91 protein-coding genes, 1 tRNA gene and 1 pseudogene (2 of these 93 cut by a window edge) are annotated in these 115,343 nt (G+C 51.3%); 75 read left to right on the plus strand and 18 right to left on the minus strand.

Annotated elements, in window-relative coordinates:
• Both EYB31_RS20090 and EYB31_RS20095 read left to right on the plus strand, forming a co-directional pair.
• Positions 1-615, plus strand: partial view of a potassium channel family protein gene (locus EYB31_RS20090; RefSeq protein ID WP_131015303.1) — the 3' portion only. The gene continues 45 nt to the left of window position 1, outside the view; the window shows 615 of its 660 coding nt (coding positions 46-660); its start codon lies off the left edge, out of view; the stop codon is at positions 613-615.
• Positions 616-648: 33 nt separating this feature from the next.
• Positions 649-1,437, plus strand: coding sequence for a TrmH family RNA methyltransferase (locus EYB31_RS20095; protein ID WP_131015201.1), 789 nt, complete (start codon positions 649-651; stop codon positions 1,435-1,437).
• Between the two features lie 163 nt (positions 1,438-1,600).
• Here EYB31_RS20095 and EYB31_RS20100 read toward each other — a convergent pair whose 3' ends face one another.
• The 4 genes from EYB31_RS20100 to EYB31_RS20115 all read right to left on the minus strand — a co-directional run bounded on the left by EYB31_RS20100 (position 1,601) and on the right by EYB31_RS20115 (position 4,842).
• Positions 1,601-2,443, minus strand: coding sequence for an EcsC family protein (locus EYB31_RS20100; RefSeq protein ID WP_131015202.1), 843 nt, complete (start codon positions 2,441-2,443; stop codon positions 1,601-1,603).
• 17 nt (positions 2,444-2,460) lie between these two features.
• Positions 2,461-2,727, minus strand: a complete 267-nt coding sequence (locus EYB31_RS20105; RefSeq protein WP_131015203.1) for a hypothetical protein — start codon at positions 2,725-2,727, stop codon at positions 2,461-2,463.
• A 6-nt stretch (positions 2,728-2,733) separates the two neighbouring features.
• Positions 2,734-3,516: an enoyl-CoA hydratase/isomerase family protein gene (locus EYB31_RS20110; protein WP_131015204.1), complete on the minus strand. Its 783-nt coding sequence runs from the start codon at positions 3,514-3,516 to the stop codon at positions 2,734-2,736.
• Between the two features lie 459 nt (positions 3,517-3,975).
• Positions 3,976-4,842 carry a LysR family transcriptional regulator gene (locus EYB31_RS20115; protein WP_131015205.1) on the minus strand — a complete coding sequence of 289 codons (867 nt, stop codon included), beginning with the start codon at positions 4,840-4,842 and terminating at the stop codon, positions 3,976-3,978.
• A gap of 685 nt (positions 4,843-5,527) precedes the next feature.
• Between EYB31_RS20115 and EYB31_RS20120 the strand changes: the two genes are divergently transcribed.
• From EYB31_RS20120 to EYB31_RS40285, 6 genes are all read left to right on the plus strand, one after another.
• Complete coding sequence (locus EYB31_RS20120; RefSeq protein ID WP_131015206.1) at positions 5,528-7,111, plus strand: ABC transporter substrate-binding protein; 1,584 nt, start codon at positions 5,528-5,530, stop codon at positions 7,109-7,111.
• 85 nt (positions 7,112-7,196) lie between these two features.
• Positions 7,197-8,153, plus strand: coding sequence for an ABC transporter permease (locus tag EYB31_RS20125; protein ID WP_131015207.1), 957 nt, complete (start codon positions 7,197-7,199; stop codon positions 8,151-8,153).
• 12 nt (positions 8,154-8,165) lie between these two features.
• Positions 8,166-9,062, plus strand: coding sequence for an ABC transporter permease (locus EYB31_RS20130; RefSeq protein WP_131015208.1), 897 nt, complete (start codon positions 8,166-8,168; stop codon positions 9,060-9,062).
• Positions 9,063-9,089: 27 nt separating this feature from the next.
• Entirely contained in the window at positions 9,090-10,496 is a 1,407-nt protein-coding gene (locus EYB31_RS20135; protein WP_131015209.1) for an MmgE/PrpD family protein, read from the plus strand.
• A 95-nt stretch (positions 10,497-10,591) separates the two neighbouring features.
• On the plus strand, positions 10,592-11,596 hold the full coding sequence (locus EYB31_RS40280) for an ABC transporter ATP-binding protein (protein WP_165452504.1): 1,005 nt from the start codon (positions 10,592-10,594) through the stop codon (positions 11,594-11,596).
• Positions 11,580-12,593 carry an ABC transporter ATP-binding protein gene (locus EYB31_RS40285; protein ID WP_276322063.1) on the plus strand — a complete coding sequence of 338 codons (1,014 nt, stop codon included), beginning with the start codon at positions 11,580-11,582 and terminating at the stop codon, positions 12,591-12,593. The genes EYB31_RS40280 and EYB31_RS40285 overlap by 17 nt, the downstream gene beginning before the upstream one ends.
• A 179-nt stretch (positions 12,594-12,772) precedes the next feature.
• Here EYB31_RS40285 and EYB31_RS20145 read toward each other — a convergent pair whose 3' ends face one another.
• Positions 12,773-13,645, minus strand: a complete 873-nt coding sequence (locus EYB31_RS20145) for a LysR family transcriptional regulator (protein ID WP_131015210.1) — start codon at positions 13,643-13,645, stop codon at positions 12,773-12,775.
• Positions 13,646-13,860: 215 nt separating this feature from the next.
• Here EYB31_RS20145 and EYB31_RS20150 point away from each other — a divergent pair, with 215 nt between their 5' ends.
• The 11 genes from EYB31_RS20150 (at position 13,861) to EYB31_RS20205 (ending at position 28,561) form a co-directional block, all read left to right on the plus strand.
• Entirely contained in the window at positions 13,861-15,069 is a 1,209-nt protein-coding gene (locus EYB31_RS20150; RefSeq protein ID WP_131015211.1) for a CaiB/BaiF CoA transferase family protein, read from the plus strand.
• Between the two features lie 42 nt (positions 15,070-15,111).
• Positions 15,112-16,326 (plus strand): CaiB/BaiF CoA transferase family protein, encoded by a 1,215-nt coding sequence (locus EYB31_RS20155; RefSeq protein WP_131015212.1) that lies wholly within the window; start codon positions 15,112-15,114, stop codon positions 16,324-16,326.
• A gap of 105 nt (positions 16,327-16,431) precedes the next feature.
• Complete coding sequence (locus tag EYB31_RS20160) at positions 16,432-17,637, plus strand: thiolase family protein (protein WP_131015213.1); 1,206 nt, start codon at positions 16,432-16,434, stop codon at positions 17,635-17,637.
• 19 nt (positions 17,638-17,656) lie between these two features.
• Positions 17,657-18,508 carry a 3-hydroxyacyl-CoA dehydrogenase family protein gene (locus EYB31_RS20165; RefSeq protein ID WP_131015214.1) on the plus strand — a complete coding sequence of 284 codons (852 nt, stop codon included), beginning with the start codon at positions 17,657-17,659 and terminating at the stop codon, positions 18,506-18,508.
• Between the two features lie 141 nt (positions 18,509-18,649).
• Complete coding sequence (locus tag EYB31_RS20170) at positions 18,650-19,435, plus strand: enoyl-CoA hydratase/isomerase family protein (protein ID WP_131015215.1); 786 nt, start codon at positions 18,650-18,652, stop codon at positions 19,433-19,435.
• A 91-nt stretch (positions 19,436-19,526) separates the two neighbouring features.
• Positions 19,527-20,765: an FAS1-like dehydratase domain-containing protein gene (locus EYB31_RS20175; RefSeq protein WP_131015216.1), complete on the plus strand. Its 1,239-nt coding sequence runs from the start codon at positions 19,527-19,529 to the stop codon at positions 20,763-20,765.
• 14 nt (positions 20,766-20,779) lie between these two features.
• Positions 20,780-21,697: an NAD(P)/FAD-dependent oxidoreductase gene (locus EYB31_RS20180; RefSeq protein WP_131015217.1), complete on the plus strand. Its 918-nt coding sequence runs from the start codon at positions 20,780-20,782 to the stop codon at positions 21,695-21,697.
• Positions 21,698-21,908: 211 nt separating this feature from the next.
• Positions 21,909-23,618 (plus strand): UGSC family (seleno)protein, encoded by a 1,710-nt coding sequence (locus EYB31_RS20190; RefSeq protein WP_420819458.1) that lies wholly within the window; start codon positions 21,909-21,911, stop codon positions 23,616-23,618.
• 171 nt (positions 23,619-23,789) lie between these two features.
• Positions 23,790-25,205 carry an SLC13 family permease gene (locus EYB31_RS20195; RefSeq protein WP_131015220.1) on the plus strand — a complete coding sequence of 472 codons (1,416 nt, stop codon included), beginning with the start codon at positions 23,790-23,792 and terminating at the stop codon, positions 25,203-25,205.
• Positions 25,206-25,271: 66 nt separating this feature from the next.
• On the plus strand, positions 25,272-26,609 hold the full coding sequence (locus EYB31_RS20200) for an MmgE/PrpD family protein (protein WP_165452507.1): 1,338 nt from the start codon (positions 25,272-25,274) through the stop codon (positions 26,607-26,609).
• 161 nt (positions 26,610-26,770) lie between these two features.
• Positions 26,771-28,561 (plus strand): alpha/beta hydrolase-fold protein, encoded by a 1,791-nt coding sequence (locus tag EYB31_RS20205; protein WP_131015222.1) that lies wholly within the window; start codon positions 26,771-26,773, stop codon positions 28,559-28,561.
• 86 nt (positions 28,562-28,647) lie between these two features.
• Here the strand turns inward: EYB31_RS20205 and EYB31_RS20210 are convergent, their stop codons facing one another.
• Positions 28,648-29,565, minus strand: coding sequence for a LysR family transcriptional regulator (locus EYB31_RS20210; RefSeq protein ID WP_131015223.1), 918 nt, complete (start codon positions 29,563-29,565; stop codon positions 28,648-28,650).
• 82 nt (positions 29,566-29,647) lie between these two features.
• Here EYB31_RS20210 and EYB31_RS20215 point away from each other — a divergent pair, with 82 nt between their 5' ends.
• The 3 genes from EYB31_RS20215 (at position 29,648) to EYB31_RS20225 (ending at position 35,336) form a co-directional block, all read left to right on the plus strand.
• Complete coding sequence (locus EYB31_RS20215; RefSeq protein ID WP_131015224.1) at positions 29,648-31,234, plus strand: FAD-dependent oxidoreductase; 1,587 nt, start codon at positions 29,648-29,650, stop codon at positions 31,232-31,234.
• A 62-nt stretch (positions 31,235-31,296) separates the two neighbouring features.
• Positions 31,297-32,721, plus strand: coding sequence for an MmgE/PrpD family protein (locus EYB31_RS20220; RefSeq protein ID WP_131015225.1), 1,425 nt, complete (start codon positions 31,297-31,299; stop codon positions 32,719-32,721).
• Positions 32,722-33,023: 302 nt separating this feature from the next.
• Positions 33,024-35,336, plus strand: coding sequence for an FAD-dependent oxidoreductase (locus tag EYB31_RS20225; protein WP_131015226.1), 2,313 nt, complete (start codon positions 33,024-33,026; stop codon positions 35,334-35,336).
• 12 nt (positions 35,337-35,348) lie between these two features.
• Here the strand turns inward: EYB31_RS20225 and EYB31_RS20230 are convergent, their stop codons facing one another.
• Positions 35,349-35,537, minus strand: coding sequence for a LysR family transcriptional regulator (locus EYB31_RS20230; protein ID WP_131015227.1), 189 nt, complete (start codon positions 35,535-35,537; stop codon positions 35,349-35,351).
• Positions 35,538-35,881: 344 nt separating this feature from the next.
• On the opposite strand from EYB31_RS20230, the gene EYB31_RS20235 reads away from it, so the two are divergent.
• From EYB31_RS20235 to EYB31_RS20260, 6 genes are all read left to right on the plus strand, one after another.
• On the plus strand, positions 35,882-36,862 hold the full coding sequence (locus EYB31_RS20235; RefSeq protein WP_240762633.1) for a catechol 2,3-dioxygenase: 981 nt from the start codon (positions 35,882-35,884) through the stop codon (positions 36,860-36,862).
• A 231-nt stretch (positions 36,863-37,093) separates the two neighbouring features.
• Entirely contained in the window at positions 37,094-37,825 is a 732-nt protein-coding gene (locus tag EYB31_RS20240; protein ID WP_170318254.1) for a PIG-L deacetylase family protein, read from the plus strand.
• On the plus strand, positions 37,825-38,529 hold the full coding sequence (locus EYB31_RS20245; RefSeq protein ID WP_131015228.1) for a 4-carboxy-4-hydroxy-2-oxoadipate aldolase/oxaloacetate decarboxylase: 705 nt from the start codon (positions 37,825-37,827) through the stop codon (positions 38,527-38,529). The genes EYB31_RS20240 and EYB31_RS20245 overlap by 1 nt, the downstream gene beginning before the upstream one ends.
• Positions 38,530-38,537: 8 nt before the next feature.
• Positions 38,538-38,918, plus strand: coding sequence for a RidA family protein (locus EYB31_RS20250; protein WP_131015229.1), 381 nt, complete (start codon positions 38,538-38,540; stop codon positions 38,916-38,918).
• Positions 38,919-39,126: 208 nt separating this feature from the next.
• Positions 39,127-40,659 (plus strand): ABC transporter substrate-binding protein, encoded by a 1,533-nt coding sequence (locus EYB31_RS20255; RefSeq protein WP_131015230.1) that lies wholly within the window; start codon positions 39,127-39,129, stop codon positions 40,657-40,659.
• A gap of 42 nt (positions 40,660-40,701) precedes the next feature.
• On the plus strand, positions 40,702-41,955 hold the full coding sequence (locus EYB31_RS20260; protein ID WP_131015231.1) for an alpha/beta hydrolase family protein: 1,254 nt from the start codon (positions 40,702-40,704) through the stop codon (positions 41,953-41,955).
• A 144-nt stretch (positions 41,956-42,099) separates the two neighbouring features.
• Here EYB31_RS20260 and yedF read toward each other — a convergent pair whose 3' ends face one another.
• From yedF to EYB31_RS40665, 4 genes are all read right to left on the minus strand, one after another.
• On the minus strand, positions 42,100-42,369 hold the full coding sequence (gene yedF, locus EYB31_RS20265; protein ID WP_338119961.1) for a sulfurtransferase-like selenium metabolism protein YedF: 270 nt from the start codon (positions 42,367-42,369) through the stop codon (positions 42,100-42,102).
• 3 nt (positions 42,370-42,372) lie between these two features.
• Complete coding sequence (yedE, locus tag EYB31_RS20270; protein WP_240762635.1) at positions 42,373-43,629, minus strand: selenium metabolism membrane protein YedE/FdhT; 1,257 nt, start codon at positions 43,627-43,629, stop codon at positions 42,373-42,375.
• 82 nt (positions 43,630-43,711) lie between these two features.
• Positions 43,712-45,292: a hypothetical protein gene (locus tag EYB31_RS20275; RefSeq protein ID WP_206105473.1), complete on the minus strand. Its 1,581-nt coding sequence runs from the start codon at positions 45,290-45,292 to the stop codon at positions 43,712-43,714.
• Between the two features lie 4 nt (positions 45,293-45,296).
• The gene (locus tag EYB31_RS40665) at positions 45,297-45,845 is read right to left on the minus strand and encodes a hypothetical protein (protein ID WP_206105474.1); all 549 of its coding nucleotides are present in this window, start codon (positions 45,843-45,845) and stop codon (positions 45,297-45,299) included.
• 158 nt (positions 45,846-46,003) lie between these two features.
• On the opposite strand from EYB31_RS40665, the gene EYB31_RS20280 reads away from it, so the two are divergent.
• The 9 genes from EYB31_RS20280 to selA all read left to right on the plus strand — a co-directional run bounded on the left by EYB31_RS20280 (position 46,004) and on the right by selA (position 55,529).
• Entirely contained in the window at positions 46,004-46,921 is a 918-nt protein-coding gene (locus tag EYB31_RS20280) for a selenium metabolism-associated LysR family transcriptional regulator (RefSeq protein ID WP_131015232.1), read from the plus strand.
• Positions 46,922-47,128: 207 nt separating this feature from the next.
• On the plus strand, positions 47,129-47,359 hold the full coding sequence (locus EYB31_RS20285) for a sulfurtransferase TusA family protein (RefSeq protein ID WP_131015233.1): 231 nt from the start codon (positions 47,129-47,131) through the stop codon (positions 47,357-47,359).
• Positions 47,319-47,741, plus strand: a complete 423-nt coding sequence (locus tag EYB31_RS20290) for a DsrE family protein (protein WP_240762637.1) — start codon at positions 47,319-47,321, stop codon at positions 47,739-47,741. Before EYB31_RS20285 ends, EYB31_RS20290 begins: the two co-directional genes overlap by 41 nt.
• A 99-nt stretch (positions 47,742-47,840) precedes the next feature.
• A complete protein-coding gene (locus EYB31_RS20295) occupies positions 47,841-48,476 on the plus strand; it encodes a sulfurtransferase TusA family protein (RefSeq protein ID WP_240762639.1) in 636 nt (211 codons plus the stop codon).
• 206 nt (positions 48,477-48,682) lie between these two features.
• Positions 48,683-49,849 carry a cobalamin-independent methionine synthase II family protein gene (locus EYB31_RS20300; protein ID WP_131015235.1) on the plus strand — a complete coding sequence of 389 codons (1,167 nt, stop codon included), beginning with the start codon at positions 48,683-48,685 and terminating at the stop codon, positions 49,847-49,849.
• A gap of 105 nt (positions 49,850-49,954) precedes the next feature.
• Positions 49,955-50,830 carry a selenium metabolism-associated LysR family transcriptional regulator gene (locus tag EYB31_RS20305; RefSeq protein WP_165452509.1) on the plus strand — a complete coding sequence of 292 codons (876 nt, stop codon included), beginning with the start codon at positions 49,955-49,957 and terminating at the stop codon, positions 50,828-50,830.
• 27 nt (positions 50,831-50,857) lie between these two features.
• Positions 50,858-52,018: a lactonase family protein gene (locus EYB31_RS20310; RefSeq protein WP_165452510.1), complete on the plus strand. Its 1,161-nt coding sequence runs from the start codon at positions 50,858-50,860 to the stop codon at positions 52,016-52,018.
• 91 nt (positions 52,019-52,109) lie between these two features.
• Entirely contained in the window at positions 52,110-54,017 is a 1,908-nt protein-coding gene (gene selB, locus EYB31_RS20315; RefSeq protein ID WP_131015238.1) for a selenocysteine-specific translation elongation factor, read from the plus strand.
• Between the two features lie 63 nt (positions 54,018-54,080).
• On the plus strand, positions 54,081-55,529 hold the full coding sequence (gene selA / locus EYB31_RS20320) for an L-seryl-tRNA(Sec) selenium transferase (RefSeq protein WP_240762641.1): 1,449 nt from the start codon (positions 54,081-54,083) through the stop codon (positions 55,527-55,529).
• Positions 55,530-55,540: 11 nt separating this feature from the next.
• Here the strand turns inward: selA and EYB31_RS40290 are convergent.
• Positions 55,541-55,637, minus strand: a tRNA-Sec gene (locus tag EYB31_RS40290).
• Between the two features lie 219 nt (positions 55,638-55,856).
• Here EYB31_RS40290 and EYB31_RS20325 point away from each other — a divergent pair.
• A complete protein-coding gene (locus EYB31_RS20325) occupies positions 55,857-57,089 on the plus strand; it encodes an MFS transporter (RefSeq protein WP_131015239.1) in 1,233 nt (410 codons plus the stop codon).
• Between the two features lie 7 nt (positions 57,090-57,096).
• On the opposite strand, the gene EYB31_RS20330 is transcribed toward EYB31_RS20325, so the two are convergent.
• Complete coding sequence (locus EYB31_RS20330) at positions 57,097-57,987, minus strand: LysR family transcriptional regulator (protein WP_131015240.1); 891 nt, start codon at positions 57,985-57,987, stop codon at positions 57,097-57,099.
• Between the two features lie 309 nt (positions 57,988-58,296).
• Here EYB31_RS20330 and EYB31_RS20335 point away from each other — a divergent pair, with 309 nt between their 5' ends.
• The 5 genes from EYB31_RS20335 (at position 58,297) to gudD (ending at position 63,741) form a co-directional block, all read left to right on the plus strand.
• Positions 58,297-58,782: a nitroreductase family protein gene (locus EYB31_RS20335; protein WP_131015241.1), complete on the plus strand. Its 486-nt coding sequence runs from the start codon at positions 58,297-58,299 to the stop codon at positions 58,780-58,782.
• Between the two features lie 232 nt (positions 58,783-59,014).
• Positions 59,015-59,713 carry a FadR/GntR family transcriptional regulator gene (locus EYB31_RS20340; protein WP_131015242.1) on the plus strand — a complete coding sequence of 233 codons (699 nt, stop codon included), beginning with the start codon at positions 59,015-59,017 and terminating at the stop codon, positions 59,711-59,713.
• A gap of 195 nt (positions 59,714-59,908) precedes the next feature.
• A complete protein-coding gene (gene kdgD, locus EYB31_RS20345) occupies positions 59,909-60,829 on the plus strand; it encodes a 5-dehydro-4-deoxyglucarate dehydratase (RefSeq protein WP_131015243.1) in 921 nt (306 codons plus the stop codon).
• Positions 60,830-60,868: 39 nt separating this feature from the next.
• A complete protein-coding gene (gucD, locus tag EYB31_RS20350) occupies positions 60,869-62,326 on the plus strand; it encodes an alpha-ketoglutaric semialdehyde dehydrogenase GucD (protein ID WP_240762643.1) in 1,458 nt (485 codons plus the stop codon).
• A gap of 41 nt (positions 62,327-62,367) precedes the next feature.
• Entirely contained in the window at positions 62,368-63,741 is a 1,374-nt protein-coding gene (gene gudD / locus EYB31_RS20355; protein ID WP_131015245.1) for a glucarate dehydratase, read from the plus strand.
• 339 nt (positions 63,742-64,080) lie between these two features.
• Here gudD and EYB31_RS20360 read toward each other — a convergent pair whose 3' ends face one another.
• Positions 64,081-65,118, minus strand: a complete 1,038-nt coding sequence (locus EYB31_RS20360; RefSeq protein WP_131015246.1) for a YbjN domain-containing protein — start codon at positions 65,116-65,118, stop codon at positions 64,081-64,083.
• Between the two features lie 49 nt (positions 65,119-65,167).
• Complete coding sequence (locus tag EYB31_RS20365; protein ID WP_131015247.1) at positions 65,168-68,146, minus strand: hypothetical protein; 2,979 nt, start codon at positions 68,144-68,146, stop codon at positions 65,168-65,170.
• A 230-nt stretch (positions 68,147-68,376) separates the two neighbouring features.
• On the opposite strand from EYB31_RS20365, the gene EYB31_RS20370 reads away from it, so the two are divergent.
• The 10 genes from EYB31_RS20370 (at position 68,377) to EYB31_RS20415 (ending at position 84,114) form a co-directional block, all read left to right on the plus strand.
• Entirely contained in the window at positions 68,377-69,792 is a 1,416-nt protein-coding gene (locus tag EYB31_RS20370; protein ID WP_131015248.1) for a hypothetical protein, read from the plus strand.
• A gap of 114 nt (positions 69,793-69,906) precedes the next feature.
• On the plus strand, positions 69,907-72,141 hold the full coding sequence (locus EYB31_RS20375) for an ATP-binding protein (RefSeq protein WP_131015249.1): 2,235 nt from the start codon (positions 69,907-69,909) through the stop codon (positions 72,139-72,141).
• Positions 72,142-72,330: 189 nt separating this feature from the next.
• Complete coding sequence (locus EYB31_RS20380; RefSeq protein WP_131015250.1) at positions 72,331-73,377, plus strand: LacI family DNA-binding transcriptional regulator; 1,047 nt, start codon at positions 72,331-72,333, stop codon at positions 73,375-73,377.
• A 75-nt stretch (positions 73,378-73,452) separates the two neighbouring features.
• Entirely contained in the window at positions 73,453-74,736 is a 1,284-nt protein-coding gene (gene hisD / locus EYB31_RS20385; RefSeq protein ID WP_131015251.1) for a histidinol dehydrogenase, read from the plus strand.
• 111 nt (positions 74,737-74,847) lie between these two features.
• Positions 74,848-76,581 carry a sensor histidine kinase gene (locus EYB31_RS20390; RefSeq protein WP_131015252.1) on the plus strand — a complete coding sequence of 578 codons (1,734 nt, stop codon included), beginning with the start codon at positions 74,848-74,850 and terminating at the stop codon, positions 76,579-76,581.
• The gene (locus EYB31_RS20395; RefSeq protein WP_131015253.1) at positions 76,574-78,208 is read left to right on the plus strand and encodes a response regulator transcription factor; all 1,635 of its coding nucleotides are present in this window, start codon (positions 76,574-76,576) and stop codon (positions 78,206-78,208) included. Before EYB31_RS20390 ends, EYB31_RS20395 begins: the two co-directional genes overlap by 8 nt.
• 108 nt (positions 78,209-78,316) lie before the next feature.
• Positions 78,317-79,276: an ABC transporter permease gene (locus EYB31_RS20400; RefSeq protein WP_131015254.1), complete on the plus strand. Its 960-nt coding sequence runs from the start codon at positions 78,317-78,319 to the stop codon at positions 79,274-79,276.
• Positions 79,277-79,292: 16 nt separating this feature from the next.
• Entirely contained in the window at positions 79,293-80,174 is an 882-nt protein-coding gene (locus tag EYB31_RS20405) for a carbohydrate ABC transporter permease (RefSeq protein WP_131015255.1), read from the plus strand.
• A gap of 44 nt (positions 80,175-80,218) precedes the next feature.
• The gene (locus EYB31_RS20410; RefSeq protein WP_131015256.1) at positions 80,219-81,910 is read left to right on the plus strand and encodes an extracellular solute-binding protein; all 1,692 of its coding nucleotides are present in this window, start codon (positions 80,219-80,221) and stop codon (positions 81,908-81,910) included.
• 68 nt (positions 81,911-81,978) lie between these two features.
• Positions 81,979-84,114: an alpha-amylase family protein gene (locus EYB31_RS20415; RefSeq protein WP_131015257.1), complete on the plus strand. Its 2,136-nt coding sequence runs from the start codon at positions 81,979-81,981 to the stop codon at positions 84,112-84,114.
• Positions 84,115-84,240: 126 nt separating this feature from the next.
• Here the strand turns inward: EYB31_RS20415 and EYB31_RS20420 are convergent, their stop codons facing one another.
• Positions 84,241-85,848 carry a response regulator transcription factor gene (locus EYB31_RS20420; RefSeq protein ID WP_165452512.1) on the minus strand — a complete coding sequence of 536 codons (1,608 nt, stop codon included), beginning with the start codon at positions 85,846-85,848 and terminating at the stop codon, positions 84,241-84,243.
• 257 nt (positions 85,849-86,105) lie between these two features.
• Here EYB31_RS20420 and EYB31_RS20425 point away from each other — a divergent pair, with 257 nt between their 5' ends.
• From EYB31_RS20425 to EYB31_RS20495, 15 genes and pseudogenes are all read left to right on the plus strand, one after another.
• Positions 86,106-87,050, plus strand: coding sequence for an ABC transporter permease (locus tag EYB31_RS20425; protein ID WP_131015259.1), 945 nt, complete (start codon positions 86,106-86,108; stop codon positions 87,048-87,050).
• Positions 87,051-87,061: 11 nt separating this feature from the next.
• Positions 87,062-87,937 carry a carbohydrate ABC transporter permease gene (locus tag EYB31_RS20430; RefSeq protein WP_240762645.1) on the plus strand — a complete coding sequence of 292 codons (876 nt, stop codon included), beginning with the start codon at positions 87,062-87,064 and terminating at the stop codon, positions 87,935-87,937.
• Positions 87,938-88,197: 260 nt separating this feature from the next.
• Positions 88,198-89,736, plus strand: coding sequence for an extracellular solute-binding protein (locus EYB31_RS20435; protein WP_131015261.1), 1,539 nt, complete (start codon positions 88,198-88,200; stop codon positions 89,734-89,736).
• Between the two features lie 84 nt (positions 89,737-89,820).
• Positions 89,821-91,593, plus strand: coding sequence for a sensor histidine kinase (locus EYB31_RS20440; RefSeq protein WP_131015262.1), 1,773 nt, complete (start codon positions 89,821-89,823; stop codon positions 91,591-91,593).
• A 92-nt stretch (positions 91,594-91,685) separates the two neighbouring features.
• Complete coding sequence (locus EYB31_RS20445; protein WP_131015263.1) at positions 91,686-93,110, plus strand: FAD-dependent oxidoreductase; 1,425 nt, start codon at positions 91,686-91,688, stop codon at positions 93,108-93,110.
• Between the two features lie 27 nt (positions 93,111-93,137).
• Positions 93,138-93,971: a class I fructose-bisphosphate aldolase gene (locus EYB31_RS20450; RefSeq protein WP_131015264.1), complete on the plus strand. Its 834-nt coding sequence runs from the start codon at positions 93,138-93,140 to the stop codon at positions 93,969-93,971.
• On the plus strand, positions 93,968-95,131 hold the full coding sequence (locus EYB31_RS20455) for a Gfo/Idh/MocA family protein (RefSeq protein WP_240762647.1): 1,164 nt from the start codon (positions 93,968-93,970) through the stop codon (positions 95,129-95,131). Before EYB31_RS20450 ends, EYB31_RS20455 begins: the two co-directional genes overlap by 4 nt.
• A gap of 90 nt (positions 95,132-95,221) precedes the next feature.
• Complete coding sequence (locus EYB31_RS20460) at positions 95,222-96,409, plus strand: carbohydrate kinase family protein (protein WP_131015265.1); 1,188 nt, start codon at positions 95,222-95,224, stop codon at positions 96,407-96,409.
• Between the two features lie 25 nt (positions 96,410-96,434).
• Positions 96,435-97,277 (plus strand): sugar phosphate isomerase/epimerase family protein, encoded by an 843-nt coding sequence (locus EYB31_RS20465; RefSeq protein ID WP_131015266.1) that lies wholly within the window; start codon positions 96,435-96,437, stop codon positions 97,275-97,277.
• Positions 97,278-97,294: 17 nt separating this feature from the next.
• The gene (locus EYB31_RS20470) at positions 97,295-98,449 is read left to right on the plus strand and encodes an iron-containing alcohol dehydrogenase (RefSeq protein WP_131015267.1); all 1,155 of its coding nucleotides are present in this window, start codon (positions 97,295-97,297) and stop codon (positions 98,447-98,449) included.
• A gap of 17 nt (positions 98,450-98,466) precedes the next feature.
• Positions 98,467-99,919: pseudogene (locus EYB31_RS20475) on the plus strand (CoA-acylating methylmalonate-semialdehyde dehydrogenase).
• Positions 99,920-99,934: 15 nt separating this feature from the next.
• On the plus strand, positions 99,935-101,008 hold the full coding sequence (locus EYB31_RS20480; protein WP_131015268.1) for an NAD(P)-dependent alcohol dehydrogenase: 1,074 nt from the start codon (positions 99,935-99,937) through the stop codon (positions 101,006-101,008).
• A 39-nt stretch (positions 101,009-101,047) separates the two neighbouring features.
• Positions 101,048-102,127, plus strand: a complete 1,080-nt coding sequence (locus EYB31_RS20485; RefSeq protein WP_131015269.1) for a zinc-binding dehydrogenase — start codon at positions 101,048-101,050, stop codon at positions 102,125-102,127.
• Positions 102,124-102,855 (plus strand): SDR family oxidoreductase, encoded by a 732-nt coding sequence (locus EYB31_RS20490; protein ID WP_131015270.1) that lies wholly within the window; start codon positions 102,124-102,126, stop codon positions 102,853-102,855. The genes EYB31_RS20485 and EYB31_RS20490 overlap by 4 nt, the downstream gene beginning before the upstream one ends.
• Before the next feature lie 15 nt (positions 102,856-102,870).
• A complete protein-coding gene (locus EYB31_RS20495) occupies positions 102,871-103,056 on the plus strand; it encodes a hypothetical protein (protein ID WP_131015271.1) in 186 nt (61 codons plus the stop codon).
• A 69-nt stretch (positions 103,057-103,125) separates the two neighbouring features.
• Here the strand turns inward: EYB31_RS20495 and EYB31_RS20500 are convergent, their stop codons facing one another.
• Positions 103,126-103,911: a DeoR/GlpR family DNA-binding transcription regulator gene (locus EYB31_RS20500; RefSeq protein WP_240762649.1), complete on the minus strand. Its 786-nt coding sequence runs from the start codon at positions 103,909-103,911 to the stop codon at positions 103,126-103,128.
• A 259-nt stretch (positions 103,912-104,170) separates the two neighbouring features.
• Between EYB31_RS20500 and EYB31_RS20505 the strand changes: the two genes are divergently transcribed.
• On the plus strand, positions 104,171-105,517 hold the full coding sequence (locus EYB31_RS20505) for a sn-glycerol-1-phosphate dehydrogenase (RefSeq protein ID WP_131015273.1): 1,347 nt from the start codon (positions 104,171-104,173) through the stop codon (positions 105,515-105,517).
• 97 nt (positions 105,518-105,614) lie between these two features.
• Here EYB31_RS20505 and EYB31_RS20510 read toward each other — a convergent pair whose 3' ends face one another.
• Positions 105,615-107,267, minus strand: a complete 1,653-nt coding sequence (locus EYB31_RS20510; RefSeq protein ID WP_131015274.1) for a stalk domain-containing protein — start codon at positions 107,265-107,267, stop codon at positions 105,615-105,617.
• A gap of 243 nt (positions 107,268-107,510) precedes the next feature.
• Between EYB31_RS20510 and EYB31_RS20515 the strand changes: the two genes are divergently transcribed.
• The 6 genes from EYB31_RS20515 to EYB31_RS40295 form a co-directional block, all read left to right on the plus strand.
• Entirely contained in the window at positions 107,511-108,407 is an 897-nt protein-coding gene (locus tag EYB31_RS20515) for an ABC transporter permease (RefSeq protein ID WP_131015311.1), read from the plus strand.
• Positions 108,401-109,261 (plus strand): carbohydrate ABC transporter permease, encoded by an 861-nt coding sequence (locus EYB31_RS20520; protein ID WP_131015275.1) that lies wholly within the window; start codon positions 108,401-108,403, stop codon positions 109,259-109,261. Before EYB31_RS20515 ends, EYB31_RS20520 begins: the two co-directional genes overlap by 7 nt.
• 48 nt (positions 109,262-109,309) lie before the next feature.
• Positions 109,310-110,848 carry an extracellular solute-binding protein gene (locus tag EYB31_RS20525; protein WP_165452513.1) on the plus strand — a complete coding sequence of 513 codons (1,539 nt, stop codon included), beginning with the start codon at positions 109,310-109,312 and terminating at the stop codon, positions 110,846-110,848.
• A 37-nt stretch (positions 110,849-110,885) separates the two neighbouring features.
• Positions 110,886-112,277 (plus strand): FAD-dependent oxidoreductase, encoded by a 1,392-nt coding sequence (locus tag EYB31_RS20530; RefSeq protein WP_131015277.1) that lies wholly within the window; start codon positions 110,886-110,888, stop codon positions 112,275-112,277.
• Positions 112,278-112,479: 202 nt separating this feature from the next.
• Entirely contained in the window at positions 112,480-114,228 is a 1,749-nt protein-coding gene (locus tag EYB31_RS20535; RefSeq protein WP_131015278.1) for a sensor histidine kinase, read from the plus strand.
• A 5-nt stretch (positions 114,229-114,233) separates the two neighbouring features.
• A protein-coding gene (locus EYB31_RS40295) for a response regulator (protein WP_165452514.1) crosses the window boundary here: on the plus strand, positions 114,234-115,343 show its 5' portion. 390 nt of this gene lie beyond the right edge of the window; the window shows 1,110 of its 1,500 coding nt (coding positions 1-1,110); the start codon lies at positions 114,234-114,236; its stop codon lies off the right edge, out of view.

Here is a 115,343-nt window from a genome sequence, read left to right on the forward strand (position 1 = left end):
AGCGTGGCAGAAACGCTCAGCGGGCTCGGCAATGAAGTTTTGGCCATCGATCAAGACGAAGAGAAAACGCAGGATATTGTCAACAAGGTCACTCATGTGGTACAAGCCGACTCCACGGACGAAGATGCGATGAGGGCGCTTGGGCTGCGGAATTTTGACGTTGTTGTTGTGGCGATCGGGCAAGATATTCAGGCGAGCATACTGACCACGATTATTTTGAAAGAAATGGGCGTTCCTACCGTTATTGTAAAAGCCCAGACCGAACTTCACGGCAAGGTGCTCCGTAAAATCGGGGCGGATAAGGTAATTTTCCCGGAGCGGGACATGGGACAGCGGGTGGCGCATCATCTTGTTTCGCCGAACATCCTGGATTACATAGAACTGTCGGAAGATCACAGCATCATGGAATTAAGGGCCAGCAGGCAGATGATCGGACGCAATTTGCGGCAGCTGGATATCAGAGCCAAACATGGATGTAATGTGATCGGGATCAAAACCGGGGAGAGCATGAACATAGCGCCAAGCCCTGAGGACGTCATTAAAGAAAACGATATTCTCGTTCTTGTAGGGCGGAATAAAGATTTGCAAAAATTTGAGCTTGATTATTCGGATTAATATCGCAATTACAAGCTAGTCGGGAGTATTATAATGGACAAACTGATCGTTTCCGTGCAAAATACGCGGGTCAAGGAATGGGCGCAACTCCTCGATAAAAAAGGACGGGACAAGCAAAATAAATTTATTGTCGAAGGTGTTCATCTTGTGCAGGAGGCGTTAACTTCGGGGGCAGTCGTGGAATCTGTCGTTTATTGCGCGGACAGGGCGATTTCCCGGGAAATCGAAAACCTTTTGTCATATGACATCGAGAAAATCGGCGTTAGCGAAGAGGTTCTGGCGCGCTGTACGGATGCCAAAACGCCGCAAAATATTTTTGCCGTCGTACGCAAGCTGCATTGGAACACGGGCCACCTGAAAGGGATCGGCAACGATCTTGTCGTTGTGTTGGATGGCGTACGGGACCCGGGCAATGTAGGCACGATTATTCGCAGCGCGGATGCGGTGGGGGCCAGCGCCATCGTGTTGGGCAAGGGCACAGCCGATTTATATAATCCGAAAACCGTGCGTTCAACGATGGGTTCGATGTTTAAGCTGCCCATTGTCGAGGGCGACCTGCAAGAATTGCTGCCGCAGGCAGCCAGCGGTGGTAAGCGTATCGCTGCGGCAAGCTTGCGCGAAAGCAAAAGCTTGTATGAATATGACTTCCGCCAGCCTACTTGGCTGATCGTTGGCAACGAAGGGCAGGGCATCAATCCGCAGATTGAAGAGCTTGCTGCAGAGCGGATTTCCATTCCGATGCCTGGGGGAGCGGAGTCGCTGAATGTGGCGATGGCCACCACGGTATTATTGTTTGAGGCAATGAGGCAGAGGCGGGGCTAGCGGCCCGATGCTAATAAAGCTGTTTATCACCGTTTGGAACGTAGATTTGTCACAACTAAGATGTCCCGATGTGGCTCAAAGCCTTATAACATCGGAGAATGCGGCTGCCGACACCAATCGCCAGCCGCATTACTCTAATAGGCAGACAGGCCGGGCGGATCAATTATTTTTGCGCCTTATCCAAGTTAGACAGACGTTCATTAATTCTCCGTTTACGATACAGCATTTTTCCTGTCTCAGCTACATCCTGTAAAGTTCCCCTATTAACTATGGCACCGAACACCAAACCTGCAATCGGCACCATCTGAAATAATTTTTTCCAACCGAAATTGTCTCGATAAGTTGCCACTACTTCCCGCCACCCTTGCAGTTCGGTAATCATCTGACGATTTCGGTCTTCTTCCGTAAAGTGACCGAGTTCTTCCAATATTGTACGTTTGCCAACAAAATCGGACGAAGCGAATTGCAGAGCTTTCACAACAAACAAGCGCTCCCGTTTCTCCTGGGGATCATAACCATAACACAGGGCGATTTCCTGCAGCACTTTGAGAGAAATGCCGAGTAATGCAGGGATATCGATGACAAGAGTGAAAATTCCACCGAAGCCTGTGGCCGCTCCTTGCAATGTGGCGATCCTGGTACGGCTGCTCATAAGCGCATCGGCTGCTTGATCCATCACCGACAAAGGCAAATTGGCTACATGTTGCAGATCAAAGGGTTCATTGAGTTCACCGGGTGTCGGTTGTACTTTGAGAGCCTCGCACTCCAACTGTTCCAGTACCGAATGCTTGGAAATCAAATATTGCCCGCCGATTTGGACAAAGCTTCCCAGCTCATCAAGGGCTAGCCCTATTTTTTCTTGTACCACTTTTGGTGTAATTTTATCTAGAAGTAAAAAAGGAAGCCGTCCAAGTTTCTCCCACCACCAGAGATCTTTTTGCTCCCGCTCCCATTGAGCTATTTTCCGCAGCTCCAATTCAAGTTTTTCCTTGGTCTCATTTGACATGTATGATCGTCCTTAATTCATTCTCGTACATCAAATTTTTTAGATTGTTTGCGCATCCATAGTCCAGAGAACCAAAGCTGTCCCTTATCATATACGAAAATAAGAAAACAATGTTTCACAACGGCACCAACAGATGATGAAATACAATTATTTCTGGATAGACTGGGAACAGCTTTAAGCGATAGTAAATGAAAGAACCCTCCGGATATGGAGAGTTCTTTTTGAGTAATCAATGTACAAGGAAAAATCCCCGCAAAAAAAGCGACGATCGCAACTTTTAACACCTCAATTTAATTTCCTTTGAAAACAGGCTGCCTTTTTTCTTTAAAAGCGGCTACCCCTTCTTTATGGTCTTCGGTCTCCTTGATGATGGCATAATGGGAAGACATCAGATCCAGTGCCGGTTCCAGCTCCATCGTTCTGGCGTAACGTACGGCTCTTTTGGTCATTCTTATCGCGATTTGCGGTCCTTCGGCAATTTGTGCCGCTAACTTCATCGTTTGTTCCATAAATTGTTCTTGCGGATACACGTGATTCACTAAGCCCAATTGCAAAGCTTCTTCCGAAGTAATAAATTTACCTGTCCACAGCAATTCAAGAGCTTTGGCTTCACCGATGATTTGCGGCAAGAAAAACGCCCCGCCGTCTCCAGGAACAAGTCCCACCTTAACGTAACCTTCACTTACCTTGGAATCGCTTACCATTGTGCGCATGTCGCACATCAACGCCATATCCAGACCCGCGCCTACTGCAGGCCCATTAATCGCAGCTATGACTGGTTTGTCGATTGCTTTTAAAGTAAGAGGTACGCGATGAATATGTTCCCAAAGCTTATTTTTGTTATCAAGCGGGGTTTGAATCGGTCTCATTCCATCGACATCGCCGCCTGAGCAAAAAGCGCTCCCAGCGCCGGTGACAACAATAACATGCACTTGATCGTTATGTTGAGCATCTTGGAGCGCTTGGACCCACGCTGTGATCATTTCACGGTTAAATGCATTTTTTTTCTCAGGGCGATTCAACGTAATGATCTGAACATGGTTTTCTATACTTGTTAAAATAGGTGAGGCCATCTGAGAATCTCTCCTTGTAATATGAGTTTAGTTCATGTCCGCATATTAACATTTACTTTACTACTTTGGAGTTGGATAGGGGAATTAGTATTATGCTGACTAATCGTTAACCAAAAGTTCACTTAGGGAATGGGTTAAACGTAAAAAGGCCGCTCCCTTATGGTCAATCCCCCATTTAGCGGACATTGAAAAGGCCCGATGCTCCAACCTACTTGTCAGCAGACAGGCAATCCGGATTTATTCTTTCTGCTTATTATCTGGCGGGATGGCAGCTGTCCATCGAATAAACGAGTTCGGAGAGATTGGAGAAGCTCGGACGAGTTAATGAAAATTGCCGATAACAAATGACGTTGTTGATACGTGGAACGTGACTGGACTGATCACCCACAACGATCAGTCCAGTTATGTTTTATGCGCTTACAACACTTTATGTTCTCAGACTTATAAAAGCTTTAATCGTCACTCTCTTCCTTGCGGATACAGGTCATGGACGACTTTAAGAAATTCCTTGACGATCTGCGAAGGCGATTCGCGATGGAGGATGACTGCCATGGGCACGATATCGGTTTCGAGCGGGATGGTGATCAGAGGCTGCAAAGAATTGACGAAATAAGCTTTGGAGATGAAGACGCCATTGTTATAGCAGATATTGATAATGTTCGTCAGGTCGTTGCCTGTGAAGGTCTCCAGCGTCAGGTCATGACAGCATTCGTTCAGCTGCGACGCAAGCTCGATGTTATTCTTCAGAATGCCGACGTGGTTGCCGGACAGCTCCTCCGGCCGGATCGTCTTGTTCCCGGCCAGCGGGTGGCTGGCCGCAACGAGGCATTTGTACGGCATAGGGAAGAGCTTCGTGTATTTAATTCCGGAGTTCTCAAGCTCAGGGTGGTAGATGGATTCGCCCACGTCTGCGCGGTTGTACAGGATATCCTCTACAAAGTGGTTGCTCGTCTGCAAGATCACCTGCTGCTTAATATAAGGGAATCTGCGCGAGAACTCGTTAAACGTGTTTTCGAGCAGCAGACGAGGCTGAAACGGGTTTAAGATGCGGATGGTCTGATTTTTAAAAGCGAGCTCTCTGCATCGCTGGGTGACCGAGTCCATCTCGCCGAGTATTTTCCTGGCTCCACGACAAAATTCTTCGCCGGCCGGGGTTAGCGTGATACCATGACGCGTGCGCTTGAGCAGGGAGAAGCCGACCTCATTCTCGAGGGAGTCAATCTGCTTCTTAAGCGCTTGCTTGGATATAAACAGGGCTTCCTCCGCCTTGCTGAAGCTGCCGCATTCCACTGCTTTGAGCAGTGTTCTAAGTTGCCGATCGTTCATAGATCACCATTCCAATTGTCAACTTTTAGTTAACAACAAATTAGCATAAAGCTAATTCCACTGTCAAGTTCGAGGCGGTAAGATTACACAACGGATAGAAATGAAGCCTTTTTTGGTTGTAAACCTTTAGTTAACATTGTGTAAGCATAAAGCTAATTCCGCTGTTAAACCCGAGGGTATAAAGTAATGAATGAATAGAAACTTCTTGACTACTCCATTTTTGTTTTTCGCATAACGTCATTACTCCCTGACAATTCCTGGAACATTACACATTGCGATACCGATTATTTGCTCGCATGGTTACAATCTGCATATTTTTTGTCGAAATTTGCAAAAAAATCCGTTTTTCTCATTCGAACCAAAATGATAGCGCTGTCATATGACTGGCAAGAGCTCCCTAATATAGCAGCATACAAATGGAGAGGTCGAAGGAGATTGAAAGATCGGGATATTACGGTAAAGGAGGGGATATATTCATACGTGTTAAAAATGACAGTGCTGTCAACGGTGTGATATGAGTTGCTGAGAACCACGGCTTGCAAATTAGGGGGGCAAAGGCAATTTCGGCAACATCAGAGGGGAGAGGAAGCGAGGCAATATCCCGTTGCTTGGAATTCCGCAATTTCTGGTTAAACCGTTATTCCGTATCGTTGGAACTAGATTAGGTATAGGAGGAAAACAGGGAATGAAAACTTTTCGATTTAAGGCTTTAGCTATGATGGTCATTGCAAGTATGGCAGTAGTTGGGTGCAGTGAAACGACCAAACCTGCACCGGCGTCCACGGGGACACCTACAGGTTCTTCGACCTCGGCGCCGACGTCGGCTGCTTCTAAGGGTCCGCAAAAATTAGCCATTTTGGTTCCCAATTTGCCGCCCGTTTTCGGCAACTTTAAAGAGCCTAGCTTTCAGCCAGGCGTGACTCAGCATGTTTTTCCAGCTGTCGAGACGCTGGTGGGCATGACCAAGGAAGGACCTGCGCCGACGAAGCTGGCCACTAGCTGGGAGATTGCCCCGGACGGCAAGTCGATTACATTCAAACTCCGGCAAGGTGTCAAGTTCCATGATGGCAGCGATTTCAATGCGGATGCCGTCAAGTGGAATATTGAAACGATTAAGGATAAGAAAGATGAATTGAAGATTATCACTTCGATTGATGTGGTTGACCCCTATACGGTAAAGTTTAACCTTTCGGAATACAGTAACACCTTGCTGTACCACCTTGCTTGGTATGATGGCTGCATCATTTCGGTTAAATCCTACAAGGGGCAGACTCCGGAGTATATCGCCAGTCACTTGATTGGTACAGGTCCTTATCAGGTCGAAAGCTACACCAAGGACACGAAGGTCGTGTTCAAGAAATTCGCCGATTATTGGGATAAGGGCAAGCCGGCGCTGGACACGCTTGAACTCGACTTGGTTAAAGACGACAATACCGCGAAGAACGCGCTTTTAAGCGGTCAGGCTCAAGTATGGGATTATGTTCCGCCTAAGGAAGTAGAAAACTTCAAGAAACAGGGCTATGGCGTCAATGTCACCCCGGGGCTGATCAGAATAGGCTACCCGGATAGCGCCAATGCCGATTCTCCTTTCGCTAAAAAAGAAGTGCGCTACGCAATAGAGTATGCTGTCGACAAGAAAGCAATAGCTGACGCTTTTGGCGGCGGCACATTTACGGTTCCGCAGGCGCCTGCCGCTCCGAACACTCACATTGGAGCTTCCGCCGTTACGGAAGGCCGCAGCTACAATCCGGCCAAAGCCAAAGAGCTGCTGGCACAAGCCGGCTACCCTCAAGGTTTCAAAACGAGTATTTTTAGCCAGGCCGCTACGAACCCGGAATTGCTGACTGCACTTCAAGGTTATTACAAAGCTGTGGGCATCGATGCTCAGATTCAAATTGTAGACGCTGCCAAAATGAGCTCGCTTCGAGTTGAGGGCTGGAAGAACGGCATTCTCATTCAAGGTCTGTCCACCTCCAACGCGAACTACATCCAGGCGCTGCAAACGGACGGTCCTAGCCCTTCGAAAGCGAAAAGTGCGCTTGTTACCCCAGAGTACTCAGCTCTGCTGAAGAAAGCTGCCCAAGCAACGACTCCGGCTGCTCAGAAAGAACTGAGCGAGCAGATGGTGAAGTTGACGTTTGATGAAGCTGTAATCAGCCCGATCACCGTTGAATCGCGCGTCGCTGTGTACGCCCCATCCGTTCAAAATCTTGATTTGTCCGCCTTCTCGATCTGGTTCTGGAATCCGGGCAACATTACGTTGAAGTAGTTTTAGTAAGCCGTTCTGGAGTCCCATCCGTTAGGGGCTCCGGAACATTATTGTTAAAGTTAAACAGCTGATACAGGAGGCAGACATGACAACTTTCATCATTCGCAGGTTGCTGGAATCACTGGTTACTCTGTTATTGGTCAGTATGATTATATTTCTGGCCATTCGACTATTGCCCGGTGACCCTATTCAGACAGTTATTGCCCAGAGCGATCTCTCGGGAATGAGCGCGGAAAAAATCGCCGAGCTTCGCCATCAATACGGTCTGGACAAGCCGATATACCTGCAGTACGTTGACTGGCTCGGAGGCGTCTTACACGGTGACTTGGGAACTTCTATCTTTACGAATACCCCAGTCGCAGATGAGATTTTTCGTCGTTTACCTATTACCTTTACAGTAGGCATTTGGGCGATCCTGCTGGGCACCGTAGTCGGAATTCCGCTTGGAGTGATCAGCGCCAACAGGCGCGGTAAGAAGATCGATCATCTGATTGTCTTTCTGACTAACATCGGTATTACCGTCCCCGTCTTCTGGCTTGGTTTAATTCTGATGCTCGTGTTCGGTCTTTATCTAAGATGGGTGCCGGTTATGGGATATACCTCTCCCTTCGAGGATTTGGTTATGCACTTACGTCAGCTTGCCATGCCGGTCATTTGTTTGGCCATCTATCCAATGGCAGCCGCAGCTCGCCAGACCCGCTCCAGTATGCTGGAAGTGCTGCATCAGGATTATGTGCGCACCGCCAGGGCCAAGGGTCTGAAGGAGAATGTCGTCATCTACAAGCACGCCTTGAAAAATGGCCTCATTCCCGTTATTACCACGATCGGGCTCAGCATTCCTGTAACCGTAGGCGGATCGACAGTTATTGAAACCGTATTTAATATCCCAGGAATGGGCCGTCTGGCCGTAAATGCTGTACAGAGCCAGGACTATGCCTATGTGCAGGGAATCATCTTGATCATCGCGTTAATGGTGCTATTGACCAATCTGTTGGTAGACCTTGCTTATGGTTGGGCCGACCCGCGAATTCGCTATCGTTAAGGAGGAGAAAGAATGGCAAGTGTTGGAATCACCTCGGGGCAAACAAGCGAAGCCCCGCCTCGCGTTAGCGAATGGCAACGATTCAGAAAAATTTTCTTCGACCGTGGAGTGGTGCTTGCTGGGACATTGATCGTGGCCGTCTTTATACTGATCGCCGTTATCGGTCCATTGGTTTCACCATACGATCCATACGCGATCAACCTGCGTGAAGCTTTGCAGGGCAGCAGCAGCACGCATTGGCTCGGCACAGATGCAGCAGGACGGGATACGCTTAGCCGTCTCATTTACGGCGCAAGGACTTCGCTTGAAGTAGGTTTGATGTCGGTCATACTCTCCAGTCTGGTCGGAATCACCTTGGGAATTATAGCTGCCTATTACGGAGGTTGGATTTACACCATTATCATGCGTTTCGTGGACGCTTTGATGTCCTTCCCGATGATGCTGCTGGCCATGTTTATCGCCGCCATGCTTGGCGGGGGAGAGAAAAACGTCATTATCGCCTTAAGTGTCAGTCTTATGCCGCAGTACGCCCGTCTCATGTGCGGACAGGTTCTTTCGGTGAAGGAATACGATTATATTGCGGCTGTCAAATCTCTCGGAGCCAGCGACTTCCGTATTCTTGTACGCCATATCTTCAGTAATGCGTTCCCGCCACTGGTCGTCCAGATGACCTTGAGACTGGGACATTCCATTCTGTCCGAGTCCTCCTTGAGCTTCCTGGGCATTGGCATTCAGCCTCCTACCGCAGCTTGGGGCAGCATGGTTTCGGATGGACGCAACTATTTGACCGATCTGCCGATTATGAGCTTAGCACCAGGTTTGGCGATCATGCTGGTGGTCTTTGCCTTCAATATGGTAGGTGACGGTCTTCGCGATGCCTTGGATCCAAGGCTTAGAGGCAGATTGTAAAAGATGTAAGAGTAGGGGGATTGTGAAGTGGCTACTACTATCACGAAATTGGCGGATTTCGCCCATAACATTACGTTTGCCGACTTGCCGGACCCTGTTGTCCGCGAGACGAAGCGCCTTCTTTTGGACTCTTTCGGCTGTGCTCTGGCCGGAGTAACCAGTGATAAAGGCAAATGGGGGATCGAGTTTTCACGGCAATTTTTTGCCGGTACTCCACAGGCCACGGTACTCGGCATTGGCGATCGGATGTCTGCCATCGGTGCCGCATTCGTTAACGGCGAGCTGATTAACGGACTGGATTTCGACGCAGCGGGAAAGCATCTGCCGCCGTTTGTCATCCCGCCAAGTCTGGCCGTTGCCGAAATGAATCGGGCAAGCGGTCAGGAACTCATCGTTGCCTGTGCCCTGGCTCATGAAGTCGGCATGCGCATCGGCCTTGCATTAGGCTCCTATAGAGATATTAAAGACGGCAAAACTTCATTGCCTCCGGTTACCGGCCACAGCAGCGCAGTGTTTGGCGGCGCTGTAGGTGTTGCCAAACTGGATGGGTTTTCTAGCAGTCAGACAGCGCAAGCGTTAGGTATGGCCGGACTCATCTCCCCGGTGCAAACCCAGACCCCGATGCACAAAAACTTGCCTACGAACTCCGGCAAGTACCTGATGGCGGGTTGGGCGTCCCAGGCCGCTCTGACCGCGCCATATCTGATCAAAGCGGGGCATCGTGGCGATATCTCCATCCTCGACGGGGAATACGGCTACTGGCGTTTTACCGGCTCTACCCGGTGGGATGCCGAAGCGGTGATCTCCGGGTTAGGCGAGGAATGGCGTTTCGTAAACAAGGTTCCCATCAAGCAGTATCCTTGCTGCCGGATGATGCATGGAGGGCTTGACTGCCTGGCAGCGATTATTGGGGACAATCAGCTTCGGCCGGAAGAGATTGACGGCATTCATGCCTATCTCGAGGCAACCTGCGTCGAGCCTATGTTTAACAACACGGACATCACAAACCAAATTGACGCTCAGTTCAGCGTCGCGTATAACATGTCCGTTCTCGCCTGCGGCATCAAGCCGGGTGTACGTTGGCAGGAATATGACACGATGAACGACCCGGGAATACGTCGTTTCATGGATAAAGTGACCTTCGAGCCGCATCCGGCCTATGTTGAAGCCTTAAAGAAAGACGCCAATACGCGGATATCCAGAGTAGAGGTATCGGCCAGAGGAAGAACATTTGCCGAGGAAAGGGACTTCATCAAGGGAACTATCACTTCGGACCCTGCTACGTACATCAATGATGATGAACTGATGGCGAAGTTCAAAGATAACGCTTCCCGGATTTTGCCTATTCACAAGGTGAACGAAGCTTGCAGCCGGCTGATGGATTTGGAAAATGCCGGCGACGTGACCACGGTCATTGAGTTGCTTCACCTCTAAAAGATATGTTCCGTCGGACAGCACACACTTGGCATCAAGCAGGTGCCAATGTGATCAAATACTGACTTGTAAAGAATGTTACACAGGAGGGAATTATGGGTCATCTGTTACAAGTGAAAGATCTGCAAACACAATTTACCACCGAAGCCGGCAAAGTTAAGGCAGTGGACGGAGTTACGTTTCATATTGACGAACGTGAAATTGTGGGATTTGTAGGGGAAAGCGGCTGCGGCAAGTCGATGACACAGTTGTCTATCATGCAGTTGATTCCGAATCCTCCGGGCCGGATCGTCGGCGGGGAGGTATTGTTCGAAGGCGACGACTTGCTCAAATACGATAGCGGCAGCTCTGAGATGAGAAACATTCGCGGTTCCAAGATATCCATGGTATTTCAGGAGCCAATGACCTCCCTCAACCCGGTGCTGACGATCAATGAACAGCTTTGCGAGACCATGCAGCTGCATATGGGGCTTAGCAGGGTCGACGCAAGGAAAAGAGCCATTCAACTGCTGAAAGAGGTCGGAATCCCCGCAGCGGAAAGCCGGATCGACGATTATCCCCACCAGTTCAGCGGTGGTATGCGGCAGAGGGTTATGATCGCCATTGCGCTTGCTTGTAACCCGAAGCTGATTATCGCGGATGAACCGACTACCGCCCTGGATGTAACGACGCAGGCCGTCTTGCTGGAATTAATGAAAGACCTGGTCGAACGGCACAACACGTCATTGGCGCTGGTTACCCATAACCTTGGAGTGGTGGCCCGATATGCTCACAGAATCTATGTCATGTATGCAGGCAGAATCGTTGAAGCCGGACCTTCCAGGCAAATATTTGCCAATCCACGGCACCCGTACACCATGGGACTGCTGGGATCTGTACCACGTCTGGATGATCCCCGGGATAAGGAGCTGGTTCCGATTCAGGGCCTGCCGCCTAACCTGGCCAAAATGCCTTCAACGTGTGCGTTCTTGCCCCGGTGTCCGTATAGTACCAGCCGATGTGAGAATTCGCCTCGGCCGTCTCTCACAGAAGTGGGAGAGCGTCATTTGGCAGCCTGCTACTTGAACCAGGAGGAACATGCTCTTGAAAACAACAAATAATGAAAATTCAACCAATAATGAATATCTTCTGGAAGTAAACAATCTCAAGGTTTATTTTCCGGTTACCCGGGGACTTTTGAGAAAGAAGGTCGCTGACGTCAAAGCTGTAGACGACGTCAGCTTCAAGGTGAGAGCCGGCGAGACCTTGGGATTGGTAGGAGAGAGCGGCTGCGGCAAATCGACTTTAGGACGCGGCATTTTGCGGCTGATTGAACCTACCGCGGGGGAAGTTATGTTCGACGGTCAGAACATTCTTGATTTATCGCCAGGAGAAATGAGAAACCTGCGCAGCAAAATGTCCCTGATGTTTCAAGACCCTTACGGCTCGCTGGATCCTCGTCAAACTGCCGGCAGCATTGTCGGCGAACCGCTTACGATCCATAATCTCACGAAAAACCAAAGCGAATACCAAGACAGAATTGAGCATCTATTCCGCCGCTGCGGTTTGGATCCGTCCATGATGAACAGAGTCCCTCACGAATTTAGCGGCGGTCAAAGACAGCGTATCGGTATTGCCCGGTCGCTGGCCAGCGACCCTTCGTTAATTGTTTGTGACGAGCCGATCTCAGCCCTCGACGTTTCGATTCAGGCTCAAATTATTAATTTGCTGAAAGAACTGCAGCGCGGCACGAACGGTTTGACGTATGTCTTCATCGCACACGATCTTTCCGTTGTCAGACATATTAGCGACAGAGTCGCTGTCATGTACCTGGGGAATATTGTTGAGGTTACCGACTCCGATTCGCTGTACGAAAATCCGCTCCATCCGTACACGCGGGCTTTATTGTCGGCGGTGCCGATCCCCGATCCTGTACTCGAGGAGACTCGGGAGCGGATTCTTCTCAAGGGAGAGGTGCCTAGTCCACTCCATCCGCCATCCGGCTGCCCATTCCATCAACGCTGCTTCGAGGCTATTCCGGAATGCAGCCAGATGAAACCTCAGCTTCGCGACGTCGGAAACGGACATCAGGTAGCTTGCATTAGAGTGGGCACATAAATCGGGAATAAGATGGCGGGAATCTGAACTTCATAGACATGACCGGCACAACCCGTTTCGAAGACGTACCGATCGCGTGAGCGGTAAGTACCTCGGGAACCAGAATTTAACAAACGAAAGGGCTGGCGCAAGTGACGTGTAAAACGTCACAGGTGGCAGCCCTTTTTTGAAAAGCGTGTTTATGTTTCATCGTCCTCTTGCGGGTATAGGTCATGAACGACTTTAAGAAACTCCCTGACGATCTGCGATGGCGACTCGCGGTGGAGGATAACCCCAACGGGCACGATATCGGTTTCCAGCGGAATAGCGATCAAGGGCTGCATCGTATTGACAAAATACGCCTTGGAGATGAAAACTCCGTTGTTATAGCAAATATTGATGATGTTGGGCAGATCGTTGCTTGTGAGCAGCTCCAGATTAAGGTCGGGGCAGATTTCATGCAGCTGCGACGCCAGCTCGGAGTTTTTTTTCAGCAGGCCGACACGGTTGCCGGACAGCTCTTCCAGGCGGATCGTTTTGTTTCCGGCCAGCGGGTGGCTGGGCGCGACAAGGCATTTGTAAGGCATAGGGAAAAGCTTGGTGTATTTAACACCGGAGCCCTCGAGCTCCGGATGATAGATGCATTCGGACACGTCCGCGCGATTGTAGAGAATATCTTCGATATAATGGCCGCTCCTGCGCGGCACCACCTGCTGCTTAATAGATGGAAATCTGCGCGAAAATTCGTTGAACACGTTTTCCAGCAGCAGACGCGGATGTTGGGGAGTTGCGATGCGGATGGTCTGATTATGAAAGGCAATCTCCTTGCCCCGCTGGATAACCGAATCTATTTCGCCCAAAATTCTCCTGGCACCGCGGCAAAACTCTTCGCCGGCCGGAGTCAGCGCGATGCCATGGCGTGTGCGTACGAGCAGGGAGAAGCCGACTTCCTCTTCAAGGGTGTCGATCTGCTTTTTTAGCGCCTGTTTGGAAAGATTAAGGGCCTCCTCCGCCTTGCTGAAACTGCCGCATTCTACCGCTTTGAGCAACGATTTCAGTTGTCGATCGTTCATGGACACCACCTCCGGTAGTGAACTTTTGGTTAACAATAAGTTAGCATAAAGCTAATTCCGGGTCAAGCACGGCAGTAGTAAGATAAAGTTGGCTTTTGGACTTCACAGTGCTACGCAATGCAGGAAAGAACGTTCCGGCGCGGCAAGTAAGCCCCCGTGATTCGGGGCTAGTTTAAAATAACATACCAAGATGAAGAAAATAGGAGTGAGCGTAGATGGCAGAAGGACCGCTGAGCGGAGTGAAACTGGTCGAATACTGCAGTTCTGTAGCAGGGTCTTATTGCGCAAAACTGTTTGCCGACCTCGGCGCTGAAGTGATCAAGGTCGAAAAACCGGAAGGTGACGAAGCGAGAAAGAAGGGGCCTTTCTTAGACGATAAGCCTGATCCTGAGCTTTCGGGCCTCTTTCTTTACCATAATACCAACAAGCTTGGCGTTACCCTCAATCTGAACTCGCCGACGGGACGCGTTATGTTCAAAAAGCTGGTAACGGACGCGGATATTCTAATTGAAGACAGAGCGCCGGGAGAGATGGCCAAGCTGGGACTGGGCTATGAAGTTCTTAAGCAATTGAACCCTTCTTTAATTATGGCATCCATTACCCCGTTTGGCCAGGACGGACCTTATCGTGACTATAAAGCTTATGACGTCAATGTCTACCACGCTAGCGGCGCCGGCTATGTGCTGCCGGCCAACTCGCCGAATGCAGACAGGGAACCTGTCAAGGGGGGCGGCATGGTCGCGGAATGCGATGCCGGCGTCTGCGCATCTGTAAGTATTTTGGGAGCGCTTTACTGGCGCAATGCCGGGGGAACCGGACAGTACATCGACATATCCAAGCAAGAAGCGGAGATGGCACTCGAGAGAATGAACATCGTCCGCTACTATGAGCTTGGAAAAAGCCCTACTCGCGTGAAAATCAATCGTCTCCGCGATACGCTTTTGCTCTGCCGCGACGGCGGTTATGTGAAAGTCGTCGTGCATCCGGATAAGCAGTGGAACGGATTGGTTGAAGCGATGGGCAATCCGGAATGGGCCAAGGATGAGAAGTTCAGCAACCATAAGAAGAGAGAAGCCAACTTCGAGGCGCTTACTGCATGCCTCAGCGAAGAAGCGGCTAAATATGACAGTGAGGAGCTCTTCAGCAAAATTCAAGAAAAAGGCACGGCCTGCGCACCCATTTGTTCGGCGGAGCAGGTGTTCAATTCACCGCAAACGAAAGCTCGCGATTTTTATGTAGAGATCGACCATCCGGCAAGCGGCGCATTAATGTACCCCGGGCTGCCTTTCAAGCTCTCCAAGACCGCTCCGCGTCACAACCATGGCGCTCCGCTGTTGGGTCAGCACAATGAGGAAGTGTACGGCAATCGCCTTGGATACTCCAAGGAAGACCTGGCTAAATTCAGAGAGGCCGGCGTCATCTAAACCTGTTTTCAACTGGCTTTCGAGCGAAGGAGGAATTTGCAGATGAACCATGTTGCTTTGAAAGGAATAAGAGTCGCTGATTTCAGTTGGGTATGGGCTGGACCGTATGCCACGTTACTGCTCTCTTTTCTTGGAGCAGATGTAATCAAGATTGAAAGCAGACAGCGCGTAGACCAAACACGGCAGGGAACGATTACGACGGGTGAAGATTTCGAGGGTTTTAACGCCTCGCCGATCTTCAACAATGCGAACCTGAACAAAAAGAGCGTCTCGCTTGATCTTAAAAACCCGGAAGCTGTCGAACTGGCAAAGAAGATCGTCGCGGAGAGCGACATCGTTATCGAGAACATGCGTCCCGGGGTTATGGATAAATTAGGGCTCGGATACAAGGATCTTGTGAAAATCAAACCCAATATCATCATGATCTCGTCATCGGGATTCGGCTCGTCGGGACCATACGGCGAATATGCCGGTTATGCTCCGATATTTGCCGCCATTGGCGGATTGGCTTATTTGACTGGATATGAGGGCGGCGAACCGAATACGATGAGCGGCGTCATGGACCTTAGAGTCGGTACGATGTCGGCATTCGCCATTCTCGCAGCTCTGTTGCACCGTCAGAAGACAGGGGAAGGCCAGTATATCGATCTTTCTTCTTCCGAATGCATCAGCTCTCTCATCGGTCCTGAGCTGATGGAATATACGATGAATAAGCGTTCGCCGAACCGCCGCGGCAATCAGGATTCCATCATGGCGCCCCATAATTGCTATCGCTGCAAGGGCGACGACAAGTGGATCAGCATTGCCGTGGCGACGGATGAAGAGTGGAAGGCGCTGTGCGGTGCGATGGGCAACCCTGAATGGGCCCAAGACGAAGCATTTGCCGATGTGTACAGCCGTTGGAAAAATCGCCATCAGCTGGACGAATATATCGCAGCGTGGACGATCAACTGCACGGATTATGAAGTGATGACACGGCTGCAAAGTGCCGGAGTCGCGGCTACGCCGTCGTTTAACGCCGAGCAAATCCTGTCCGATCCGCATGTCAAGGCGCGCGGCAAAATTATCGAGGTCGAGCATCCGGTGATGGGCAAGAAGAAAGTGATCACTCCGCCGTGGAAGCTCTCGGAGACGCCTGCCACGATTAGCAAAGCTTCTCCGCTGCTAGGCGAACACAATGAAGAGGTATTTAGTTCCCTGCTCGGCATGTCCAAGGAAGAGATACAGAAGCTGGTCGACGAAAAAGTTATTTATTAAGGAAGATGCTTACGAAGCCAGTTTTTGCTGGCGCAAAAAAACTCAAAGCGAATGCTTACGAAGCCAGTTTTTTGCTGGCGCAAAAAACTCTTAGGAGGAATCGGCATGAAAGAAGTAGTCGTTGTATCCGCGGCCAGGACGCCTATCGGTTCGATTGGCGGGGTTCTTAAAAGCATGCAGCCGGAGGATATTCTCTCCGTAGCGCTGGAAGCCGCAATTGAGCGGGCCGGCGTTAGCAAAGATATTATCGACGAGGTCATCGTCGGGCAGACCAAGCAGACCGCGGATGCGCCGAACATCGCCCGGGTGTCCGCTCTCGCGATTCACATTCCGGATTCCACTCCCGCCTACACGGTGCACCGCCAGTGCGCCTCCAGTATGCAGGCGATTCTCAACGCGGTACAGCAAATTCAGTGCGGTTACTCCGACGTGGTGCTCGTCGGAGGCGTAGAGAGCATGAGTACGGCGCCGTTTTACGTGCGCGAAGCGCGTTTTGGCGTCGGACACGGCAACGGGATTTTCGTGGACCCTAATGTGGAGAGCCAGCCGCAAAGCCAGCCGGCCTCCTTATACGGGACGTTTAATATGATTCAGACCGCCGATAACGTGGCGGCAAAATACGGAGTTACCCGGGAGGACTGCGACGCATTTGCCTTGGCAAGCCAGCATAAGGCAGTTGCGGCCATTGACTCCGGCCGTTTCCAGGACGAGCTGGTGGCAGTGGATGTGCCTCTGCGGAAGGGCGCTTTCTTTCAGTTCGATACTGACGAATATCCTAAGCGGGACACCAGCCTGGAGAAGATGGCGAAACTTCGTCCTATCTTTGAAGGCGGTGTCACCACCGCGGGCAACGCCTCGGGCCGCAACGACGGCGCGGTAGGGATGGTGCTTATGAGCGCGGAAAAAGCTGCAGAGCTCGGCGTCAAGCCGATGGCGGCCGTTCTTGGCGGGGCAGCGGCCGGTGTGGACCCTCGTTATATGGGGATGGGACCTGTAGACGCTACACGGAAGCTGATGAGCCGCCTTACGCCGCAGACGGGCTTGAAGCTGGAAGACTTCGGCTTAGTGGAGATCAACGAGGCCTTTGCGGCGCAGTCCGTAGCTTGTGTTCGCGAGCTGGGACTGGATCCGGAGATCGTAAACGTGAACGGCGGGGCGATTGCATTAGGGCATCCGCTCGGCAGCTCCGGAGCGCGGATTTGTACAACGCTGCTCCATGAAATGCGCCGCCGCGGTACGAAACACGGCCTCGCTACGATCTGCGTAGCAGGCGGGCTCGGCATGTCATTGGCGTTTGAGCTCAGAGAATAGATGAAAGGAAGTCACAGCAATGATAAAGCTTGGCGTAGTAGGCAGCGGCAATATGGGCAACGGTATCGGTCAGACCGGCGCCCAGAACGGCTATGACGTAATTCTGTTCGATGTTGCGGAAGCTCAGCTGGAAAAAGCTCGGCAGTCCATTGAAGCATCTCTCCGGAAACGTGTGGACAGCGGCAAGCTGCCGCAGGAGGAGATGGACCGGACGCTTGCCGCGATCCGATATACCTCCGACCTCTCGGAGCTTGCTGATCGCAACGTGATCATAGAGGCTGTGGTCGAGAAGGTGGAGATCAAGCGGAGCGTGTTCACGCAGCTTGAACAAATCGTAAGCGAGGACTGCCTCTTAGGTACGAACACGTCCAGCCTCTCCCTAGCGGAAATCGCTGCCGGCATGAAGGATCCTTCCCGGCTTGTCGGCATCCATTTCTTTAATCCTGTGCCGGCTATGAAGCTGGTGGAGATCGTGCGTACCGAGATGGTGCGGCCGGAGCTTGTGGAGCGGGCCCATGCGTTTGCTGAATCGCTCGGCAAAGTAACAATTCAGGCGCCGGACTCCCCGGGTTTCGTCGTTAACTACTTGCAGTATCCGTTCAGGCTGAACGCGATGCGGATGGTGGAGAAGGGCATCGCCACGCCGGAGGACATCGATACGGCGGCAAAGCTGGGTCTCGGCCACCCCTTGGGGCCTCTCGAGCTTCAGGACATGGTGGGGCTGGACGTCACCTACTACGCGACGTCCTCCATCTATGAGAAGACCGGAGATCCGGCCATGGAGCCGCCGGAAATTTTGCGCCGTATGGTGGAAGAAGGCAAGCTTGGCCGTAAAACCGGCCAAGGCTTTTACAGCTATCCGAAGAAGTAAGCCGGACAGCGCCATTTTTCATTGTGAACTTTTGATTAACAAAGTGTTAGCGTAAAGCTGATTCCGCTGTGAGGCTCTGGAGTAGTAAGCTAAATGCATAAACATAAGCTCGTTATTAACACTGAAGTAGGTGCGAGATAGATGGACTACCAGTTTCTTTTATACGAGAAAAGCGAGGAGATCGCGACGATCACCGTCAACCGCCCCGAGCTGCGAAATGCGCTTACTCAGGCATTGATGGCCGAACTCGGACATGCAATAGATCAGGCAGAGTCGGATGCGGAAGTGAAGGTGCTGATTTTGACGGGGGCGGGAGAACGTGCGTTTGTCGCCGGCGCTGACATTAACGAGGTGGCCGCCCGCGACACGCTGTCGGAGCTGGGACCGAACAGCCGTCTGCGCCGTGCGGTATTATCGCGTCTGGAGCACTTGTCCAAACCAAGCATCGCTGCTGTAAACGGTTTCGCCTTGGGAGGCGGATGCGAGCTCGCTCTCGCCTGTACGCTCAGAATTGCAGCTGACACGGCGCGGTTCGGCCAGCCTGAGATTAACCTTGGGATTATTCCGGGGCTGGGAGGTACGCAGCGGCTGACCCGTCTGGTCGGCAAAGGCAAGGCGATGGAGCTTGTACTTACGGGAGATTTGATCGATGCGCAGGAAGCTCACCGGATCGGTTTGGTCAACCGGATCGTGCCGGCAGATCAGCTGATGGATGAAGCCAGAACGTTGGCGAAGAAGTTGGCTTCCAAGCCGCCGCTTGCGCTGAGAGCGGCCAAGGATGCGGTCGACTACGGCTCCGATATGAGCCTTGCAGCGGCGCTGGAGTTCGAGAATCGGTTGTTCGCGATTGTCTCGGGAAGTAGCGACAAGGCTGAGGGAGTAGCGGCTTTTCTAGAGAAACGTCAGCCTGAATGGCAGGGGCGTTAAGTTAACGCGGGATGGCAAGCGGTAAAGAAAACGTTGCCGTCCGATCGGGATATATTACTGCAGGAACGTCAGCTGAAGGGAGATAAAAGTAATGTCAGTAGATTCTACAAAATTGGACTGGGAAACATTAAGCGACGAAGAATGGAACAAGAGGCTGGACGAGCGTATTGCCGAATTTAACGATGGCCGCGGCGAAATTCTGCTCCCTCCCCCTGCTCACGCGATTATGGAGGAAGAGTATACACGGGGCATCAACAACAAGCTGGTGACCGAGGACCTCATCCGGCATTATGCCGATGCGATCGGCGACCCTAACCCTTTCTGGCGCGATCCTAGTTATGCGGCCGGCACCCGTTGGGGCGGCATTATCGCACCTCCTACTTATGAGTCATGCATCGCATTTGGTTCCGCGTTCGGCGGCCGTCTGAGATTGCCTGGCATCGCCCGCCTGGCCGGCGGCAATAAGCATATTTACAACAGACCGATTCGCCCGGGCGACACATTCTCGATTTATGATAAATACGAAGGATTCGTAGAGAAAGAAGTTACAGGCAAAAACTATCGTATGTTCATAGAGAGCGTCCCTCGTTACTTTGTCAACCAAAGAGATGAAGTGGCTGCGATTGCGATCCACCGCAACATCTACATGGCGACGCCTCCTAGCGTAAGAGGAAACAAAGCCAAAGAAAATAAGATGTACCAGGACAAAGTACGCCATCATTACAGCAAAGATGAGCTTGATATGATCCATCAAAGCTATGATGACCAGCTCGCCGGTGTTAACCGCCGCGGTGCCAAGACCCGCTACTGGGAAGATGTTGTAGAGGGTGAAGAAATCCCGACAGTGATCAAGGGGCCTGTTGACGTAGCTGACGCTTGCGCTCGTACTACGGTAAGCTGCTACTCCTACGCTTATGCGATCAAGTGGGCTGTTATGAGAAACCACCTGAATACGCACCCGATCGATCCGGAAACGGGCGAATATTTCCTACGCCGTGACTGGCATTATACGGATCAGGCGGCTCGCGTACTGGGATATCCATTCGCCAATTCGGCCGGCATTCAGAACGAAATGATGCTTGTTCATGCCGCAACGGATTGGATGGGAGATGATGGTTTTGTAAAATCCGTAGATTCTCAGGCTAGACGTATGGTATTCTTCGGAGACATGACCTTTGTCAAAGGTAAAGTCACCAGAAAGTTCGTCGAGAACGGTGAACACCTGATCGAACTGGCTGTATGGGGTGAGAATCAGGAAGGCCTTGTCCACACCAAGTCGGATTACATTATTAAACTCGTCTCCAAGGCTGAATACGATAGACCGCTTTGATAAGGAGGATAACCATGTACACAGATTATGACGTGATTATTATCGGGTCCGGATCGGCCGGGCTCGCGGCTGGCATATACACAAGCCGTGCAGGATTCAGTACCCTTATCATGGAGAAAAAGACCATGGGCGGAGAGCTGATGAACATCCAGTTGATCGAGAACTATCCGGGATTTGCTAACGGCGTAATGGGTCCGGATCTCGCTTCTGCGATGCTGGAGCAAGCATCCAATGCGGGTGCAGAAGTCGAGATTGGCGAAGTTACAGCCATTAAAAGCAAATCAGGAATCAAAACGGTTCGAACTGACGACCAGACGCTTACCTGCAAGGGTGTCATCCTGGCTACCGGCTCGCATACCAAGAAACTGAAAGTGCCGGGCGAAGAAAAATTGGCGAACAGAGGTGTGTTCTACTGCGCCACCTGCGACGGGGCACAGTCCGCCGGTAAACCGGTTGTCGTAGCGGGAGCGGGAGACAGTGCATTAACCGATGCCTTATATCTCGCGAAGCTCGGCTGTAAAGTAACGATTCTCGGGCGTTCACTGCCGAGAGCCTCCAAGGTGCTGCTTGATCGGGCCGAGGCCAACCCGAACATCGAAATCAAGTGCGGCATCAAAATCGAGAGCATCGTTGGCGACGATTGGGTCACTGGCGTTGATTATGAGGATACAGCTACAGGAACGAAGAGCCGTCTGGAAGTGGCCGGCATTTATATTCGCATCGGCATGGTGCCGAATACGCAGTTTCTGGAGGATAGCCTGGAGCTTGGTCCCGGCGGCTTGATTCCTGTCAACGAGAATATGGAGACTGCGATTCCGGGGATTTACGCAGCCGGAGACGTGCGCGTAAACTCGCCGGCACAGATCGCGACTTCGGTCGGCGACGGCGTAACCGCTGCGATGGCGATTGGACAGTATATCAATTCTCTCTAAATTATGATAACCCCGACCGCGAACCGGACATCGCGGCCGGAGGCATATTTTTTTTCAGTCCGCTGCACGCTATAGAAGCTGTGTCCCCGGTTGCAATCGATTTCATCCTGCATAAAGGGGTGCACAGTTCCCTATATAAGCAAGCCTTGAGATTACGTGTTAGATTTTAAGTATTAGCAAAGTGTTAGCCAATATGATAAGGAGGATTCCAATGGAAAATTCCAATGTGTATGATGTTGTGTGGCCTAGCGCCAAGAGCACAGTGTCCGGCGGGAAGCTGGCAAAACGCCTGGATACGCTGGAGGGCAAAGTCGTCGCCGAATTATGGGACTGGGTTTTCAAAGGCGACATTATGTGCGAAGCGTTCGAAGAGGAACTGCCGAAGCGATACCCAGGAGTCAAGTTTATCAGTTGGAGAGAATTCGGCGAAATCCACGGACCGCATGAAAAAGAGGTATTGGCGGAGCTTCCGCAAAAATTAAAGGAATTTGGTGTTGACGCCGTCATTTGCGGCGTCGGATGTTGAGGGAGCTGTATATCCGCCGTGACGCGGGTAAGCATAATCGTTGAAAAACTGGGAATTCCCACAGTCACTTTGTGCTGTGACGGATTCCATACGGCAGGTCGTTTTAACGCGAAAGCAGAAGGTTATCCTAATCTGCCTTATGCCGTTCATCCGGGACATGTCAATACGACGCCGAATGAAGAAGTATATAAAAATGCCGCCGAGCTCATGGTTGACCAGGTCATCAAAGGTTTAACGGTACAGCCGGCTGACGCCAAACCAGTCAGAATACCGGGAAAAAGAGACACCATTTTCTCGGGTAGTTTTGAAGAAGTCAATGAGTTTTTCTTAGAGCGTGAATGGAGCGACGGTCTGCCGATCGTACCGCCTACGGTAGAGAAGGTGGAACAGTTCCTCAAATTCACCGATCGTTCTCCTGATGAGATCATAGGCATTCTGAAGCCTGAAAACCGCGAGGCAACGATATGGAATATTGCCGTCACCGGCGTGATGTGCGGCTGCCGGCCGGAGTATATGCCTGTGCTCATCGGTATTGTCGAGGCGTTGTGTGACCCCGCATTTACACAGGATAGTCTTGGTCATACGCCTGGCACAGAGGTGCTGATGGTCTTGAACGGCACGATCATCAAGCAGTTGGGCTTCAACTACACGCAAGGGGTGCTGCGCCCTGGATTCCAGGCCAACACGAGCGTGGGCCGTTTCTTCCGCATGTACCTGCGGAATATAGCGGGCTTCCTGCCTCACAAGACGGATAAGGGCTGCTATGGAGATAATTTCAGGATGGTCCTGGCAGAAAACGAGGATGCCGTTGCCAAGCTGGGCTGGGAACCTTACAGCGTAGATCGGGGCTTCAAGGCGGGGGATAACGTTATCACGATAACCACCTGTACGGAAAGAACCCAGGCCATAGAGGTCGGATGGCCAACCGCAGAAGAGATTCTCCAGCACATCGAGAAACGTATGGCCGACAATCATATGTTTATTCAGTTCTTCTTTAGAGGAGATCGTACAAAGCCGATGATTGTCTTGACGCCTCTCATTGTGGAATCATTGGTGAGAGAAGGCTATACGAAGGAAATGGTGAAGCAGCATTTCTATGAAAATGCCAAGTTCAGACTGAGCAACTTGAGAGGAAGATTGGCCGAACGCTTCCATAAGGGTATCGATGATGGCAATTACCCGGAGCAACTGGGCACTTCCCATGATATCAGCGATGACCGCTTAGTTCAGATGCTTGCTTGTCCTGAGGATATCCAGATTGTTGTGAGTGGCGACCCGGGTCGAGACCACGTTCTCGTTTGTGCCCAAAACGGATTTATAGGTCCGCCGACAAGCAAAAAGATCGAACTGCCGGCAAACTGGGAACAACTGCTGAAAGCTGCAAAAAATAAATAACGTAACGCAAAGAAGTATGGGAATGCCGGAATGAGGAAAAGCTGCAGGCCGTTGTCGCCGGCAGCTTGTCTTCCTTACGCCGCCGTGGACATGTTCAGCTGTCATGTTCGCGGTTAGCGGCATACCTATCACCGTTGTATAAACTATGTGTAAACGCTTTCAATCGGTGTTATGAATACCTTACATCATTGTTACTATCAGGAGGAAACAACAGTGAGCAACGCTTTAGTATTATGGAGTTGTCTGTTTGCAATCGTGGTCAGCATTACCGTTACCTTCAAATGGAAAATCAACCTTGGTTTTCTGACCATGGGTTTCGCATTTATAATCGGCTGTATGATGCAGGGAGAAACATTTGATAAAATTTACGGCTATTGGCCGGATACGATCGTATCTTTCTTGATCGGCGCCAGCTTGTTGTTCGGGTTCGCGGCGGAGAACGGTACGATGAAAGTGTTAGGCGACAAGCTGCTGTGGAAATTTCGGAAAAATATGAATTATATCCCTTTTCTGATCTTTTTTATGGCTATGATTTTAGGGTTTCTGGGTGCCGGTCCGGCAACGATCGTTATTCTAACCCCGCTCGCTTACCTTATTGGCACAAAAGCACGAGTTGATCCGATGTTGATCGTCCTGTCGATCGCTATGGGCTACATTACCGCAGGGTATAATCCTTGGACAGGTTCGGGCGCCATTTTTCTTGGCTTGGTAGAAAAGAACGCTGGGGCGGCGGGAGCAGCTACTGCGTTTCCGACATATATGAAAATTTGGATGACGTTTATATTTAAGCAGCTTCTCTTCATCACGATTTTCTTTGTGTTCTATCAAATCTTTAAGAAGAAATGGAACAAGAAAAACCAAGGGAGCCTTGCTGTAGAGGAAAGCCCAGCGGCAGCCGAATTTATGATTGAGAAACCGGCAGACCTTAATCCAGTACAAAAGAAAACGCTTACTCTGATTCTCATTTCCTGCATAGTTATGGTGGTTCCAAGCCTTCTGAATGTTTGGCTTCATCCTAGCGGCGAATTTTTCAAGCATCTGCTCCAGCTGATTAAGCCGCAGTCCGTCCTGCTGATCGCAGCGGTTTTCGCTAGCATTATGAAGCTGGCCGACCAAAAAAAGGTCATCGATAGGCTGCCGATTAGCGCCATTCTGATGATCGTCGGCGTGACTTTCCTGATCGGGATTGCCACAAAAGCAGGCTTGATCGATATTTTGGTAGCCTTCTTCAAGGGCGCGCATATTCCAAAGTTCCTGGTTGCCCCGGCCCTCAGCGTTCTTGCTGGCGTTCTATGTATCTTCGGCAGTGCCACTTTTGTGGTCGCACCGCTATTGTTCACGATGGTACCGGCGCTGAGCACCGCGCTGGGGATCGATCCAGTCAGCCTCTACGCGGCAATTGTCATCGGTGCGGACGGCGTCGGCTCCATTTCACCTTTCGGCGATGCAGGCTCCAAGTTTATTGCCTTTACGCCTGAGGCATTGAAGGAACGCATGATTACGCGTCAGTTCGGCATGATGTTCGTGGTAGGTATTATGTGCGGACTGGGTGCACTGCTTGGCTTGTGGAATATTTTCGCGCATTAAAACTCGTGAATTGAAATCATCCATGGCACGAAAAAAAGGGGAAAATCAATGATAACGACAGAGAAAGTGGCAAAACTTATCATAAATTTCAACTATGATTCGATTTCTGAGAGGGGTATTGAACAAGCCAAGGCCGCAATTATCGACACCCTCGGTGCAGCGCTGCTGGGCGCAAAGGAACCGGCAGCGAAGGCGATGATGAAAGTGGCCGGCTGCCGGGGCGGAGAACCTGAAGCGCGTATTTGGGGAATGGCTGAACGTACCTCGCTGACTAACGTCGCATTGATCAATTCTTTCTGCACGCACTCTATGGACTATGATAACGGCGGTTCTCTTGGACATCCCGCCGCCGTTATGATCCCCCCCGCTCTGGCGCTGGGGGAATTATACAAACTATCCGGTAAACGGATTATCGAGGCCTACGCAGTTGGCTATGAGCTCGGCGCCAAGCTGCGGAACAGCTTGGGCGATCTCCAGTTCGGCGCCGGCTTCCATGCAACCTCCCTACTGGGAGCGATCTGCTCGGCCGCCGTATCGGCCAAACTGATGGGCCTGGACGTACAAAAAACAACGATGGCGTTGTCTATCGCGACTTCAATGAGCTCCGGTCTTATACAGCATTGGGGTACGGACGCAAAGCCTATTCAAGTCGGGCGAGCGGCTGAAAGCGGCTTGCTGGCGGCTCATCTGGCGCGAGAAGGCTGCACTGGCGATCCTCATATTTTCGAAGAGAGCAAGGGCTTCTATTACGTTTACGGACAAGAAGAAGCATCGATCAAGCAGTTGACCGAGAACTTCGGCAAGCCTTTGGCACTCGCTGCGGAGAGAGGACATTTCAAGCAGTGGGCTTGCTGCGGCGGCAACTACGAGGTGTTGAGCGCTTTGTACGATTTGCTGGCCGAGCAGGAAATTCCGGTGCAGCAGATCACGGAGATTGCCGTCGCCACATCCATGATGCCTCCCGGACCTGCGTTTCGCGTTAACCCGAGAACAGCTACGGAAGGCCGGTTCAGCATGAATTACAACATCGCCAGCTGCCTGATCGACGGTATCGTCGATTTGGATACCTTTACCGATACGAAGTTCAACCGCTCCGAAGTACACGAGCTGATGGGCAAGATCCGGGTGAGCTGGCATCCTGAATGCGCGGGCAAGCCGAGAAGGCTGCAGGGCGAATCGCGTTTTGTGACCATCGATATCCGGCTTCAGGATGGCCGGGTTATTTCCAAGCGGCTGGATGCCTCGGACCGGAAGCAGCTATCCGCCCGGGAAACTTACGTCAAATTCGCGGAAAACGCGCGTTGCGTCGGACTGGCTGAGGACAAGATCGCGAAGGTCATCGCGACGGTCGAATTATTCGAGCATTGCGAAGACGTGACAGATCTGATCAGTCTCATCTGCTGACACCCATTTTTGTAACCGATTTCAATTGCGAATTGTGTGGAATAGTTTGTTTACAATCGTGCTCAGCATTGCATCACCTGCAAATGAAAGAGCAGCTGTGGATTTAGGACAAAGCCGGTGATGTGACCGCTTGAACAATTAAAAGTAGGGGGTATTGATCTATGAAAAAACTACTGTTAATTAGAAATCTGTCATCATCTCTTTTAAGCGTGGCCATGGTTCTTACGGTGGCTGTACCGGTATCAGCCGCAGCACCGGTACAAGCTCAGCCCACAGACGATACAATTACTGTTGACGGAAGCAAAGCATCCGCAGCGGCGTATAAGATTAACGGCGACAACTACTTCAAGCTTAGCGATCTGGCAGCGGCTGTAACCGGCACTGACTATCAATTTGCGATCAGTTCCGACGATGCGGCCCGCAGGGTGGATCTCACTACCGGCAAGGCTTACACTCCAGCGAATAATCAGCCTACTGGCACTACCGCTGCACCGAACTCCGTAAATGAAAGCGGCTGGAGTCTTTACGTTGACGGCAAAAAGGCTGACATAAGCGCCTACAGCCTTGGCGGAAATAACTATTTCAGACTGCGCGATGTGAGCAAGCTTGTCGGTTTTGGCGTTGGATATAACAGCTATTCCAAAACAGCCAGTATCGTTACTCATGCCGGCTTAAAGCCAGGCGCCGTTGTTGCAGCAGACGATAATTCTCCTACCGGATACACCGTTACTTTCGTGTACGATAACGACAAAGCGTCAACCGTGAAGCTCTCCGGCGCCTTTAGTTTCGTGCCCGTCATCAAAGGCCGGGGTCCTGTCGACTTCCCCACCTTCACTCCATACGAGTGGACCCCGAACATGGACCACTTCGGTGATTACACCTTTGACATGGAGAAGGATCAGCTCAGCGGCAAGTGGATCATCAGTATGCCTCTGCCATCCGGCGCTTACAGCTATAGCTACGTGGTGGACGGCAAGAAGCTCTACGATCCAATGAACAACGAGGAGGTTTACACCTCCACAGTGAGCGATCAGGAGCCGAGCAAGATAAACTACACCAAGACGAACAAAAGCACGGTTTATGTACCTTTCGATTCCAAGAAGCAGATCTATAACTGGAGTTACCTGAAGCCGGTCGCCGATCCTGCATTCAAGGGGACCAAGATGTTCCAGCTGTACGACACGCCGGACGTTTTCGACAGTGTCGTTGAAAACGAGATGGCGACATTTAATCATCCTCAGAACAATCTGGCGATCTACCTGCCTGCAGGCTACGACCCGAAACGCGCGGAGCCGTATAAGGTGCTGTACCTGGCCCACGGCGGCCGCGGCAACGAGGTGGGGTTGTTCTCCAGCCCAAGCCACATTGATATCGCCGAGAATGCCATGAAGGACGGCGATGTGGAGAAATTCATCATTGTCAGCTGGAACAGCTACGCGTCGCCGAGCGACAAGGTTTGGCCGTCCTGGTATGACTGGAAGGTTCTGGCCAACATCGATCAGAACATCATTCCGTTCATGGAGAAAAACTATAACGTTGTGAAAAATTCCAGCGGCCGTGCCATCGCCGGCTCGTCTGCAGGCGCCGCCGTGTCTCATTTTGCGTTGCTGCATTATCCGAATCTGTTTGATTATTACGGTATCTGGGGCTGCGGCGAATCCACGGCGGTTCCTGCCGACTACTCGCCGTATGCGAATACGAGCATTGCGGATAAAACCGTCATGATCGGCGCCGGCTCTTACGATGTAAAACCGTCAGGCACGGCCGATCCCGTCATTAAGACCATCCGCTACGAACACACGTACAAGGCTTATACCGGACTGCGCGACGTTGCCGGCGTAAAGAACATTACCTGGTATGACGGACACAGCAACCATGACGACAACACCTGGTCCTACATGGAGAACGTCTTTATCCGCGATTATTTGTGGGGTAAAAATAATACCAAGTAAAACTGAGGTAGAAAGCAATCTCATGAGGGCAGGGGGATTTTCCTCCGGCCCTATTTTTTGCCTTTAGGCCGTTAGCACCCACGTGGTCAAGGCCCGGAGCCTCCCATCGGGTAAAGGTCATGGACGACCTTGAGAAACTGCTTGGTCACCTGTGAAGGCGATTCGCGGTAAATGATCCCGCCCATAGGCACAAGATCGGTCTCAAGTGGGATGGCGACCAGGGGCTGCATTGAATTGAGGAAATATGCTTTGGAAATGAAAATGCCGTTATTATAGCAGATGTTGATGATGTCCTGCAGCTCGTTTCTCGTGAGTATTTCCAGCGAAAGGTTGTGGCAGCGTTCGTTCAGCTGCAGCGAAAGCTCGGTATCTTTCTGCAGCAGGCCGACACGATGGCCGGACAGATCTTCCGGACGGATCGTTTTGCTCCCGGCCAGCGGATGGCTGGGCGCGAGGAGACATTTATAGGACATAGGGAAGAGCTTCGTGTATTGAATACCGGGGCTTTTGAGCATGGGATGGTAGGTGCATTCGGCCACGTCGATGTGACCGGCAAGAATATCCTCAACAAAATGACTGCTCTTCTGCAGTATCACCTGCTGCTTGATATGAGGAAACCTGCGCGAGAATTCGTTGAATGCGTTCTCAAGCAGCAGGCGCGGATGATGGGGATTCCCGATCCGGATGGTCATCTCATGAGTGGCGAGCGCCCAGCTTCGCTGGATGACCGAATCCATATCGCCGAGTACCTTCTTGGTCCCACGGCAAAATTCCTCGCCGGCCGGGGTCAGCGAAATGCCCTGGCGGGTACGCACGAGCAGGGGAAATCCGATCTCTTGCTCAAGGCGGTCAATCTGCTTTTTAAGCGCGGCCTTTGTAATATAAAGCTTTTCTTCCGCCTTGCTTAAGCTGCCGCATTCCACAATTTTAAGCAATGATTTAAGCTGCTGATGGTTCATATGTACCGCCTCTGTGTTTACCTTTATTAAACACAAACGTAGCATAAAGCATACAAAACATCAAGCAAAGCTGTTGTAATATTAAACCAGAAAGCAACGTTTTTGAAAGAGGAGGAGAAGTATAGTTATGACAAAAAAAAAAATCGATTGGACGGATGAAGCGGATGTCGTCGTTGTAGGATACGGCGGTGCCGGTGCCGTAACGGCTATATCTGCTGCCGATGCCGGCGCCAAGGTGTTGATCCTGGAGAAACAGCTGCAGGATACCGACACTAGCACGAACCACACTCCCAGCACTCGCATGAGCGGCGGCGGGATCCTTAATCCCGAGGACACCGAAAAGGCAATTGAATATTTCACCAACCTCCGCCGTATCGCCAACGAATCTGTTGACGAGGAGGAGTCCGCGATGATCCGCCGGCTGTGCGAGCAGATGGCCACCAACTTCTCTTGGTTGGAATCCATCGGCGCTGTGATGGGAGGGGTGGAAAGCATGAGCCCTACCTTTAAAAATATGGACATGATCCATGCGCATCATAAAGAAACTAACGCAGTTGGCATTTACGACGCCGATTTTCCCGAGATCCCGGGCTCTGAAGCTATCTGCGTCTTCTGGGTTAAAGCGACCGACGGTTTCCGTGGCGGTGCGGCTTTATTTAAAACCTTGACCAATGCAGTGGAGAAAAGGAACATTCCGGTCATGTACGGTTCCGGGATCGAGCATCTGGTGTTGGAAGACGGCGAGGTTCGCGGCGTGCGCGGCATTCGGGACGGAAAGCCCTTCGCAGTAAAAGCCAAACGCGGCGTCGTTCTAACCTGTGGCGGCTTTGAGTTCAACGAGAAAATGAAGAGCGACTACTTGCGTCCTCTGCCTGTCGAATTCACGGGCAATCCCGCCAACACCGGCGAGGGAGTTTCCATGGCACAGGAAGCGGGGGCGGACCTTTGGCATATGAACTGCATCTCTTTCCGTGTCGCCATGAAGTTCCCTGAACATCCTATTGCTTTTGGTACTCAGCATCATACGAAAGCGAGTATTTTCATCGATCAGCGTGGCAGCCGCTTCACGAACGAGCGTTTCAAGCTCCACGCTTTCGGCTATGAGCTGTCGAACTTCGATTGTTATGCAACCTGCTATCCAAGGATTCCTGCTTTCTGGGTATTCGATGAGAAGCGCCGCCAAATGGGTCCCATCGCCAATAAGCATGGCGCATGTAATCCTCCAAAAGGCAAAATGGGTCCCATCCACTACATCTGGAGCGAGGACAACATGGAGGAGATTAACAAGGGCTGGATCATCAAAGGCGACACGCTCGAGGAACTGGGCCAGAAGCTGGCCGCCGATCCGGATACCCACAACCTGTTTGACGTGGACAATTTCCTCAAGACCGTCGATCGCTACAACGGCTTCTGCGCCGAAGGCGAAGACCGTGATTTCCTTCGTCCGCAGAACGGACTTCAGCCGATTGATGATGGGCCGTACTACGCTGCTAAGCTGTGGCCGGGCGGACCCAATACGCAAGGCGGCCCAAGGAGAAATATCGAATGCCAGGTTATGCGTCCCGATAAGACTCCTGTCAAGCGGTTGTACTCTTGCGGCGAGCTGGGCTCCTTCTTTGGGATGCTTTACAACGGCGGCGGCAACCTCGCCGAAAGCATCGCCATGGGAAGAGTGGCGGGAGAGAATGTTGCAGGAGAGAAGCCCTGGGAGTAACAGCTTCGCCGAATATCATTTTGGTTAATAATATATATTTTATTATAACGGGAGGATAAACAATGACTTTACAACGTGACCTAGCATGGCAAAACCTCGAATTGCTTTATCAATCAAGTGTTGCGCATCAATATGCACGTTATGCGCTTGGCCTTAACTATGAGATGCTGCCCCAGGATGTCGTGCATCAGGCGAAAAGATGCTTATTGGATGCTCTTGGCTGTGCCATAGGAGCGTATGATGCTCCTGGAAGAAAGATGGTGGAGGATTATGTAGCGGAATTGGGAGGGAACGAAGAAGCCACTCTGTTTGGTACTGGGAAGCGCAGTACGGTATTAAACGCAACACTTCTCAACAGCTTCCTCGTCCGTTACCTGGATTATAACGACTGTGGCGGCGGTGCCCACAATAGCGATTCCATCTCGGGTATCCTTGCGACGGCTGAACATGTAAAGGCAAGCGGCCGGGACTTGCTTACCTCCATTGTGATCTCCTATGAGCTTGGTGCCAGAGTTCAGGAATCCACCGGCAAAGGCTGGGGCGAGTCCCTGGGTGCAAAAGGCTGGACCCCAGATTTCAGGGGAGGACTGAATATGCCGCCTGCTTTGGGGAAAATGATGAAACTAAGCGAATCCCAAATCGCCAATGCGATCGGTATTTGCGCATCCCACAGCCTGCCGCTAGGCATTCTGGATACGGATAATGAAGAAAATACGATGTCCAAAAACTTCCGTTTTGGCTTTGTCGCTCATGATGCCGTCATCGCCTGCCGGCTCGCCGCAAAAGGCTTTACGGGTCCGCTTCGGGTCGTCGAAGGAGAAAATGGTATCGGTCAGGTTGTATTGCAGGGCAATATGGATATAAACCGCATGACCAACTTTAGCGGCTGGCGAATTCTCCAGACCAAGTTCAAGTATCTGCCTGCAAACATAAGCTCCATCGCACATATATTGGCAACCCTGTCGATAGTGAATGAGCACGATCTTACGCCGGAACAAATTGCATCGGTACGAATTCGGGCTGGTCTTAAGGAATCTAAGCACACGACTTACTTTGCCAAAAAATATCCTAGAAACGCTGAAAGCGCCGATCATAGCGCCTTCTACGCCAATGCCATTGCGATCAAGGAGCGGGCCTACGGGCCGCAGTCATTCGATCCGGAGAAGTATACCGATCCCGTCGTACTCGACTTGATTGAGAAGATAACTGTAGAAGCGGATCCGAGCATTCCGGAGAGAGACCGCGCCGGTATCTCGGAAATTATGATGACGGATGGCCGCAGATTTGAGAAGCGCATTGACGTGCCGCATGGGTTCGGTAATGATCCTCTTTCTGATGCGGAGCTGGAAGAGAAGTTCGGAAAAATGGCTGCGCCATATATGAGCGATGAGCAGATTCGCAGCATATTTAAAACGATCTGGACCATGGAACATGTGGATCATGTCGAAAGCTTGACCGCGTTGATGGCTTTCTCCGGCAAATTGTAGTTTGTTAACACTCATCGCACAGCAAAGAACCGTCCGGAGATTTTTTACCGGACGGTTCTTCGTCACTTCTTTATACTTGATCGACTATGACTTTAGGATATAACTGCGGATTGTCGGGCCATCGGTAATAGGCGCTCCAAGAAGGGTGTAGCCGGATTGCTGCGCTTCTTCTTCCGGAACAGCCTGAAATGACAATGTTTCCTTTTTGGAAACAATCGGCTTCCGTTATTTGAATTGATCGGAGTTAATCTTGTTGTGTAATGTATGAATGAGGAGATTGGAATATAGGAGGTATAACGAATATGAACAAAGAACTATTTTCATCTTGGCTGCCTGAACGATGGGACGACGAGACGGACATTGTCATCGTTGGTTATGGTGGGGCCGGCGCCATTGCGGCAATTGCAACAAAACATGCCGGCAGTAACTGCATCGTGCTGGAGAAGTCCTCCGTACCCGACGGAGGCAATACCGGTGTTTCAGGCGGTCACGTGCATACGGCCGTAGGCGTTGATGTGGAAGAGTGGCTGGAGATTTGCCGTCACGGCTCTCATGGCGCCACGCCTGTGGAGACGCTGCGCCCCGCGCTGCAATATGCGCAGGACACGCCGTACTGGCTGGAGGAGTTTGGCATGAACTTTATCTGGTCGGAGCATTATGGCGACGGTCACCGCCGCCCTTCCTATTATAAAAACGGATTTGTAAACGGTCGCGAGAAGATCACCGGCCCGTACTTATGGGACGAGCTGCACGAGACCGCCGTAGGGAAATACGGCGTTGACGTTCGCTTGAGCCATGGAGTGAAACGGCTGGTTCAGAACCCGCTGACCAAGGAGATACTGGGCGTTATGGCGGAGACGCCTGACGGCGTGAAGTATTTCAAAGCTAGAAAAGCTGTACTGCTCTGTTGCGGCGGTTATGAGAACAGCAAAGAGCTGCAGAACAATCACAATTACCCCGGCGTCCGCTTTTTTCCGTGGGGCACTCCCCACAATACAGGCGACGGTATCGTTATGGCGGAGGCTATCGGGGCGCGTATCTGGCACATGGCCAGCATCGAAAGCAGCTCTCTGGGTTTCATGATCCCTTCGCAGATGGCGAACTGCTCCATCAGCACCGACGCAACCGACGGCATCAGACCGTACAACTATGTCATTGTGGACTTTAATGGCAACCGCTTCTTCAAAGAGGATAAAACCGGGGCTCACGCCCATGACGCTCATCCGGGTCTGGACGTGGACACCCGCACCTTTGATTACCAGCATCTGCCGATGTTCCTTGTCTTCGACAAGAACCTGTTTGGGGCCGGTCCGCTTTGGAAAGGCACGGGCCGTGCCGGTATCGTCAACACTTACGCCGGTGTCTGGAATGAACGTTATCCCGACAACCCGCTGTTCGATTGGGGCAATGACAACGAGCGCGGGCTGAGAGAGGGCTGGATTTTCAAGGGAGACACCATTGAGGAGTTGGCAGCCAACATCAAGGGCAAGCGGCCATGCGATACCCCTTCGGAAGATATTCGGGGTGTCGACCCGGCAGCGCTGCGTAAAACTATCGAGCGCTGGAACGAGCTTTGCGCAGCCGGTGAGGACACGGACTTCCGTCGCGACCCGTCCCATATGAGTCCTATCGGGGAAGGACCTTATTATGCCGTTGAGCTGTGCTTCAGCTGTATCAACACCCAGGGCGGACCGGCACGCAATGCGGAGTGCCAGACGCTTACTCCGTTCAACGAAGTAGTCCCGCGGCTGTACAACTGCGGCGAGTGCGGTTCCTTCAACGGCTTCCTGTACACCTACGGCAACATTCTTGAGGCCCTGACCACGGGCCGTGTGGCTGCGCACCATGCGCTGAACCTGGAAAACTGGGACAATTCGGGCGCTTCCGGGACAGCGGTTCGTGGCGAAAGAGTGGACTACCTAGCTTCAAAGGGTGATTTTTTCAATAACAAAACAGCTGCTCTTGATGAAAAAGCGATCTCGGAGGGCAAAACCTGCCACTTTACAGGCGTCTATTACGAGAGCCTCGAGGAGGCCGTGGACAAGGCGAACAACCACGGCGGCGGCACGATTACGCTGATCGCGGATACGGTCGTATCCCGGAACGGCAAGGTGCCGGAAATGTGCTTCAACTCCAATTTTGCCATCAAAAGCAAGACAGGAGGTCCTGCGTTCCGCATTTACCGGGGCGAACAGGATAGAACGGAAATGCTTCAGATTACCGACGGCCTCCTGCGGCTTTTCGATGTCGTTCTGGACGGCGGCTGCGAGGGCGGCGCATCGCGTGCGGCGATCCGCGTGTCCGACCTGGGCAAGGTGGAGATGAGGAACGTGACGATCCACTCCAACAGAACCGACAATGCGGCGAATGCAGCCAATCAGGGCGCTACAGCTATCTGCTGCGTGGGAACGAAGGCGCATCTGAGAATGGACGACAAGTGCGTCATCCGCGACTGTGTCGGCACAGGTACGGCCATTAGCGCCATTGTCGCTTCCGGCGGTTATGTAACAAACAGCGGGGTTCGTTTTGAAGGTAACACATCCGAAAACGGCGGAAATCCGAACTATATAGACCTGACCGGCACAACCCGATTCGAGGGCGCACCGATCTCCTGAGCGGTAAACGCCTCAAGAACAAGATTTTAATAAGCAATAGGGCTGGCGCAAGTGACGTTCAAAGCGTTGCAGGTGACGGCCCTTTTTGGGCAGATGTTGATGATGTTCGGCAGGTCGCGGCTGGGTGCGGGCTTCCTCCGCCTTGCTGAAGCTGCCGCATTCCACTGCTTTAAGCAGTGATTTCAGCTGGCGATCGTTCAAGGTACATCACCTCGTTTGTGAACTTTTGATTAACGATAAGTTAGCATAAAGTTAATTCCGAAGTTAAGACAGGGAGTAGTAAGATGAAATTGACTGAAGGACCGCTGAGCGGAGTACAGGCCTGCGGTGCCGGCTATATTCTGCCCGCCAACTCCCCGAGTACGGACAGATAGCCTGTCAAGGGAGGCGGCAATGTCGCGGAATGTGATGTTGGTGTTTGGGTATCGGTGAGTATCTTGGGAGCGCTTTATTATTCGCAATGTTGGGGGAACCGGATCATATATCGGCATATCCAGGCAAGAGGCGGAGATGGCGCAGGCCAACCTATGGCTCTAATTTAATACATGAAAGGAGAGTGTGGTATGGGAAGTGAGCAAGAGTTTATCCGTGACATCGCTCATCTCGGGCATGTAGAATTGTTAACACCGAAATTCGAACAAAGCTTATCTTTTTTTAAAGATGTTCTAGGAATGCAAGAGGTAGCTCAGCAAGGCAATTCAGCTTATCTCCGTTGTTGGGGAGATTACGAGCAGTATTCGTTGATTCTTACAGAATCGCCACAAGCTGGAGTAGGTCATACTGCTTTGCGAGCGGCCAGTCCGCAAGCTTTGGAAAGAAGAGTTCATAAAATTGAAGCGGCCGGTTTAGGCATCGGGTGGATCCCGGGAGATCAAGGTCATGGAAAAGCCTATCGCTACCATGGTCCGGACGGTCATCTGATGGAGCTGTATTATGAAACCGAGTGGTATCAGCCACCTGAGCATTTACAGCCTGCCTTGAAAAATCAACCCCAAAGATTTACGGGTCATGGTGTAGCGGTTAAGCACCTGGATCACATTAACTACTTGTCTTCCGCTTCGGAAACAGATGGAGATTTCGCCGAGAATGTGCTGGGGCTGCAATTAACGGAGCAGATTAAGTTAAACAATGGACGCCGGCCGGGTGTATGGTATCGGGCCAACGATAAGTCCTACGAGATTGTTTATACTTTGGATGCTACCGGTTCACGCGGGCGTTTGCATCACATTGCCTTTTCCGTAGATACGAATGAAGGAATCTGGAGAGCGGCGGACTTGTTTGTGGAGCATGGGGTATTCATTGAATTTGCTCCAAGCAAACATGCCATCAACCAAACGTATTTTGTATACGTTTATGAACCCGGCGGTAATCGCATCGAAATATGTTCAGGCGGTTATCACGTGCTGGCGCCTGATTGGAAGCCGATCACATGGACGGAGGCCGAGCGGGCAAGAGGCCAAGCTTGGGGCAACAAAACCGTTGCCAGTTTCCATAGTTATGGAACTCCGGTTGTAGAGCAGAATTAACTATACTATATAAATTGGACAAACGAACATCCCGGAAGAACTGAGTGCAGTGGAGAAAGGGAATTGTTTTGCCGGCGAGTTTTGGCTTTGAATTCCTGCCATCCGCAGGCCTATTCAATAAAAGGAATTCAAAACAAGATGTCTGAAGCGGCAAAATAATCCCTTTCCGAACGGAACGGGCTTCCAAATCATTGGTTCAACTTATATAGACACCTTGAGGAGGAAAAATAAATGATCGATCATAATACCAATCTATTGGTGGTAAGCGCACACGCAGCGGATTTTGTCTGGAGAGCCGGCGGTACGATTGCCAAATACGTTAAGCATGGCGCCAACGTGTCCTTGGTGATATTAAGCTATGGGGCGAGAGGGGAATCCAATGATCTTTGGAACATTGAAGGACAAACGCTGGAGAATGTAAAAGCCCATCGTCATGGTGAAGTGGAAGCGGCTGCGAAATGCCTGGGAGTAGAAAACTTTGAGATCTGGGATTACCAAGATTATCATATGGAAATCAATTCCGAAAGAATGGACCGCTTGGTTCAAAAAATCAGAGAAGTCAGACCCCATCATATTGTATCGCATGGCCCAAGAGATGCTTTTAATCCGGATCATGAAGCCGTCTCCAAATTCGTATTTGACGCGAGCGTTCTGTCCACCTCTAACGGTGTCAGAATGGAAGGCACAAAAACGGCGAAACAAGCCAGCTTATTCGGTTTTGAACCACATCAATCGGAAATTAGCGATTTCAAACCGGAAGTGATTATTGACATTACGGAAACGTATGAGCAGAAGCAAGCGGCGATGAATTGCTTTAAGGCGCAGAAGCATCTAATCGATTATTACGGCGCAAAAGCTGCGCTTCGCGGCAACCATGCCCGCAGATGTTCCGGGAACAATACTTATCAGTATGCTGAAGCCTTCAGCCGATCCTTCCCTTACGTAGGAGGCGAATTCGTCTAATGGAAAAGTATGTGCTCAGAAACATCGCCAGACCGGAGCAGCATATCATTGAGCAATTTAAAGAGCTGGATGTTTCAACGGTATACGAAGCTCAGGGGAAAATCGGGCTTATGCACTACAGTCTGAAGCCAATTCAGCAACAAACGCGAATTTGCGGTCCGGCCGTAACGGCGGTATGCCCTGCCGGCGATAACTTAATGATTCATGCTGCGATTGAAGTTTGCAAGCCTGGCGATGTATTGGTCATCACTACCGTCGGCGAAGGTGTAGCGGGAATGATCGGGGAGCTCATCGTTACAGCATTAATGAAACGCGGCGTTCAAGGGGTCATCATGGACTCGGGTATTCGCGATGCGGCCCAAATCCGCGAGCTGGGATTTCCTGTATGGACCAGAGCAATCTTCTCCCAAGGGACTACGAAGTCCAGAGGCGGCTGGGTCAATGCGCCGACCGTTTGCGGAGGAGCCGGCGTGAATCCGGGTGATCTGATCATGGCGGATGATGATGGCGTCGTGGTAGTGAAAAAAGAAGATATTTCGTTTGCATTGGAATCTTCGAAACAACGCCTGCAAAAAGAAGAAGGAACCAAAGAAAAGATTGCCAGAGGAGAATTAAGCTTAGACTTTTACAATCTAAGACCCACACTAGATAAAGAGCAGGTTGTTTATTACGAAAACTCATTCTCTCATTTAGAAAAGGAGTGAACTGCACAATGGCAAAACGTGAGGTATTGCATGTCAAAGGCTCTAACCATCAGAACCCGATTCCAACTGCCGTGAAGATTGGGAATATGGTATATACTTCGGCCATCATAGGGTCGGACCCCGAAACAGGTGAATTGCCGGAAAACGTTCAAGACGAGGTATCCAATCTTTTTCATTATATGAGAGAAATTATGGCGCTTGCCGGAGGAACTACCGACGATATCGCTCATTTAAGTGTTTCCGTCACCGATCGCGACTATAAAAAGGTGGTCAACGTAGAATGGCTGAAGATGTTCCCGGATGAGAATAACCGGCCGGCAAGACATACCACCGTTCAAGATTTAAGAGAAGGGCTTAGAGTACAGATCGAAATGACGGCTGTTTTATAGGACTGCGCATTTGCTGGTTCATGGTAGTAGAGCTCATTCACCATAATGAGCTCTATTTTTTTGCAGCAAGCAGCTTCAAAATCTGAAAGAATAGTCATCAAAGTGTTATTCAGGTAACTTTAAGTCATTTAAGCGTTTACAAAGCCTTTGTATAATTAGATTTGATCCAAAGATCTGTGAAAAAAAGCAATCGAAAGGGGAGCATCACTTGAAAAAATTATGGAAAATGGCAGTCGGAACGCTTGTATTGAGTCTTGCGCTCGCAGGTTGCAGCAGTAAACCTGCAAGCAATTCGAATTCGGGGAACGCGGCTGCCTCCGAGGAGCCCTATAACCTGACCCTAGTCTATCGGGCAACACCGCAGAAAGACACGAAGATGGTACAGGACGCGATCAACAAATACGTGCAGCCCAAAATCAATGCAAAGGTTACGATTCAGCAGATCGAAATGGGACAATGGACCGATAAAACCAATCTAATGATTGCGTCCAATGAACGGATGGACGTCTTTTACACGGCGTATTTCTCGGGTTATGCCACGAATGCGGCGAAAGGGGCGTTTTTGCCGTTGAACGACGACAATCTGACCGTTAACGGCAAAAAGGTTGGAAACCTGCTGCAACAGTACGGCCAAGGAATTACCAAGGCTCTTGATCCCCTCTTTCTTGAAGGATCAAAGGTGAATGGAAAGAATTACGGCGTCCCTGTGAATGGGCAATTAGGGATTCAAGGCGGATATGTCTTCCGGAAGGATCTGGCCCAGCAAATGGGCATTCTGGATCAAGTGAAAAATATCAAGTCGAATGCGGATTTGGAAGCTGTGCTGAAAGTTGTCAAACAAAAGATGCCGCAAATCACTCCGCTGCATGTGGCCGGCGGTATTGGCATCTTGCGGTCGTATTCCGACTGGGACCTCCTAGGGGACCGCAGTATTCCCGGCGTTATTTTAAGAACGGGGAAGGACACGAAAGTTTATAATATGTTCGAATCGCCGGAATACCTGCAGCAGCTGAAGATTGCCCGTCAATTGATGACGGAAGGGCTTGAAAACAAAGATGCGGCTACTACGACAGTTGACGTGAACACGGCAATGAAAAGCGGCAATGTGTTTATGATTCCGGCTATGCTGAAACCGGGCAAAGCGGACGAACTGGCGCTTGCTTTCAACATGGAAGGAAAGCTGGATCAGGTTGCCGTAGCGCAAAAAACCGTTTCAACCCAAGAAACGACAGGCGGCTTGCAAGCCATTTCCAGCTCGTCGAAAGATCCCGTCAAGGCGATGCAGTTCATCAATCTGCTGTACACCGATAAAGCGCTGATCAATATGCTGAATTACGGAATTGAAGGCGTTCATTATACGAAAGTATCCGACAATATCATTAAGACGACGGATCAGACGCCTAATTACAATCCCGGTGTGCCGTATGAATTAGGCGATCAATTCCTGAACTACGTGTGGACAAGCGAAGATCCGAACAAGTGGGAGACGCTCAAACAGTTCAACCAAGGCGTTACCCAATCACCGGCTCTCGGCTTTAACTTCGACGCTACTCCGGTAAGCACGGAAGTGGCGGCGATTGCGAATGTCGGGAAACAATATCAGGCTGCGCTTGAATCCGGCTCGGTTGATTATGAAAAAGTTTTGCCGGAGTTCCAGGATAAACTGAAGGCAGCCGGCGTCGACAAAGTGATTGCCGAAAAACAAAAGCAGCTGGATGCTTTCCTTGCCGCCCGGAAATAGAAATCAGATGTTCACCTAAAACGAATGCTGGGAGTGTACAATTTGCAAAAAACAGATTATTGGTCAACCAAGACAAATCCCGATACCGGAGAAAAGTTTGAATCAGAGCTAAGCTATCTAAGAGTTGCTCATAATGGATATGCGGATATTGACGCTTTCATCGACAGCGAGTATGGCGAGGCTTATGCCAAATTATTAGAACTGAGATTTAAGTATGAAGAAGCGCCAATGGGAGAAGCGGTGTTGGCCTATTATCGCTCGCTTGGTTTGAAAAAAGAAATGTTTGAAGACGAGGATTATTACACCCGCTGGGCTTTAATAACACCTCTCGAAATGGATGAAGAAGGTAAGGCCGGAAAGAAGTATCCGCTTGTTTTTGTCAATCATGGCGGATTTAATTCTATTGAGCAAGAAGAATTCGGTTGTGGCATGCCGCACGTGGCAGCCAAAGAAAAAATTATGGTGGCGTATTTACAAAATACGAACTGGGAAAACACGGAAAGGGTCTTGAATATTATCGCTGGGAAATATCCGCTGGATACCGAAAGGGTTTATATGACCGGATATTCTCAAGGCGGCTATCAAGTCACATCATCTTATTTCAGGATTCCTGAAAGGTTTGCAGCGGTGGCACCTTGTGGTAACGATATTTATCGTGATTACGATAATTTTAACGTACCGTTCACAAAAGAAGAAACGGAACATCTCAAGGAAACCTTTGTTCCTTTTATGCAGATTGTCGGTACATGCGAAGCCTCCAGCTTTGCTCCGGTAAACGATTGGCAGCCTAGAAAAAATTGGGGGAAAGAACGGGATGCTGAGCCGTACACAGATCCGCGCAGAGACGATATGCGCGACCCTACCAGAGTGATCGGCGGCAAACGGCGTTTTAGCGATATGCCGGAGCCTCCGGAAGGCGTGGATAAACACGAGTGGATGATCGATCGTCTTAATAAACGAATGTACACATTGGGGTGCGAGCCGCGAGATGCTAAAACATGCATTTCATATTTAAATACTCCTGAAGATGAGCTTCATCATGTTCTTGGCTTTTATGGAGACGCAGAAAGCATTCATTTATATCACGGCTATAAGCATTATACGCTTGATATTTGGAATAAAGCCGGGGTTCATGCATTCCGATATGTGGCTGTAGAAAATGCTCCTCATTGCTGGCCCGTAATGACAGGACAGCTGGTATGGGACTTCTTCAAGCAATTCAGAAGAGATCGAGAAACCGGAAACATCGTCATGATACCTGAACGTCCTGAGGTTGAAAGCACCACAAGCGGATAACGGGTAAGTCACCCCAGGGCGCAGCTATGACCCGGCCTAAGCCAGACAGTTGCTGGCAGAAGCCGGCTAATCTCAAGGTTATAAGAAACTATGCAACAAAGAGCTTGCCGTTTCCGGCAAGCTCTTTGAAATTGCTATACGCGATTATGACTTTAGAATATAAAAGCGGATTGTCGGGCCGTCGGTAATAGGTTCTCCCAATAACGTATAACCGGATCGGCGCACCTCCTCCGGCACGGCCTGGAATGACATGGGGCAATCTGCAATAACCTCAAGAATTTCGCCTTCACGCATCTGTTCCATCGCATCAAGGCTATAAACTACGGGATACGGGCACGGTTCGCCTTCCAGATTAAGCGTCATTGTCGGCTGGATGTTGTTCATGTTACCGTTTTTTTCTGAAGCTGGTTTCATGTTCTACACGAGCTCCTTTCTTGCTACGCCCGCCTTCATTAACACGGTTTGGCTCTTTTGGGCGGCTTTGTAGCGGACACGTTTCTCCCAAGCGGATGCAAACATGTAAAAGGCAATCATAAGTCCGACGGTCGAGAGGATCGCTCCTGCCCAGCCCCATTCGGTAACCAGATTATATTTTGGGGAACCTTCCACCAGCTTGGCGTATAAGGACCAGTGATCCCATCCCCAGGCAAGCAGCCCTGCACCTGCAATATTTCCGATACCAACGACGACATATTGAAGCTGGCCTTCCATGGCGCGGTACATCCAGCCGGTTTCGCAGCCGCCGGCAATCACGATGCCTACCCCAAACAGCAAACCGCCGATTAATGCGCCTGGGCTGGCCCACATCATTTTTTGCGGAACTCCCAAGGAAATGATAACGGAGGTACACAACGTGGCGGCTATAATTCCCATTGAAAGAGCTTTGGCCATAGTGGCGCGGCCGGTAACCCATAAATCGCGAAACGTGGATGTGAAGCAGATCTGGCCTCTTTGAATAAGCAGACCAAACGCGACTCCGAATAAACCGGCCAAGGCAAGTTTGGCATTGCCTGCGGCGAATTCAAGAATAATAAAAACAACCGCAATAACCAGCACGGCGAGCCCAACCCAAGGTTGAACTTTGGGTGTGGTGGAAACCATGGAACGTGCACCGGGAGCCGCTTTCTCCAATTTTGGCTTGCCCAAGAGCAGCGGGTGAAGCACCAGCTTAACGCCAATCCAGGTTCCAATGGCCATCCCCAGCATAAATAGCCATGCATGAAACGAAAACTGCGGTATGCCCGTGAAAAAAGAGGCAAGATTGCAGCCCATCGCAAGCCGCGCGCCAAATCCGGCGATAATGCCGCCCGCGAACCCTTGCACGAGCCTGCGTTTTTGCTTGGGAAGACGCAGCTTGAATTGACCGGCTAACAGGGCGCTGAGCAGCGCACCGAGAAACATGCCGATAACCACCCAACCATCAATACGGTCAACGGGGCTGCCCTCCAGATGCATAATTTGCTCGATGTAGGTAAGCTTGTGGGGATCGATCCCGAGCCATTCCATGCCGTGCCCGGCCAACCGGGTAAATTCCCCGGTTACGGCCCAGAAGGTGCCGGTTACTCCAAAATAAAGCGCGCTCAGCACACCCGCGATGACGGTGACCAACATAGGGTTCCAAAACCGTCCGAACAGCTTCTGGCGAAGCTCGGGTATCAATTGAAACAAGTTCAAGCTCGTTCTCCTCCTTCGATAGGGACATCATTTGATGCCAGACAGCCTAAATCCTGCCGCTCGTTTTAAATCGCCAACCGGACTAACCGCAGTTGATTTGCCTTGCTTTTTGCCTGCGGCGTATCTCGGTAATGATTCCGACAAGGCCAAGCGTAATGATGGCTGTAATGAATACAGGGGAATATGGAAACGACTGCGCAGTCACCGGGCCGGACAAAGCGGATTGATTCTGAGCCAGTGCATTATAGGTCCGTACCAGTGCTTGTCTGCCCACATTTTTGAGAAGATCCGAGCCGGTGACCCGCCCTTGGCCAAGCACAAGATCGACATTTTCGACGTCCGGTCCCCCCAGATTAACGGAACGGTTACCCTGATTGTCCTCAACATGCCAGGCCAAAACTTGCCCATTCTGAATCTTGTCTACGGCTATCTTGAAATAGCCTTCAGGCCCGGTCACACTGCCGCCAGCCGGAATGGTCATGGCTTCTTTATTTGTCCACATGATGCCAAAATTATGTCCGGTCGGACATCCTACAGGCCAGACGGAGAATCTTGCATCCTGCGCGTAGTCCTGTCCGTATGTGAAGGTAAAGGCATCTCCATAAATTTTGAGTTGGGCTTCCCCATTGCGGAAAGAATTATTCGGCACTAAAAATCCTGCCACATCCTCGTACTGGAAAAGTAAATCTTTGCGGGCATTCGTGTCCTCATTAAGCAATTTTTTTTGAACGGGACCCAATGTTTTGCTGAAAACTTCTTTGCCGCCCTCAAGGATTTGGACATTGGCTGTGCCCGCTTGCTCGTCAACGCTGGATAAACGTACAACGCGGATGCCTACTTTCCATTCTTGGCCTGTCTTGGCGTAGTCATTAAAGACTTTGGTATTCGCCATCAGCAGAGAATCCATGCGTACTCCGGAGATCCAATCGAAGACCAGATTCTGGTTCGTTTGTTCGCGCAGAACACCCTGATTATACAGCATATTAAAGCGTTTTTCCGGCCACCAGTTGGTCTCCGTATCAGAAAACACAGGTTCGCCGAAAGCCCAGTCCCAGTCTGTACCGGCAATCGTTTTCACATCCATTGTATGGTTGTTTAATGTTTCATGGCTCACTGTGGCGCCATAATAATAGACCTGTCCGCCGATGACAACGCTTCCGCCAGCCGGTATCGTGACGTTTTTCTTGACGTCGATCACCATATTGTAATCAATATAGGTCGGCTGTTTGCCTAAGTAATGGATCGGCTCACCCTGAAGGGCGACTTGTCCGCCGGTAGGATCTTGCAAGTAAACTAATCCTCCCGGAGGAATGACGACTTGGCCGTTTTCCACTTTACTTTGGCGGATGAGTATACTGTCGCTGTTCATGTTGGTCCTGCCATTATCGTCCTTGGCGGCCACCCTCTCTTTGAAGCCGGGAAGTCCGGGAACATATGCCGGATTGACAGGCTGATCCTTAACAAGGGATAGCGGCGGTGGAGCAACCTCCTTGGTGGAAACAGGGTGGGCAAGCGGCCATCCCGGTTGAGCCGGAATAATGAAGGAAGCCGCTTCAGCATCGGACAACGGGGCATTGTCCGCTGCCCAAGCCGGAGCAAGAAATACGGTTGAAGTCATCATAAATTGAAGCAAAACGGCAGCGGAAAGTGTTCTCATTTTCATTGTTTTAATCCTCCAATGGCATAGTTGATGTGTTGCGAATAACTACCGGGCAACTTGCAGCTTTCCTGGAAACGTACATATACCCATATGTGGTCAGAATGAGTGAATTAACGGCAATGAGCCATTTGGGGATTTCCGCCATGGCAAGGCCAAAATTCGCAAACAGTCCGATGCCTACTGCGGCAAGGACAGGAGCAAGGCAGCTGAAACAAATCGCCAAACCGACGATTAAGCCTCCTCCTACCACGCCGCCTGTTGCCGCTTTAGCTCCGATCTGGCGAATCTTAGACAAGGCATAACCGGCAAACGTAATAGCCAGGGCGACGGAAAAGCTGGACAGGTACTCCTCTTTGCGGGTAAAACTTGTCCACCAAGCTTCGTTTTCGGAATACTTTAATTGGCCGGATGCCGTGAAATCTTCCGGCGTGAAGTCGCAAGCCGCTCCTGACTCCACATCTTGAGGCATGATAAACGTAACGCGGTCAAGTGCGGTATAGCCGCCAAAGGCCGCAATAAATAAAATAAGAAGAAACATAATCGATTTACTTCTCATCTTGTATCATCTTCCTCCAATACTTGTGTGATGAACTTTTCCAAGTATAGCAAGGCCAAAGGAAGATTTTAAATACATATTATCGTTAGTATAGATTGATTGATATCGATTTTATCGATATCATATGAATGGAATCGTTGAAGGGAGGTTTTTATGAGATGTTATTACATCAGCTTGAGGTATTTACCCATGTTGCTGAACGGTGCAACTTTTCCAAAGCAGCGGAGGCTCTTTTTTTAAGCCAGTCAACTGTCAGCTCTCATATCAAAAATTTAGAGGCCCACTTTGGACAAAAACTTTTTGACCGGTTGGGCAAAGAGGTCGTTTTGACACCCTTTGGCAAGAAGTTATACCCTTGGGCCCGGGAAATGCTCATGTTAAAAGATAAGGTTTTGTGGGAAATAAAAGATTGGACCGGAAAAGTGGATGGAATCTTAAGTATTATTGCAAGCGCGGTGCCGGCTCAATATGCGATTCCTTTTTTGTTATCCCAGTTCCTCAAGAAATATAACGGGGTAAAATTTTCCTTGGAACAAGGCGGTTCGGAGACCGTTGCCGAAAAACTGCTGAAGGGTGAAGCCGAGATCGGATTGTTAGGCGAACAATACCATCAGGATCAGCTTACATTTATTCCTTTTGTTGAGGAGAAATTAGTATTAATAACACCCCTTGATCTAGAGCTCCACAATGGGATTTCGATATCGGAAATAGTTAAATATCCTTTTTTATTCCGCAAATCGAATTCCGGAACCCAAGCTCATGTAGAGAAGATGCTGAGTATGGCAGGTATTAAGCTTTCCCAATTGCAGGTAGCAGGTTACTTTGGCAATATGGAAGCCCTTAAAGCAAGTGTAAGGGAGGGAATTGGCATTTCAATCATTTCTTCCATCGCTGTACTCGATTGGGTAAACAACAAATATATCCATGCTTATGAACTAGCGGAACTTCCGGAAAAAAGAATGTTTTATTTTGCTCATCATAAACAGAGGACGTTGTCCCCTCTTGCCGAAGCCTTCATCCATTTCAGTTTGCAGTTAGCCGGTGAATTTTCGGATCGTTATCGGATAAATATATAGCAGCCGTTACGGCTGACGCCCCCCTTTTGTGTTAACTTACGGTTGACGGCCTGGTAGGAAAAAGTTAATTCCGCCGTCGCCGGATTCGGTGTACTTTGAATACAGGGACGAGCAAACCTGCTGCACATTCAATGATTTTTTATCATGCAATCGATTACAAATTATCATTCAGTGCAGGAATGAACTCATTTGGCGAGAGGTATCTACATGATTCAGGTTGATCTGCAATATGATGCGGGACCTGCTGGATGCGGCGAACTCATCATGAATCTCTTTTTGACGATGAGAAAAATGGATCCGGGACAAGTTATCGAGGTCATCTCGTATGATGCTGGGGCCAGGGAAGATATCCCCGCGTGGTGTCGTCTTCAAGGTCACAAGCTGCTGGAACGGCGGGATGAAGGAAGCATCAATCATTACTATATTCAAAAAAAATAAGAAAACTTCGGAGGAATTTGAAATGGGTAAATTGGCTGTAAGTATCACAAATGCAAAAAATGATCCGGATAAAGCGACAGTTGGTTTCGTTGTAGCCAACGCATCTGTTGCATCGGGGCAAGAAACCGTCGTATTTCTCAATGTTGAAGGGGCTTATTTGGGAGCTGAAGGGTATGCTGATGACATACATGAGGAAGGTTTTACTCCCTTGAAGCAATTGATGGAGCAGTTCGTCGAGGCCGGCGGAACGATCTGGGTATGCAGTCCTTGCTTCAAAAAACGCGGCCTGAATGAAGAACAATTGGTCGGTGGAGCAACGATTGTCGGCGGTGCAAAGCTGGTCGAATTTTTATCCCAAGGTGCGGCTTGTATTACATATTAGGAGGATTCGGCAACAATGGAATTTCCCGAACCCCAAGCTATTTGTGAAGGAGGGGACCTGGACTGCGGTTCAGGTCTTCTCCTTATTATCAAAAAAAGCATGAACCCATTGCAACCGGGACAGGTGCTGGAAGTGCGCAGCCGGGAGCGTAGCGTAGCCGATGATCTTCCTGCATGGTGCCGCATGGTCCAACATGAGTTTCTAGGCGTACAGCCCGGCCCGATCGATGCTAGTTATTTTATTCGCAAGGGCGGTGCGGACCATAATCTCCAGCAGGATGTAGAGGCGGCCCGCGGATACCAATGGTCTGTGCGGGTACGTAGCGAGGCATCGGCAAATGCGAAGGTATACAGCAGAAATCACACTTTTTTAGCCGGACAACCTGCAGATTTTAGCGCGAGTGTCGACGCCCCCAGCTCTGTCGATTATTTGTTAGGGGCCTTGGGTTCATGTCTGACGGTTGGATTTAAATTGAATGCTTCCCGGAAGGGAGTCATTGTCGATGCAGCGGAATTAAGCCTGAGAGGCAAGCTGCATAATGTGCTTTTCCATATGCAATTGGAAGATACGGGGAGTGCCGGATTTTCCGAAATCAGCGGGACGTTTTATGTAAGCTCTCCGGCAGAAGAAGATCAACTGCAGGAAATTTGGCGGCTTACGTTAGAACGCTCGCCGATTTACCAGACTTTACGCGGACAGGTGGAAATCGCCATCCAGTTGTCCATTTTTATTTAAAAAGGTTGTTCAAAAAGTCATCTTTTGATCACGAAGCTAGACAGGAAGCGTATTCGACATCGAATGTTGCATTCACCTTCGAAGTCCGGTGATCATTTAGGTTTGCCTAAACTCCGCTCCTCCTTCTTCAGGTTCTTGCAACCTTCTCGGTGCTGAAAAGCTGATTTTTTGAACTATGTATTTAATCAGAGAAAGGATGAAATCCTATGGAGCTGCCTTTGTTTCCAACTACCGTTGTTGGAAGCTGGCCACGGACCCGCGAAGTTTTGCTTGGTCTGAGGGATAGAAGAGCCGATAGAATCAGCGATGCCGATTTTCAGAAGATCGCCGATCAAGCGGTTCTCGACTGCTTACAAGCGCAAGATGAGGCCGGCATTGATATCGTTTCCGACGGGGAACAACGTCGGGACAACTTCATCTCCTTCGTAGCCGATAAGCTGGAGAATGTAAAGATGCTGACCGTGGCTGAGCTGCTTGATTATGTAGAAGATAAAGCCAGCTTCGAGGAAATTTTGGGGAAATTGGACGTCCCGGCTTATTCCTTATCCAATCCGGCTGCTTTCGGCAAAATCGCAAGACGAAAACCAATCGCTCTGGATGAATACCAGTTTCTTCGCCGTCATACGGATCGGGCGATTAAAGTCGCCTTGCCCGGCCCTTATTTGCTAACACGTTCGATGTGGGTAGAAGGTTTATCGGGAGCTGCTTATCCGACCAAGGAATCGTTAGCGGAAGATGTGGTACGGATTTTGCGGGAGGAATTGGAAGATTTGATTCGAGAAGGCGTTGCTTTTGTCCAATTCGATGAACCGGTATTAACGGAGCTGGTGTTTACGCAAAAAAACGCGAATCGCACTTTCATGTGCGGAGCGTTGACCGCAAAAGCGGATGCCGAAGAGGAACTTCAATTTGCAACCGGCTTAATGAATCAGGTAATGGAAGACATGCGCGGGAGAGGAACACGGACAGGCGTCCATATTTGCCGTGGGAATTGGAGCACGCAAGAAGACGTGCTGCTCAAAGGCCCGTATTCGCCGCTGATGCCTTATTTGTCGCAAATGAATGTGGATCAATTGATTCTCGAATACGCCACGCCTCGTGCGGGAGAACTCGCCGCGATTCAAGCGCTGGAAGGAAAAGAGCTGGGACTTGGTGCGGTTAACCCGCGAACGGAAGATATTGAGGCTGTTCAAGATCTGGTAAATAAAGCAATGGAAGCGGCAAAATATTTGTCGCCCGAGCAAATTTTCCTGAATCCCGATTGCGGCTTCGGAACCTTCGCCCAACGTCCGATGAACACCATCGACAGATCCAAGGCCAAACTTGGCGTATTGGCGCAAGCAGCGCAATTATTAAGGCAGCATTACAGCTAGATAAGTTGAACCAAAGAACATCCAGGAAGAACTGAGTGCAGTGGAGAAAGGGAGTCTGAAGCGGCAAAATAATCCCTTTCGGAACGGGCGTTTAAGGTGATTTTCGTGAACTTTAAAAATTTATACACCTTCGTTAATGTCGTTGAGCATAGAGGATTTACGGAAGTATCGCAAGTGATGGGTCTCACGCAATCCGGTGTCAGCAGACAAATCAAAGCGTTGGAGGAAGAAGTCGGCCTCCAGCTGCTTTCGCGTACGTCATCATCCGTCAAGACAACGGCTAGCGGAGAGCTGTTTTACCACAGAGCGAAACAACTGTTGGCTGATTGGGATCTCCTTCTGGCGGACTGTCAAACGTTCAAAAATGAATGGAGCGGACAGTTGAAAATTGGAGCCAGCACGATCCCCGTTAATTATATGCTGCCGAAAATGGTGAAACATGTTCGGGAAAAGTATCCCAAAATTGAATTCAGCATTCATTCCGAAGATTCCGAAAACGTGCTCGCGATGCTGCTGAAACGTCATATCGATATGGCATTCGTAGGATACAAAATCGAGCATGAAGAGCTGCACGAACAATGTGTAGCAACGGACAAGCTTGTTCTGATCGGCTGCGACGATCTTAAGCCTTTGAAGTCGCTGCATGAGATTCGGAAAGCTCCCGTCATTATACGGGAAAAAGGCTCGGGAACACGTAAAGCTGTTGAGGAGATGTTAAAAACATCGGGGATTTTATTCGAAACGTTAACGGTTGCAGCCGAAGTCAACAGCATGGAAGCCATTTTTGCTTTGGTGGAGGCGGGAGTAGGTTATGCGTTCGTATCGCATTGGTCTGTTCAGGAAACATATCGTCCGAACATTAACGTTTTGCTCGAATTGCCGACCGACCGCTGTTTTTATCTGTATGTCCATAAGTCAAGACAAGCTCATCCGCTGATCAAAATGTTTAGCGAAGAGGCGGTTTGCCGGTACCAGGTATGATAAGTTTGTAACAAGGAGATGATGACGATGGGCAAGTCTTATGTTTACATCGGCAACCGAAGCTCAGAAAAACAGCCGGCAAACGACGGCATGGCCATATGCGAGTATGATACGGAATCCGGCAAGCTTAAGCACTTGAACCATGTTTCCAAGCAGCTCAGCATCGGCGCTGTGTATATCGATACGAAACGCAAGATCCTTTATTGCACGGACGAGCGGGTGGATTATCCCGGCCTGCGTGCAGGCGGCGGCGGACAGGTGGTCGCCTTCTCCATACATCCCGAGAACGGGGCTCTGACCGAAATAAACCGTCAGCCTTCTTATGGGGCGAAGCCGTCTTTTGTGGTGACGGATGCGGATTCGAAGTTCCTTCTTATCACCAATCACGGCTTCAGGAACACCGTAACGTTGACCGAGCAGGATGCTTTCGGTAAGATCACCCTCAAGGTTCTGCATGATGAGTCCTCCATTGTCCTTTATCCGCTTCAGGAGGACGGCTCGATCGGAGAACCTTGCGACGTGTTCCGCCTTACCGGCGAAGGGCCCGAGTCCTTCCAGCTGAGCGCCCACGCACATTCCATTCAACGCTCTCCGTTGGGGGAATGGTATGCGGTTTGTGACAAGGGCGGCGATCAGATGTTCATGTTCAGGCTCGATGACGACAAGAAAAAGATCGTTCCTTGCAAAGGGAGCCCCTTTCCTTGTTCACCCGGTTCTGCGCCCCGGTACAGCGCATTTCATCCGACGCTGCCGTATTTGTTCGTGAACAAAGAAAATAAAACGATACTTACCGCTTTCCGTTACGACGAAGAAGGAAAGCTTGAACATGTATGTACGATTGACGCGCTTCCGCCGTATATAACGCCGCCGCAAGGGTTCACACAATCCGACATTTGCGTAGGAAAATCGGGTCAATATGTGTATACGCTGCTGAGGCAGGTTAACGTGATTTCGGTTTTCGAAATCGACGAGAACACCGGCAAACTTACGATGATACAAGCTTTTGAGCAGGTGTGCGATGGCCCTAGAGGCTGTGCCGCATCCCCTGACGGACGTTTTCTTATCGTTGCGGCGCATGCCGGACATGCGGTCGTAACTTATCCCATAGGAGAAGACGGTACACTGTCTCCGGCTGTATCTTCGATCGTTCAGCCGGCACCTGGGACCGTAAACTTCTTTGAAATTTGACTTGCGAGCCAAAGCGCGATATGTCGATCCCGGAAATGAATATGATATAATATTCAAAATTCCAGACGACTTTTTTGTAAAGGGTGATCCTATGAATCCTCGCTTTTATACGATCGGGATGGCCGGTCATATAGACCACGGAAAAACCACCTTGACCAAAGCGCTGACCAATATAAATACCGATCGCTTGAAAGAAGAAATAGAACGCCAAATTTCGATTGAATTGGGGTACGCTCCGTTCCCTTTGGGAGAATACGAGACCTCTATCGTTGATGTGCCCGGACACGAGAAGTTTATTCGCCAAATGATCGCCGGTGTCGCCGGTATCGACCTTGTGATCTTGGTTATCGCTGCCGACGAGGGGATGATGCCGCAAACAAAGGAGCATTTGGAAATCTTGTCATTTCTCGGGATCGAGCACGGGGTTATTGCTGTGACCAAGTGCGACCGGGTGGAACCGGACTTCATCGAATTAATTATGGAAGACATTCAAAGCGGGGTCAAAGATACCGTGTTTGAACAGGCTGATATCGTTTGCGTAGACAGCGTGACGGGAACCGGCTTGGAGCAGCTGAAATTGGCCATTATGCAAAACTTGAGCGGAATCAAGCAACGTGACGCCAAGGGGGAGTTCCGCTTGCCCATCGATCAGGTGTTTACGCTGCGGGGACAAGGAAGCATCGTTCGCGGCACGATTTATGAAGGCACGGTGCATAAAGGCGATACCTTAACGCTGCTGCCGCACAACATCCCGGTTAAGGTAAGGCAAATGCAGATGCACAACAAGGAAAAGGAATCGGCTATCGCGGGACAACGGGTGGCGATTAACTTGGGAGGCATGCCGAAGGAAACGATCAAACGCGGTCATGTACTCGTGGCGTCCGACCATTTTACCTTAACCCGGACGATAGACGTTTCATTGCAATCCGTCAAGGATTTGCAGCATCCCGTCAAGCAGCGTACATCGGTGAAATTCCATTCCGGAACCGTCGAAGTGATGGGCAAAATCGTCTTATTCGACCGAAAGGAAGTGAACGGGGACGAGCAGGTGCTCTGCCAGATCCGCTTAAATGAGCCGGTTGCCGTTAAACGCGGAGACCGCTTCGTCCTTCGCCGCCCTTCTCCTGTCGAGACGATCGGGGGAGGCTGGATCATCGATCCGTTTGGCGAAAAGTACCGCTTCGGAGAAGAAACCGTCCGCAAGCTGGAGAGGAAACGGGAGGGCAGTCCGGAGGATCGGCTGCTCGACATCCTGAGCAAAAACCGGATGTTGTCTAAAGCCTCGCTGCTGCAAACCGCATCGTTTGACGCTGTCACATTGGAGATGATGTTGTCCTCTTTGCTTGCGGACGGCCGAGTCATTGCTTTAGAAGGCGATGCTTACACAACTTCCGGCGTATACGACCAAGTCCGTTCGGAGCTGCAAACGCAGCTGGAGCAATATCATTTTTCTTATCCGATGCGTTTTGGCATGAATAAGGCGGAATGTGTACAGGGACAGCAGGGGACGCCCGCATTGCTTGTTGAAACGGTCATCAATCGGGAAGTGGAGTCAGGCGCATGCAAGAGAGACAAGCAATTTATTTCGCTTGCTTCGTTTGAGCCGCATTTTCCTCCGGAGTGGAGCCAGCCGCTTGAGACGGCTTTGGCCCGCTTGGAAGCGGACGAGCTGGGCGTGCAGTCCCTTGATGATTATATTGCCGAGGTGAAGGCGCCCAAACAGGTTACGCCTGAAATCAAGCGGTTCCTCTTACAGACCAAAGTGATCATACCGCTCGATGAGAAACATTGCATTCACCACCGTACTTTTAATAACCAATTATATCGCTTGTATCAGGGGACCAACGGGCAGCCTTTCAGCTTTCAGGACGCCAAGGCCGTACTGAATGCCACACGTAAAGGTCTAGTCCCTTTTTTAGAGCTGCTGGATCAGCTGCGTTATACGCAAAGATCTGAAGAGCAGCGAAAATGGTTGAAACCGGTGGAACAACAAAGCTAACCGGATGAAAGCGCCCCTTTATGAAAAGACCACAACTAACTTAAAAAAGGAGGCCTCAGCATAGTGGAAAAGATCGATAACGGGCGGCACAACATGCTTCGCTCACTGCCCGCAGTACATAAATTGGTAGGTTGCCCGCAGATACAATCCTTTGTAAGCGATGCTAATATTCCGCATGAGGTAACCGTCGGGCTTGCTCAAGAGCTGATCGCGGAATGGCGGGAGCGGATCGTTCAAGGTACTTTGAACCTCACGGACGAAAAGATGACTCTGGAACTGCTGACTGAACAGTTTTGGCAGAAGGCTGCTGCAATGTTCTCGCCTCGGCTTCGCCGGGTCATCAACGGGACAGGCGTTGTGCTGCATACGAATCTCGGCCGCGCGGTGCTTGGCGAAAGCATGGCGAAACAGATTGTTGAGGCGGCATGTTATTATTCCAATCTGGAGTATAATATATCCGAAGGAGAGAGAGGATCGCGGCACAGCCATGTGGACGAGCTGATCTGCCGGCTCACCGGGGCCGAAGCGGCGATGGTGGTCAATAATAACGCGGCCGCCGTCTTTTTGGTATTGCGCGAGATGGCTAAAGGCAGGCGGGTCATCGTATCCAGGGGGCATCTGGTGGAAATCGGCGGTTCCTTCCGGGTCTCCGAGATCATGGCGGAAAGCGGGGCCAATCTGGTTGAGGTGGGCACGACCAACAAAACTCATCTCTATGATTACGAAAGGGCTATTGACAGCGAGACCGCTTTATTGATGAAGGTCCATTCCAGCAACTTCCGGATCACCGGTTTTACCAGCTCAGTGTCATTGGAGGAACTTGCGGCTCTGGGGGAGAAATACCAGATTCCCGTCTACGAGGATCTAGGCAGCGGAGCTTTGTTCGACCTGAGGGCATTTGGAGTTGGAGAAGAGCCGGTCGTGCGGGAAGTGATCGAATCCGGCGCGGACCTTGTCTCGTTTAGCGGCGACAAGCTGCTCGGAGGTCCGCAAGCCGGGATTATTGCGGGTAAGAAGAAGTGGATCGACAGATTAAAAAAGAACCAGTTAGCCCGGGTGCTGCGGGTCGATAAAATGACGCTGGCCGGCTTAGAAGCGACGCTGCGCCTTTATTTGCTGCCCGAACAGGCGGCCCAAGAAATTCCTACCCTAAGGGATATTCTGGTTCCATTGCATGAAATCAAAGAGAAGGCCAGACGGTTCGTAACGCTGTTATCGGATACGGCCGGTATACAAGCGGAGATTGTCGACGATGAATCGGCGGTCGGCGGCGGAACGCTGCCGGGAGTTGCGCTTCCGACGAAAGCGGCTGATCTGACAGTTCAGGGTTTAAGCGCTCATCAGCTGGAAGAAAAGCTGCGCTTAAGCGAGCCAGCTGTCATTGTGCGCGTTCAGCATCACCGTGTGCGTATTGATTTTCGTACGGTACATCATGAAGAGATTGAGATTGTAGCTGAAGCGTTAAGGAAGATTACGGCAGCACAGCCGTCAGACGTAGAGGAGAATACATGAAATGGATTAAATGGCGAGACTGTATGGGAATCGAACCCACCAGAGACGGCACGCGCCTCCCAAAAGGTTTTGAAGACCTAGGGGGACACCAGTACCCCAGCCAGCCCCATGAACATGGAAGATTAGCACATAAACGGAGATTAGAAAAGGAAGAGCAGGTTTAATTATATGCTGTTCTTTTTCTTTTTTCAAGAGCTCATCCCCGCTTGATTGTTTCCATTTGGGAAACAATCGGCATTTGCATTTGAATTGATATCCATCGGCCGCAGTTGTCATAATGAAAGGGGGAACATCTAATTTTGAAAGGCTAGAGAGGTGATTGACCTCATGGAAGATCAGAATACTTCGAAATCGGTGGGTAAACTTTTTACTTTGGATTTTATCATGATATTAATGCTGACCATTATCAACAGCACAACCACGCAAGCTCTTAATTCCAACCTTCCGGTTTTTATCCGAAGTCTCGGAGCCCAGAACTTGGCGGCAGGTTTGGTTGTAACGGTATATATGGTGATGGCCATCGGGGTTCGCCCGATCTGGGGATATTTAAGCGATGTCAAATCACGCAGGAGTATCGTGCTGATCGGCACTATCGTTGTGGCGTTAGCGGTTACGGGCTACAGCTTGGTGTTTACAGTGCCGCTTATCCTGATGCTGCGCGCGCTTCACGGAATAGGGTTCTCGGCAAATACCAATACGACAGCGACAATGGCGGCGGATGTCATTCCTAAGCATCGGCTTTCCGAAGGGATCGGTTATTACGGTCTTGCCAATGTAGTCGCTACGGCGATAGGTCCGCCGGCTGGCATTTATTTGGTTACTTATTTCGGATTTCATACGTTGTTTGAGGTGCTGGGTATTGTATCTTTCTTATGTATTGGGGCTGCTTATCTCATAAGGTACGAAAAAAAACTTCCGCCCAAACCCGTGGACCGGCCCAAAGCCAAATTTGCTTTGTATGAAAAGACGGCGCTTCCTATTTCGACGATTCTTTTATTTATTACCTTGGGCACGGGCGCATTAAACAGTTTTATTCAGTTGATCGCCATAGACCGCGGTATCGAGCATTACAGCGTGTACTTCTGGATTTATGCGGCTTCCCTCTTGGTGACAAGACTGTTCGTCGGCAGAATTTGCGATAAATACGGGCCCGCCAAGGTGCTTTACCCGGCCCTGGCCAGCCTTGCCTGCGCATTTGTCGCTTTTGCATTTGCCCACAGCTTGCCGATGTTCCTGCTGGCAGGCGTGTTTTACGGACTGGGGTTTGGCAGCGCTCAGCCTATGCTTAATGCCTTGATGATCAAACGTTGTCCACCGGAAAAACTAGGATTAGGCAACTCGACCTTTTATATTGCTATGGATGCCGGCCAAGCCATCGGGGCTTCCATTGCCGGAGCCGTTTCGCAATTTTTCGGGTTTACCGCACTTTATCTTTTCTGCGAGCTGTATGTGGTAACGGCAATCTATCTGCTCACACGGTATTTGAAACGGCAGTCCGATGCACCCCTTGGAGCTGCGGAACAGAATTCTGCTCCTTTCGAAAGGGGTTTGGCTGAATGACGAAAGCTTAGTCGTATTTAAATGAATTCTCGTCGCTAGCCACATGATTTACGATATATTGTATAAACTGATGGTGGTCGTCCGTCAATTTCACTTTTTTGGGAGAAGCGATCACGTGCGGATTGTGCGGGGTATCCTCAATGCGGCATACCGCAACATCACTGAGCTTAAAAATGCTGAGATCGCTTGAATAAAAGAGGGCAACGCCGTAACCCGAGGCCACGTTGTCCAGTACGGAATGACGGGCGGAAGCCGTCAAGGCAATATTGGGCGTAAAATCAAGACTGGAAAAAAAGCCGTTCAGCGCTTCGATTTTCCATTTATTCAGAATGATGTTGTCATTGCGCAAATCGGCGAAACGGATGACCCCAGCATCCGCCAGTGGATGATCAGGAGGCAGCACGGCCAGGAGATAATCGTCCCGCAGAAAAGTAATATCGTAGTATGTCGGATCGGCAAATGACTGGTGGACAAAGGCCAGGTCCACATTGCCTTTTTCGGCGGCCTCATATAAAGATGAGGGGTTGTTGCTGCTCACCAGGTCAATGTGGATGTGCGGATGCGCCTTCGCAAATTTCTCGACAAGATATTGAAACCTCAGCACGGAAGCGGAAGGCATGGCCCAGCAAGTAATTACATTGGAGTACTTGCGGAGGTTCATCATCATCTGGGCATATACGGGAGCCAATTCCTGCAAGCTATCGTACAAGGATTTGCCGGCCGGTGTTAACTTCACGCTGCGGCCGCTTCGGTCAAACAGTTCTACATGCAATTCGTTTTCCAGCCGCCGTATCGCCTTCGATAAAGAAGAAGCGGAAATATTATGCTTATCCGCGGCATCATGATAAGTGGACCCTTCTGCGATCGTCATGAAAAATTTCAGCGATTCAATATCCATTTTGATTCTTCTTTCTATGTTAATTGTTCATAGACTGCTTGATTAGGAGGGTTTGTTTGCTGGATAAAAGAATAATTTTACTATATCGAATCTTGGCCCTATAAACAAGGCAACGCTGACCCGAAGGGCGCTTTGCGGCCAGCGAAATAACCCTGCCCATTGTTTCCATTCAAGAAACAATGGGGTTCCGTATTGGAATTGATCGCATCCCTTCCTGAATTATAATAAAACTATATAAATTGAACAAATAATTTGGCCGCCGTTCCATTCCCAGAAGGATAGGAAATTCAAAGAAATAGGGAGATGAATATGAGCATAATTGATGTTATAAAAAACCGCAGGACGATCAAAGCGTTTAAGCCGGATCCCATTGACGAGCATCAACTGCTCTCTTGGCTGGAAGCCGCAAGTTATGCCCCGAATCATAAAATGACCGAACCGTGGGAGATTGTATTTATTGGGCCGCAGACAAGAGCGAAACTGAACCATAAAACGGATTTTGGCGGCGCGCCGGTCGTTTTTGCCGTCATTTCCAAGCAGGGGCTCACCCCGTTCCAGCGCGATGAGAACGTCATGGCTTCTTCATGTTTCGTGCAAAATTTCTTATTGTCCGCTCATGAAGCGGGAGTTGGCGTATATTGGGAATCGATGGGAGCGAAACCTCATAACCGGGAAATGATGAATGTTCCCGAAGATTACGATGTAATCGGCGTCATGGGGGTTGGTTACCCAGCAAATGATCCCGCGGTCAAACCAAGAACGCCAATGGCTGCGAAAATTTCGTATTTATCTTGAGGCGCGCGCTCCATATCGGTAAAATGAACGAATTGATAATGCGTCATTACGGAGTCCGAGTGATTCTTGAGACGGACAAATAAAAGAAGCCGATCTGCTCGCATAACAGATTGGCTTCTTTTTAGCGTTCACTTTTTCAGTGGCCTTGCATGACGCTAAGCATATTGTCATTGTAGTGAAATTTGTCTTACAATAAAAAACAAAACTATCGATGAAGGAAGAAGGTAAGGGTATGGAGGTTTTGGAGGGCGGCGGAACGATTGAAATAGGAGCGGTCAAACGCAACACATTGTCCAAGCAGGTAGTGGAACAGATCGTCCAATTGCTCGTTAGCGGGCAGTTGAAACCTGGAGATAAGTTGCCTCCGGAAATGGAATTAGTTGAAATGCTCAATGTGAGCAGGCCGGTGCTGCGGGAGGCGCTAAGCTCACTAGAGACACTTGAAGTCATTACCCGCAAAACACGCGGTGGCACATATTTTAACAAAAAGATCGGAAGCAATCCTTTCTCCGTCATGTTGGCTTTGTCCGTTGACGATCTGCCGACCCTGATTGAAGCGCGCATGGCGCTTGAGCTTGGACTGGTGACGATTGCGGCGGAAAAAATAACGGATGCCCAATTGGCCCGATTAAAGCAAACGATAGATCAAATTGCCGGCAGCGAAAATAATCATTATGGCGATATCGATATCGAGTTTCATCGAATTATTTGTGAGAGCGCCAACAATCCGATCGTTGAAGGCATGAGCGATTCCTTATTGATGCTGATACATGAGCGGATGAACAAGGAGACGAAGTTCAGGGAGCGGGAGGTCACGGTTCGTTTCCACACTGAAATCTACAACGCCCTTGCCAATCGCGATCCCCTCGAGTCGTACACTCATATGTACCGCCATTTAAGTTACGTTCGAGATAAGCTGCTCAAGGGTTAACTTGCTAAAGGCAGCTCGAATCACATGAAGGACCGTCCGGAGATTTATGAACTGTACTTCGATTGTTAGACACAGCTAATAATTGGAGGTGCAATTTACCGGACGGTTTTTCATATTGACCTACAATTTAATTTGTCTTACAATATAACTTAAGTTCATACCCATATTATACCTATGAAAGGCGGTACAACAACGATGGAAAAGAAAAAAACGTTGCCTGCCGGAATTTTAGGCTTTCCTGTTGCCCCTATGGATTCTCAAGGGAGACTAGACCTGAAAGCGCTTGAAGCAAACATTCAGTTTTTGCTTGACGAAGGATTAAAATCGATTTTTATAGCCTGCGGTTCGGGTGAATTTCACGCGCTTTCCCCCGCCGAATACCAAAGCATGCTTGAGGTTGCGTTGTCCGTCGCCAAAAGCCAAGTACCTGTTTATTCAGGTGTGGGGGGCAATTTAAGCCACGCTTTGCAATTGGCGGAGCTGTCCGGGAAGCTCGGCGTCGACGGTTATTTGATTCTTCCTCCTTATTTGATTGAACCGGAGCAGGAAGGGCTGTACCAATATTTAAGTGCTATCATAGGAAGTACGGATTTAAGCGCCATCGTCTATCAGCGCGATAATTGCGTGCTCACCCTGCCGACTTTGGAGCGTTTGCTGCAATACCCTCAGCTTGCAGGATTGAAGGACGGTCTTGGCAACATGGATTTGAATATTGAATTGACGCAAACGATCGGAAACCGCCTTCAATATTTCAACGGCATGCCGATGGCGGAAGTCACGATGCCTGCTTATGTAAGATTGGGCTTTAACGCTTATTCTTCAGCGATTTCCAACTACATCCCCCACATCTCGGCGATGTTCTACGATGCATTGCTTAACGGCAAAGATGAGCTGTTAAATGAGCTTTACTTGCACGTTATATTGCCCATCAACCGAATCCGCAGGCAGCGGAAAGGGTACGCGGTTTCTTTGATTAAAGCAGGTATGCAGATTGTCGGATTGCCGGTGGGAACACAGGTGCGGCCGCCGATTGCTCCAGTGGAGAAAGAACATTATGCTCAGCTGGAGGCCATCTTGAAGACCGCCTTCGAAAGATTCCCGAAAGAAGCCAAGTAAGCATAAGCACCAGCATATAGTAAGGGAGTGGAACATACGGTGAGCGAAAATCGGACTTATTTGAATTATATCAACGGACAATGGAGCGTTTCTTCAACAGGCGAAGTGGAGGCAAGCATCAGTCCCGCAAACAAACACGAGATCGTCGGTTACATTCAAAAATCGTCCCTGGATGATCTGAATGCGGCGGTAGCCGGCGCCAAGCAGGCGCAGAAGCAGTGGAGAAAGCTGGCCGGCAGCGTGCGCGGCGATTATTTATATAAGGCGGCAGCGGTTTTGGAACGCAGGCTGGACGAAGTTGCCGAGACCATGACCAGAGAAATGGGCAAAACACTGCCGGAAGCAAAAGGAGAAACCGCAAGGGGAGCAGCCATTTTGCGTTATTATGCAGGGGAAGGGCTGCGTGCGGTCGGAGACGTCATTCCATCCACGGACAGCGGCGCGCTGATGTTTACGACCCGTGTGCCTCTAGGCGTCGTTGGGGTCATTACGCCTTGGAACTTTCCGGTTGCCATTCCGATTTGGAAAATGGCTCCGGCGCTCATTTATGGCAATGCCGTGGTTATTAAGCCGGCTACTGAAACCGCTGTCACCTGTGCCAAAATCATCGAATGTTTGGAAGAGGCCGGTTTTCCCGCCGGGGTCATCAACATGGTAACGGGAGCCGGTTCGGTAATTGGCCAAGGATTGGCCGATCATCCGGACGTAAGCGGCATCACATTTACCGGTTCGAACGGGGTTGGCAAACGAATCGGTCAAGCGGCTCTTGCGCGCGGGGCGAAATACCAGCTGGAGATGGGAGGCAAAAACCCGGTCATCGTGGCAAGCGACGCCGACCTGGATCTTGCTGTCGAGGCCACCGTCAGCGGGGGACTGCGTTCTACGGGCCAGAAATGCACGGCGACAAGCCGAGTGATTGTGCAAAGCGATATTTATGAAGCGTTCAAAGATAAGCTTTTGCAGAAGCTGAAAGGCATTACGGTAGGCGACGGGATGAAAGAAGGCATCTGGATGGGGCCTTGCGCCAATGAAAATCAGCTGCAGACGGTTGTAACTTATATCGAAAAAGGCAAGGAAGAAGGCGCCTCCCTGATATTTGGAGGGGAACGGCTGCAAGCTCCGGGATACGAAAACGGTTTTTTCATAGAGCCAACCGTGTTTGAGCATGTAACCAAAGATATGGCTATTGCGCGGGAGGAGATTTTTGGGCCGGTCCTGGCTTTGATGAAGGTAGACAGCATAGAAGAGGCGCTGACATTAGCCAATGATGCCGAGTTTGGGCTAAGCGCATCGATATTTACAACGAATATTGGCCATATGCTTTCTTTTATCAATGAAATGGATGCCGGACTTGTGCGTATCAATGCCGAAAGCGCAGGGGTGGAACTCCAGGCTCCGTTTGGCGGCATGAAGCAGTCAAGTTCTCATTCCCGGGAGCAAGGGCGCGCTGCCATTGAATTTTTTACATCCATTAAAACTGTCTTTGTTAAGCCATAATTCATTGCTTGGTAAACAGCTGTCGATAAGGAGTGAAGCAAATGAAAAATTATTCTGCCAACAGCCCGGAGACTAACAACAACCCTGTTTCAGGGGCGCCGCTGATTACGGAAATGCAGGTTATACCGGTCGCGGGCCACGATAGTATGCTGCTTAACTTAAGCGGCGCGCATGGCCCTTACTTCACACGGAACATCGTCATTCTGAAAGACAATGCCGGAAATACCGGTGTCGGAGAGGTTCCGGGCGGCGAGAAGATTCGTCAAACGCTGGAAGATGCAAAAGCACTGGTTGTCGGCCAAACAATCGGTAAATACAACAGTATCCTCAATGCCGCCCGGAATCGTTTTGCCGATAGAGACGCCGGAGGCCGCGGCTTGCAAACCTTCGATCTGCGCGTTGCGATCCATGCTGTTACCGCTTTGGAGGCGGCGCTGCTTGATCTATTGGGCCAGCATCTCGGGGTGCCTGTTGCAGACTTGCTGGGCGAAGGCCAGCAGCGGGACGCTGTGGAAATGCTCGGTTATTTGTTTTATGTCGGCGACCGCAACAAGACGGATCTCCCTTATTCGTGTCATCCGGATGCCGAGGATGACTGGCTGCGCCTGCGTCACGAAGAAGCGTTGACGACGGAAGCGGTCGTCAGGCTTGCCGAAGCGGCGCATGCCCGTTACGGCTTCAACGACTTCAAGCTGAAGGGCGGCGTGCTGCGCGGCGAAGAGGAGATCGAAGCGGTTACCGCGTTAGCCGAACGGTTTCCGAATGCGCGTATAACGCTGGATCCGAACGGCGGTTGGCTGCTGAAGGATGCCATTCGGCTTTGCCGCGACCAGCATCATGTTTTGGCGTATGCCGAAGATCCGTGCGGGGCTGAAGACGGATACTCGGGCCGGGAAATCATGGCGGAATTCCGGCGGGCCACCGGATTGCCGACCGCAACCAATATGATCTCCACGGATTGGCGCCAGATGGGTCATACGATCCAACTGCAGTCCGTCGATATTCCTTTGGCCGATCCGCATTTTTGGACAATGCAAGGTTCGGTGCGGGTTGCGCAAATGTGTCATGAATGGGGCCTCACATGGGGTTCGCATTCAAACAATCATTTTGACATATCGCTGGCGATGTTTACGCATGTTGCAGCGGCGGCGCCGGGCAAAATTACGGCCATCGACACCCATTGGATTTGGCAGGATGGCCAACGTTTGACGAAAAAACCGCTGAAAATCGTAAACGGCATGGTCAGTGTACCGGCCAAGCCGGGTTTAGGCGTTGAATTGGACATGGAGCAGGTCGAGAAAGCGCACCAGCTGTACAAAAACATGGGTCTTGGCGCACGCGATGACTCCATAGCGATGCAGTATTTGATCGCGGGCTGGAAGTTTGATAACAAGCGCCCTTGCATGGTGCGGTAAGGAGACAGCTGGAAAGCCGCTGGCGATATGCAGACTAGCGGAAAGCTGACTAAGGGAATGAACAAGGGGGTTATCGAACCTCCCTGCTCATCCCCTCTTCACTTGTGCCAGCTAGGACCGTCCGGCGATTTTGGAGGCCACTGAAAAAGTAGCGTAGTGAGCGAAATCATTCTAGAGAAGCGCCAGCGTTCGCTTTTGTCCCCGAATTTCACCGCCAAAAGCAGGTACAATTCAAGAAATTCGGGGACAATTGGCGATCGTAAGAATGATTCGTTCATGCAGCGTTCACTTTTTCAGTGGCCTCCGATTATGCTGGACAACTTTCCTCACGCAACTGCTTTATACACGTCTGTCGTCATGAATCATTTGATAAATGATCGGCATAAATTGTTCAACCGCATCAAGATGCTGGCCTAACTGCTGGGCGAAGATCTGCGGGTTCCACTCATTTCCAAAAATGAGCGGGGACCGGTAACGCAGCTCGCCGTCGTCCTCATCCATTTCAAAATTGCCGAAAATTAAATCGTAATTTTCTCTCATCAGCTGCAGAGCCACTGAAGGGCGCTGCGGTTCGGGAACCTCCTCCGGGAAAATCGAGTACATAAAGCAAGCCCCCTGCTCCTGCTCCATCCGCAGCAGCGATACCCAACTTCCGCGTTCGCTGGAAAATCGAATCCGGATCAACTGCTCATCCAGCATTTCATATTTCAAGCGGTGAGCCGCGAGCTGCCCTTCGACAAATGTATTCATGCGCTGTGGCAGTTGCCTATCGTTTTCAGCTGAATTGGCATCGGGCTGTGTTAACGGTTCAGTGCGTTCCCCTGTATAATTCCCGGTATCCGGCATAACAAGCTGCTCCAGCAATGGAGCCCAGTCTGTAGTAAAACCTTCGGTTAATGTCCCGCCCAATGGGGATTGTTCCTCCGATATCGTTTGCTGCAGCAGCTGCAGGGCCAGCCAGCATTCGGTATGAGCGAGCTGAAGCGGGTTTTCGGCCTGAGACTCGCGGCCCTCGGCAGGGCTGGCACTTTGAGCGGCCAAAGCTTCGATGACGCCGGCAGCATCGATCCGTTGTTCAAAGAGCCGCTTCGCCAAATTAGGGCGCAAGGCGGCTTCGATCGTCACGGGAGTGCCTTCTTCAAACTCAAATTGCAGCGTCTGATGAAACAAATGAAACAATCCCTTGCGTACAATCGAGTTGGCAGCAACTGCATCGACTTCCAATCGGATGATGCATGAAGGGCCTCCCGAGGCAGGCAAACGTTCAACCTTAACGGACGTTACGACCGCTTCAACGGGGGCTCCGTACAGATCAAGCAAGCGAACCGGAATACGGGCTTGGATGGCGGAAGCTCCGTCCGTATTTATCGTTGTCATAAATAGATAACTCCTTTCAATACACGTGCCCGCTAAATGGCAGCCGACATTATTTCTTTATGCCTAAAATGTCCGCTTCCCATTCCTTGGATCCGAAGTTGTATTCTATTTTCATCAATCGTTTAGAACGTTCGGCTTCAAATTTGACGATGCCGGCGTCGATTTCCAAACCTTTTGTTTCGGCAATTTCAAATCCGATCGTCCAGCCTTCCGCCGCCCCTGAGGCATTCCATTTGTGAGTAAGCGAGAGGCTGAGATCCAGCGAATTGCTGAGTCCAATCTTGTTGGTCATTTCCTCAAGCGGGTCTTTCTTCAAGCTATCGGGAAGCGCATCATAAAATTGCTTATTGATTTCGGTCTTGTCTTTAATCAGACTTGTGAAGCTGTTGCCGATCTCGTTTAGTTCGGGATTTAAAAAGAACTGCTCTACGCCCAGGTCGCCGATCGTTCCGAGAACGGACGCACCGCGATTGGACGTTTTCATTTCTTTTTGCTGCTTCATCCGCTTGGAAATATCGCTGAGCGGCTGGGCGGTAGGCTGCGATCCACCTGTGGGCTGCGACCCGCCGCCGGATCCGCCGGACGTGCTTTGGGCCGAATTGGAACGCGCGGGGTGATCGGCCGCCACTTGATTGGAGCCCAGCGCCGTTTTCCCGCCGCTGATGAAGTCGCGTATCCCCCCGATCGCAGGCATTACGTATTTCACTCCGTATTTGGCGAAATCGGAAGCATCTTCGCCAAACTCAAACGGCACGGAGGCGGAAGCCGTAATTTCGACTTCTCGCCATTTATTTTGCACGCTTGTCGCATTGACCTCGAGGCCAAATCCGACTTTTGTGCCGTTAATTCCGCATTCAAACTGGCCCTGAACCGAGGTGACCTTCTTCAGATCGCCGCCGCGAATCCACTTCGCCCGTTCCGCATTGGTCGGCGCCTGGGTCGCAGGAGTCGTCTGGGCAGACGGGGAGGAAGTCGTCGAAGACGGCTGCCCTTGACCGGTGTTCGTCTGCTGGCTCTGATTTTGAGCATTCGTATTTCCGGTGCGGCCCTGCTGGATTTTCCTCTGAATGGCTGCTGCGTCATAATGGCTTAGACGCTTATGCGAAGCTTCGCCGGATACAGACGCCACGCCGCCGTCCAATTCGCCGGAGAGCTGGGCGAGCAGGCCGATGTCCACATAGTTATCGCCGACCAGGTACATGTCTTCCACCATTTTGGCCCATGTTTCCGCTTCGTCGAGCTTGCTTGTTTTCGTAATATTGCCGACACTCCATAAGTGGCTTGCCGCCCGTGTAGAAATTTTATGCATGCGGCGGTAAAATCCGTAAGAGATCAAATTGACGCTGCCGACGGCATTTTGCCCCTGAGCGTTAAAATACAATCCGGCCCGGAAATTGGCGTCCAATCCGAAAGCGCCAAATCCGGCGCCAAACGAAATATTCGCTTCAACGGATACACCGTCGTGTTCCTTTTCAGCTCCGCCGCCAATCGCAAACAAACAATAAACGCCGTTGCCCGCCGGAATTTTCAGCTCAAAAGACAAGCTGGCGCTGTTGCCCGGGCTCGGCACGGCCATATCGATAATTTTGGCGATTTTGGAAAAGCCGTTGACGAGATTATCGGCTTCTATCGACTCTTTAACCGATTTTTCGGCGACATGGTCGTCTTCGACCTGCTTTTCCACACCTTGGGAGATTTCCAGCTGGGCATTCGCATCGGCGGCGGCCCCGGTTTCTTTGTCGCCTTTTGTGATCAGGCGGACTTTGTTCACCGCTTTCTTCTCCAAGTCGGCTAACAATTTGGCAGCTTCGGCTTTGGCCGCACGATAGCCTTCCGCCTGGTAACGTTTTTCGTCTGATTCGTCGCTTCTTGCGATTTGGTAAGCTGCGGTTTGCGCGGCGGATTTCAGCTTATCGTACGCTTTCTCATCTTTGAGCAATTGTTCCGTCATGCCCTCCGATTTCTGTTTCATAACGGAGTCGACGGATTGTTTAGATAAATCGTAAGCATGGACGCGGGCGATCATATTCCAGTAGCCCTTTTCATTGTCGCTGATCTGCTGTCCTTGCGTCTGCGTGGTTAACTCCTGATCGATGCCGCCGTTTGCTTTATCCCGGGCGGCGTCCTTCATTTTTTGGCGAAAATTGTTAGTTTCCTTCGAACGGAAGATACCCCGTCGGCCAACTCCGAATTTGCTCAGGACAGCGCCGTAAATCGGATTATACAGATCGCTTTTGTAAAGCAAATCAAGCGTACCTTTATTAACAAGCTTGTCCTCCAATTTATTCCGCTGCGTGAGCTCGGCAGAGCCAAACGCGGCAATGTCGATATGCTTCGTAATATTAGGCAAATTATTTTCTTGTTCGTCGATGACGAAATTTTCGGCTTCCAGATCGAATTTCTTAAGCTGCGCGGCGGATTCCTGCTGAAGTTTGGCTTCCGCTTTTTTCTTCGCCTCCGCGGCCAGCTTCAAGTCGTCGCTTTTGTCGCTAACTTTTATACTGTCGTAGGCTTGTTTTGCCGCGGTTTCCAGTTTGCTCAAGACGCTGTCCGGGTTAACCTTATTGACGACTTCTGGCGTATATTTGGCGAGCGCTTTAGGCACTACCTGATTGCTTTCCGCAATATTGCGGGCTTGCTGCTTGGCGTCCTTGCGCTGCTGCTCCGAAAACTGAGGATTGCCGTTATCCGTTTCAATCTGATTTTCAATTTGGTCTGCAGCGTCTTTCTGGAGCAGCTCGCGAAGCTGCTTCATTTTGCTGCCCTTGGTCATCGTGCCGAGCGTATTGCTAACTAGCGATTGTTTGAGCATCACCATCTGCTGCTGGGCTAAGCGCGGCGCATTTGTATCGCGGTCCGTATTCAGCATGTCCCGGTGTTTCTGCATTGGGGAGACGTTGGTTGCGGCGGTCGGACCTGTGGCCGGTCCCGTTGTTTGTCCCGTAGCGGGAGTTGTCGTCGGATTGGATGCATTTGTTGTATTCGATTGCTGGGCGTTAGGCTTGAATAATCTTGAGAAAAGCGACAAGATGCCTGGCCTCCTAACTTTTCGAAATGAGCATATACCTGATTATACACAATATCGGCTGAAAGATCGGTGGTATTATAGACCGAATATCATTTTTCTTCATTATGGAGGTTGTGTTAAAGTAGAAGTAACAGTGCAGGTGTTGCGGAACAACATGTTTTGTCATGATGAAGCAGAAAGTTGCTTTAGCTTCTGACCGGTGAAAAGAAGAGAAGGGAGGGGCATGAATTATGCCGTCCAAACCAAAACGGAAAACGTTGGATGCTGCCGCATTGGCGCCGGAGCCCAAGGCCCGGTTAAAACCTCCGCCTGGCCGCAGCTCTTTATTGGGCGGGAAAAGTGCTGCATCCACAGGCAGCAGAGAGGAAGCGCAGCCGGAGATGCCGCTGCAGCGTGCGCTGGGCAATCAGGCGTTGGGACGAATGGCCTCATTAAAGATGAACGAGCAGCGCGCCGACAGCAGTGAGCGGCTCAAACCGCCGTACAACCGATTGGCCGCGTGGCTCGAGCAAACGGCGCAGGAGCATGGAAAGGTAGATTTGCTGCGCCGTTTTTATGCGTTATCCCTGGAACAGAAGTATGCTGCGCTGCAAACGATCGACCGCAAAAGCGGCGGAATCGTCAATTTATTAAGCAGCGGCGCGGATTGGCATGTATTGGAGCAGGCGATGGACCTGGTCGGGGAGGTTCGGCTGAAAGCCAATGAGGTCGATCGGGAAGGGGAGAAAACAAATCAGGGCGCCGATGCCGGCGATAAGATGTCGGTTCAGCAGTATGCAATCGGCTTGCTCCCCCCTTATACGGATATTGTCCGTTGGCTCGTATACAAAGCGGATAAGCAAGGGAAAACCGGGGTGATGGAGCAGTTTGCCAAGCTGCATCCGGCACGGAAGAAGTGGGCGCTGCACTCGCTTGTCAAAGACCGGGGAACATTGCAGTTGGAAACGTTCAGGAAAGAAACAACCATATCGCTGCGTATGCAGATGTGGGTTGATTGGGATGCCGTGCAAGCCGCTTTTGCGAAAGCAAATACGATAACAATAGATCGTTTCGAACCCGACAAACGCGATGACGAGCAAGGCAAGCCGGCGTCTGCCGAAGAGGACGTATCCGATCCGCAGGCTGCCGAACATGAAGGCTCAAGCGGAGTTGCGGCGTTTTTATCCGCAGCATCCGCCGTATTAACCGGCGGCAGCGCCGAGGCGGCGGATGACGGCAAGCAGGTTCAGCCCGTCCGGCAGACACGCTTGCAGGAATTATTAAGCAAAGCCGGCGAGCTGGGTCATGTTCTGAACGGCAAACGATCGCCGGATTTGTTATCTGCACTGCAGCTGTTTTTGCAGCAGGCGGGAGCGGCCGGTATGCTGGGCATTGTAGACCGGTTTTTGCAGCTGGAAGGCAAGTCGGGTTCAGCTGTAAGCGAAGAGCAGCGGAAACGCGCGCTGAAGGCGGCGCAGTTTGCCGATGCAGCGAGCTGCTTCCGCGCGATGATGGATCAGGTCGCCGACTATCTCTTTACTGAGGCGATAGCCAAACGGCAGCCGGAGGCGGTAAAGCTGCTGGAACTGCTCGGCGTACCTGTGCAGCCGTCCGGACCGGCAACGAAACTGCAGATCGCCCAAAAGCTGCTGGCAGGTGCGAAGTAATGACAAGGCGCAAGCCGTTAAAACAGGAGTTTTGACTTATTGTGACAGCTGACATTGTAGGCCATAGTTAAGGAGCCTAAATATAAACGATTACGACAACAGGAGAGAACTCACATGGCTAGTGACCAGTCGACGTATGATCTTATGGATGCGTATACCAGTGTGCGGCAGTTCATGGAAGAAGCGTTGTTGTGGCTGGATGTCATCGTCGAATGCGAAATTGAACGCATGGCCGAAGCCGCCGCAGCGCTGGGCTCCCCGCCCGGCGATTCCTTGCACAATATGTACATGACGCATGCGGAAGCAAAGCTTGTATTGATGGAGCCGGCTTCCATCGGCCGGCTTACGGCTGAACAGCTATCGGTCGTCGTGCAATTGGAGCAGCGGATTTTGGCCCGGATTTATAAAACCAAAGAGCTGCAGGATGCCATTCCGATTGCTGATCTGTATGATCAGATGGAGCTTACGCCGGTTCTGCTGCGAGCGGTTATTGTCGCTTTGGCCCCTCATGCGAACCGCAAGTATTTAAAGCTGTACGGCTATTTGCATGACGACATGTCCCGGCAGTACGTATCGCTTGATCTGCTGTTCCGGCTTTGCTGTTTTCATGAGGAAGAGCGCGCGGAATTGCTTGATGCGCTGACGGATGAGCGAAGCTGGTTCAAGCAGATTTTTACCCGTATAGGGCAAGACGATCATGTGCAGGAGCAGTCGCTTCTTTTTCAGCCGATCAAGCTGATCGGACGTGCCGTGCATTATTTGTTAGGTCAGAGCTGGACCTATACGGGGGCTTTAGCATCGGTTCGCCTGTACAGCCGAATGGCTGCGCCGCGACCGACAGTTGTACATCAGGAGCTTGAGCAATCATTGTTTGCTTATGCCGGTTACGCCAACCGCAAGGGACAGACGACAGTCATCCTGCTTCAGGGAGCGCCGGGCAGCGGGAAAACGTTTCTTGGGCTCAAGGCTGCCGGGCAGCTCCAGCGTTCGCTGCTGGAATGGGATATTGACAGAGCTCCGGAGGATGAACTGAATTTTCGGTACACCTTGCAGCAATTTTTGCTTGAAGCGAGGCTGCTCAGGGCGATTCCGGCGATCAACCGTGTACATACATTAAAAGCGGATCAGCACGATCGCAGGCTGCAGTGGTTGTTTGAATTGCTGCCGCGGTGGGACGGGCTGGTGTTTATGTTTAGCAGGGAAGAATGCAAGCCGCCCTCCATGTCGGTTAACGTTACATGGCTGCCGCTTGTGCTGCCTGCGCTCAATATGGCGGAAGGCGGCGCGTTATGGGCGGCGTTCAGTGCGGAGCGGCTGCCGCTAACCGCTGAAGAAACGGCGACGCTGGCGGGCAAATTCAATTTTACCCCTGGCCAGATCGATGCTTCAATCGCCCATGCGGCCAGATTGCAGAAGTGGCGGGAGCTTGGCGGCAACGCAGAGCCTCATTCCACGCCAGCGGGCGGCATGCTGCTGCATGAGGCGACTTATCAATTAATCGACCACCGCCTCCGGGAAAAAGCGGTGAAAATCAATCCGACCTTCATATGGGACGATCTCGTGCTTCCGGCGGATACGATTGGCTTGCTTCGTCAAGCATGCGATCGGCTTCGCTTGCGTCAAACGGTGATGAACGACTGGGGGTTTGAGCGCAAGCTGCCTTACGGGAGAGGGATCAGCATGTTGTTCACCGGGCCTCCGGGTACGGGCAAAACGATGTCCGCTTCCGTCATAGCCGGAGATATGCAGGCCGAATTGTACCGGGTGGACCTTTCCCGGGTCGTGAGCAAATATATCGGGGAAACCGAAAAAAACTTAAGCGATATTTTCGACCAGGCCAAGCTCAGCGGCGCGATATTGTTTTTTGATGAGGCGGACGCCTTGTTTGGCAAACGGTCCGAAGTTAAGGACGCGCACGACAAATATGCCAATATGGAAACATCGTACCTGCTGCAGAAGATGGAGGAATACGACGGCTTAACGATACTGGCGACCAACTTCTCGCAAAACTTGGACGAGGCGTTTACCCGCCGCATCCAGTTTATTATCAAATTTCCGTTTCCCGACGCCGTACAGCGGGAGCAGCTGTGGCGTACCGCTTTCCCGCGCGAGTTTCCTACGGAAGATATCGATTTTGCATTTATGGCGGAACATTTCGAGTTGACGGGCGGGCCGATTAAAAATATCGTGCTGACGTCCGCTTATTTGGCGGCCGGCGAACAAAGCGACGTCAAGATGAAACATCTGATGGAAGCGGTTATGCAGGAATATAAGAAAACGGGCAAGCTGTTTCCGAAAGACCGGTTAGGCGAGTACGCCCAATATGTGCCGCAGATAAAGGGAGTATAAGCTCCCGCCAAGCAACGACTGGAAAGGGCTTATTGTTCGAGCCTTATTCCAGTCTTTTCTTCATCCGGCATAGGCCGTGCAGCTTGCTTTCTCCTTTGTATTATCGGAAAATGAACGAGGTAAAAGTTCTTGAATAGATAAATTGACAAAAGGAACATCCAGGAAGAACGGAACGGGCTTCCAAGGCATTTGTTCAATTTATATAGATGGGGGAGATCGGTTCTGCAGAAAAATATTACCGCGCACGATATTGCTAACCATTTGGGGATTTCCCAATCCACCGTTTCAAGAGTGTTCACCCCCGGTGCATCCGTCTCGGAAAAAACAAGAAGACGTGTGCTGGAGGCAGCCGAATTGCTGGGATACCGCCCGAATATGTTAGCCAGAAGCTTAATTACCAAAAAAACGAACATGATCGGCTTGGTGATGGGGGACATCGATAATCCGTTTTATCCGGAGGTGTTAAGCAAATTATCCGGAGAGCTGAAGAAACGGCAATACAACGTTTTATTACTCAATGCGGAGAATGACGATGTTCCGAGCGAAAGCCTGATTCAATTTTTAGGATATAACATTGAAGGACTGGTCGTAACCGACGTTCTTTTATCTTCTTCGATCGTCAGCCAGTTTGCGGAGCTGGATATTCCTATTGTGCTTTTCAATCGATATACGACCAACGCACATTGTCACACGGTGTGCTGCGACAACATGGACGGCGGGCGGCGGATCGGCGAGTATTTGCTGCGAACAGGTCACCGGCGGCTTGCTTTTATATCCGGAGATCCCAATACGTCCACGAGTCAAGACAGGGAAAAGGGCTTCCGCGACGCTTTGCTGAACGAAGGGCTCCATTTCATGACGGAATCCGGGGGGTATACCTATGAAATGGCATATGAAGCGGCTAACCGTTTGTTCTTAAGAGCGGACCGTCCGGATGCGATTTTTTGCGCTAACGACATCATGGCTATTGGAGCGATCGATGCCGCCAAGAAGCTCGGAGTGAGGGTGCCGGAGGACGTTTCGATTATCGGGTTCGATAATATCAAACCTGCCGCATGGGCGGGATATGACTTAACGACCTGGACGCAGCCGGTAGACCGGATGATCGAAGCCACAATCGATCTGCTGCTTGAGAAGATCGAAGAACCGGATCGGCGGTCGCAAGCGGATTATCAATGGATCAAGGGACATTTGGTCGAACGAAATACGGTCATGACCAGAAACAAAAACGATTGACAAAGAGTGGAAAGCGGTATTAAATTAAATTTAGCACAAAATGCATACGTATGCAAAACGAGGAGGTCGTTATATTTGGCTACATTTTTGAAGGTGGGAAAGAGTTCCGAAGAAATAGCTCAGGCGGATCTTCAGGTAAAAACGACGGTACAGGGCCTTATCCAGGACATTCAGGAACGAGGAGATGCGGCGGTTCGCGAGACGTCCGCCAAGCTGGACAATTGGACTCCCGAAAGCTTCAAGCTCAGTCAACGGCAAATTGACGAACTCATCGGCAGTTTGCCGGAACAAACCATTAAGGATTTGCAGTTTGCTCAATCCAACGTAAGACGTTTTGCGGAAGCGCAGAAATCCGCATTGGTGGACATCGAAGTGGAAACATTGCCGGGAGTTATCCTCGGACATAAGAACATCCCGGTGAACAGCGTAGGCTGTTACGTTCCCGGCGGGCGGTATCCGATGGTGGCTTCCGCTCATATGAGTGTGCTGACGGCCAAAGTCGCGGGAGTCAAGCGGGTCATCGCATGTACTCCGCCTATCAACGGACAGATCCCTGCGGCGACCGTGGCGGCGATGTCGCTGGCGGGAGCAGACGAAATCTACATTCTCGGCGGCGTTCAGGCGATGGCGGCGATGGCCCTGGGAACAGACACGATCGCACCTGTCGATATGCTTGTAGGACCCGGCAATGCCTATGTAGCCGAAGCGAAGAGACAGCTGTTCGGGAAAGTCGGCATCGACTTGTTAGCGGGTCCGACAGAAACCTTGGTGATTGCCGACGAAACCGCGGATGCAGAGATGGTCGCCACCGATTTGCTGGGTCAGGCCGAGCATGGCCCCACTTCCCCTTGTGCGCTGATCACCACCTCTCAGAAGCTGGCCGAGGAAACCTTCGAAGAAATCGAACGCCAGCTGAACCTTCTTCCTACCGGTGAAATCGCCCGCATGGCTTGGGAGAACTATGGCACCGCGATACTGGTGGACAGCCTGGAAGAAGCTTTAGCGGAAGCCAACAAGCTGGCTTACGAACATGTCGAGGTTCTGACCCAGGATCCGCAATATTTCCTGGATCATATGACAAACTTCGGCGCGCTGTTCCTCGGTCCGGAAACGAATGTGGCGTACGGTGACAAAGTAATCGGCACCAATCATACACTTCCGACCAAAGGAGCTGCGCGTTATACCGGCGGACTTTGGGTAGGCAAATTTATCAAAACTTGCACCTACCAGAAAGTGAAGCCGGAAGCGACGGCCATGATCGGCGAATACTGCGCCCGGCTTTGCGAAATTGAGAATTTCGCCGGCCATGCGGAGCAAGCCAAGCTGCGGGTACGAAGATATTCCAACGCGGCGCGATAATTTCCAGTGCCTTGCCTGCCATGTTTGTGGGCGGGCTTTTTTTTATCCCGCGTAATTTCTTAAGAGATGGTACACTAGGAGGAAATTCGCTTCCTGTAAGGAGAGCCGTATATGCCCTATCAAAACAGGTTTTTCAGAAAAATCGTCGTGCTTGTATTTTTCCTGCTGCTTCCGGTCATTGCTATTTACGGGTATTCCTATTATACAAACGTCAATGTGGTCAAAGGAGAAATTCAAAAATCGAGCATGGGCCAGCTTAATTTCTTTTTAAGCCAGGTGGAAGCCAACATAGCGCAGCTCACGCTGCATTCGGTTACCCTTACCAAAGACAGCGGCGTGCGGCAAATTATGTCGCTTGATCATATAGAAAGCTTCTCCAGCGAGGTCGAAGTCCGAAAAAATATTGAAGACAGGCTGATTTTGTTCAGTACATCCAGCCCTTGGAAAAACGATATTTCAACCTATACGCCTCTTTCGAAAGCTACCATATCGACTTATCCTTCACTCAACTACTCGATGCCGGCGTTAACACCGGAGATGATTACCCGCTGGACGTATCACGAAAAAGATGAGATCCACCGGGAGGACGGATTTACCTGGTATACGGTGGATCCGCCGGCGGCGCGAAATAACTTGGAGTCCGCTAATTTGTTGATTGAAGTCAGGTTCAGCACGGAAAATATGAGTTCGATGCTGGATCAATATATGGCCAGCAGGCAGGGGAATCCGTTCTTCTATTCTCCGGAGCATGCCCCCATCGTAGGACATAAGAGCGACCGGCAGAAGATGGACTTGTTTATGGAGACGATGAAGCAGGTTCATTTGGGCAAGACGGCGACACAGGAGCCGGTGAAAGTTGCAGGCGAAAATTATATCATCAGCTACGTCCCTTCCGCCAGCCTTGGCTGGTATTTGGTTGACTTCGTGCCGATGGAGCAGGCGTTGAAGCCTATTAACAAGTCGAGAAACGTGTTTGTTATCGTGATATCCATCCTGCTGATCATGGGGATCGCCGTTTCTTTTGTTATTTACAGGAATGTGCAGATCCCTATTCTGCAATTGATCAATAATGTTCAGAAGCTGAAAAGAGGGGATTACTCGGCCCGGCTGCAGCAAAAACCGAAAAACGAATTTTTCTTTTTATTTAACCGGTTTAATGAGATGGCGGAGCAGATTCAGGAGCTGATTGAAAAAGTATATGCCGAAAAGCTTCGTTCGCGGGAAGCGACCGTTAAGCAGCTGCAATCCCAGATCAACCCTCATTTCTTATATAACTGTTTGTTTTATATCGTCAGCATGTCCCGGCTTGGCGATCACGAGGCGGTCGAAGCCATGTCGACCAACCTCGGCGACTATTTCCGATATACTACAAGGGTGGAGAACCAGATGGCTACGGTCAAGGAAGAGCTGGAATTCGTGGAGCATTATTTGATCATTCAACAGCTGCGGCTGCAGATCGAATACGATATCGAAGTCCAAAGCGATATGTTTGAACTGGGGATTCCGCGTCTTCTCCTCCAGCCGCTTGTCGAGAATGCGATCATTCACGGGATCGAACCCCTGGAGCATATGGGACATATTGCGATTCGCGGGGAGCAGGACGAGGAAATGGCTTATTTGATCGTAGAGGACGACGGAGCCGGGATGTCGGAGGCGGATCTTCGCGATTTGCTCCGTAAGTGCTCCGAACCTCTGACGGAAGAAATGGGCTGCGGGTTATGGAACGTTCATCAGCGGCTCGTGCAGCTGTACGGGGGAGACTCGGGAATACGGCTGTCCGGCTCAAAGCTGGGCGGAATCCGGGCGGTGCTTGCCTGGAGAAAAGAAGGAGGAAGCGATGTTTAAACTGTTAATTGTTGATGACGAAAAGTCCATATTGGAAAATCTGTCCACCACCTATCCGTGGGAGGAAATCGGGATAGACACTGTGTACACAGCCGCTTCGGCCGGCGAGGCGCTTCGTTTAATCGAACTTCATACGATTCACATTATGATTACCGATATCCGCATGCCGCGAATTAACGGATTGGACTTGCTTGACCAGGTTTGGCAAGCATCTCCCAAGACGAGATGCATCCTGCTTTCGGGTTACTCCGATTTCCAATATGCGCAGAGGGCCGTTTCCGCTCATGCCGAAGCTTATTTGCTGAAGCCTGTTAAGTCAAAGGAATTGTTAAGCACGGTAAGCGGCGTTATTGAGAAAATCAAAGCGGAATGGAACGAAATCGTTTCACAGCAGCGCATTCTTTACACGCTTAATGAACATCTCCCCCTTCTCAAAGGGGCGCTGCTTAACGATCTGCTGCAGGGGAAATATATTCCCCGCCCGGAACTGTCCAAAAAACTGGATATGCTGGGCGTCTCGATTGGCATGGCACAACCTTTTGCCATGATGTTTATTAGAATGGAGCAAGGGTTCGATGGGTATGACGATTACAGCAGGTCGTTGCTGGAGTTTGGCATTTGCAACATCGGCGATGAAATCTTCGGGGCCGATTTTGGATTGTGGCATTGCAAAGATGTGAACGACAACTTGGTATTTATCGTTACGGAGAAAGGCTGGAGTGTTGAGGGGAGTGACCCTGGGGAGCGAAACAGCCGAAAGATGCTGGAAAAGCACTCGCTGCAGCTGAAGGAAAGCGTCAGCCTTTATCTTAAGGGAAGTATTTCCGTGCTGATCAGCGAATGGGGCAATTTCCCCGACGATGTGTATACATATTATCAGAGGTCGAATCTGATCCTTCGCAGCCATCCCGACAATGTGCAGGGTTTCTTCATCAATTCGCTCCGCATCGATTCCAAAGAGCAGTTTCAGCCTTTGCGCAGCGTGCAAGAGCCGCCGATGCTTTGGAACCTTCTGGAAGCCGGACGCTGGGAGCTGGCAGAGAACAAATTCGAAGCCATGATGGAGGAACTGAAGGCAAGGAAAAGGTTCCTTCATGAGCATATATGCGAGGTTGCGGCGCTGCTGCGTTTCTCCGTGACCCAAACGATCCATAAGCAGGGCCGTATGCTGGAGGAGTTTGGCGATTTTCAATTATCGGGACATGCCGGGTACGATGAGCAGCGGAGCGTGGCAAGCCTGGAACGCTGGGGTTTCCGCATGATTCAGGCGATCAAGGAGGACGCGATTAAGGAAGCAAAGAGCAATCAACGGTCGATCATACAAAAAATAAATGAATTTGTTCAAATGAACCTGGAATATGACGTCTCCCTGCAAAGCATCGCCGAGCATGTGTACCTTCACCCGGTCTACGTAAGCAAAATATATAAGCTCGAAACGGGCGAAGGTATCAGCGAATACGTTTACCGCTTAAGAATGGAACGTGCCGCTCACTTGCTGAGCGAAACCAGCGAACGAATTCAGGAGATCGCCCGCAAAGCGGGTTATCAGAACCCGTCCCATTTCTCCAGGGTATTCAGGAAATATTTCGATATGACCCCTGACGAGTACAGAGAAAAGGACAGATGATTAAGATTAGAACAGAATCCTTGAAATCGCATCGTATCCATACCCGAGCCGATTCGTTAAGATAAATTCATAAGCAGCAAACACCACTGCAAGAAAGGAGACCAGGGAATGAATACGATACCTCAGCCTCAGCCGGCACAAGTCCCCATCTTGTCAAAAAAGGCGAAGCTCAAGTGGAACTTGAAGCGGAATTGGCCGCTTCACCTGTTGGTGCTGCCTGCCGTGATTTTGGTTTTTATTTTTCAGTATTTGCCGTTGCCTGGACTGGTTATGGCATTTCAAAAATTCAAGCCTTATCTCGGCTTTACGAACTCGCCTTGGGTAGGGTTGGAGCAGTTCCAGAAGCTGATCGATTTTCCCGAATCGAGGCAGGTGATCGTGAACACCTTTATCATCGCCAGTATTAAAATCGTGTTTCATCTGATCGTGCCGTTTGTTTTCGCTTTGCTTCTGAATGAACTCCGAATCATATGGTACAAGCGGGTGGTTCAAACGTTCGTTTATTTGCCTCACTTCTTGTCCTGGGTTATTTTGGGCGGCATTTTGATTGACTTGCTCTCTACGGACGGAGGCCTGATCAACCAGTTTCTGACTTCTGTTTTCGGAATTGAACCCGTTTTCTTCTTGGGCAGCGGCAACTGGTTTCGATTTACGGTAGTAGTGAGCGATGTCTGGAAGGATTTCGGATTTTCCACGATCGTTTTTCTCGCTGCCCTTGCGGGAATTGATCCAAGCTTGTACGAAGCGGCGTTTATGGACGGGGCCAACCGGTATCAGCAAGTTGTGTATATCACGATTCCGAGCCTGATTCCGATCACGATTGTCGTAGGCACTCTGTCGCTGGGTAATATCTTAAATGCGGGTTTTGACCAAATTTTCAATTTGTACAATCCGCTGGTGTACGAAAAAGGGGATATCATCGACACCTATGTGTACCGTGTCGGTCTCATAAGCGGTGACTTCGGGTTTGGTACCGCCGTCGGCATGTTTAAATCGATCATCAGCTTTATTCTGATCATCGCCTCGTATCGGATGGCGTACCGTTTCGCTAACTACAGAATTTTCTGAGACAGGAGGACAAACGGTGCATTTCATTTCCGGGCAGTATCGTATATTTTCAATTTTTAATCTGTTGTTCATAGGATTTTTGTCGCTGCTCTGCATTGCGCCTCTCGTTCATATCCTGGCCGTTTCGTTCAGCGGAGCCGCCGCCGCTTCGGCCAATCTCGTCAAGTTCTGGCCCCTTGATTTCACAGTCGAGGCTTACGCGCAAACACTGGGCAACGACAACTTTCTGAGAGCGCTGTGGAATGGGATATCCCGGACGGTCGCGGGCACTTTGGTCTCGATGCTGGTGATGGTTCTGGCAGCGTATTCCTTATCCAAGGAGAACAGCGAGTTCCGGGGCCGGACGTTTTATATGTGGTTTTTCGTCTTCACCATGCTGCTGCATGCGGGGCTGGTCCCGACCTATATCGTGATTCAAAAGCTGGGTCTGATCAACACCCTATGGGCGCTTGTGCTGCCTCATGCAGTTAACGTGTTTAATATGATCCTGCTCATGAATTTCTTCAAGGTCAGTGTGCCAAAGGCTCTGGAAGAAGCCGCGTACATGGACGGAGCCGGGCATTTCCGCACAGTATTCAGCATTTATTTGCCGATATCGCTGCCCGCCATTGCAACCGTTTCCTTATTTACGATGGTATGGCACTGGAATTCCTGGTTTGATGGACTGATCTATATCACGGAAGCCAAGCGGTATCCGTTATCCACTTTCCTTCAAACGGTCATCGTACAGCAGGATATGAATCAATTAAACCTGGACCCTGCCGATATGGAAATCATGTCGAATCGAACCGTGAAGGCTTCGCAAATATTTATAGGGGCGCTTCCTATTCTGCTCGTTTATCCGTTTCTGCAGCGCTATTTCGTCAAAGGGCTTGTTATGGGATCGGTAAAGGAATAAGTAACGTCGGAAAAAGAAACTACATATAAAGGGGATTACAGCACATGCAGCAATCATGGAAAGCAAGCTTACTTATGCTAACGGCAGGAGCGCTGGTGTTTGCAAGCGCATGCGGCAATGGGGCCGGTACGGATGGCAAAGCGGCTTCGGGGGTAGCCTCCAAGCAGGGGGACAGCAAATATTCCGCACCTTTTGCTAACGGAAAATATGACCCGCCCATCACGATAACGACTGTCGGCAGGATTACGCCGTCGACAACGTTTAAAAATGGCGAAACGATGGAAGACAACGTGCATACGCGCTGGGCCAAGGAACGCCTCGGCATCAATTTGAAATATATATGGTCCGCCTCCACCCAGAACAAAGCTTACGATACCCGGGTTCGGCTGGCGCTATCCGCTAACGAAACGATGCCTGACATTATCGCGGTCGACAATGTTCAGATGGCGAACGATCTGATTGATTCCGGCCAATTCATGGAAGTAAAAAGCATGTGGGATAAATGGGCATCCGAAACCTACAAAAAAGCGGTGAACGAGGACCCCAGCATGTGGTATCCATTTACGCGCAAAGACGGAGCTTATGCGCTGCCGATTCCCGATTACGCCTGGAATAACGACACGGTTTTGTGGATTCGTCAGGACTGGCTTGATAAGCTGGGCTTGAAGGGGCCGGAAACGTTGGACGATCTGGAAAAAATTATGGATGCCTTCGTCAATCAGGATCCGGACGGCAACGGCAAGAAGGACACCTACGGCATCACGATGGCGTTAAAGGATTCGTTCCGCTCGGTTCAGAATACGGCCAGCTTTGTGTTCGGCGCTTACGGTACGATTCCGGAGCAGTGGAACGAGGCCGCGGACGGAACACTTTCCTACGGATCCGTACAGCCCGGCGCGAAGCAGGCTCTGCAGAAGCTGAGCGAGTGGGTGAAGAAAGGTTACATTCCGAAGGAAGCCGGATTGTACGACGAATCGAAGGCGTCCGAATTATTCACCTCCGGACGGGCGGGTATCGTAGCAGGTCCATATTGGATGGACAAAACTCCGCTTGTCAACGTCATAAAAAATACGCCTACCGCGGATTTCAAAGCATACAATATCCCGAAAGGACCTGACGGCAAAGCCGGGCGCTTGGGAACGCAAAATTTTAGCGGTGCAATTCTGATCAACAAGAAAGCGAAAAATCCTGAGGCGTTTTTCGTATATCAAAACTATTTGTTCGAGAACTTCGCCCTCATGCAAAGCGATGAGTTTAAATATCAGTTTGCCGAAGGTTACGATTACGTTCTGAAGGATGGAAAGGCAAGCTACGACTCTAAGGATATTCCGGGAGGCCGGGTTATTCCTCAGAAGTATACGATCGCGTTTGAAGGAGCGCGTATTCCTTCCTCAGCCATGGAATCTTTGGGTAATCTGGCCAAGGGGGGACAACCTCGCAACAACTTTGAGCGAAAGGACAGCTTGTTCTCGGATGCCCGGAGACTGCAGGGTGTCAGCGTGAATATCGACAACGAAAAAGCTACGATGAGGGATAAATTTATCGGGGTTCCAACAAAGACCATGCAGACACGGTGGGAGAACCTGTCGACGTCAGAGATGCAGACATTCACCAAAATCATATACGGCGATTTGCCGGTCGACGAGTTCGACAACTTCGTGAAGAAGTGGAAATCGAACGGCGGAGACGACATTACCAAAGAAGTAAACGAGTGGTATAAATCGGTGAAGAAATAATCGCAGGCGCTGGGCAGAGGGTGATCGTTCGCCCTCAGCCCTTTGTCTTTAACGAGGAGGAGGCCATCATGTATAACGATAAAAAATGGTACCAGAAGCAGCTTCGCATCCTGCAAACCGTGCTGCGCGAACCGGATGTCGTCGATTATAACGCCGAAAGCGTCGTTTTGTATATGGAAGAAATTCGAGCGAATTGTATCGTGGTCAACGGCGGAGGCATCATCGATTTTTTCAGACATGAGCTGGAGACGGCCAACCCGAACCTTTTTATGACAAATGAGGATATTCTGAAGGATTTGACCGATGCCTGCCATCGGAAGGGCATCAAGGTCATTGTCCGCGTCGACTTCAGGGGAGTAGATAAGCGCATCTATGATCTGCATCCCGATTGGTTTGCGGTGAACGAGAATGGGGAACCCATGTACTGGGCCAATCTGGCCAATATCCCGAATCCGCTGTATGCGCCGTGTTATTTGAGCTACTACCGCAACGAGCATGCCTTCCGCTTTTCCGAAATTATGTTTGAAAGGTACGGTATCGACGGGATATGGGAAAACGCTCCTTTTCAGAACGGTATATGTTATTGCGAGAGATGCCGCGACGCTTATCGGGCCGATCTCGGCAAGGAATTGCCGCGCGGAGGGAACTTCGCCGATCCGGCTTATGACGAATATCGGGCTTGGAAATGCGACAATCTGAACCGCCATCTGGAAAACTACCGGAAATGCGTCAAAAGGTTCGGCGACGACAAAATCTACTGCGCGGAAATTTTTGGCTTGTTCTACGATCATTATAAGGGGACCAGCTCCGACCTTTATCAGGTCAAGGATCATTTCGATTTCTTGGTAACCCCGCTGTTTACGGCCAACCATGAGCCGCTGAACGCACCGTCGACGCTGACGAAATTTCTCCGCGGGCTGGAGCCGGATAAAACGCCGGTTATGTTGTTCGGGCATCTTGGAACGAACAATGAGCTGCGTTACGTTTCGTCTTCCGTACCGGAAACGCGGATTTGGATGTGGCAGGCTGTCAGCAGCGGCGGGTCCTTATGGGATTGCATATTCAACGGGCAGCACCCCGGGGCGACCTACGACCGCCGGAACGCTTTCCTGGCCAAAGACGTGTACGCTTACATGGAGAAAAACGAAAGCTTGCTTGCTGAGCAGCTCCCGGTTTCCGACGTCAGCATCCTGTACTCGCGCAACAGCAACAACATATTTAATAACGGCGACCGTACGAAGGATGCTTATATTACTCATCTCGTTGGCCTTGAACAACTACTAATTTCCAATAAAATTCAGTACAACTTCCTGCTCGATCAAAATATGACGGAGCAGTCGCTAAGCGGGGTCAAATGTTTGATTATTCCGAACGGAGCCTGCTTGTCGGACCGGGAGCTGGAGCTTGTTCGGCAGTATGTTCGCGGCGGCGGGAAACTCCTGTCCACTTACGAGACATCGCTTTATGAGAATGACGGCACCCCGCGTAAGAATCTCGGGCTCAGCGACGTGTTCGGATGCTCCTTTACCGGCATTAAGAAGGACTGCTCGCAATACGGGTATCAATATGTCCGCACCTCACATCCGATGACCAAAGGTTTCGAGAACACGCAGCTGCTGGCCAATTGGGGGACCAATCTGCTGGTGCAGCCGACGGAGGAAGCCGAATGCCCGATTACCTACGTGCCGAAGATTTATCCGCAGTCTCCGGAGCGGGCGTGGCCGAGAAGCTTCGAAACGAAGTTCCCGACTTGCGTCGTCAACAACTTCGGGAAAGGGACCTCCGTTTATTTGCCGTACGGAGCGGATCGGCATGTATGGATGCATGGACATGCGGATTTCAGGAAGGTACTCGGAAATGCGTTGGAGTTTCTTCTTGAGGGAGAGCAGCTGGTTAGCTCGACAGCGCCATCCAGCGTCCACCTGCAGTTGAACCGGGTGAAAAGCGAGCCCGGATGTTACCTGCTTCATGCCATCAACACGACATCGGCTCCGATGAGACCGGTGCAGGAAATTATCCCGTTGGCAACCATCGAGGTCAAGCTGCTGCTGGAGGCGGAGCAAGTCGTTTCCTTGGAATCCCTATATGTCGAAGGAAACGCAGAGCTGGTCGCAACGAGCTCCCGCGGGGAAGGCCGGCTGGAGGTTACGCTTCGTCTGAATTCGCTGGCAGAATATGATGCTGTCTGTATCCGGACTAAATAAGTTGAACAAACGACGGCGCAGGGGAAATCTCTTGGCGCCGTCGATTTTCATTTACAGGGGAATCTAACCAAGTGGCCGGTGACCGTGGGAGGCATCGGAGCGCAAGGTGGAGCCCCCGCAAGTAAATCAGGTTTGGCTGCGGTACTCCGAGGGAGTCCGGCCGGTATGTTTTTTAAACTGCTTGGTGAAATAATCGGTATCCTTATAGCCAACACGTTCGGCGACCTCGTACGCCTTTAGGGACACGTCCTGGAGCAGCTGCTTGGCCAAGCTGATGCGCAGCTCGGTTACGATCTCCAGGAACGTTTTCCCCGTTTTCTCCTTTAGCAAATGGCTTAACCAGACCGAACTGACATATACTTTGTCGGCAACGGCGCTTAAGGTCAGTTCATTGTCCGTAAACCGCTCTTCGATCAATTGCAGCGCTTTCCTCGTAATATGCCCCAGCTGGCTTTTTTGCTCTTCATGGTTTTGGAACGTCATCTGCTGCAGCACGGTGATGCTGTAATGAATGATACCGTCGAGCGTATCGAATCGGGAGAACGTTTTCCAATGCTTCAACGTCTCGCTGCCGATCACGTTCAGATTCGGATTATGCGCCTTCAATTGCCTCTCCAGCTTAAGCAGCCACTCAAACATACGGTGATGCAGCGTTTCTTTCTTATGAACGCCCCAGGATTGGACCAAACGGGTCAGCTTAGCCCGCAATTCGGCTTGTTCGATCAACGCTCCCGTCTTTAAAATCGACAGCATCTCCTGCTCGATATCCGAATTATGAGAATTATGAATGTCCTCCGTAGGCGGATGCAAGCTGACTTCCTCGCTAAAAAGAACTTGATTTCCGCCCAAAATCGTCTTATATTCCAAAGCCTCCATCGACGCCACATAAGATTTCGGCAGCCCCTCGACCCGGCAAACAGGACCAACTCCAATGGTGACCGCCAGCTTGACGTAACGCCCGATGTTTTCGATCAGCTTGCCCGCGATATCGGCAACTTTGCTTTTGCTGCCGCTGCCGAGAATCAGTATCCACCGGTCCGAATGATTGTAATACATATAAAAAGGCACCTGATTGCCGATGGAGTCGTGCGTCACGTTGCCGATGGCGAATAACAGCAGTTCTTTCTCTTGGGCGCTGGACTCGCCAAGCAAATTATCGATTTCGATCGAAGCTACCGTCAGCGGATGGTTCAGCATCCAGCCAAGCGACACCTGCTCCAGCTTCGTCTGGATTTTGTCGCCGGTTCTGACGGAACCGGTGATGATGTCTTTGACGATTTTTTGCTGCAGCAGTCCAAGCGCTTCGGTATATTTCTCCTGCTGCTGCTGCAATTGCAGCTCGCCGAGCCGGGACAGCCGGATTTCCTCGATACATTGGCTGACGATCGGCAGCACCTCGGGGGTGCGAAACGGCTTCAGTATGTAATCGGCCGCACCAAGCCGCAGCGCCTCCCGGGCAAATTGAAAATCGTCATACCCGGTGATGACGATGATTTTTCCCTTGTACCGCAGCCGGTGAAGCTCCTTCATCAGCTCAATCCCGCTTAAGAAAGGCATCATCAGATCGGTAAAAATCAAATCCGGCTTATATTCGAGAATCGTCTCCAGCGCTTCTTTCCCGTTGCCGGCTTCCAAGGTCAGGTGTACGCCAAGCTGCTGCCAAGGAATGATTTGTTTTAAGCCTTCGCGGCTTTCCGTTTCATCGTCAATGACCAATGCGACCAAGCTGTCCATCGCCCATCCATTCCTTTCACCCGCTGTCATGTTACGATCAGTATACCATGTGCGCACGGCGGCAGGAACAGCGCGCGAGCAAGTCCATGCGCTTGACGGGGCCGACTTATGTATTGCCTGTTTTCGCTCTGCGGGATGTGAGGTTTCGTGTTGAAAGCCTTTTCAATCCGAGGGGTAAACTTGAGTTCCGTCGGGTTTACCGCTGCTTGCGGAGGTTGATAAGATAAATGCACAACAAAGACAAAAGGAGTGAGTGGATGAAATCTGCCGAGCTGGATTGGACCGGCGTTTCCCGCCGTCGAACCTCGGTGTTTGGAATCATTTGGAAATACCGGGCGTTATATTTGCTGCTGCTGCCCGCATTGCTGTATTTCATTATTTTTGCCTATATTCCTTATTTCGGTTTGACGATTGCCTTTAAGGACTTTTCGCCGGGCAAAGGGATTTGGGGCAGCAGCTGGGTGGGGCTGAAATATTTCAAAGAGCTGTTTACTTCGGATACGTTTTTCCAGGTGCTGAGGAATACGCTGCTGATCAGCCTGTACAAGCTGATTTTCGGCTTTCCGATGCCGATTCTGTTTGCTTTGCTGCTGAACGAAGTGAGGCATGCGGCATTTAAGAAAATCATTCAGACGGTCACTTATTTCCCGCATTTTCTGTCATGGGTCGTCTTCGGAGGCATTATGCTTTCGTTTCTGACCCCGGCCGGCGTCGTTCCGAAGCTGCTGCAGCTGCTGCACGTCGACGGCGCCAACCTGCTGACCGATAACCGTTTTTTTCGTTCCATTCTGGTGGTGACGCATATTCTCAAAAGCTTCGGCTGGGGGGCGATCATTTATCTTGCGGCGCTTGCGGGCATCGACCCGGCGTTGTACGAGGCGGCGCGTATGGATGGGGCCGGGCGGTGGAAACAGATACTGTATGTCACGTTGCCCGGTATCCGCTCGGTGATCGTGTTGATGTTTATTCTTGAGCTCGGTCATATTCTGGATGCCGGCTTCGAGCAGGTGTTTATTATGTATAATCCGGTCGTTTACGGCGTGGGCGATATTATCGATACCTATGTATACCGCGTCGGATTAGGAGAAGCGCAGTACAGCGTCGCTACGGCCGTAGGGCTGTTTAAAGGAGTGATTGGCTTTGTATTGATCTATATCTCCAACTACGCCATCAAGAAGCTGGGAGAACCTACGTTATGGTAAGGAGAGGGGTTATGAGGTCGTCTTTGTTGTCCGTAGTTGATCTGTTGATTTATGTCCTGCTTATATGTTTGGCATTGCTGACCTTGCTGCCGATCCTGCACGTATTCAGCGTTTCGCTCAGCAGCTCCCAGACGGTGCTTGCTTCCAAACTGATGCTGTACCCGAAAGAGCCGACGCTGGAATCGTACAAATTTATTTTTCGCAACGATGTGCTGCTGCGTTCCTTGGGCATAACGGTGTTTATTACCGTCGTAGGTACTTTCCTCAATCTGCTGTTCACGACAACCGCCGCTTATGTGTTATCCCGCCGCGACCTCCCGGGTGCTGCTTTCTTCCTTATGATGATTGTGGTTACAATGCTCTTTAGCGCGGGCATTATCCCCGGTTATATGCTGATCCGCAGCCTGGGACTGATCAATTCGGTATGGGCGATGATCCTGCCGGGGTTAATCAGCGCCTTTAATCTCATTCTGATGCGCAATTTCTTCTGGAGCGTGCCGGAGGGGCTTATCGAATCGGCGAGAATCGACGGAGCCGGGGAGGTGCGCACATTGGTTCAGATCATGCTGCCATTATCGCTGCCGGCCCTTGCAACAATCGGGTTGTTTTATGCGGTGGGGCATTGGAACGAGTTTTTCCGCGGTATTTTCTACATGACCGATTCCAAGAAATGGCCGCTGCAGGTGCTGATGAGAAGCATTATCGCCCAGGCGGATATGAACGAACTTGGCTTGTCCAATCAGCAGGTATATCAGGGCGGCAAGCTGAACGTGCTGACGATTCAGTCGGCAACCATTATCGCGGCCACCATGCCGATTCTCGCCGTATATCCGTTTCTGCAAAAATATTTCGTCAGAGGGATTTTGATCGGCGCCGTAAAAGGGTAGCGCTGGCGACAAGGCCACTGAAAAAGTGGACGCTACATGTGCGAATCATACCTCCGATCACTGATTGTCCCCGAATTTCTTGGATTAAACCCGCTTATTGCGGGTGAAATTTGGGGACAAAGGCGAACGCTGGCGCTTCTCCGGAATGATTTCGCTCACTTCGCTAGTTTTCAGCGGCCTTGCTGGCGACAAGGTGGCTTTCCTTGTTGTGTGCCGATTTTTATATGCATTACAATAAACAAATAAGGGGATGAGCTTGTATGAAGCACTTTAAAATGACTGTAAGCGCTATGATCGCGCTGCCGCTGGCGTTAACCGCCTGCAGCGGCGGGGATGTTAAGACGGAACCGAAAGACGGCAAAGCAGCGGTCACAAAAGGGCCGGTCCAATTCACCATTTTGCAGCGCGGCGATTCCTGGGACCCGGATAACGCCTATTTGCCGATGATGGAGCAGGCGACAAACACCAAGATGATGTTTCAGCAAATACCGGGCACCGAATATGAAAACAAGCGAAACGTGGTTATGGCCTCAGGTGATTATCCCAATGTCATCCGTGTCAGGGGGACGGAAGCGTTGTATCAGAAGTATTTGCAGGACAGCCTGCTGCTTCCGCTTGACGATTACATCAATAAGTACCCCAGCGTAAAAAATGCGTATCCCAAAGAAGTTTGGGACGCCAACCGCAATCCGAAAGACGGCAAAATTTATTTGCTCCCGCGCATTACGGGACTTTTGCCAACTACAATTTCTTACCGCAAGGACTGGCTGGAGCAGCTCGGCATGGCCGAGCCAAAAACAACCGATGAATATAAGACGATGCTGAAGGCGTTTAAAGATAAAAATCCGGGCAAGGTCAAGGACCTGATTCCGTTTACCCCCAATAACAATCAAATCTCATGGGTATCTCCGTTTCTGAGCGCATTTGGTTCTGACTACATGGCTTGGCAGCCGTCCAAGGACAATCCGAAGCGGCTTGTGCTCTCGAACACGCTGCCGGAATATAAGGAAGGTTTGTTATATGTAAGGGATTTGCGCAAGGAAGGGCTGATGGACACCGAGTGGATGGTTGGCAAAAGCCGCGGGCTCTTCAAGTTCTATGGAAGCCAGTCCGGATCGTCGACCGATTGGCCGCAATATATCGATCTGCGCACGGAGGCGATCCGCCAGGTTGATCCGAAAGGGAAAGTCGGCTACATTACGAGCTTGAAAGGGCCTAAAGGCGTGCAGAGCGGGCATGTGGTCACGCCTAACGAGCAGGACCTGGGCACGGCGATCACAAAAAGCACGACGCCGGAGCAGATGGAAGCGATCTTCCGGGTGATCAACTGGCAGCTTACCGATGGATACGATTTGCTGAAGTATGGGGTCGAGGGGAAAACGTACGATGTGGTGAACGGGCAAAAAGTACGCCGGGGCCGCGACGCGGTGCTCAAGGACAACCCCAAATACGATCTGTACATGCTCGACCGGATCCCGCTGATCGAGCCGCCAAGAAATTTTGAATTTAATAAGGAAAACTTCGGGCAAATCCCGGCCGACGATTTTGCGTATTCTAGCCAAGTGCTGAAGGATGCTGAAAGCAAGGTGCATAAAAATTACATGGTGCTCGGAGACGACCCGGTGATCAACGATAATCTGAACAAGATCAAGTCCGCAGTGGATGAAGTCGCCTCCAAAATCATTCTTGATCCGAATACGGACGCGGATAAAGCATTCGCGGAATTTTTGGATAAGTTAAAGCAAAATAAAATCGACGAAGTTACGGAAGCGGTCAATAAATTAAATCCCGTGAAGTAACGCGCCGTCTTGTATAATGGAATCAACACGTACATAAGGTCCCTTTCCCGGGGATCTTTTGTGCATGATGAGGTGATCGAAAGCATGAAATGGTTGAAGTACAGAGGCACGTTGTTTCAGCAGATCAGTTTGATTTTTACGCTGTTTACGGTTGTCCCGCTGATCGGGTTAGGGTGGCTTCAATACAAGGTGTCCTCCGAGGTCATCATGGACAACAACGCGATCATGCTGGGCAACATTGTGGAGCAAAGCCGCCAGCATCTGGAGGCGCTGCTGACGGAGGTTGACCATACGCATATGGGCCTGATCGATTCCGAAGACATCGCCGGGCTGACGGAACGTGAGCCCCGCAACCAAGGGGAAGAGAGCCTGCTGGTTGCAACGATTATCCCGCTGCTGAACTCGATCAAAACGACGGAAAGCATCGGCAAGGTCAGCTGGTATCCGTTTCATCCCGAAGCTTACCCTATGTACAATCAACTGGTGATGCTTCACGATTATGCGCAAAGGGACTGGTATCAAAGCGAGCAGCTGCGCGAAGGGAAGCCGCTGTGGCGCATGGAGCTTGTTCAGCAGCAGGGAAGCGACCCGCTGAGCCCGGGCAACGGTTGGATGCTGACGCAATACCGGCTGCTGAAAGACAAGAAGACGTTAAAGCGGCTTGGCATCGTCGGAGTATCGATTTCGCTGGCCAAGCTGCGCGAGCATTTGCTTTTGCCGAACAACCTGCGCAATCAGCGGCTTTTGCTGGTCGACGGCGACGGCATGATCTATGCGGACACCAGCTCGAAAAAAGACCCCAATCAGCCGCTCGAACCGTCCATTCTGGCTAAGCTGAATCAAGGAACGGACTCCTTCTGGATTATCGGCGACAAGGAGCGTCAGTTCGTCACCCCGTCGTCCATCGGCAGTAATAGATGGAAAATTATAAGCATCATTCCGGAGTCGACGTTAATCGGTTCGATGAATGTCGTTCGCAACGCCATCTTGGGTCTGCTCGTTGGATATTTTGTACTAGGAGGTTTCATCGCGTTTTTCCTGTTTACCCGAATCACCAAACCGGTTACCGATCTGGCTTCGTGGATGAAGCAGGTGAATGCGGGGAACCTGGTACAAGTCGAGCACAATTATTCGGGCCAAGGGGAAATTCCGTTTCTGTTCCGCAGCTTTCAAAGTTTGGTACAGCGGCTCGGGGAGCAGATTTCCCACATTTACGCGTCGGAGAAGAAGAAAAAAGAATTGGAGTTCGAGGCGCTGAATTATCAAATCCGGCCTCACTTTGTATACAACACGCTGGATACCATCAAGTGGAAGGCGTCGGGCGGCAAGCTCGGCGATGTCACCTCGATGATCGAATCGCTATCCGGCATGCTCCGCCGCACGCTGCATGGCCGCAGCATGGTGACGGTCGCTCATGAGCTGGAGCAGGTTAAATTTTATGTCGATATCGAACGTTACCGGCACCAGGACGCTTTTGCCGTCATTTACGATATCGACGATAAAATACGGGAGCTGCCGATTCCGAGGCTGCTTGTCCAGCCGCTGGTGGAGAACGCCATTCGCCACGGCGTCTTGAAATCGAACGAAACCGGCGTCATCTTGGTACGCATTTACGGAGGAGAAGGGCTTACCGTCGAGGTGATGGACAACGGGCCGGGTTTTCCTCACGATTGGCAGCTTGGGCGGGAATTTGTCCGTTCGGATACGGAAAGCGGAGGTATCGGCCTCAGCAACATCAGCCAACGGCTGTCGCTTTATTACGGCAAGGACTGCAGGCTCGAATGGGGAAGAACGGAGCAGGAGGAGACTTTTGTGCGTTTTCGCTTGTCCGCCGAAATGATTGCTTCCCTCACGTAAAAGTTAATGAATGCGGGGTTTTTCCGCAAAGCCTCCTCCGGTAAGCTGATAGTAAGCGGCGGCGAGAGCCGGCGCGCGGAGGAGGATGACGAATGAAACGGAGACACACCGATATTCTGATTGTCGGCGGCGGTTCGGGCGGTTTCGGAGCGGCGCTGCGCAGCGCGAGGGAAAATCCGCAGGCGAGAGTGACGCTGATCGAGGCCATGGACGGGCTGGGAGGCACCTCTACCTTGGGGGGAGTCAATAACTGGGAACCGGGTATTGCCGGACTCGGCGCGCATAATGAGCTATTTAACCGGTTGAAAGCGGTACCGGGCGCGATCGGAGTCGGCAAGACAACGCATAAATATACCTCAAAGGAAGAGCCGTTTGGGCTTTCTGAGGTTGACCCGGGGCTGGAGTACGAAAGTTCTTTGCGGCGCTCCGCATTGGAAAAAGATCTGTGGCGGCGTGTCCATTTTGAACCGGAAGTGATGTCCCGTGTTATGGAGGAGCTGCTGCTGGAAACCGGGCGGGTGGACATCTTATACCGCACCCGATTTGTCGAGGTCCATACGGAAGGGGAACGAATCCGTTCGGTTGTGATCCAGACCGAAGGCGATCCCGAGCCGGTGGAGATCTGTGCGTCGTATTTCATCGATTGCTCGGGAGGCGTTCATCTGGCCAGAGCGGCGGGCTGCAAGACGGCCTTTGGGGAAGACAGCGCATCGATGTATGGCGAGCCGTCCGCTCCGGAGGCGGCCAGCTTAACGGTGAACGGGGTTTCGCAAATATACCGGGTTCAGAGGCTGGCGGAGCCCGTAGCGGAAACGCTGCCCGATCATCCTTACGTTCAGGAAGCCGAACAGTGGATCAAAGACAAACATCCGGTCACGTTTATCGCAACTTATCCGAACGGGGATTTCAACATGAATGTTCTGCCCGTATTCGAGGGGCAATATTTCCACTCCCTTCCATACGGGCAGGCCAAAGAGATGGGGACGATCCGGGCGCTTGTGCACTGGCATTGGTTAAAAAGATTATGTCCCGCCTATTTCGGTTCATTCCGGTTTCAGATGGCGTTTCCCTTGGTCGGTATTCGGGAATCGCATCGGCTGGTTGGACGTTACGTGTTGAAGGAGCAGGATGTGCGGAACGGACTTATGTGCCAGGAGCGCCAGGACGAGCTGATCGCCTTTGCCGATCATGCACTGGACACCCACGGGAGAACCGCCGTAAAGGGAGCTAATCTGAAGGAGCTTCCCCAGCCTTACGGCATTCCGTACTCTTGTCTGCTGGCGAAGGAGTTCGTCAATCTGGCCGTTGCGTCACGGGGCGCCTCTTTTTCGCATATCGCTGCGTCTTCCTGCCGCTTATCCCGGACGATGATGGATCTTGGGGAGGCCGCCGGAACGGGGGCTGCGCTTGCGCTCCAGGAAGGCACCGGGCTTGGCGACATTCAGATTCAGGAGCTGCGGAAACGCTTGCGGATTGACGAGCTGCGAGAGCGGATTATTCGCAGCTGGAACTTATGACACCACTTTACGAGGAGCGGAACTACGATGAAACCCAGACTTAATCGCTTATTTGCCGAGGACGGCAAATGTTTTGACGTTGCGTTTGATCACGGTTTTTTTAACGAATTGTCCTTTCTTGCCGGCATCGAGGATATGTCCGGTGCGGTACGCAAAATCGCCGCAGCGAATCCCGATGCGATTCAGCTGACGGTAGGCCAAGCCAGGCATCTGCAGCAAATTCCCGGCAAACGTAAGCCATCGCTGGTGATGAGAACGGACGCCGGCAACTTTTATAACAAAACGCTGCATCATCATCTGTTCAGCGAGCTGATTGATCGCCCCGTGGAACAGGCGCTTGCGTTGGATGCGGCGTGTGTCGTCGTGAATCTGCTGCTTGTGCCGGGGCGTCCCGAGCTTCACCACCAATCGGTCCGCAACGTATTTGCGCTGAAGCGGGAATGCGACATATACGGCATGCCGCTGATGGTTGAACCGCTTGTCATGCAGGCAAATGAAATAGCCGGAGGATATATGGTCGACGGAGATATCGAGAAAATCATTCCGCTTGTCCGCCAGGCGGTGGAATTCGGCGCCGATCTGATCAAGGCCGATCCGTGCGACAACGTTGGGGAATATCATCGGGTGATCGAAGCGGCTTCCGGTATTCCCGTGCTGGTAAGGGGAGGCGGCCGGATTGCCGATGAGAAGGTCGTTGCTTCAACGCATGAGCTGATGAAGCAGGGCGCTTCGGGTATCGTATACGGCCGCAACGTCATTCAGCATCCGCACCCGGAGAGAATGACAAGAGCGCTGATGGCCATTGTCCATGAATCGGCCAGTGTAGCGGAAGCGATGGCTATTCTAGGTGGCGATGCATGATGACGGCGGTAGCACGAACGATCCGATTTGGCATCATCGGCGCGGGATTGATGGGCCGGGAATTTGCCAGCGTGGCGGCAAGATGGTGCCATCTGCTGGATCTGGATTTTAAACCGGAGATTGTGGCGGTATGCGACTCCAATCCGGAGGCGCTGGATTGGTTTGTGCGGAATGTGCCGACAATCCGGCAAGTCTCGGCGAATTACGAGGAATTGCTGGAAAACCCGGACATCGAGGCAATATATTGCGCGGTGCCGCATCATCTTCACGAGCTGCTGTATCGCGACATTATCCGCAGCGGCAAACACCTGCTTGGCGAGAAGCCGTTTGGCATCGATCAGGAGGCGAACCGGGGCATCCTGAAGGAATTGGAGCACCACCCGCAGGCGGTAGTCCGGTGTGCGTCGGAATTCCCGTTTTTCCCTGGGGCGTATAAGATGGCGCAGTGGGTGAGGGAAGGGCGCTTCGGTTCGATCATCGAAGTGGAAGCGGGATTTCTGCACAGCAGCGACCTGAATCCGCTCAAGCCGATCAACTGGAAACGGCGGACAGCAACCAACGGCGAATACGGCTGCATGGGGGATCTGGGTGTGCATGTGCTGCATCTGCCGCTGCAGTTCGGCTGGAATATCCGCAACGTAAGGGCGCTGCTCAGCAATATCGTGAAGGAGCGGCCCGACGGTCACGGCGTGATGGTGCCTTGCGATACATGGGATAACGCGATCCTGGCGTGCGAGGCGTCGGCGGACGGACAGCCGTTTCCGATGGTGCTCAGCATGAAACGAATCGATCCGGGGCATGCGAACACTTGGTTTATCCGTGTTAAAGGAACGCAGTGGTCGGCCGAATTTTCCACGCAATATCCGAAGCAGATCAAATACATGCCGTATGCGCCGGGCCACGTAATGGGCTGGATTTATGAAGATATCCCGTATGCCTCGGCTTATCCTACGGTAACGGGGAGCATTTTCGAATTTGGCTTCTCCGACTCTTTACTGCAGATGTGGGCCGCTTATTGCGACGAATTGGCGAACGGCCGGATTTCACCGGTCGTCCGCTGCGTGACCCCGGAACAAACGGCGGAAGCCCACCGGGTATTTACCGCTGCCCTGATCTCGTACCGCGAGGGGCGGACGGTAGAACTCGGAGATATAAGTTGAACGAAACGATAGGCATCACTTTTCTCCGCTGATCTTTGTCCATGGGAATCATTGAATCAATTTGTATAGAAGAAGGAGGTGCATATACATATGAGCGGACCGGCGGAAATTTTGGTTGCCGGGCATATTTCGCTGGATTTGCGGCCGGAGCTGAGGAACGGCCTTGCCGCCTTGCATCCGGGCAGATTGGTTCCGGTCGGCCCGATGTTCGCCACGTGTGGCGGGGCCGTGTTTAATACCGGCGTTGCGCTGCATCGGCTTGGCATCCGCACAAGGCTGGCCGGCAAGCTGGGGCAGGACATGTTTGGCTCCGTGGCGCTCAAGCTGATTGCCGAATTCGGGGAAGACCTGGCGGACTCCATCATTGTGGCTGCGGACGGCCGCACTTCTTATTCGATTATTTTGGATTCGATGGTAGAAGACCGGATGATCCTTCACGACCCCGGGGCCAATGCGACGTTTGCTCTTGACGATGTGCCGCTTCATAAGCTGGAAGGCGTCAAATTGCTGCATTTCGGGTATCCTCCGCTGCTGCGGCGGTTCTACCAAGACGGCGGTGCACAGATGGCCGCTTTATTTAAAAAAGCTCATAGCAGCGGAGTGGCTACATCACTCGACATGGCGCTTGTCGAGCCGGATACCGAAGCGGGACTGGTGGATTGGCGGCTGTATTTGGAGCGTGTGCTTCCGGAAGTGGATGTGTTCCTGCCCAGCTTTGAAGAAATCTTTTTTATGTTGCGCCGGGAGCGGTATTTGGAATTTCGGCGGCAGAATCTGCGGGCTGTCGATGCTTTGATAGACGGATGTTTCCTAGGAGAACTGGCTGACGAATTGTTAAGTTATGGCGCTGCCGTAGTTGGCATCAAGCTGGGGGAGCGGGGCTTGTACGTCAGGACGGCATCCGTCCCGGGGAAGCTGTCCTTTTTGGCAAAAGCGACCGGCATCGATGCAGAAGCTTGGGCGGGCCGCGAACTGCTAGCTCCTTGTTACGTGGTCCCGATTAACGGCACTACGGGGGCGGGCGACGCTACCATCGCCGGCTTTCTGGCCGGCCTGCTGCACGGCGAATCCGCTGAGGAAGCGGCGATATCGGCGGTTGCGGCAGGAGCGTGCAGCGTCTCCGGCAAGGATGCCGTCTCGGCGATTCCAGCCTGGAGCGAGCTCAAGCGGATGATGCAGACGATGGAGCGGAACGCGGGAAGCTTAACTTGGCCGGGATGGCGTATGGAACCGGGGGAAAACGTTTGGCGCGGACCGTTCTGCCGCGGGTCATTCTAAACGGATCATCATAAGGAGGAGCCATATGTTAGTAGGAGTAGGAGAATGGGGGTTCCGCGAACTTCCCTTTGAAGAGCACTGCCGGATCGCCCGGGAATTCGGATTCCGGCATATGGAGCTTGGCATCGGAGGGGACTTTGCGGGCAGGCTGGGTCACGATATGTCAGCCAAGGACATAAAGAACATTCGGGATTGTCTCGCCGATTACGGCTTGTTGGCTCGACACGTATGTTTGGAAAACGACTTTACGCTGGAGAACTCCGATGATTATGCAAACATGGTGGAGCAGACCAAACAGGACATACGTCTGTGCTCGCAGCTCGGTGCGACCCATGTAAGGCTTTTTAGCGGCTTCGAGCTTGCCAAGCGGATGACGGAGGAGCGCTGGAAGCGAATGCTCGGAGCGTTGGCTGAAGCTGACGAGTTGTGCAGCGAACTAGGCATGGTTATTGCTATTGAAACACACGGGCGGCTTACCGCCGCAGGTGACGGATTTATTCACAGTCATACGACCTCGACGCAGTGGTCATCTCTTCAGAGGCTGCTCGGCGATTTGCCGGAGCGGGTGGGCATTAATTTTGATCCGGGCAATTTAAAGGCGGTGGACCCGCGTCCGCTTACGGACTATGCCGGGCTCTTCGGAAATCGCATTACCTATTGCCATTTAAAAGACTGGAAGCGGACGCAGGATCATTGGGTCGCTTGCGGAGTCGGCGACGACGATATCGATTGGAAAACGCTGCTTGATTCGATGCGTTACGACGGCGTTTATTTTATCGAATACGAGCCGGCGCATGATGTCGAGGACGGGATCCGCCGCAGCTTGAACCATTTGAAAGCGCTCTATCCCGATTTAATCCTGAATTAGAAAAGGGGACTTGCGAGTTGTCGGTCCAACAGTTGATCACACCAAAGAACATTGTGTATGGCAGGGGATCGTTAGATGAGCTCGGCAAAACCGCCGCTCGTTTGGGCAAACAGGCGCTAATCGTCAGCGATCCGGTGATGGAGCGGCTGGGGCTGGTCGAGCGCTGCGAGCGCCTGTTACAAGCGGAAGCGATCCGCTGCGTGAAATATACGGGTATCGGCACAGAGCCGACCGATCTATATGTGCGGGAAGCGCTGGAAATCTGCAAGCAGGCGCAATGCGACATCATTGTTGCCGTAGGAGGCGGGAGCTGCATCGATACGGCCAAGGCGGTAGGCATTTTGGCAACAAACGACGGATCTTTACACGACTATATGCCCGGGAAGCGGCGGTTCGAGCACGGCTCGATTCCGGTTGTTGCCGTCCCGACGACGGCAGGGACGGGTTCGGAGGCGACCAAGGTGACGGTCATTACCGATACGTCCACGGAAGTGAAGCTGATGATCGCAGACCCGCTGCTTATGCCGGCGGTAGCCCTGGTCGATCCGCTGCTTACGTTGTCGTGTCCGCCCGCGGTGACGGCCGCCACCGGTGTCGACGCGTTATGCCATGCGATCGAAGCATATATTTCGCGAAAATCGCAGCCGGTCACCGATATGTATGCGCTCAAAGCGATTGATCTCATATCCCGGAATTTGACCGATGCTTACGCAAATGGACAACAAGTTGAAGCAAGAGACGCTGTCGCCTTAGGTTCGCTGCTTGCGGGAATGGCTTTCTCCAACGCATCCGTAGCTTTGGTGCACGGAATGTCCCGGCCGATCGGAGCTTTGTTTCATGTACCGCACGGGTTATCCAACGCCATGCTGCTGCCGGCCGTGCTGGAATATTCCAAGCAGGAGTGTACGGAGAAGCTGATCCGGATCGGACGAGTTTTGGATGAACGTCTGGAGAGCCCGGAGGACACCGTCGGCTGGATTAAACGTTTATGCAGGCAGCTGCAGATCGTGAATATGAAACAGTGGGGCATTACGCCGGATGTTCTCGAGCTTCGGCTTGACAAGATGGCTGCGGATGCGCTGGCGAGCGGCAGTCCGGCCAATAACCCGAGGATTCCCACGCATCGGGAAATCGTGGAGCTGTACCGTACGGCCTACGATTATCATTTTTGAACAAAGGAGACAGTCGGATGGAAGCAAGCAAACACATCTTAAACAACTATATTGCAGGGCGCTGGGTGGAAGCTTCTTCCCGGGAGACGGAAGCCGTCGTGAATCCGGCAACAGGGGAACTGCTGTCGTATGTTCCCTTCTCAAACCGGCGGGATTTGGCGGATGCGGTGCAGGCGGCCCAGGCGGCGTTTGCCGATTGGAGAAAGGTGCCGGTGCCGCGCCGGGCGAGAATTCTGTTCAAATACCAGCAGCTGCTGGTGCAGCACTGGGATGAGCTGGCGGAAACGATCACCCTTGAGAACGGTAAAAGCTTGACCGAAGCTTGGCGAGGTGCAGCGGGGTATTGAGTGCGTGGAGTTTGCCGCCGGAGCGCCCACGCTCATGATGGGCAGGCAGCTGCCGGATATCGCTACGGGACTTGAGTCGGGCATGTACCGTTATCCGCTAGGGGTTATGGCGGGGATTACGCCGTTTAATTTTCCGATGATGGTTCCTTGCTGGATGTTCCCGCTGGCGATCGCCTGCGGCAATACGTTTGTGCTGAAGCCTTCCGAACGAACGCCGCATTTGGCCGGTCGCCTAGCCGAGCTGCTGACGGAAGCAGGGCTGCCGTCCGGCGTGTTCAACGTCGTACACGGCTCACGCGATGTCGTGAGCGGCATGCTGGAGCATCCCGGCATCCAAGGCGTCTCTTTCGTCGGCTCGCAGCCGGTCGCCGAATTCGTCTACAAGGAAGCCGCGGCTCATGGCAAAAGAGTGCAGGCGCTGGCCGGCGCCAAAAATCACGCCATCGTGCTGCCCGATGCGGACCTTGATGTGGCTGCCGCCAATATCATCAACGCGGCGTTCGGCTCGGCCGGTGAGCGGTGCATGGCGACTTCGGTCGTCGTGGCCGTCGGCGGAATCGCCGAGGCGCTGATAGACAGGCTCATTCGGCTGGCGGATGACATTCGCATCGGTAACGGCCTCGACCAAGGCGTATTTCTTGGTCCCGTCATCCGGGAAGAACATAAGACGCGCACGCTGGGGTATATCGAACGCGGCATCGCGGAGGGAGCCCGCATCTTAAGAGACGGCCGATCCGACCGGGTAGAGCAAGCCGGTTCGTTTGTCGGACCGACGATTTTTTCCGGCGTCACAACGGAGATGGAGCTTTGGAGGGACGAGATTTTTGCGCCGGTGCTATCGGTGATGACGGCAGAAACACTGGCGGGGGCGATGGAAATCGCCAACCGGTCGGAATTCGCTAACGGCGCCTGCTTGTACACAAATGACGCCAAGGCGGTCCGCGAATTTCGGGAAGGCATCGATGCGGGAATGCTTGGAATTAACGTAGCCGTTCCGGCGCCGATGGCGTTTTTCCCGTTTTCGGGCTACAAGAAGTCATTCTACGGCGATCTTCATGCCAATGGGTCCGACGGAGTCGAGTTTTACACTCGCAAAAAGGTGATCACGTCCAAATTCTTTTGACGGAGGAGCGAGCTTATGTCTACGAGTCAGTTAACCGTACCCCAAACGATGAAAGCGGCGGTTATGCACGATATTTACGATATTCGAATCGAAGAGCGGCCGGTGCCTGAGCCGGCGGACGACGAGGTGCTCGTCAGGGTCATGGCGGTTGGGATTTGCGGCTCCGATCTGCATTACTTCGAGCACGGCCGGATCGGCCCCTACGTTGTCAAGCAGCCGATTGTTCTCGGCCATGAATGCTCAGGCATCGTGGCGGCATGCGGCCGCGGCGTCAAAACGCTGAAGCCCGGCGACCGGGTGGCCGTGGAGCCGGGTGTGACATGCGGTACTTGCGATGCCTGCAAGACGGGCCGATACAATTTGTGCCCGGATGTGCGGTTTCTGGCGACACCTCCCTATGACGGCGCTTTTGTGCAATATATCGCGATAAGGCACGATTTTGTGTTCCCGATACCGGATGAGCTGTCGTTTGAGGAAGCTGCGCTGAACGAGCCGTTCTCCGTCGGCATCCATGCGGCCAAAAGATCGGGCTTGCGGCCCGGATCCACGCTGGCGATTATGGGCGTCGGGCCGGTCGGGCTGACGGCTATCGTCGCTGGCAGGGCATTTGGGGCGCGGGACATTATCGTGACCGATCTGGAGCCGATCCGGCTGGAAGCGGCCCGCAAGCTGGGGGCGACCCATACGATCAATGCCCGCGAAGAGGATCCCGTCGTCCGGATCAAGGAACTGACCGGAGGGCGAGGAGCGGATGTTGCTTTCGAGACGGCCGGAAATCCGAAAGCGCTGCAGAACGCGCTTGCCTCCTTGCGGCGCGGGGGCAAGCTGTCCATTGTCGGGCTGCCGCCGCAGGATGAGATCGGCCTGAATATCCCGTTTATCGCCGATAACGAAATCGACATCTACGGCGTTTTCCGCTATGCGAATACGTATCCGCAGGGCATATCCATCCTGTCGTCGAAGCTTGCGGACTTAAACGCGATGATTACGGACCGGTTTGAGCTGAGGGACACGCAGCAGGCGATGGTTAATGCTTCAACCAATAAGAGTGCCAGCGTCAAAACGATCATTTATCCCAACGGATTTTGAGCAATGGATTTTCTAATGCGGAACGGTGGTGTCTAACCTATGAAAGCTTTGGTGAAGTACGGTTACGGAAACGGAGAGACGGAGCTTAGGGATGTGCCGGAGCCGCAGGCCGGCGATGACGATGTGCTGATCGAGATCCAAGCGGCCGGCATATGCGGCTCCGATCTCGGATTTCATCTTGGCGAGCACCCGGAATACTTGAACCCCCCGGTTGTGCTGGGGCATGAATTTGCAGGCGTCGTCGTGCAGACCGGCAGGAGGGTAACCGCTTGGAAGCCGGGGGACCGCGTCGTTTCCGACAACACCGGCTATGTGTGCGGGGAGTGTTATGCGTGCGCGCGAGCCGATTTCTTAAACTGTCCGCAGCGGCTTGGACTTGGGTACGGGATGGACGGCGGATTCACGAAGTATGTGAGGATCGACGGCGATATTTTACGCAAACATCCCCGCTGCTTGTACCGCATCCCCGATCACGTCATCTACGAGGAGGCGGCGCTTCTGGATCCGGCCTGCAACGCCTATAAAGCGGTCGTTCAAGAATCGCATATTTTGCCGGGGGATGATGTGGCCGTCTATGGGGTAGGAGCGCTTGGTTTGTTTTCCATTCAAATGTCCAGGCTTGCGGGAGCGGGTAACATTATAGCGATCGCCTCCTCGCGCAACAAGGAGCGTTTCGATATCGCCCGCAAGCTGGGAGCGACCCATATCGTTTATTACGATCGGGAGGACGTGGTCGCCAGAGTTAAGGAGATTACGGGCGGGGAACTGGTCGCGCTTGCGGTAGACTGCGCCGGTCCCAATTCGGTGCTGAAGGAAGCGATGGACATCGTCCGCGCCGGAGGGGAAATCAACCGGATCGGGTTTGATGCCGAGGCGCCGGATTTTTCGCTGGATAAGCTGGTCAACAAAGGAATCGCGTTAAAAGGGCATTTTGCTTACGACATCGTATCGTGGAGAAACTGCTTGAAGCTGCTCGCTCTGGGGAAGCTGGACACGAAAAGTGTGATCACGCATCGGATGACGCTCTCCCAGTGGCGGCAGGCTTTTGAACTGGTCAGATCGAAGCAGGCGGCAAAAGTGATTTTAACCTATGATGACATTGCGGAGGTGCGGGCATGAACGATAAAGTGGTGCTGATTAGCGGAGGCGGAAGCGGCTTCGGCAAAGCGATGGCGCTGAAATTTGCGTCGGAAGGCAGCAAGGTGCTTATTTCCGGGAGACGCCCGGAGAAGCTGGAAATGACCGCAGCGGAGACGAAAAAGGCGTGCCCCGGCGCAACCATTGAATATATTCGGGCGGATATGGGCCGGCTTGAAGAGGCGCAGGCTATGGTGGACCGCGCAGTGGAGTTGTGGGGTGGCGTGGACGTCCTAATCAATAATGCCGGCGGCGGAGTGCGCATCGCACCTTTCGATACGTATACGCAGCAGGAAATCCAGACAATTATTGAAATTAACCTGATGACGGCGATTCAGGGCTGCCAGGCGGTCATTCCGCTGATGAAACGGCAGCGCTCCGGCGTGATCATTAATGTGGCCTCAGCATGCGCGAAACACGCATGGCCTTCCTGGAGCGTCTATACCGCTGCCAAAATGGGGCTGCTCGGTCTCAGCCGCTGCTTGTACGCGGAGCTTCGCCCGCACGGCGTGCGTGTCGGCACGCTTGTCCCGGGAGCGTCCGAGACGGAATTCTCGCAAGCGGCCGGGGCGTTGTACGGGCTGGACGGGGATTCCCTGACCGCAGAGGATGTGGCGGCGTCGGCATATTTGATGGCTTCCTTGCCGCAGCGAGCGGCGATTGAAGAACTGGTCGTGTGGGGCACGAATCAGGAGGTCATTCCGCTATAGCGGAGCCTCGCCTGCGTGTCTGCGGTTCGATTCGCCTTATTCGCGTCTCATAATTCGTATCCGCATCCAGCCATATATGCTCTTATCTCTGCGCCGTCGATCCGGTCCGGATTGCTGCCGCGCTTAGCCGCCACTGCTGCCGAGCAGCAGGCGGCTGGCTTCGCCCATCGGCAGCGGGCGGACTGGAAAGCGGTGCGATGAGTGAGTAAAACCGGAGCGAATCGTTCTTCACTCGACCTGCTCAGGCTTTTTTTTCATTTCGACACAGTTTCACGAAGTAACAACCACGTTAATTTTTTCTTTGTGCAGCTTTTCCAGCAGTGCCGGATCGGCGATCCGGTCTGTAATCAGCGTATCGATCTGCTTGGTTGAAGCGTATGCGGCAATGGAACTGCCGCCAATTTTGCTGCTGTCTATAAGTGCGACGACATTCCTCGAAAACTTTGCCATTAGTTTTTTTAATTCAACCTCGTATACGTTAAAATCCGATAACCCATCCTCAAAACTGAAGCCGGTTGCCGAAGCAAACATGGTGTCGATATCAAACTGGCATAAAATCGAGCTGCCAAGTTTTCCTTCAAGCACCGGCGAGCCGCTTCTGACAACCCCTCCGATCAAGATGACCGTGATCAGCTGATTATTGCTTAATTCCATGGCAGAGTTAATCCCGTTTGTAATCACGGTGAGCCGCATTTCCTTCTGCGCTAACACCTTGGCAAGTTCAAGAGCGGTAGAGCTGGCGTCCAAAATGATACATTGCCCGGGCGTAACCAAATTGGCGGCTGCAATAGCGATCGATAATTTCTTGTCGAGGTTGTTCAACTGGCGGTTGGAAAACGAATATTCCGAGCGTCCGCTCGCTTTCATCATAGCTCCGCCATGCGTGCGTTCAAGAAGCCCTTCGGATTCAAGGAAATCAAGATCGGAGCGCAGCGTCGCAGGAGTTACTTTGAGTAGTCTGCATAGTTCCTGAACCGTCGCACGCTTGTGCTCATTTAAATACTCGGAAATTTTGGTTCTTCTCTCGGATGCAAAAAGTTTGGACAAGGGGTTCACCTTCGTAACTTAAGAAAATAACGTATCGCATTGATCATAACAATTCAGATAGGGCAGAGTCAACGAAATAGCAAAAAAAGATAATAAAAGAAATTAAATAATTATATAAATAGATAATAAAAGATAAAAAATCGTGGAAAATCTTGTTGACAATACAATAATTGTAATATAAATTTCAAAATATGAAATAAAAAGATAAAAAAAGATAAAATCTATTGTTGTTCATTGTGCTTAGAAAAAAGGAGTGTGAAGAAAACGCATGGAAGCCTTAAGCAAAGAAGATCATTTCATTCATCAATGTGTTTGCGGAAGGGATCATGTTATCCCTATCAGACTGATCGAAATTGACGAAAATATGCTGAATGCGCTGTCTCGATATTTGAAATCGGAGCAAATGAGCCGGATTTTGATTATTGCCGATGAGAACGCTAACAAAGCGCTGGGGCAAGAAGTGTTCGAACAATTGGAGCGGGTGGGATTATCGCCTCATGCTTATGTATTTCCTGGAAGTGTCCGGCTTTTACCGGATGAGCAGGCGATTGATAAGGTAAAGGAGCTGATTAGGACTTATAATGTGGAAGTGGTGCTGGCCGTAGGCGGAGGAGTTATCAACGATATTGTCCGTTATACAACGTTTTTGGAACGTATCCGATATATTTCCATCCCCACTGCGCCCTCCGGTGATGCATTTACTTCAAATGTTGCGCCGCTGCTGTTGAATGGCTTAAAAATAACAAAACAAGCTCAAACGCCGGAGGCGATATTTACGAAGCCAAGTGTATTATGTGCAGCGCCATGGGTACTGATTCAATCCGGATTCGGAGATCTGATTGCCAAAATCACCGCCCTATCCGACTGGAAGTTAAGTTGTTTTTTGTACGGTGAATACTTTTGTAATAAGGCTTACCAGCTTGTTCGCGATTCGTTGATTGAAGTGATTCAACATGTTGAAGAATTGTTAAAGAGAGAAGCTCACGCCGTCAAAATGCTGTTTGCCGGGCTTGTCCAATCCGGAGTTGCCATCGCTATGGCGGATAGTCCCAGGCCCGCAAGCGGCAGCGAGCACCATTGTTCGCATCTATGGGATTTCTTTGCAAGCCGGCATTTGCGTGAGTATGCGCCGCATGGCATTCAGGTCGGCTATGCCGCACATTGGATGATGGAATTTTACAGCAATCTGGATTCGTTAAAAGGAGTGATAGAACCGCAAAATTATGGGATCACAAAGGATTGGCAGCGGGAAATGCAGCTGTTTTATGGAACCTCAGCCAATGAGATTATTGATGCTCAGATGCAGAAACAAGAGTGGATGGAAGCTCGCCGGGGCTGCTGGAAGACAAACCATCCCACACTTGAACAACTGCTGCAACTGCTCAAGCCTGAAATGGAGTTGTTCGCTCAAGTAAAACAAGCGCTTACCACTATGGGGATTCCGTGGGAAATAGGTTATATCGGAGTAGATGAGGCGATGCTTCGCGATACTTTTGTGCATGCCAAGGAATTACGGTCCCGTTATACGATACTGGACTTTTTGCAAGGACAAGGCGAGCTGCAGCGCTTTATTGACGATGTGCTGCAGAAGGCGCGAGAAGCGCCGCATATATAGCTGGCTGCAACAAAAGACCGTCGGAGAATTTTCCGGCGGTCCTTGAGTTTAAGCGTAAAGTATTTGCGCCGAAAGGGCTTCGGCTCGGATGTTTTTCTTAATAAATAATTTCCACGCTGCGCGTTGCTTCCGTGTAATTGATTTTTGCCCCGAGCACTTCGGAAAGCAAACGTACCGGTACCATCGTATTTTCTCCGACAAGCCGCGCCGGCGTATCGGTCATCTGTACTCTGCCGGCCATTTCATATTGATTTTTGGTCGTATACAAGGTGACCTTGAGATCGCCTTTCGTATACACGGCCGCGCGTTTCTCATCGTCCCACTCGACGTTGGCGCCAAGCGCGGCGGCGAGGTCGCGGATATACAAATACGAGGAGTCGTCTACGATCACCGGGGGCCGTTTCATCGGAAAGCTGACGCCATCCACGGTGTAATCGCTGGCGTCTAGTCCGAAGCTGGCGATTCGTTGAACGGACGAACCGGTCACCGAGCTTTTGCTGTAAACAGCTGAATCCTGGTGAAGCTTTTTCTTGCCGATGCCGGTTATCGGTTCTGTCGTAAAATCCCACTCTTTGGTTACTTTCTCCGTGTCGCCGCCCGGTTTTGTGATTTGCAAGTTCAGCTTCACGCGATAGCTGGTATCTTCTTGCAGCGGTTTGCTTGGAATCAATAGAACGGCGCCAGTCAGCTTATCGTCGTTGTCGGGAGCATTGGTCAGAAGCTCGATGGGTTTGTCATAACTCGTTTGCAGCTGAGCGCTAATGAGCTTGACTTTTTCGATGTCGGAGCCGTAATACTGCGCCATGATCGGATACCCTACAGGGTAATCGTTGCTTTTATGGATGCGCAGCGGGTCAGGTTCTTCATAGCCCTTAAACGTTGTCGGCGCCATGCGTTCCCCGGGAACCGGAGAAACAACCAGCTGCGGCGCAACTGAGGAACCCATGCCGAATTCGATGACGGTGTAATTCCCGGCTTTGGCTAATCCGATCGCGGTTACGTTGGGATCAAGGAACGGCTTGCGGTGGTAGGGAGCATCAAACAGCATGTCGATGGAGTTTTGCATCGTTCCGGCGGTATAAGCGGCATCTTCGCTTAAGCTCGAAGAATAGCCGTAATAGTTGGCCCGTGCGAACGGATCTTTCCCGATGAACCCTTTGGCGCCCGATATTTCGTCGTGCAGACTGGCGTTGTTTCCGCCTTTTTGCTGTACTTTGTTCGTCTCTAAATAGTTAGCGTGAGCCGAAGCGCTTGCATTCAACCGATCGTTGATTTCCACCGGCTTAAGCCCGTAAATCATCCGATAATCGTTTACGGCCTGTAATCCCGACAACTGCTCGGATGTCGGCGAGGGCAGCTGCTGAAGCGCATTTTTGGCCACAGTGAAGCTCCATGACTTGGCAATCGGTTCATAGCCGTAATAGGTGAAAGTTAACGTCACCTTATATGTACCGGGGGCCAAATCTTTTGTCGGCGTATATGAAAATGTTTGCTGTGTGCGGTCGTAAATGACGTTAACGTCTTCTCCGTTGATGTTCATCTTGTAGGCGCTAGGCGTGTCCGGCATATCCGTCTCCAGATAAAAGAAGATCGGCGGCCTTGTGAGTCCGACAACGGTGTTAGGAGTCGACCAATACTTAAATGAGTAGGCGCTTGCTGTGTTTGCAGGAATGACAGAACCGGAACACCAGATGGCCAATGCGGCAATCATGACCAAAGCCCGTTTTGCCAATCGTCTTGCGGTTAGCATAAGAGTTTCCCTCTTTTCCAAATGTTGATGTCAAAAATTGGACGTGGATTTCCCATTAAAGTTGCTGTGTCCACCATATTAAATTCAAAGTTTTGTTCCCTCATGTATCAGGATTTGTTCCTTATTTGCCTTAGCCCCTCGCATTATACTTGTTTCAGAGGCAGCAGCGCCGAACAGAAAGGAGGGTATCCGTTGGCGGTACGTTCGAAGGCCATTCCGCCGTTAGGGCGGCGGCCGGTATTCATGCGATCCATATGGAATCATCGTATTTTTTATGCGATGTTGTTTCCCGGACTTGTTTATTTTGTCATTTACAAGTACATCCCGATTTACGGTATTACAATCGCTTTTAAGGAATTCGATATTTTTCAAGGCATAACGGGCAGCCCTGTCGCCTCCCCATGGTACAAGCATTTTCAATACTTTTATGAATCTCCGTATTTTGCGCAGCTGTTGACCAATACGTTTCTCATCAGCATATACAAGCTTGTATTTGGCATCGTGCCTCCTATTGTTTTGGCCGTCTTGTTTCATGAATGCAGGCCGGAATGGCTGAAGCGGGGAATTCAAACGATTACGTATATGCCGCATTTTTTGTCATGGGTTATTATTTACGGGATTTTATTGGCGCTGTTATCCGAGGACTCAGGTTTAATCAATCGGTGGATTGTTTCTATGGGAGGGAGTGAAATCAATTTTTTGAGCTCAACCGCCTGGTTCAGAAGCATTCTTGTCGGCTCGGAGGTGTGGCAGGATACGGGGTGGGGAGCGATTATTTATTTAGCCGCCATGTCGGGCATCGATCCTTCCTTGTATGAATCCGCCAGAGTGGACGGTGCAGGCCGCCTGAAAGTGATCTGGCATATTACATTGCCGGGCATTCGCAGTGTAATCGTGTTATTGCTGATCCTCAAACTGGGCAAAGTGCTGGATGCCGGATTTGAGCAGATTTATATTCTGTACAACATTCAGGTGCTGGAAGTTGCCGATATCCTCGATACGTGGGTGTTTCGGACAGGGCTGGAACAGTTGAACTTCAGCCTGGCGGCAGCGGTAGGATTGTTTAAATCATGCATAGGGCTCATTCTCGTCATCGCTTCGAATCAATTGGCCAAAAGGTGGGGGGAAGGAATATGGTAGCGGGCGCCGGGGATCGTTTGTTTGGCGGCATGGTCCAGGCATGCCTGATTTTGTTCGGCGTGGTTGTCTTGTTCCCGCTGCTTTATGTGGTGGCGGTTTCGCTGACCCCGTATGCGGAAGTACTGAAGAACGGCGGTTATGTGGTCATACCGCGGAGCATTACGCTGGCTGCTTACCAGGAGATTTTGATGCAATCGGGGATTGTCCGTTCATTGGGCATTACCGTATTTGTCACGCTGACCGGAACCGCGCTGAATCTGCTCCTGACCCTCTTGACCGCTTATCCGCTGAGCAGAAAAAGCTTGCCGGGCCGCCATATGTTTCTTATGATCATTGTATTTACGCTGCTGTTCAGCGGAGGCATCATTCCGACATATCTTGTGGTCAAAGCGACCGGACTGATCGATTCCGTATGGTCGCTTATCCTTCCTACGGCCATCTCGGGTTTTAATGTGCTGATCGTCAAAAGTTTCTTCGAGCAGATGCCGGGAGAGCTGTTTGAAGCGGCTAGAATGGACGGAGCGAAGGAGGTTCGGGTGCTGGCGCAAATTGTGATACCGCTTTCTTTGCCTGTCATTGCAACTGTCGGATTGTTTTATGCGGTTAGCCATTGGAACACGTATTTGCCGGCGATTATGTATTTGACCGACCGCGAGTTGTATCCTCTGCAGGTTATCATTCGCGAGCTGCTGATGTTATCCCGCCAATCCAACACGAATATGGAAGAAACGATCCCGACCGTGACGCTGCAGATGAGCGCAGTCGTGGCGGCTTCGGCTCCGATTGTGGCGGTATATCCGTTTCTGCAGAAACATTTCACCAAAGGCATGATGTTGGGCGCTATCAAAGGATAATGCAAAACGATTAAATTACGTATAATTTTGAGAAAAAAAGGTGGGTATATGATGCGACTCAAGTTGAAAAAAGCGGTTCCAGCGCTCCTGCTTCCCGTAGCGCTCGCAACGGCGGCAGGTTGCGCCGCAAGCGGCGGCGGCACGGCCGATTCGAACGTCAAGCAGGCTGCGCAGCCGGCGAAGGAAGACAAGCCGGTTGAAATCAATTTTTCTTTATCCGGTACCGGCATGCCCGAAAAGGACAAAGACGACATCGCCAATACGCTCAATAAAAAACTCGGTATTACCCTCAAAGTTAATGCGATCAGCGCCGATTACGATAACCAGCTTAACGTGAAGGTGGCCGGCGGCAATGTGCCCGACTTGTTTACAGTTTCCCAGGCTCAACTGAAGGACTTTGCCGAGAAGGGGGTTTTGCTGGACCTCACTTCTTTATGGGATACAAAGCTGAAGGCGACAAAAGATTTTTACATTTCGACGGTGGGGGAAGGAATTATCAAGAAAGGCACTGTGAAAGGGAAGTCGTATGCGGTCCCTAGGACGGGTGACGAACCTTCGCACACATTCTGGATTCGGCAGGACTGGTTGGATGCATTGGGGCTGCAGGCGCCGACAACGCTGGACGATCTGTTTAAAGTGGCGGTTGCTTTCACGGAAAACGACCCTGACGGTAACGGTAAGAAAGATACCTTCGGGATTACAGGAACCGAACTGGCGGCGTTCACTCCTTTGTTCGGCGCATATGGCGTGGGAAGCCCCGACAGTTTTTACGAGAAGGGCGGCAAATATGTCAACGCTTATTATGACCCGGCGATGCCCGACGCTTTGACGGCAATCAAGAAGTTCGTAGACGCCGGCGTCGTGATGCCGCAGGTGATGACGAACAAGTCGCTCAACTACCGGGATCAGGCGTTCCAAGGCAAGGCTGGCATCATGTACGCACCGTGGTACGATATTTCCAAAGATGAATTTGTCGCTCAATATAAGGCAGTCAACCCTCAGGCCAAATGGGTACAGCTGGCTGCCCCCAAAGGACCGGGCGGCGCATACTTCGACGTATTCGACAAGGAGAAGCCTTCACGGTATTACGCAATGTCCAAGTCGCTGGAGAAAGATCCGGCCAAACTTCAGAAAGTATTGGACCTCATCAGCTATGTATCCGGCAAGGAAGGGCTGGAACTGGTCATGTTCGGATTGGAGGGCAAACACTACAACAAGAAGGACGGGAATGTAGTGCCCACGGAGCTGATGGCCAAGGAAGGGAATTACTTCAACAACTACCAAATGGCAGGGCGGCCCAACAATTCCTATAACTTGGCCAAATTTCCGAACAATACGAAAGACCGCGAGTTTGCCATTAACGCGCCGCGATTGACCAGCTTTGACAGCTCGGTTGTGCCGCCGGCCGGATTTAGTATAGCCGATGCGAAGAGATATGCTCAGGAGGAACTTGTAAAGTTCATATACGGGAAACGTCCGATCGGTGAATATGCCGATTTTCTGAAAACATTATCCGGTACTTATAAGTATGACTTATATATCGATGAAGCCCAGAAAATAGTGAAAGAGCTCGGTTATATCAAATAAGCAGGGAAATCTGACAAGGGAAGGGCGGAGAGATTACATGACTTCATCTATCGGATTTAAATTGGAAAGAACGATCCCCGTTGATGAGGGTTACGAGCTTGTTGTGGCGGGAGGCGGCCCGGCGGGAGTCGGGGCTGCAATCAGCGCGGCAAGATTGGGCACCAAAGTGCTGCTGATCGAAGCTACCGGATGTATGGGCGGGATGGGCACCTCCGGTTTGGTGACCGCCTTTGATCCGATGGCTAACGGGGAGCAGATGCTGGTCGGCGGCATTATGAGAGAAATTGTCGAGACGATGTACTCTCGGGGGTATATGAGTCCGGGCATCGACCCGAATTGCTGGCGCAAATTTTATCATCGCTGGTCCCCGTTTCGAGTGGAAGGCTACAAGCGCATATTGGATGAATTGGTCGTTCAGGCGGGAGTTGAGGTTCGTTTTTTCACGCGGCTGATCGATGTTGACGTATCGGCCGCCGACAGGACGGTGAACGGCGTGGTGACCCATAATATCGAAGGGTACCGTTTTATTAAAGCAAAGGCGTTTATCGATTGCACAGGGGACGCTATATTGGCGGATCTCAGCGGCGCCGCTTGCCGCGAAGCGGGTCGTGATACGCCTAACATCATGCCGGCCACGCTGCCTTCGCTGTTTGTCGGCATCGATTGGGAGAAGAAAAGGACGGTGAACGAACAGAAAGGAGCCGAAGTACGGCAAGCGATTCAGGCCGGCCATTTTACCCAGCCGGACCCGTTTCTGGTCGGCATGTCCAAAGTAGGCCATAACGTAGGTTATTTGAACGGTGGGCATCTGTTTAACTTAAATGCGCTGCGCTGCCGGGATCTCACCGAAGGGATTATGTTGGGAAGAAAAATTGCCGAGGAATACTTGCATTTCTACCGCAAGTACATACCCGGCTGTGAAAATCTGGAGCATGTCACAACCGCTTCACTGATCGGTGTCCGCGAATCGAGACGGATCGTCGGCGAATACGAGCTGAACATTAACGATTATATGGCCAAACGGGAATTCCCCGACCAGATCGGCGTATTTAACAAATTTGTCGACATCCATCCTTATGATTATTCGGAGGAGGCGTACCAACGGCATCTGATCGAAAAGGAAAAAAGCTTTAAGCTCAAGGAAGGGGAATACTTCGGCATTCCTTACGGCATTCTGGTTCCCAAAGGCTGGAACAACTTGTGGGTCGCCGGACGCTGCGTGTCCAGCGATGTTATGGTGCACGGTTCGATCCGGGTTCAGCCGGCATGCTCCATGATGGGGCAAGCAGCGGGCACGGCTGCGGTGCAAGCGATCCGCACCGGACAAACGGCTTGTACGCTGGATACGGAAGAGTTGGTCGAGACGCTGCGCAAAGCAAATGCGTTTCTGCCCCAGACTTCGCTTAGTTCCGCAATGACTCGTTCATAAGTTCATAAGATCAGCGGCGGCGACAGTCTAGAAGGCTGCCGCCGCTGCCCAAGAAGCTTGTACCGGCGGGGTTCGACCACCGCCATAAGACGCCGGGACGCACTCACGGGTTGGAGAGGTTGTGCTGCAAAGTCGGGTTTGACAGGAAGCCCGGTATGCGACGATAATCGGACTAGATCATGCAGGTAGGGAGAACTCCGTCATGTACCAAGCCATCCTTCGACACTTCATCCCACAGACGTTAAAGACCAGGCTGTTCGCTGTATTTATGCTGTTTATTTTTATTCCTTTTTCCTTATTAAACATTCGCAACTATAACCGTATCGAGAGTTCCCTAGAAACGCAGCTGGGCTACCAATGCAGCAGCCAGTTGGGGCAGATACGTTCGGAAATTGAGGAGTTGAAAGGACTTGTATTCAAGGCGGCCATTCGATTAAGCCAGGAAAATGAGCTGAAGGAAGCGATCCGCTTGGGAGAAGCAAGTGACGGCTCCACCCCGCAAGGGGAGAAATTGCTGCTGTCCCGGCAAATCAACGGTATTCTTCCCGTGTTTGAGCCCTATTCCAATTTGTTTCAATTTACGATAGCCGATCTGGATTCCGTCCATTATTCGACCGCCCAAGCGGATATCTCCGCTTCTACGGAAGCCCTGGCACAAGATTTAGTCAACCGCCATAAAGCGTATATATGGACGCATTCCGAAGGCGCCAATATGAAGCTGACATTAACGTTGCTGGTGAAAGAAGGCGATCCTGCTGCCGGCATCATTAGGGTGGATTTCGATTATATCGGATGGCTTAAAGCGCGGGTCAGTTATTTTCCCATCCAGCAGCATTTGTTTATTATGGATGAAGCGGAGCATGTCTTGTCCGGCACGAGCCCGGGGATGTCCCCGCCGCCGTCCGACGTTATAAATCAATTGCGGGAGATGTCCCCGCGGCCCGAATATACGATTGACAACAAAACCCGAAATTTAATTACGGTTGCCTCCATACCTTCAATGAATTGGTATTTGGTGGGCAGCGTGCCGCTCGAAGTATTTTTCGGCGATCTTCCCAAGGTGAAGATCGAATATTTTATTTCCTTTTTGATATTGGCTTGTTTGTTTATTTTCATTACCTTTTTGACGGTATCCACATTAACCCGCCCCTTGTTATTGATGCAGCGGAAAATGTCCGAGCTTGTACAAAAGAAGCTGTTTCACTCCAGATTGGCTGAGGATCGTTTTTCGGGGGAAATGCTGGGGTTAGCCAAGACGTTTAACCGTATGACGGCCGACCTGGAGCGGCTGATCGAGCAAATGCGGATCGAAGAACGGCAAAAGGAAGCGCTGCGTTTTCAGATGCTGATGTCGCAAATGAACCCGCATTTTCTGCTTAATACGTTAAACGCGATTAAATGGAACGCCTATCAGCATCAGGATCAGGCTACATATGAAATGTGCAAATCGCTTGGCGTGCTGCTGGAGACCGGCTTAAATACGGACCTGGAGTTGCTGCATTTGAAAGACGAAATTCATCTTGTGAAAGCGTTTGCCTATATTCAAAATTTCCGGTTTAACGGCCGTTTTCAGATTGCTTACGAATACGACGATTCGCTTCAATACGGGCTTATTCCAAAACTGAGCCTGCAGCCGTTAGTGGAAAATGCCATTCACCATGCGTTTCATGAGGAGCAGGAAGATTGCCGGATTATCGTCAGAGCCGTTTCGCTTGGAAATAAGCTGGTGCTGGAAGTGGAGGATAACGGCACCGGCGTTTCGATTACCCGCGCAGAGACACCGGATTCGCGCCGCAAACGGGGAATCGGCTTGTATAACTTGCGTGAGCGGCTTAAGCTGCTTTTTCGCGGGGAAGCCTCCTTCGAGCTGATACAGACGGCGGGAAAAGGCACTTTGGCCCGAATCCGCATGCCTTTGCTCATCTCGCAGCCGTATGAACAAGGAGAGTGAATCATATGTGGAAAGTCATATTGGTTGACGATGAAGCGTTTATCCGCAGCTCCGTGCGGCAGTTTGTCCCTTGGGCGACATACGGCTTCGAGGTGATCGGCGAAGCTTCAGCGGGCAGACAGGCGCTGACGATGATCCGCGAGCGACGTCCGGATTTGGTATTGGCCGATATTATTATGCCGGGCATGAACGGCATCGAATTGCTGGAGCAGGTACGGTCCGCAGGAATAAATGCCAAATTTGTGATGCTGACCTGTGTCAATGAGTTCGAATACGCCCGGAAAGCGGTGGAACTGGGAGCTTCCGGTTATGTGCTCAAGCTGTCGATGGATGAAGAGGCCATGGGCGACATGCTGAGAAAAGTAGGCGGCCAGCTTGCGGCGAGCAAGCAGCTTGAAGCCAGTTCGGCCAAATACGATATGCATGTATGGTACGCCAAGCTTTGGCGCGATTTTCACAGCATGCCGCCGGTTGACACCGCCTACATGAGGGTGCCGGAGGCGGTCGCCAAATGGCAAAACGAATTCCCGTACGTTACGATCGCGTATTATCCTTATGGCGGGCATGAAGCAAAAGCGCAGCGGGAAATGATATCCGTTTCGTCTCAAGAGGTTGTTTCTCACCTATTCGCTGACGGTCCAAGCGTAACGGTATTTCATTGGGGCAAATCGATGGCGGCCTTGGTCTCCTATGAACGCTACCCTGCCGATACAGCCCCAGAAACCGTATCTTTGGCGGTGCCTTCCGCAGAGCTTCCTTCCTGCTGGTTATCCATGCTGCAGAAGTTCCAGGCCGGTTGGTACGGCCTCAAGGAAGAGTCGCAGCCGCAACTTCGCATTCCCGCAGAAACGGATTGGCAAATTGAGCGCCGTCTTCTGCTGGAATTTGAGTTGGGACGCTCCGATGCGTGCGCAGCCACACTGAAAACCATCGGCAATATGTGGAGAAAAAATGGGGTTTTATGGCGCGAAGTTAAGGCGGCGGGAGAGCGGCTTGACCAAAGCTTTCGGCATATCGCCGCTGCCGCTGTTGATGGGGATACTGATCTGGTAGATCGGGAGTGGCTTGCGCCGTCCCATCATGATCTTTTTATGAATGCGCTTGAAGCGCGTATG

Origin of the sequence: Paenibacillus thalictri (assembly GCF_004307995.1) — a bacterium.
Lineage (GTDB): Bacteria > Bacillota > Bacilli > Paenibacillales > NBRC-103111 > Paenibacillus_AF > Paenibacillus_AF thalictri.

Excerpts from the sequence above, each read along its gene's own strand:
- EYB31_RS20535 (WP_131015278.1), top strand. The coding sequence starts at position 112,480 with ATGTACCAAGCCATCCTTCGACACTTCATCCCACAGACGTTAAAGACC.
- EYB31_RS20125 (WP_131015207.1), top strand. The coding sequence starts at position 7,197 with ATGACAACTTTCATCATTCGCAGGTTGCTGGAATCACTGGTTACTCTG.
- EYB31_RS20525 (WP_165452513.1), top strand. The coding sequence starts at position 109,310 with ATGATGCGACTCAAGTTGAAAAAAGCGGTTCCAGCGCTCCTGCTTCCC.
- EYB31_RS20505 (WP_131015273.1), top strand. The coding sequence starts at position 104,171 with ATGGAAGCCTTAAGCAAAGAAGATCATTTCATTCATCAATGTGTTTGC.
- EYB31_RS20400 (WP_131015254.1), top strand. The coding sequence starts at position 78,317 with ATGAATACGATACCTCAGCCTCAGCCGGCACAAGTCCCCATCTTGTCA.
- EYB31_RS20515 (WP_131015311.1), top strand. The coding sequence starts at position 107,511 with ATGCGATCCATATGGAATCATCGTATTTTTTATGCGATGTTGTTTCCC.
- EYB31_RS20290 (WP_240762637.1), top strand. The coding sequence starts at position 47,319 with ATGAAGGAAGCATCAATCATTACTATATTCAAAAAAAATAAGAAAACT.
- EYB31_RS20280 (WP_131015232.1), top strand. The coding sequence starts at position 46,004 with ATGTTATTACATCAGCTTGAGGTATTTACCCATGTTGCTGAACGGTGC.
- EYB31_RS20215 (WP_131015224.1), top strand. The coding sequence starts at position 29,648 with ATGACAAAAAAAAAAATCGATTGGACGGATGAAGCGGATGTCGTCGTT.
- EYB31_RS20245 (WP_131015228.1), top strand. The coding sequence starts at position 37,825 with ATGGAAAAGTATGTGCTCAGAAACATCGCCAGACCGGAGCAGCATATC.
- EYB31_RS20295 (WP_240762639.1), top strand. The coding sequence starts at position 47,841 with ATGAACCCATTGCAACCGGGACAGGTGCTGGAAGTGCGCAGCCGGGAG.
- EYB31_RS20225 (WP_131015226.1), top strand. The coding sequence starts at position 33,024 with ATGAACAAAGAACTATTTTCATCTTGGCTGCCTGAACGATGGGACGAC.
- EYB31_RS20360 (WP_131015246.1), bottom strand. The coding sequence starts at position 65,118 with ATGACAACGATAAATACGGACGGAGCTTCCGCCATCCAAGCCCGTATT.
- EYB31_RS20120 (WP_131015206.1), top strand. The coding sequence starts at position 5,528 with ATGAAAACTTTTCGATTTAAGGCTTTAGCTATGATGGTCATTGCAAGT.
- EYB31_RS20150 (WP_131015211.1), top strand. The coding sequence starts at position 13,861 with ATGGCAGAAGGACCGCTGAGCGGAGTGAAACTGGTCGAATACTGCAGT.
- selB (WP_131015238.1), top strand. The coding sequence starts at position 52,110 with ATGAATCCTCGCTTTTATACGATCGGGATGGCCGGTCATATAGACCAC.
- EYB31_RS20210 (WP_131015223.1), bottom strand. The coding sequence starts at position 29,565 with ATGCTACGTTTGTGTTTAATAAAGGTAAACACAGAGGCGGTACATATG.
- EYB31_RS20220 (WP_131015225.1), top strand. The coding sequence starts at position 31,297 with ATGACTTTACAACGTGACCTAGCATGGCAAAACCTCGAATTGCTTTAT.
- EYB31_RS20300 (WP_131015235.1), top strand. The coding sequence starts at position 48,683 with ATGGAGCTGCCTTTGTTTCCAACTACCGTTGTTGGAAGCTGGCCACGG.
- EYB31_RS20165 (WP_131015214.1), top strand. The coding sequence starts at position 17,657 with ATGATAAAGCTTGGCGTAGTAGGCAGCGGCAATATGGGCAACGGTATC.
- EYB31_RS20235 (WP_240762633.1), top strand. The coding sequence starts at position 35,882 with ATGAAAGGAGAGTGTGGTATGGGAAGTGAGCAAGAGTTTATCCGTGAC.
- EYB31_RS20395 (WP_131015253.1), top strand. The coding sequence starts at position 76,574 with ATGTTTAAACTGTTAATTGTTGATGACGAAAAGTCCATATTGGAAAAT.
- EYB31_RS20330 (WP_131015240.1), bottom strand. The coding sequence starts at position 57,987 with ATGGATATTGAATCGCTGAAATTTTTCATGACGATCGCAGAAGGGTCC.
- EYB31_RS20420 (WP_165452512.1), bottom strand. The coding sequence starts at position 85,848 with ATGGACAGCTTGGTCGCATTGGTCATTGACGATGAAACGGAAAGCCGC.
- EYB31_RS20130 (WP_131015208.1), top strand. The coding sequence starts at position 8,166 with ATGGCAAGTGTTGGAATCACCTCGGGGCAAACAAGCGAAGCCCCGCCT.
- EYB31_RS20375 (WP_131015249.1), top strand. The coding sequence starts at position 69,907 with ATGGCTAGTGACCAGTCGACGTATGATCTTATGGATGCGTATACCAGT.
- EYB31_RS20275 (WP_206105473.1), bottom strand. The coding sequence starts at position 45,292 with ATGAAAATGAGAACACTTTCCGCTGCCGTTTTGCTTCAATTTATGATG.
- EYB31_RS20240 (WP_170318254.1), top strand. The coding sequence starts at position 37,094 with ATGATCGATCATAATACCAATCTATTGGTGGTAAGCGCACACGCAGCG.
- EYB31_RS20445 (WP_131015263.1), top strand. The coding sequence starts at position 91,686 with ATGAAACGGAGACACACCGATATTCTGATTGTCGGCGGCGGTTCGGGC.
- EYB31_RS20430 (WP_240762645.1), top strand. The coding sequence starts at position 87,062 with ATGAGGTCGTCTTTGTTGTCCGTAGTTGATCTGTTGATTTATGTCCTG.
- EYB31_RS20095 (WP_131015201.1), top strand. The coding sequence starts at position 649 with ATGGACAAACTGATCGTTTCCGTGCAAAATACGCGGGTCAAGGAATGG.
- EYB31_RS40665 (WP_206105474.1), bottom strand. The coding sequence starts at position 45,845 with ATGAGAAGTAAATCGATTATGTTTCTTCTTATTTTATTTATTGCGGCC.
- EYB31_RS20410 (WP_131015256.1), top strand. The coding sequence starts at position 80,219 with ATGCAGCAATCATGGAAAGCAAGCTTACTTATGCTAACGGCAGGAGCG.
- EYB31_RS20170 (WP_131015215.1), top strand. The coding sequence starts at position 18,650 with ATGGACTACCAGTTTCTTTTATACGAGAAAAGCGAGGAGATCGCGACG.
- EYB31_RS20180 (WP_131015217.1), top strand. The coding sequence starts at position 20,780 with ATGTACACAGATTATGACGTGATTATTATCGGGTCCGGATCGGCCGGG.
- EYB31_RS20175 (WP_131015216.1), top strand. The coding sequence starts at position 19,527 with ATGTCAGTAGATTCTACAAAATTGGACTGGGAAACATTAAGCGACGAA.
- EYB31_RS40280 (WP_165452504.1), top strand. The coding sequence starts at position 10,592 with ATGGGTCATCTGTTACAAGTGAAAGATCTGCAAACACAATTTACCACC.
- EYB31_RS20115 (WP_131015205.1), bottom strand. The coding sequence starts at position 4,842 with ATGAACGATCGGCAACTTAGAACACTGCTCAAAGCAGTGGAATGCGGC.
- yedF (WP_338119961.1), bottom strand. The coding sequence starts at position 42,369 with ATGAAACCAGCTTCAGAAAAAAACGGTAACATGAACAACATCCAGCCG.
- EYB31_RS20490 (WP_131015270.1), top strand. The coding sequence starts at position 102,124 with ATGAACGATAAAGTGGTGCTGATTAGCGGAGGCGGAAGCGGCTTCGGC.
- EYB31_RS20370 (WP_131015248.1), top strand. The coding sequence starts at position 68,377 with ATGCCGTCCAAACCAAAACGGAAAACGTTGGATGCTGCCGCATTGGCG.
- EYB31_RS20340 (WP_131015242.1), top strand. The coding sequence starts at position 59,015 with ATGGAGGTTTTGGAGGGCGGCGGAACGATTGAAATAGGAGCGGTCAAA.
- EYB31_RS20195 (WP_131015220.1), top strand. The coding sequence starts at position 23,790 with ATGAATACCTTACATCATTGTTACTATCAGGAGGAAACAACAGTGAGC.
- EYB31_RS20415 (WP_131015257.1), top strand. The coding sequence starts at position 81,979 with ATGTATAACGATAAAAAATGGTACCAGAAGCAGCTTCGCATCCTGCAA.
- EYB31_RS20485 (WP_131015269.1), top strand. The coding sequence starts at position 101,048 with ATGAAAGCTTTGGTGAAGTACGGTTACGGAAACGGAGAGACGGAGCTT.
- EYB31_RS20435 (WP_131015261.1), top strand. The coding sequence starts at position 88,198 with ATGAAGCACTTTAAAATGACTGTAAGCGCTATGATCGCGCTGCCGCTG.
- EYB31_RS20530 (WP_131015277.1), top strand. The coding sequence starts at position 110,886 with ATGACTTCATCTATCGGATTTAAATTGGAAAGAACGATCCCCGTTGAT.
- EYB31_RS20110 (WP_131015204.1), bottom strand. The coding sequence starts at position 3,516 with ATGGCCTCACCTATTTTAACAAGTATAGAAAACCATGTTCAGATCATT.
- EYB31_RS20155 (WP_131015212.1), top strand. The coding sequence starts at position 15,112 with ATGAACCATGTTGCTTTGAAAGGAATAAGAGTCGCTGATTTCAGTTGG.
- EYB31_RS20450 (WP_131015264.1), top strand. The coding sequence starts at position 93,138 with ATGAAACCCAGACTTAATCGCTTATTTGCCGAGGACGGCAAATGTTTT.
- EYB31_RS20100 (WP_131015202.1), bottom strand. The coding sequence starts at position 2,443 with ATGTCAAATGAGACCAAGGAAAAACTTGAATTGGAGCTGCGGAAAATA.
- EYB31_RS20425 (WP_131015259.1), top strand. The coding sequence starts at position 86,106 with ATGAAATCTGCCGAGCTGGATTGGACCGGCGTTTCCCGCCGTCGAACC.
- EYB31_RS20440 (WP_131015262.1), top strand. The coding sequence starts at position 89,821 with ATGAAATGGTTGAAGTACAGAGGCACGTTGTTTCAGCAGATCAGTTTG.
- EYB31_RS20510 (WP_131015274.1), bottom strand. The coding sequence starts at position 107,267 with ATGCTAACCGCAAGACGATTGGCAAAACGGGCTTTGGTCATGATTGCC.
- EYB31_RS20160 (WP_131015213.1), top strand. The coding sequence starts at position 16,432 with ATGAAAGAAGTAGTCGTTGTATCCGCGGCCAGGACGCCTATCGGTTCG.
- EYB31_RS20480 (WP_131015268.1), top strand. The coding sequence starts at position 99,935 with ATGTCTACGAGTCAGTTAACCGTACCCCAAACGATGAAAGCGGCGGTT.
- EYB31_RS20310 (WP_165452510.1), top strand. The coding sequence starts at position 50,858 with ATGGGCAAGTCTTATGTTTACATCGGCAACCGAAGCTCAGAAAAACAG.
- EYB31_RS20205 (WP_131015222.1), top strand. The coding sequence starts at position 26,771 with ATGAAAAAACTACTGTTAATTAGAAATCTGTCATCATCTCTTTTAAGC.
- EYB31_RS20325 (WP_131015239.1), top strand. The coding sequence starts at position 55,857 with ATGGAAGATCAGAATACTTCGAAATCGGTGGGTAAACTTTTTACTTTG.
- EYB31_RS20390 (WP_131015252.1), top strand. The coding sequence starts at position 74,848 with ATGCCCTATCAAAACAGGTTTTTCAGAAAAATCGTCGTGCTTGTATTT.
- EYB31_RS20465 (WP_131015266.1), top strand. The coding sequence starts at position 96,435 with ATGTTAGTAGGAGTAGGAGAATGGGGGTTCCGCGAACTTCCCTTTGAA.
- EYB31_RS20460 (WP_131015265.1), top strand. The coding sequence starts at position 95,222 with ATGAGCGGACCGGCGGAAATTTTGGTTGCCGGGCATATTTCGCTGGAT.
- EYB31_RS20455 (WP_240762647.1), top strand. The coding sequence starts at position 93,968 with ATGATGACGGCGGTAGCACGAACGATCCGATTTGGCATCATCGGCGCG.
- EYB31_RS20335 (WP_131015241.1), top strand. The coding sequence starts at position 58,297 with ATGAGCATAATTGATGTTATAAAAAACCGCAGGACGATCAAAGCGTTT.
- EYB31_RS20250 (WP_131015229.1), top strand. The coding sequence starts at position 38,538 with ATGGCAAAACGTGAGGTATTGCATGTCAAAGGCTCTAACCATCAGAAC.
- kdgD (WP_131015243.1), top strand. The coding sequence starts at position 59,909 with ATGGAAAAGAAAAAAACGTTGCCTGCCGGAATTTTAGGCTTTCCTGTT.
- EYB31_RS20520 (WP_131015275.1), top strand. The coding sequence starts at position 108,401 with ATGGTAGCGGGCGCCGGGGATCGTTTGTTTGGCGGCATGGTCCAGGCA.
- EYB31_RS20145 (WP_131015210.1), bottom strand. The coding sequence starts at position 13,645 with ATGAACGATCGACAACTGAAATCGTTGCTCAAAGCGGTAGAATGCGGC.
- EYB31_RS20285 (WP_131015233.1), top strand. The coding sequence starts at position 47,129 with ATGATTCAGGTTGATCTGCAATATGATGCGGGACCTGCTGGATGCGGC.
- gudD (WP_131015245.1), top strand. The coding sequence starts at position 62,368 with ATGAAAAATTATTCTGCCAACAGCCCGGAGACTAACAACAACCCTGTT.